The sequence below is a fragment of the Pseudomonas sp. UM16 genome (assembly GCF_050312595.1).
In the GTDB taxonomy this organism is placed as follows: Bacteria; Pseudomonadota; Gammaproteobacteria; order Pseudomonadales; family Pseudomonadaceae; genus Aquipseudomonas.
This window is the reverse complement of record NZ_JBNPJT010000011.1, coordinates 113951-225486: the sequence shown is the minus strand read 5'-3', so window position 1 is coordinate 225486 and position 111536 is coordinate 113951. Positions and strand designations below refer to the sequence as shown.

Below are 111536 nucleotides of genomic sequence, written 5' to 3'. Positions count from 1 at the left end.
GTGGAACTGCTCACCCGCATCGCCTAGCTGAGCGCGCCACCCATATTGAGTTTGGTGGGGTTTATGGAGCGCTTACCAAGCACTTATTACACCTTCATTAACATCATTTATAATTTCGTTTACATAATCAGATATTACTGAGCCAAACTGAAGCTGAATAATCCCATCATCAAAACTAGTAGAACTTATGGTGCAACCCAATGCAACCAGGTCAGCGCCTGCTTTGGCCACATCATGAATGTCACATGACTGCTCATTCACCTTCGTAACCCCAAGAAGCATAGGCACTTGTGCTTGCCTCGTGGTGTACCCAGCTAATGTCCCGATACCTAATGGCCATCAGCTCCTGTGGCTGCGCGTCCCTCATATGAATGGCATGTGGCACCTGAACGCTTAAATTGGCAATACGTCCACCGGTTAACAACACGGTAAAGTACTTTTGGTGACCACCAACAGGTGAGGTGCGATAGAAATTGATTTTACACTCGATCTCTTCGCCTTCATGAAGGGCGCTGGCTAGCAACGGTGTAGATTTATCAATGTTTTTTGTAATAACGACGGGCATATGTTTGCCACGACCACCTGACGTACTGCCGTCATTACCACCTGCCATATTATGAGAATAAGCCAGCACCATAATTTCGTCTTCGTGGCCAGCCTGACATTTGTTCCCAATAGAATTTTGGCTAGAACAACCAGCGGAAATCAAACCCTGTTTTTTCCCGGTAATGGTCATGTAACTGTGATTAGCCATATCATCTTTCACTCCTGTGGTCAGAGTGAGCAGTCTATTGCGAATGAAGCCGGCCGACTGTAGGACGCTTCTGAAACGATATACAAAATATGTCGCACTTAGATTTTGCAGATCGATAAAGACCTGACCAAATAAGAAAACCGCCGCCTACGTCAGGCAGGCGGCAGCCTGACGCTGCATCGGGCGCGACCACAGGTGATCGAGGAATTACACAAGCTGGAAGGGGCAGCGCTCTGCCCGATCCGCTTCAAGGAGTGAAACTATCGCGGGGCAAGCCCGCTTGTGTCTAGCGATAGGGAATACACTCTGTGTAACTGCAGGACGTGCTTTTAATTGAGACATCAGCAATTTACTTATCACCTTTTGTTGTATTCACTCCTAGCAGACTCTACTATGCTATATGAGTTTTCACTCAAAGGACCCTGTAGGAATGTATACAATTAGATACTTGATAAGCTTGGGGCTGATTATTATCGGCTGCTCTGCGGGCTACACAATGATTATCATGTGGGGCATAAGAAAATTATTCTCACTAGAACTAGAAGGCCAGCCCTACTGGATTGTAAGCGGAATATTGTTTGTTATCATCACCGCTGCTGGCTTAAAATTTTACATCCCAAGACTACGCGACATATGGTAACCATCGTCATGCCAACCAGCTTGGGCACTTCTTCGCGCAACTGGTGAGCTAGTATGCTTTATGAGTTTACCCCCTAAGGACTCTGTAGCAATGTATACAATCAGATATTTAATAAGCATGGGATTGACTATTATCGCCTGCGCTATGTTCTACACAATGCTTATTATGCTTGGCATAACTGAATTATTCCCACTGGAAGAAACGCCATACTGGATTATAAGCGGAATTTTGTTTGTCACCCTCAGCATTGCCGGATTAAAGTTTTACATCCCCAGACTACGCAACAAATGGTAGCCATCCCCATCACGCGATGGTATCACTTGCTTTTTATTTCATGGCCTTCTTCTAAAACCATAGAGCTAATTGTAATTGAATCAACTAAGACCTCAAAAAACAAAGCCAACTTACCGGCTTGCTGATACGCTGGCTCGTAATTAAGCGGATCTCGTCTGAAAAGCTGTACTGAATCCGTCTTCCGTATAGGCCGCATCATACCTCTAGCCGACAAGATCAAGTCGACTGCGCCATACGCCATATTTCCTTTGTACTCATCTTTAAAGTAAGCTTGATAAGCACGTCTAGTTGGCCCCTGCGCTGGTTTGGCTGTCGGACCTTGATAAATATTCATCCCTCCTTCATAAATATTATTAACGCCATGCGCGACAAAAAACGCTCCTACTGGCGTTCCCAAACCGTATGTAGACCCGGTAATCGCAACTCCAACGTCAACCTGCATGACACCAGCTACGACCCCGATGCCATTTTGAGCATAAAAAGCCGCCTTGGAAGCCAGCTCGGCATACTCTGCGCTGATTTCTTGCACGCCATCCCAAGCACTTATTACACCTTCACTAACATCATTTATAATTTCGTTAACATAATCAGATATAACTGAACCAAACTGAAGCTGAATAATTCCATCATCAAAACTAGTAGCACTTATGGTGCAACCCAATGCAACCAGGTCAGCGCCTGCTTTGGCCACATCATGAATGTCACATGACTGCTCATTCACCTTCGTAACCCCAAGAAGCATAGGCACTTGTGCTTGCCTGGTGGTGTACCCAGCTAATGTCCCGATACCGGATAGCCAAAAGCTCCTGCGGCTGCGCGTCCCTCATATGGATGGCATGTGGCACCTGAACGCTTAAATTGGCAATACGCCCACCGGTTAGCAACACAGTAAAGTACTTTTCGTGACCACCAACAGCTGAGGTGCGATAGAAATTTATTTTACACTCTATTTCTTCGCCTTCATGAAGAGCGCTGGCCAACAAAGGCGTAGACTTATCAATATTTTTTGTAATAACGACTGGCATATGTTTGCCACGCCCACCTGACGTGCTGCCGTCATTACCACCTGCCATATTATGAGAGTAAGCCAGCACCATGATTTCGTCTTCGTGGCCAGCCTGACATTTGTTCCCAATAGAATTTTGGCTAGAACAACCAGCGGAAATCAAACCCTGTTTTTTCCCGGTAATGGTCATGTAACTGTGATTAGCCATATCATCTTTCACTCCTGTGGTCAGAGTGAGCAGTCTATTGCGAGTGAAGCCGGCCGACTGTAGGACGCTTCTGAAACGATATACAAAATATGTCGCACTTAGATTTTTCAGATCGATAAAGACCTGACCAAATAAGAAGACCGCCGCCTACGTCAGGCAGGCGGCAGCCTGACGCTGCATCGGGCCCGTCCGCAGGTGATTGAGGAATTACATAAGCTGGAAGGGGCAGCGCTCTGCCCGATCCGCTTCAAGGAGTGAAACTATCGCGGGGCAAGCCTCAACCGCGGGCCAGTTGCCGACGCAGTTCATCCAACACCGGCGCGGTATCAGGCCGCACCCCACGCCAGATGAAGAACGCCTCAGCCGCCTGCTCAGCAAGCATGCCCAAACCGTCCAGGACCTTGGCGGCCTGGTGTTCGCTGGCCCAGCGGCAGAAGGGCGTCGGCTCTTTGCCGTACATCATGTCGTAGCACACGGTATTACCCGGCTCGATCAATGAGGCAGAAATCGGCGGCAGCTCACCGGCAAGGCTGGCAGACGTGGCATTGATGATCAGATCGACCGGCTCTTGCAGCCAGCTGAAGCCACTGGCAGCCACCGGCCCCAGGTCGGCGAACTCACGGGCCAGTTGTTCGGCTTTTTCCACGGTACGGTTGGCGATCACCAGTGAGGCCGGGTTGTGCGCCAACAGCGGCTCCAGCACGCCACGTACAGCGCCACCGGCGCCGAGCAGGAGAATACGCTTGCCAGTCAATTGCACCCCGGCATTGACCGTCAGATCTCGGACCAGCCCAGCACCATCGGTATTGTCACCCTGCAAACTGCCATCCGCCTGTTTGCTCAGGGTGTTTACCGCGCCAGCGCGTTTAGCCCGCGGCGTCAGGCTATCGACCAGGCGATAGGCTTCTTCCTTGAACGGTACGGTGACGTTGGCACCCAGGCCCTGTTTGAAGAAGCCCTGGGCACACATGGTGAAATCGTCCAGTGGCGCCAGCAAGGTGCTGTATTCCAGCTGTTGGCCGGTCTGGTCGGCAAACAGGCGATGGATCAGCGGCGATTTGCTGTGGCCGATCGGGTTGCCGAATACAACGTACTGGTCCATTCACGCGGTTCCTGGTTCAGGGCCGGAGCAACCGGCAAAGTTATCCACAGTGGTCTCAATGACTGGACTTGGCCTCACCAATCCAGTCGCGATCCTGCAGGAAATACTCGCTCAGGCGTGCTTCTTCGCTGCCTGGCGCAGGCTTCCAATCGTACCCCCAACGCACCTGGGGTGGCAGCGACATGAGGATCGATTCGGTACGACCACCCGATTGCAGACCAAACAGGGTCCCGCGGTCATAGACCAGGTTGAACTCGACGTAGCGACCGCGACGGAATTCCTGGAACTCGCGTTGCTCAGCGGTGTAGGTCGCAGCCTTGCGGCGCTGGACGATGGGCAGGTAGGCCTCGATGTAGGCATCACCAATGGCGCGCATGAAGGCGAAGCAGGTGTCGAAATCCCACTCGTTCAAGTCATCGAAGAACAGCCCGCCGATTCCGCGTGGCTCACCGCGATGCTTGAGATGGAAGTAACGGTCGCACCAGGCCTTGTAACGTGGGTAGACATCCGCACCGAAAGGCGCACAGGCGCGCTCGGCGACCTGGTGCCAGTGCAGGCAGTCTTCTTCGTTGCCGTAGTAGGGCGTCAGGTCGAAGCCGCCGCCGAACCACCAGACCGCTTCTTCACCTTCTTTCTCGGCGATAAAGAACCGCACGTTGGCATGAGAAGTCGGTACATGCGGGTTGTGCGGATGAATGACCAGCGACACCCCCAAGGCCTCGAAACCACGCCCGGCCAATTCTGGCCGATGGGCACTGGCCGATGGCGGCAAACCGCTACCGAAGACGTGGGAGAAGTTCACCCCACCTTTTTCGATCACCTTGCCTTCACCGATGACGCGGGTCCGTCCACCACCGCCAGCTTCACGCGTCCAGGCGTCTTCGACAAAACGGGCGCCGCCGTCTTCGGATTCGAGGGCGGCACAAATACGGTCTTGCAAGTCGAGCAGGTAGGCTTTCACGGCCTCGGTGCGGCTAGTCATCAGGTCACCTGGAAGCGGGCATGAGCAAATTCGGCGCGTAGCATACCACCGGCAACCGGCTGCCCGCAGTTGACGGCGATCAAGCAAAGGCGTCCGATAGGGGTTTTGCGAACCCGACAGGAGAGTGCAGATGGCCAAGCGTATCCAGTTCAGCCAGCATGGGGGCCCAGAGGTCCTGCAACTGGTCGATTTCGAACCTCCCGCCCCCGGCCCACAACAGGTCCGCGTACGCAACCGGGCAATCGGCCTAAATTTTATCGACACCTACTTTCGCAGTGGTCTGTATGCGCCACCGGCCTTGCCATCGGGCTTGGGCACCGAAGGCGCCGGGGTAGTCGAGGCCGTCGGCGAACAGGTCACTCGGCTCAAGGTCGGCGACCGCGTAGCCTATGCCGGTGGACCATTGGGCGCTTACAGCGAAGTACATGTACTACCCGAGGCCAACCTGGTCAAACTCCCGGACAGCATCAGCTTCGAACAGGCCGCAGCAGTAATGCTCAAGGGCCTGACCGTGCAGTATCTGCTCAAGCAGACCTATGCCGTACAAGCAGGCGACACCATTGTGTTCCACGCCGCCGCCGGCGGTGTTGGCTCGTTGGCCTGCCAATGGGCCAAGGCGCTGGGGGCGAAATTGATCGGTACCGTCAGCTCAGCAGTAAAAGCCGAGCGAGCCAAAGCGCTGGGTGCCTGGGCGACAATCGACTACAGCCATGAAGATGTGGCGCAGCGTGTGCTGGAACTGACCGACGGCAAGAAGTGCCCTGTGGTTTACGACGGTGTAGGTCAGGACACCTGGCTGACCTCACTGGACTGCCTGGCGCCACGCGGGCTGATGGTCAGTTTCGGCAATGCTTCTGGCGCGGTCAGTGGTGTGAACCTGGGGATTCTGGCGCAGAAGGGCTCGCTGTATGTCACTCGCCCAACCCTGGCCAGCTACGCCAACAATGCCGAAAACACCCAAGCGATGGCTGATGACCTGTTTGCGATGATTGCCAGTGGCAAGTTGACGGTGGATATCCAGCAACGTTACCCGCTGAGTGACGCGGCCAAGGCACAGTCAGAACTGTCGGCGCGCAGGACGGTGGGGTCTACGGTGTTGTTGCCGTGAGATTGTGTTGAGTTCATCGTCGACAACGTCGGCTCATACATGAGCCGGTCTTGCCGACGATAGAGCCTCACCCCGCCCGCACCACATCCCCGGTCACCAGGTCGCGGATCACACTTGGATTGCGCCGCCCACCCAGTGCGCCACCCAGAACCAGGTCCAGTTGGCCACGGAAATACTGCTCGACGCGCAAGCGTGACTTCGCAGCAGGGCGGCCCTGTGGGTTGGCCGAAGTCGATACCAGCGGCCCGACCAGAGAGCACAGCTCACGGACCACCGGATGGTCGCTGACGCGCAGGGCTACGGTGTCGTGCACTCCGGTAATCCACTCCGGCAACATGTTCTGATGCGGCACCAGCCAGGTGTTCGGCCCAGGCCAGGTGCTGCTCATACGGTCGAGCCAGACTTCTGGGAAATCTTCGAACAGGAAGTCGAACTGGCGGATGTTGTCGGCAACCAGGATCACCCCCTTGTCGACCGAGCGCGACTTGATCGCCAGTAATCGATCCACTGCTTCCTCGTTCCAGGGATCACAGCCCAAACCCCAAACGGCCTCGGTTGGATAGGCAATAACCGCACCGGCCCGAATTTCACGCGCGGCTTGTTGCACACGCCAACTGCTCACCATTGCTATCACTCCGCATAAAGGCTAACCAGCAGTTTACTTAGCTAGGCCGGGCAAACCAACGCCCAGCTTCATTGCACACCCGTCCGGCCACTTCAAGATCGGTTAACGCCGCCAGCACTTTGGACAACGGCCAGCCGCTACTGTTGGCCAGTGCTTCGCTGGTTTGCGGCGCTGCCAGCAACAAGGCTTCAAGCGCATGCCGGCTGCCAACGGCCTCGGCGTCCTGCACCGGCGGCAATCGCTGCCAGCCTTGCAGGGTTTCGACAATCTGCTCGACGCTTTCCACCAACAGCGCACCATCACGAATCAACTGATGACAGCCTTTGGACCCCGGATGATGAATCGAACCCGGAATGGCATAGACCTCCCGCCCTTGTTCGGCTGCCAACCGCGCGGTAATCAGCGAGCCACTGGCCAGACTCGCTTCAACCACCAGCACCCCCAGCGACAGGCCGCTGATGATCCGATTACGGCGCGGGAAGTTTCCCGGCACCGGCCCGGCATCCAGGGGAAACTCGGAAATCACCGCGCTGCCCTGGTCGATGATCGCCGCCGCCAGCGCTCGATGCCGTTGTGGATAAAGTTTCTGCAGGCCGGTTCCCAACACCGCGACGGTCTGCCCAGCGACATCCAGCGCAGCCTGATGGGCGGCACCGTCTATCCCCAGGGCCAAGCCGCTAGTGATCACAAAGCCAGCTTGCGCGAGGTGCCGGGAAAAGGCGGCAGCGGTGTCCAATGCCGGGCGTGATGCGCGGCGACTACCGACGATCGCCAGCTGTGGTTTTTCCAGCAGGGCGGGGTTGCCAGCGACAAACAACAAGGGCGGCGCGGCATCCACTTCGGCCAGTAAGCCAGGGTAAGCAGGGTCATCCCACATAAGCAAATGCTGGTCGCGCCGCTCTAACCAGGCCAATGCGGCCGCAGCGCCTTCGCGCACTTCGGGGCTGCGCCGGGCAGCAGCACTGACATCGGCAAGCCCCAACGCCCCCCAAGCACTGGCCGGAGCACTGAACGCCGCCGAGGCACTACCGAATGCCTGAAGGAGCGAATGAAAACGTTGCGGACCGAGCCCAGGTAAACGATGCAGACGCAATCGCGCTTCCAGTTCGGCGGGTGAACAGGCCCGATAAGCGGTTTGTGGCATAACGATCATCCTTGATCGAACGAGTTGAACGCACCCTGCACAAGCTGTGGATAACTCTGTTGATAATACTTTGACAACCGGTTGAAGGATTTCCCTGCGCGGCAGTTTTTGCGGCTGCCTGAAACCTTAGCTGACCTTTGCCAGGTGCCGAATGCGCTGAATCCCTTTATTATGTGTACTCATGTTTGTAATTCATCGCACAGTGCAGCTCATACGCTTATGGCCATTCTAAACATCCTCGAATTCCCGGACCCGCGTCTTCGCACCATCGCCAAACCGGTGGACGTAGTCGACGACGGCGTTCGCCAGTTGATCGATGACATGTTTGAAACCATGTACGAAGCCCCTGGCATCGGCCTGGCGGCAACCCAGATCAACGTGCACAAGCGCATCGTGGTTATGGACCTCAGCGAAGATCGCAGCGATCCGCGGGTGTTCATCAACCCTGAGCTTGAGTTGCTGACCGACGAAATGGACCAGTACCAGGAAGGCTGCCTGTCGGTGCCCGGTTTCTACGAGAACGTCGACCGCCCGATCCGGGTCAAGATCAAGGCACTCGACCGTGACGGCAAACCCTTCGAAGAAATCGCCGAAGGCCTGCTGGCCGTGTGCATTCAGCACGAATGCGATCATCTCAACGGCAAATTGTTCGTCGATTATCTGTCGACGCTCAAACGCGACCGCATCAAGAAAAAGCTGGAAAAACAGCATCGCCAGCAAGCTTGATCTCCTCTTTCCAAAGGCTTGCTCCGGCAAGCCTTTTTCTTTTTAAGCGAGAACTCCATGCGCATTGTCTTTGCAGGCACCCCAGAGTTTGCCGCCGAACACCTCAAGGCCTTGATCGACAGTCCCTATGAAGTGGTGGCCGTCTACACCCAACCAGACCGTCCGGCCGGACGCGGGCAAAAGCTGATGCCCAGTGCGGTCAAGCAATTGGCTGTGGATAACGGCATTGCGGTCCTGCAAGCACCAACCCTGCGCAATGCTGAAGCTCAAGCTGAACTGGCAGCGCTGCAGCCAGACCTGATGGTCGTGGTCGCTTATGGCCTGATCCTGCCGCAAGCGGTGCTGGACATTCCGCGCCTGGGTTGCATCAACAGCCATGCCTCGTTGCTGCCACGCTGGCGCGGTGCCGCGCCAATCCAGCGCGCGGTGGAAGCCGGCGACAGTGAAAGCGGCGTGACCGTGATGCGCATGGAGGCTGGCCTGGATACCGGCCCGATGTTGCTGAAAGTGACCACGCCAATCAGCGCCACCGACACCGGCGGCAGCCTTCATGATCGCCTGGCCGAAATGGGCCCGCCAGCGGTATTGCAAGCCGTGGCCGGCCTGGCCGCTGGTACGTTGCAAGGTGAAGTCCAGGACGACAGCCTGGCCACCTACGCCCACAAGCTGAACAAAGATGAAGCACGCCTGGATTGGAGCCGCCCAGCTGTTGAGCTGGAGCGCCTGATTCGCGCCTTCAACCCCTGGCCGATCTGTCATAGCACCCTCAGCGGTGAAACGCTGAAAGTGCTCGCGGCGAACGTATCCACAGCTCGCGGCGCGCCGGGGGAAATCCTCGAGGCCAGCAAAGACGGCCTGATCGTTGCCTGTGGCGAACAGGCTTTGTGCCTGACCCGCCTGCAATTGCCAGGTGGCAAGGCGCTTAACTTCAGCGACCTGTTCAACAGCCGCCGCGAGAAGTTCGCCACCGGCACGGTGCTCGGTCAATGAACCCACGTCTGGCAGCCGCCCGCGCCCTGGCGGCAGTACTCAGCGGCAAAGCCTCTTTGAACAGCTCGCTGCCCGCCCAGTTGGACAAGGTCGAATTGCGTGACCGTGGCCTGACCCAGGACCTGGCGTTCGGCACCGCACGCTGGCAGCCGCGGCTCTCGGCCCTGGCCGAACGCCTGCTGCAAAAGCCGTTCAAGGCAGCCGATGCCGATGTCGAAGCCTTGCTGCTGGTTGGCCTGTATCAATTGCTCTACACCCGCGTTCCCGCACATGCGGCGATCGGTGAAACGGTTGGCTGTGCCGACAAGCTGAAAAAGCCCTGGGCCAAGGCCCTGCTCAATGCTGTACTACGCCGCGCGCAACGCGAAAGCACTGACATCCTCGCTGAACTTGAGCGTGATCCGGTGGTGCGCACCGCTCATCCGCGCTGGTTGCAAAAGTCACTCAAGGCCTTCTGGCCTGAGCAGTGGGAAGCCATTTGCGCCGCCAATAACGCCCATCCGCCGATGATCCTGCGGGTCAACCGCCGTCACCACAGTCGTGAAGCGTATTTGCAGCTGTTGCGCGAAGCCGGCCTAGAAGCCAACGCCTGCCAGTACAGCGTTGACGGCATCATTCTCGCCCAAGCCTGCGATGTACGCGGTCTGCCTGGGTTCGATCAGGGCTGGATCAGCGTCCAGGACGAAGCAGCGCAACTGGCTGCCGACCTGCTCGACCTCGCGCCCGGCCAGCGGGTGCTCGACGCCTGCTGTGCACCTGGCGGCAAGACCTGCCACCTGCTTGAAGCCGAAGCAAAACTGGACGCCGTGGTCGCTATCGACCTGGAAGCCAAGCGCTTGGTGCGGGTCCGGGAAAACCTTGATCGCCTGGGCCTGGATGCCCAGCTGATTGCCTGTGATGCCCGCGATACCGCCAGCTGGTGGGACGGCAAGGGTTTCCAGCGCATCCTGCTGGATGCGCCGTGCTCGGCCACCGGGGTGATTCGCCGTCATCCGGACATCAAGATGACCCGCCAGGCCGACGATATTCCGGCCTTGGCCACGTTGCAGGGCGAGTTGCTCGACGCCCTGTGGCCAACCCTCGAAGTCGGCGGCATTCTGCTCTACGCAACGTGCTCGACACTGCCAACAGAAAATACCGAAGTCATCGAGGCGTTCCTCGCCCGCACCCCTGGTGCCCGCGAGCTGGACCTGGCGACCCAGGCTGGCCTGCGCCAACCGCATGGCCGCCAGTTGCTGGCCCAGGAAGGCGGACACGATGGCTTCTACTATGCCAAGCTGATCAAAATCGCCGCCGCGCGCGGATAACAAGAGAAGGGAAGAGCGGATGAAGATCATCATCCTGGGCGCAGGGCAGGTCGGCGGTACGCTGGCCGAGCACCTGGCCAGCGAAGCCAACGACATTACTGTGGTCGACACCGATGGCGAGCGCCTGCGCGACCTCGGCGACCGCCTGGACATCCGTACCGTCCAGGGCCGCGCCTCGTTCCCAACTGTTCTGCGCCAAGCCGGTGCCGACGACGCCGACATGCTGGTAGCGGTGACCAACAGTGACGAGACCAACATGGTCGCCTGCCAGGTCGCCTACACCCTGTTCCACACCCCGACCAAGATCGCCCGGGTGCGTGAATCAGCCTACCTGACCCGTGCCGGCCTGTTCGACAACGACGCCATCCCGGTCGACGTACTGATCAGCCCCGAACAGGTCGTGACCCATTACATCAAGCGCCTGATTGAACACCCTGGTGCCCTGCAGGTAATCGACTTCGCCGAAGGTAAAGCCCAACTGGTGGCGGTCAAGGCTTACTACGGCGGGCCACTGGTCGGTCAGCAACTGCGCCAGATCCGTGAGCACATGCCCAACGTCGACACCCGTGTCGCGGCGATCTTCCGCCGTGACAGGCCGATCCTGCCCCAGGGCGATACGGTGATCGAGGCTGACGACGAAGTCTTCTTCATTGCCGCCAAAGCCCACATCCGTGCGGTAATGGGTGAACTGCGGCGCATCGATGAGACCAACAAGCGCGTGGTCATCGCCGGTGGCGGGCAAATCGGCGAACGCCTGGCCGAGGCGATCGAAAGCCGCTACCAAGTGAAGATCATCGAGATGAATCCGGCGCGCTGCCGTTACCTGTCCGACACCCTCGACAGCACCGTGGTGTTGCAAGGCAGCGCCTCGGACCGTGACCTGATGCTTGAAGAGAACATCGCCGAAGCCGATATCTTCCTGGCCCTGACCAACGATGACGAGGCCAACATCATGTCCTCGCTGCTGGCCAAGCGCCTGGGCGCGCGCAAAGTGATGACCATCATCAACAACCCGGCCTATGTCGACCTGGTTCAGGGTGGTGATATTGACATCGCTATCAGCCCGCAGCTGGCCACCATCGGCACCTTGCTCGCCCATGTGCGGCGTGGCGACATTGTCAGCGTGCACTCACTGCGCCGCGGCGCGGCCGAGGCAATCGAAGCGATTGCCCATGGCGACTCAAAATCAAGCAAGGTGATTGGCAAAGCCATCGAAGACATCGCCCTGCCACCTGGCACGACCATCGGCGCGATCATTCGCGACGAAGAAGTGCTGATCGCCCACGACGACACGGTGATCGAAGCGGGCGACCACGTGATCCTCTTCGTTGTGGATAAAAAGTACATCCGTGACGTCGAGAAGCTCTTCCATGTAGGGTTGAGCTTCTTCTAAGAGGGAACAGGAATGCGCGAATCACTGGAAAAGATGCTGGCCAAGGGTGTGGATAACGCCCTACTGCGTTTCGGCCTGGGCAAGGCCTGGCTGGATGAAGGCAACGGTGCTGAGGCCGCTGTACACCTGCAGCGTTGCGTCGAATTCGATCCGAAGTATTCGGCGGCGTGGAAGCTGTTGGGTAAGGCGTATCAGTTGCAGGAGGACCTGGCAGGTGCGCGGCAGGCTTGGCAGCAAGGGCTGGAAGCCGCCAAGGCGCACGGTGACAAGCAGGCCGAGAAAGAGATGACGGTGTTTCTTCGCAAGCTCGATAAGACTTTGTAGAAGCTGGCTTACCAGCTCCTACAAGGTCACAGTAGCCCTCAGTACCAGCGCGCCTCTCCAGGCGGACGTTTCTTGAAGCGCTTCATGCTCCACATGTACTGGCTCGGATAGGCCCGCACATAGCGTTCAACCACCTGACTCATGGCAGCCGCCGAGGTTTCGGTGTCTTCGCTGTACATCGCTTCGGGCGCCGCTTCCAGGATCACCTTGAAACCGGAACCGTCCGGCAGGCGCAGGGCGTGCAGGAACACCCCAACCGCCTTGCCGCCTGCGAGCATGTTGGGCACGAACTTGCTGGTCAGCGCCTTGGTCGCAAAGAACGGCACGAAGACGCCCGCCGACTCGGCTGGCTCCGGGTCTGCCGGGATTCCCACCTGACCGCCTCTGCGTACTTCCTTGATGATGCTCAGGATGCCTTCCTTGGTGGAAGCCGCTACGCGGTTACCCAACTGCACACGCTGTTCACGCAACAGGTCATCGACCGCCTTGAGCTTGGGTGGTCGGTAGAAAATGATCGGTTTGCACTGGTTGCAATAGAAGTGATTGAGCACTTCCCAGTTGCCCAGGTGGCTGGTGATGCCAACCACACCCTTGCCCGAGGCCAACGCCGCCTGCAGCACTTCCAAACCCTCGACCTCGCGAACCAGATCAATTGAACGCTGGGCGGGCCAGATCCAGGCGCAGGCGCTTTCGGTAAAGGATTTGCCGATGTCCTTCAGGGTCTGCCCGACCAGTTGCTCACGTGCCGCCGGGTCCATCTCCGGAAAACACTTGGCCAGGTTGATACGCACCACCTCCCGCGAGCTGTTCGGCAGCTTCCACATCAGCCAGCCAATGGCTGCACCAACGCGCTGTACCGCACCCCAAGGAAGCTTGGCAAACAACCGCAACGCCCCGACCAGCAAGGCGCCTTTGAATTTATCCACAGACTGGTTCCTCTTTCTGCAAGCCGGCCATTGTACTCCTCAGCGCAGCAATGCGGCGTAGCGATCACAATCGGTGGTGTGGTCCATGACCATCCCGGTGGCCTGCATGAAGGCGTAGCAGATGGTTGGGCCGACAAAGGTGAAGCCTGCCTTTTCTAGTGCCTTGCTCATGGCCTGGGCTTGATCAGTGACCGCCGGAACCTCACTGCGCTGCCTGAAATGATTGATTTTCGGCGCTCCGCCGACAAATGACCAAAGCCACTCGCCGGGGTTCTCCAATTCCAGCCAGGCCCGCGCATTACGGCGCGCCGCATTGAGCTTGAGGCGGTTGCGAATGATGCCGGGGTCGAGCATCCGCTCCTCGATTTCTTCGTCGCTCATCTGCGCCAGGCGCTGTGGATCAAACCCGAACAGCACCTCACGATAGCGCTCGCGCTTCTTCAGCACGGTGATCCACGACAGTCCAGCCTGGAAGCCTTCGAGCAACAGCATCTCGAACAACTGACCCGGCTCGCGCTGCGGCGTGCCCCACTCCTGATCGTGATAAGCCTGGTAAAGCGGATCATCGGTACACCAAAAGCAACGTGGCATAAGGCTCCAAGGGTAGAGGCTCGGGCGAATCGGGTTATACTCCCGCTCTTTATATTCGCAGCCCTAGAAACAGGTGAATTTTGTGAGCCAGCCTACGCCAGCCGTGCGTACCTTCCAAGACTTGATCCTCGCCCTGCAGAACTACTGGGCCGAGCAAGGTTGTGTGGTACTTCAGCCCTACGATATGGAAGTAGGCGCCGGCACTTTCCATACCGCCACCTTCCTGCGCGCCGTCGGCCCAGAAAACTGGAACGCCGCCTATGTACAGCCGAGCCGTCGCCCGGCTGACGGTCGCTATGGCGAAAACCCCAACCGCCTGCAGCACTACTACCAGTTCCAGGTCGTGCTCAAGCCAAACCCGGCGAACTTCCAGGAACTGTACCTGGGCTCGCTGAAAGCCATCGGCCTCGACCCACTGGTACACGACATTCGCTTCGTCGAAGACAACTGGGAATCGCCGACGCTTGGCGCCTGGGGTCTGGGTTGGGAAATCTGGCTCAATGGCATGGAAGTCACCCAGTTCACCTACTTCCAGCAAGTAGGCGGTATCGAGTGCATGCCGGTCACCGGTGAAATCACCTATGGCCTGGAGCGTCTGGCCATGTACCTGCAGGGTGTCGACTCGGTCTACGACCTGGTCTGGACCGACGGTCCATTCGGCAAGGTGACCTATGGCGACGTGTTCCACCAAAACGAAGTGGAGCAATCGACCTACAACTTCGAACACGCCAACGTCGAGAAGCTGTTCGAACTGTTCGACTTCTATGAAAGCGAAGCCAATCGCCTGATCGAGCTGGAGCTGCCGCTGCCGACCTACGAAATGGTCCTTAAGGCTTCGCACACGTTCAACCTGCTCGACGCACGCCGTGCGATCTCGGTGACCGCACGTCAGCAGTACATCCTGCGCGTACGTACCCTGGCCCGGGCCGTGGCGCAAAGCTACCTGCAAGCCCGCGCCAAGCTGGGCTTCCCGATGGCGTCCCCTGAATTGCGTGATGAAGCATTGGCCAAGCTGGAGGCTGCACAATGAGTGCTCAAGATTTCCTGGTTGAACTGGGCACCGAAGAACTGCCGCCAAAAGCCCTGAGCGTTCTGGCTGATGCGTTTCTGGCCGGCATCGAAAAAGGTCTGCAGGCCGCTGGCCTGAACTACACCGGCAAGCAGGTATACGCCGCGCCACGCCGTCTGGCCGTGCTGATCCGTCAGCTCGATACTCAGCAGCCGGACCGCAGCATCAACGTCGACGGCCCACCCCGTCAGGCTGCCTTCGATGCCGAAGGCAACCCAACCCAAGCGGCGCTTGGTTTTGCCAAGAAGTGCGGTGTAGAGCTGGCAGAAATCGACCAGAGCGGTGCGAAGCTACGCTTCTCCCAGCACATCCCGGGCAAGGCGACCGCCAGCCTGTTGCCGACCATCGTCGAAGATTCGCTGAACGACCTGCCGATCCCGAAACGCATGCGTTGGGGTGCGCGCAAAGAAGAGTTCGTGCGTCCGACTCAATGGCTGGTAATGCTGCTGGGCGACACGGTCGTTGACTGCACCATCCTCGCCCAGACCGCAGGCCGTGATTCCCGTGGTCACCGCTTCCATCACCCGGAAGACGTGCGCATCAGCGCTCCAGCGAACTACCTGGAAGACCTGCGCAAAGCCTACGTGCTGGCTGATTTTGCCGAGCGTCGCGAGATCATCAGCAAGCGTACTGCCGAACTCGCGCTGCAACAGGAAGGTACTGCCATCGTACCGCCGGCGCTGCTCGATGAAGTCACCGCGCTGGTCGAGTGGCCCGTGCCGCTGGTCTGCTCGTTCGAGGAACGTTTCCTCGAAGTGCCGCAGGAAGCACTGATCACCACCATGCAGGACAACCAGAAGTACTTCTGCCTGCTGGATGCCGACGGCAAGCTACTGCCGCGCTTCATCACCGTAGCCAACGTCGAAAGCCGCGATCCGAAGCAAATCGTCGAAGGTAACGAGAAGGTCGTGCGCCCACGCCTGACCGACGCCGAGTTCTTCTTCAAACAAGACAAGAAGCAGCCACTGGCAAGCTTCAACGAACGCCTCAAGAACGTGGTGTTTCAGGCTCAGCTGGGCAGCGTCTACGACAAAGCCGAGCGCGTTTCCAAGCTGGCGGCGTTCATTGCCCAGCGCATTGGCGGCGACGCCGAGCGTGCGGCCCGTGCCGGCCTGCTGTCGAAATGCGACCTGGCCACCGAGATGGTCGGTGAGTTCCCGGAAATGCAGGGTGTTGCCGGCTATTACTACGCCCTCAACGATGGCGAGCCAGAAGATGTCGCCCTGGCCCTGACCGAGCAGTACATGCCGCGCGGTGCCGGTGCAGAACTGCCGTCGACCCTAACCGGCGCGGCCGTGGCCATCGCCGACAAGCTCGACACCCTGGTCGGTATCTTCGGTATCGGCATGCTCCCGACCGGTAGCAAAGACCCCTACGCACTGCGTCGTGCGGCGCTGGGCGTGCTGCGTATTCTGATTGAGAAGCAGCTGGACCTGAACCTCAACGAAGCCGTGGAATTCGCCGTTGCTCAGTTCGGTGCCAAGGTCAAAGCCGCGGGTCTGGGCGATCAGGTACTGGAGTTCGTCTTCGACCGTCTGCGTGCGCGTTACGAAGACGAAGGCATCGACGTCGCTACTTATCTTTCGGTACGGGCCCTCAAGCCTGGTTCGGCGCTGGACTTCGACCAGCGCGTACAGGCTGTACAGGCCTTCCGTCAGTTGCCGGAAGCCGCCGCCCTGGCCGCGGTGAACAAGCGCGTGTCGAACCTGCTGAGCAAGGCCGAAGGCGCGGTAGCGGCTACGGTCGAGCCGAAGTACTTCGACAACGCTAACGAGTTCTCCCTGTACTCGGCAATCCAGCAGGCCGACCAGGCCGTGCAACCGATGGCGGCCGCGCGTCAGTACAGCGAATCGCTGGCCCGTCTGGCGGCACTGCGTGAACCGGTCGACGCCTTCTTCGAGGCGGTGATGGTCAACGCCGATGACGCCAATGTGCGAGCCAACCGTTATGCCTTGCTCAGCCGCCTGCGCGGTCTGTTCCTGGGCGTGGCCGATATTTCGCTGCTGGGGTAAGTCTTGAAACTGCTGATTCTCGATCGAGACGGAGTGATCAACCAGGACTCCGACGCCTACATCAAGTCGCTGGAAGAATGGATACCCATCACCGGTTCGATTGAGGCCATTGCGCAGTTGAGCAAAGCCGGCTGGACGGTCGCAGTCGCTACCAACCAGTCCGGTATCGCTCGCGGCTACTACGACCTGGCAACTCTCGAGGCCATGCATGCGCGCCTGCGCGCACTGGTGGCCGAGCAGGGCGGCGAGGTCGGCCTGATCGTGCATTGCCCGCATGGCCCGGATGACGGCTGCGACTGCCGCAAGCCCAAGCCGGGCATGCTGCGAACCATCGCCGCGCATTACCAGGTTGATCTGGCTGGCGTATGGTTTGTCGGTGATAGTAAGGGTGACCTGGAAGCCGCATTGACCGTCGATGCTCAACCGATTCTGGTAAAAACCGGAAAAGGCGAGAAGACCCTGAGCAAGGGAATTCCTCAAGGGACGTTGATTTTCGATGATCTGGCAGCCATCGCCAGAGAACTTATCCACAAATAGGGCGTCTGCGAACCAGGCGCACTTTTACTAGGCGGGCAAGCCCGCAACGGTACATGCTGCTATGTCGATCCTGCAGGCGATCAGAATTTTTCTTTTTTACCTGCTGCTGGGTACCAGCTCCTTGCTGTGGTGCACCCTGAGCTTTTTTATCGCGCCGTTTCTGCCATTCAGCGCCCGTTATCGCTTTATCAATGTCTACTGGTGCCGCTTCGCACTGGTGCTGGTGCGGGTGTTCCTGAATATCAAGGTCAAGGTCAGCGGGGCTGAAAACATCCCCAAGCAACCGTGCGTGATCCTGTCCAATCACCAGAGCACCTGGGAAACCTTCTTCCTCTCTGCCTATTTTTCGCCGTTGAGCCAAGTGCTCAAGCGTGAATTGCTGTACGTGCCGTTCTTCGGTTGGGCGATGGCCATGTTGCGGCCAATCGCCATCGATCGTGACAACCCCAAGGCCGCCCTCAAGCAAGTTGCCAGCGAAGGCGACAAATTGCTCAAGGATGGCGTCTGGGTGCTGATCTTTCCGGAAGGCACCCGCGTGCCGTTCGGCCAGATCGGTAAATTTTCCCGGGGCGGCACCGCCTTGGCCGTTAATGCCGGGCTGCCGGTCCTGCCAATTGCCCACAACGCTGGCAAGTTCTGGCCCAAGCAGGGCTGGAACAAACGTGCCGGGACCATCGAAGTGGTGATCGGCGCGCCGATGTTCGCAGCAGGCACTGGCCCACGCGCCATCGCCGAGCTCAACGACCGCGCAGCAGCCTGGAACGAGCAAACCCAGCGCGACTTGGGCTCGTTGCCTGCGCAAGCGCCAAACGCTGCTCAAGGCGTTGCCTGATAATTTGTGGATAACTTGTGTACAGTATTTGGATCTTTCTCTTAAAAATCAGCTAAGTATTTAATTTTCTTACTTATTTTTATGTATGACTGTTTTCTGAAAATCGTGCATAAGTTTTTCAACGGCATAAAAAAACCGGCGCTTAGCCGGTTTTTTTGTAGCGCGAAAAACTCAGACTTTATCGATATCCACATCACGGGTTTCTTTCAGGCAGAACAACCCCACCACCAGGCTGACACCAGTGATCAGCACCGGATACCACAGCCCGTAGAAGATATCGCCGGTGTACACCACCAAGGCAAACGACACGGTGGGCAGGAAGCCGCCGAACCAGCCATTGCCGATGTGGTACGGCAGTGACATCGAGGTGTAGCGAATCCGCGTCGGGAACAACTCCACCATGACGGCCGCCAGCGGGCCGTAGGTCATGGTCGCGATCAGGATCATCGCCACAATCAGCACCACCACCATCGTCTCGTTCACAGCAGCGGGATCGGCCTTGGCTGGGTAGCCCGCCTTGTCGATGGCTGCCCGCAGTGCGGCTTCATCAAAACCATCGATGCGCTGGTCACCGACAGAGACCACCAGTTCAGTACCGGCGGGGACGGATTCAGAGCTGTAGGGCAGGCCTTGCTTGACCAGAAAGGTCTTGGCCTTGTCGCATGGGCTATCAAAGCGCGCCTTACCCACCGGATCGAACTGGAAGGTACAGCTTTGTGGATCGGCCATGACCACAATCGGCGCCTGACGGCTGGCAGCATCAATTTGCGGGTTAGCGTAATGGCTCAGTGCTTTGAACAAAGGGAAGTAGAGCAGGGTGGCCAGCAGCAGCCCCAGCATCAGAATCGGTTTGCGTCCAATGCGATCCGACAGCCAGCCGAAGAACACAAAGAACGGCGCACCGATCACCACACTGATAATCAACAGGGTATTGGCTTGGGCCGGGTCCATTTTGAGCATCTGGGTGAGGAAGAACAGTACATAAAACTGCGCAGTGTAGAAGGTCACCGCTTGTCCGGCGTTGATGCTGAACAACGCAGTCAGCACCACCTTGAGATTGGCCCAGGAACCGAAGGATTCACGGATCGGCGCTTTACTGGTCTTACCCTGGGCCTTCATTTTCACGAAAGCAGGCGATTCGTGCATGCTCATACGAATCCAGGTGGAGATCGCCAGCAGGACAATCGACAGCAGGAACGGCAGACGCCAGCCCCACACTTCGAACTGATCGCCACTGATGTAGCGACTGCCCAGCACCACCACCAGCGACAGCAGTAACCCAAGGGTAGCCGTGGACTGAATGAAGCCGGTATGGAAGCCGCGCTTTCCGGGTGGCGCATGCTCAGCCACGTAGGTCGCAGCGCCACCGTATTCACCTCCTAACGCCAGGCCCTGCAGCATGCGCAAGATCACCAGGATGATCGGTGCCGCAATACCGATGCTGGCGTAGGTCGGGAGCAAGCCGACGGCGAAAGTCGACACACCCATCAGCACGATTGTCACCAGGAAGGTGTACTTGCGTCCGATCATGTCGCCCAAACGGCCGAACACCAACGCACCGAACGGCCGTACCAGAAAGCCTGCGGCAAAGGCCATCAAGGCAAAGATAAAGGCAGTGGTATCGTTCACCCCGGCAAAGAACTGCTTGCTGATGACCGCGGCCAGCGCCCCATAGAGAAAAAAGTCATACCACTCGAAAACCGTCCCGAGGGATGACGCGAAAATGATCTTGCGCTCTTCACGGCGGCTGTTACTCACCGTAGCCGCGCCCTGCTCCTGAGTATATTCCGACATCGTTGCTGTCCTCGGCCTGAAGGCCCCAGTGATTATTCTTGTTGTTCCACTGTCGACGCTGGCAGACCGCGCTCGGCGTCGTTGTTGCTACGCACCCTGGTCAGGGCGTCGGTACTGCGTTTTCTTCATCGATTCGAGCTGTGGATAACGTTCCTCGCGTTATCAATTGCGCCGCTTTCTCGGCAATCATCAAGGTAGGTGAGCAGGTATTACCGGAGACAATCTGCGGCATGATCGAGGCATCGGCGACGCGCAATCCCGGTACGCCGTGCACGCGAAGCTGATCATCAACCACGTCCAACGGACCATGGCCCATCCGGCAGGTGCCGACCGGATGGAAAATCGTCGTGCCGATCTGGCCGGCGGCTTCGTACAGTTGTTCTTCACTTTGCAGGTCTGGCCCGGGTAAGTACTCGCGTGGGCTGAATGCCGCCAGGGCAGGGGCTTGAACGATCTTACGGGTAATACGAATGGCTTGAGCGGCAACCTGCAGGTCTTGTGGGTCACTGAGATAGTTGGGGTCGATTAGTGGCGCATCTTCTGGATTGGTAGAGCGAATATGGATGCGTCCACGGCTCGCCGGACGCAAATTGCACACCGACGCGGTAAACGCCGGGAAGCGATGCAGCGGCTCGCCGAAGCGCTCAAGCGATAGCGGTTGCACATGGTATTGCAGGTTGGCGGAGGCGTGTTCCGGCCCGGAGCGCACAAATGCTCCCAGCTGGCTGGGCGCCATGGCCAGTGGACCGCTGCGGTCGTACAGATAGCGAAGGCCCATACCCAGCTTGCCCCAAGCGCTGTTGGCGACCTGGTTGAGGGTACGTGCGCCATTGACCTGGTAAATCAGCCGCAATTGCAGGTGGTCCTGCAGGTTGCCGCCAACCCCGGGCAATTCATGCCGGACAGTTATCCCCAGGCTCTCCAGCAAACCCCGCGGGCCGATGCCCGAACGTTGCAGAATACCGGGCGAACCCACCGAGCCTGCACAGAGGATGATCTCGCGACGGGCACTGAAGTTCTGCCAGCGTCCTTGCCAACGTGCCCGTACCGCCGAAGCACGACCTGCATCGAGGATTACCTGATCGACTAGAACATCGGTGAGGACGGTCAAATTGGGACGATTGAGAATCGGGCGCAAAAAGGCCTTGGCCGAATTCCAGCGAATGCCGGAACGCTGATTGACCTGAAAGTATCCACAGCCTTGATTATCACCACCGTTGAAATCGGTGACGCTGGCGATGCCACTTTGCGCGGCGGCTTCACGGAAGGCGTCAAGAATCGGCCAGGAGTAGCGTTGTTGCTCCACTCGCCACTCACCTGTATTGCCGTGGGTATCACTGGCACCGGCAAAATGGTTTTCGCTGGCCTTGAACAACGGCAAGACATCTTTCCAGGCCCAACCGGCATTGCCTTGCTCGGCCCAGCGGTCATAGTCACCAGCTTGGCCGCGCATGTAGATCATGCCGTTGATCGAGGAACAGCCGCCGAGCACCTTGCCCCGCGGATAACCCAAGGCACGCCCGTTCAGACCAGGTTGGGTTTCGGTCTTGAAGCACCAGTCGGTACGCGGGTTTCCAATGCAGTAGAGGTAACCGACCGGAATGTGAATCCAGGGATAGTTGTCCTTACCGCCCGCTTCGAGCAACAGCACCCGGCAGCCCGGGTCGGCAGATAAGCGATTGGCCAGCAGGCATCCGGCAGGGCCGGCACCTACCACTACATAGTCGTAGACAGGATCGGCTGATGGCATGGGCATCCTCGCGCCTGATTATTATTCTTGTCCTGCTCCATGTTATTGATTAATTTCGAGTTGAAAACGTTAGATTTCACTCAAGTGCTGTGCGTTTTAACACAACGTCCCGTGAACACCTGATTCACAAGGAAAAGCATGTTCGACTGGAATGATCTGCGGTTTTTTCTCGAGTTACAGCGTAGCGGTCGCCTGCTGACCGCAGCCAAGCGCCTCAACACGACCCACAGCACCGTCGCCCGGCACATCGACAATATCGAGCAGAGCCTGGGTACTGCCCTGTTCGTTCAGCACGCGCAAGGTTATGAGCTGACGCCCTCCGGCCAGGCCCTGCTCAAACATGCCGAAGCCATGGAAAACGTCGCACTGCTGGCCCAAGAAGAGATTACCCAGGCCATCACCCCGTTGGGCAAGATCCGCCTTGGGGTCACTGAAGGCATTGGCATTATGTTCTTCACCCCACGCATGGGCAGCCTGTTTGAACGTTACCCGGGGCTGGAGGTGGAACTGGTTGCGGTGCCGCGCTTTGTCAGCATCCTCAACCGCGAAGCGGAAATCAGCATTCACCTGGAACGCCCCAACGCCGACCTGTTGATAACCCGCAAGCTCACCGATTACCGCCTGGCCTTGTACGCCAGCCGCGAGTACCTGGCCCAGGCGCCAGCGCTCGATCATCGCGAAGACCTGGCCAAGCACAGTTGGATCGGCTACGTCGACGACCTGTTATTCAGCCAGGAATTGCTGTTTCTCAACAGCTTCTGCCGGGCGCCCACTGTCGTGTTTCGCAGCACCAGCGTCATTGCCCAACAACAGGCGGCCCGCGCCGGGCTGGGCATTGCCGTGCTGCCCAACTACATGGCCCAACATGATCCGACACTGGTGCGGGTGCTGCCCAGCGAAACCATCCAGCGCAGCTACTGGATCTGCACCCGCCGCGAGCTGCACAAGTCAGTACGCTTGCGGGTGGTCTGGGATTTTCTTCTGGCGCTGTGCGCGCAGGAGCAGGATGTTTTGCTGGCGGAGTAGGCTCAAGCACTCAGGGTCTTCACCACCAGCAGCACAGCTGAACAGATGCCAACCGCAGCGAATAGTTGCTGCAGCCGTGGTCCGGCCAGGCGACTGGCAAACTGGCGGGCGATCAGCAATCCCAGCACAGCACCACCAGCGAACGGTGCACCCACCGTCCAGTGCATTACCCCAGCAGCGCTGGCACTGACCACACTTCCCGTGGATACCAGGGCAATCACCGCCAATGACGTGGCGACGATGCTTTTCATGTCCAGGTTGGTGTAGCGGCTCAGTGCAGGAATGATCACAAAGCCACCCCCCACCCCCAGCAAGCCCGACAACAGCCCGGACAACGCCCCGGTAAACGCTAGCGCTCGGGCGCAGGGCAAGGTCCAGCGCAGGCGCCCCTGCAATGGGTTGAGCACGCACGGCATGAGCGTACGCTTGCCCAGTGGCGGCTCACCGCGCAGCTCGCGCCGTGCCTTGAGCAACATGCGTGCGCAAGCGTAGATCAGCACTACGGCGAAGGTCAGCGCTAGCGGCTCGTTCGGCAGTTGATGCGCCAGCATCAGTCCCAGTGGCGCGGCGACAATACCAATCAACGCGACAAAGGCTGCAGCACGATAACGCACTACGCCTTGGCGCAAGCCCAGCACCGCTCCGACCGCTGCTGCCATACCAACCGCCAACAAGCCGACTGGCGCCGCCTCGACCATGGACAAACCAAGGCCGAACACCAGCAGCGGAACGGCAAGAATGCCACCTCCGGCACCGGTCAAGGCCAGCACAGCGCCGATGATGGCTCCTAATCCAGCAGCAAGGAATTGCTGTTCGATCACTGCTGTACCTCAGCCTTTGCGGTCTGTGGTTTGGCCAACCACTCGCGCCCCTTGAGCATGCAGCGCCAGTACAGCGGCGGCAGGATCTGCGCTTTGAGTAACCAGGCCAGGCGTGTCGGACGACGACCATCAAGAAGCCAACGCGGGAAGCTCGGCGCCAGCTTGCCGCCATAGGTGAATTCGGCCAACACGATCTTGCCGCGCTCAACGGTCAACGGACAGGAGCCATAACCATCGTAATGGGCCAGCTTAGGCAAACGCCCGAGAGCGACCAGCACGTTGTTGGCCACTACCGGTGCCTGTTTGCGCGCAGCAGCAGCGGTCTTGGCATTGCTGGTATTGATCCCGTCACCCAGGCCGTGAATATTGGCGAAGCGCTTGTGCCGCAGGGTTGCCGGGTCGACATCGATCCAACCCGCTGCATCAGCCAATGGGCTGCTGCGGATGAAGTCGGGGGCCACCTGGGGCGGCACCACATGCAGCATGTCGAATGCCTGGACATGGGTTTCAGTGCTGCCATCGGGCAAGGTGCGAACAAAGGTCGCTTGCTTGCCCGGGCCATCGACTGCTACCAAGCGGTGAGCGTACTGCAGGTCGACGGCGTACTTGTCGATGTATTCCATCAGCGCCGGCACATAGTCTGGAACACCAAACAACACCCCGCCAGCATTGTAAAAATGCGCCTGAACTTGCCCCAAGCGGCCGTTACGCAGCCAGTGATCACACGACAGGTACAAAGCCTTTTGAGGCGCCCCCGCGCACTTGATCGGCATTGGCGGCTGGGTGAACAGAGCTCGCCCTTCGCGCAGGTTCTGTACCAGTTGCCAGGTGTAGGGCGCCAGGTCGTAACGGTAGTTGGAGGTCACGCCATTGCGCCCGAGGGTTTCACTCAAACCTTCGATCGCATTCCAATCGAGCTTCAGGCCGGGGCAGACCACCAATTGCTCGTAGCTGAGCAGGCGGCCGTTATCCAGCGTCACCGTCTGTGCCTGAGGGTCAAAGGTCTCGACTCGTGCCTTGATCCAGCGCACGCCGCCAGGAATGGTCGAAGCCATGGTCCGAGCAGTTGAGCGAGCCTGGAAGATGCCGGCGCCAACCATGGTCCAGCCCGGTTGGTAGTAGTGGACGTCGGCAGGGTCGATGATCGCGACATCCAGCGAAGGGTCACGACAAATCAAGCTGGAAGCGGCAGCGATGCCGGCAGCGCCAGCGCCGACAATCAGCACTTTATGATGATCGCCTTTAGGCACCTCGGCAGAGGAGAGTGGAGCATGCATGGCAGGTGGTCCTTCTAATAATAATTCTGGGGTGTAGCTCAGAGCAGGTTGAGCGGAATCTTCAGGTAGCGCACACCGTTGTCTTCAGGTTCGGGCAGTTGGCCGCTGCGCATGTTGATCTGCACCGAAGGCAGAATCAGCACCGGCATCTCCAGGGTGGCATCACGAGCTTCGCGCATGGCAACGAAGCTGTCCTCGCTGATGCCTTCATGGATATGGATATTGCTGGCGCGCTGTTCGGCCACCGTGGTCATGTAACGCAGTTCGCGTCCGCCAGGCAGGTAGTCATGACACATGAACAACTTGGTCTGTGCGGGGAGGGCGAGAATGCGCTGGATCGAGCGATACAGCGTGCGCGCACTGGCGCCTGGGAAGTCACAACGGGCAGTGCCGTAGTCGGGCATGAACAGCGTATCACCGACAAAGGCGATGCTTTGGCCATCGACTTCCACCATATAGGTCATGCATGCCGGTGTATGCCCAGGGGTGTGCAGGGCACGGGCTTTTAAGTTGCCGATGGTGAACGCCTGCTCATCGTCGAACAGCACGTCGAACTGGCTGCCATCGCGAGCAAACTGCTGGTCGGCGTTGAACAGCGCGCCGAAGACTTTCTGCACCTGGGTAATCTGGCTACCAATAGCGATCTGACCACCCAAAGCTTGTTTGAGATACGCCGCCGCCGATAGATGATCAGCGTGTACATGGGTTTCCAGAATCCATTGAACCTTGCCGCCCAGCTCGTTAACCCGAGCCACCAGCTTGTCGGCTGACGCGCTGTCGGTGCGCCCGGACTTCGGATCGTAATCGAGGACACTGTCGATCAAAGCACAGTGCCCACTGCCACGGTCCATCACCAAGTAGCTGATGGTCGAGGTCGCACTGTCGAACAGCGCCTCCACATACAAGTTGCTGCCGATGATCATTACCGCTCTCCAGATAATTCCGTGTGCCATGGCGTTAAGCCGCGCGCGCATTGGTCAGGCTGTCATCAAGATGCGTGCCAGCGAGAAAACGCCTATTTCATTGACCGCCAGAGACCTGTTCCGCTACAGACTGCCGAAGTTACTGTCAGCTAATGGCAGTCGCTGGCAGTTTTTGGCAGTCCCTCCCGCCTTCAGTTAAGCTGCTGGCGAGCTCTCCCTGGTGCCTTATGTCTTATTCATCGCGAAATATTCCCGATCCAACCGTGCAGGCGCTGGTTTCCTACCTTGAACACGACGCTCAGCCAACCATCGTCCTGGATACCGACTACAACATTCTTGCGGCCAACGCTGCCTATCAGCGCCAGTTTGGTGTTGAAGGTCAGGCTGCTATCGGTGGGAAATGTCATCGGGTTTCCCATCACTACGCCGTACCGTGCGATCAGGCAGGGGAGTTGTGCCCGATGCGTAAGGCTTGGGACAGTCGCACACCGGAGCGGGTGCTGCATGTCCATCACACACCACGCGGCGCCGAACATGTCGACGTCGAGTTGCGGCCGATCCTTGACCAGAACGGTGAGGTCGTGGCGTTTGTCGAGCGCCTGACCAGCATTGCCATGGCATCCGCCCAACCTCAACAACAGGGTTTGGTAGGGCGCTCAGCAGCGTTCAAAGATTCCCTGTCCAGCCTGCAGCGGGCAGCGCCTGCGCAGATCCCCGTGCTGCTGCAGGGAGAGTCCGGGACCGGCAAAGAACTCTTTGCCCGTGCCTTGCACTTGGGCAGCCCACGCGCCAATGGCCCGCTGGTGGTAGTCGACTGCACCGGCCTGACCGAGTCGTTGTTCGAGAGCGAGCTGTTCGGTTATGAGAAAGGCGCATTCACCGGGGCGCTACAACGCAAGATCGGCCTGGCTGAAGCGGCCCATGGCGGCACCTTGTTTCTCGATGAAATCGGTGAAGTGCCGCTGGCCATGCAGGTCAAGCTATTGCGCTTGATTGAGTCCGGCAGCTTTCGCCCGGTCGGTAGCCTGCGCACCGTCCATTCGGACTTCAGGCTGGTCTGCGCCACACACAAACCGCTCAAGGAAATGGTCGCGGCGGGCACCTTTCGTGAAGATCTCTATTACCGCATCAGCGGTTTCCCGATTCGTTTGCCGGCACTACGCGAGCGGGTTGATGATCTGCCACTGCTGATTGACAGCCTGCTACAACGCATGGCCGGGAAGGCGGCGCCGCACGTCAACAGCGAAGCATTGAGGCTGCTCAGCCTGCACAGCTTTCCTGGGAACATTCGCGAGCTGCGCAACATCCTTGAGCGAGCGCGGTTGTTTACGGACGACGGAATTATTCGCGCCGAGCATCTGCCCGCTGAACTGGGCAGCGGGGCAGGCAAGTCCCAGCCTGGGTCGCGTCGGCGCAACAAGGACAACCTTGGACAACTGGCACAAGCCTTACAAAACTTCGACGGTTCACGCAGTGACTTGGCCCGCCACCTGGGTGTGAGTGAACGCACGCTGTACCGGCGATTACGCGAGCTCGGACTTTGACGCGCTGACGCTTAGGCTGTAATCGAGGTCTGCGGGATTCGATTAGGTGTTGCTGTAGTGCTGAAGTAACGTGGCGATCACCGGCACCAAGCAGATGGCCCCAACATCCAATGCTCGGGATTTACCCCATTGAGGGGTACACAAGCGCCAGCGGAAATACCAGGGGCCAGTGCCTGAGATCAGTCCAATGCTGGTGATCAATGTCACCAGCATGAACGATAGAAATTGATCGGTGCTTCCTTTGCTTCCCACCAGAGCGACAGGCAGGCTGTTGTTCAGCAAGCAATACAACCCGAACAACCCTACAAGCAAAATCCCCAGTCCTATCGGCCATAGGGGAATACCGGTAGGCTCATCTTCAGGCTCATACAGAGTCGACGGTGTATCACTCTGCACCTGTTCAAGCGGATCGAAGCTCTTCTCGCTCACCGGGAATTCAGACCACTGCTGCTCGGGCACAACGTTGGAGGCAGGAGCCACTAATATTTCTCCTGGTGCACCAAACTCCAATCCCCAGGCCGCATCGTGGCTGGCACGCTCTTCGATCGACAGCCCGGAACGGATTACATCGATGGTGTAACCACCATAGACAACCCCGTCGGTGACATACATCCAATCATCCAGGTCGCTCAAAGGCACAGTAATTACATCGCCGGCGCTAAGGGATGTCACCCACTGCGGAGTGTTGATGAGGATGCCCTTGATGGTTTCGCCGTCGAACTCAACATCGCTTACCCACATGTTTTCCTGGGTGGGCGTTGCCTCGTTCGAAGGGGACACCGAAAAACCAATTTTGACCGCAGCAAAATCGAGGGCAGGGACAATACGTCGCCGTTCCGAGGAGAGCTCGCGACAGAAGTGCTTGAAGGTGAGCTGAGCGTTGCGGCGCGCCAAGGCCAACGCTTCGGATTCACCATCAACGTCGTAAATGGTTTTTGTCGTCATACGTAGAGGAGTCCTTTCCAGTAAACAGCAGTTGAGGCCGCTGGGTAACGAGCTTACAGGATTGAAGCGTGGGTGAACGTGCAGGGTTAACACTGCAGCGTTCTGGGCGACCAGCGCTTAGCGACCGCTAGGCAGGGGAGGCCGGGACTCTCTTTGGATAAGGCTCACACGATAAGTCGTGTAGGTATCTCCGTCAGGTAGATAGAGGTTGCTGCTGTAATCAGTAACTGCGCCTTTGATCTTGATTTTCAAACCGTTGCCGACGCGCTGAATGACAACATCCTTGAGGTCAGTATCCGAAACTAGAAACGGCGGCTTCTTGCCTAGGCGTACAGTATTGGAGTTTTCACCGTCGACATAGAATCTCAGGATCTTGGGGTCGGAGGTGTTCCTCAAGGCCTGAACTATGTAAATCCATTACCCCGGTATGAAATCCTGCTTCAGGACGATTTCACTCGGGTGCTCTGGTAGATGCAGAAAGCCGTAGATAAAAAACGTTATCAAGCCAAGCATAGCAGCCCAGGCGAGGTACTTTTTCCTTTTGGCTTTCGCGGTTTGCGATTCAGTCATACGCAGTGCGCCATTCCTTTGGTCATACAGGGTTGCGATCGAGGATCTTGATGGCGAAAAAAAGGCCAACCCGTTAGGGCTGGCCTTTAATCGTTTTCGCGAACCTACAAATGATCAGAAGTCCAGATTCGACACCGCCAGGGCGTTGCTTTCAATGAACTCACGACGCGGCTCAACGGCATCGCCCATCAGGGTGTTGAAGATCTGATCGGCAGCGATCGCGTCCTCAATAGTCACCTTGAGCATACGGCGCACGGTTGGGTCCATGGTGGTTTCCCACAGCTGATCGGGGTTCATCTCACCCAGACCTTTGTAGCGCTGGATGGTGTGACGCTTGGTGCTTTCGCTCATCAGCCAGTCGAGGGCTTCCTTGAACTCAGTGATCGCCTTCTTACGCTCGCCACGTTGCACATAGGCACCTTCGCCGAGCAGAGTGCTCAGCTGTGCGCCCAGTGCGGTGACGGTGCGGTAATCGTTACTACCGAAGAAGTCACGGTTGAAGGTGACATAACTCGCCAGGCCATGGGAGGTGATTTCCACTTCCGGCAGCCAGACATTGCGTTCCTTGTCTTCCCGCAGACTAGCCTTGTACAGCAGGCCAGACTTCTCGCTGAGGCGCAGACGCTCTTCGAACTTGCCCAACCATTCCTGCATGGCAGCGTGATCACCCAGCTGCTCCAGGGAGACGGCCGGCAGGTAAACGAAGTGCTCGGTCAGCTCCTGTGGGTACAGGCGCGACAGACGCTTGAGGGTCTTCATCACGGTACGGAATTCGTTGACCAGGCGCTCCAGCTCAACACCGGAAACCGGTGGTGCCGATTCGTCCAGGTGCAGGCTGGCGTCTTCCAGAGCCGACTGGGTCATGTACTCTTCCATGGCCTCGTCGTCTTTGATGTACTGCTCCTGCTTGCCTTTCTTGACCTTGTACAGCGGCGGCTGAGCGATGTAGATGTAGCCGCGCTCGACCAGTTCCGGCAGCTGACGGAAGAAGAAGGTAAGCAGCAGGGTACGGATGTGCGAGCCGTCAACGTCAGCATCGGTCATGATGATGATGTTGTGATAGCGCAGCTTGTCGATGTTGTACTCTTCGCGACCGATACCACAACCCAGTGCAGTGATCAGCGTGCCGACTTCCTGGGACGAGATCATCTTGTCGAAACGCGCTTTCTCGACGTTGAGGATCTTACCCTTGAGCGGCAGGATCGCCTGGGTTTTGCGGTTACGACCTTGCTTGGCCGAACCACCTGCGGAGTCACCCTCCACCAGGTACAGTTCAGAGAGGGCAGGGTCCTTCTCTTGGCAGTCAGCCAGTTTGCCCGGCAAGCCAGCGATATCCAGCGCGCCTTTGCGGCGAGTCATTTCCCGCGCTTTACGCGCGGCTTCACGAGCACGCGCCGCATCGATCATCTTGCCGACAACCGCTTTGGCTTCGTTCGGGTTTTCCAGCAGGAAGTCGGAGAAGTACTTACCCATCTCCTGTTCCACGGCGGTTTTCACTTCCGAGGAAACCAGCTTGTCTTTGGTCTGCGAGCTGAACTTAGGGTCCGGTACCTTCACCGAGATGATCGCGGTCAGGCCTTCACGGGCGTCGTCGCCAGTGGTCGAAACCTTGTTCTTCTTGGCCAGACCTTCCTGCTCAATGTAGTTGTTCAGGTTACGGGTCAACGCCGAGCGGAAGCCGACCAGGTGAGTACCACCGTCGCGCTGCGGAATGTTGTTAGTGAAACACAACAGGTTCTCGTTGAAGCTGTCGTTCCACTGCAGGGCGATTTCCACGCCCACACCGTCTTCACGCTGAACATTGAAGTGGAACACCTGGTTGACCGGAGTCTTGTTGGTGTTCAGGTACTCAACGAAAGCACGTAGACCACCTTCGTACTTGAAGTGCTCCTCCTTGCCCGAACGCTCATCCTTCAACAGGATGCCGACGCCGGAGTTAAGGAAGGACAGCTCACGAATCCGCTTGGCCAGAATGTCCCAGCTGAAGTGGATATTCTTGAAGGTTTCCGACGACGGCTTGAAATGGATATGGGTACCGGTAGTTTCACTGTCGCCAACGATTTTCATTGGGGCTTGTGGAACACCGTGAACGTAGGTCTGTTCCCAGATCTTGCCGCTGCGGCGAACAGTCAGGATAAGCTGTTCGGAGAGGGCATTAACTACAGACACACCTACACCGTGCAGACCGCCGGATACTTTGTAGGAGTTGTCGTCGAACTTACCGCCAGCGTGCAGGACGGTCATGATGACCTCGGCGGCGGAGACGCCTTCCTCTTTGTGCACGTCGACTGGAATGCCGCGACCGTTGTCGCGAACACTGATGGATTCGTCCGGGTGAATGATTACGGTAATGTCATCACAGTGGCCGGCGAGTGCTTCGTCGATCGAGTTATCGACCACCTCGAACACCATGTGGTGCAGGCCGCTACCATCATCGGTGTCGCCAATGTACATACCGGGACGCTTGCGCACGGCATCTAGCCCTTTCAGCACTTTAATGCTGGAGGAGTCGTACGTTTGATTTTCGCTCATGCCTTCACTCCCGATGGTCGTGGGTCTGGGTGATACGGCCTTGTTCCACGTGGAACAAAGCAACTGGCGTTTCCGTCTGCCAGCCTTCCCTCAATAATTCGTGATCTACACAGGTGATAAACACCTGGCAGCGTAAGTCTTCCAACAAGCGACAAAGTGCGCGGCGGTGCTGCTCGTCCAACTCGGACGGCAGGTCATCCACTAGATAAATACATTGGCCGCGTCGAGCCTGACTAACCAAATGTCCCTGGGCGATGCGCAACGCACAGACCACAAGTTTCTGCTGGCCCCTAGACAAAATGTCGGCGGCGTTATGAGCGCCGAGTCTCAGACGCAAATCAGCGCGTTGTGGTCCGGCCTGGGTATGGCCCATGTGCTGATCACGCTGCAAGGACGAAGCGAGTACGTCACTGAGTTCTCGATCCTTATCCCAACCACGGTAATAGCTCAGGGTCAGCCCTTCGAGCTCAACCAAATCGCTCAGGGTTCGCTCAAAGACGGGCTTCAAGGCCTTGATGTAATTTCGGCGGTATTCATCTATTTCAGCACTGGCCAGGCACAGTTCCCGGTCCCAGGCCGCTTGCGAAACAGCGTCAAGTGTACCATGCCGCAACCATGAGTTCCGCTGCCGCAAAGCCTTCTGCAGGCGCTGCCATGTGGCCATGAAGCGTGGTTCCACGTGGAACACACCCCAATCAAGGAATTGTCGGCGAATTTTCGGCGCACCTTCGAGCAAGCGAAAGCTGTCCGGGTTGATCAATTGCAGCGGTAGAATCTCTGCCAACTGCGCTGCACTACGGGCGTTCTGCCCGTCAATTCGAATGGTGAACTCACCTTGCCGGTCCCGCGAAATCCCCAAGTTACTGGACCCGCCCTCACTCAGCTCGACCTGGCCAAATACAGTGCAAGCCAATTGCTCATACTGGATGACAGGCGTCAGGCGAGTACTGCGAAAGGAGCGGGCCAGGCCCAACAGGTGAACGGCTTCGAGCACGCTGGTTTTACCGCTGCCGTTGGCGCCGTACAGGATATTGATGCGGGGGGAGGGAGAGAAGGTCACCGGGTGCAGGTTACGCACCGCGGTGACAGAAACGCGACTGAGGGACATCTAGAATCTGCTGAACAAATTACAGACGCATCGGCATGACAACGTAAGCCGAGTCGTCGTTGTCAGCTTCCTGCAGCAGCGCACTGCTGTTGGAATCCGACAGGATCAGGCGAACTTGCTCAGTGGTCATGACACCCAGTACGTCCAGCAAGTAGCTGACGTTAAAGCCGATTTCCAGCGAGCTACCGTTGTAGTCGACGCTAATTTCTTCTTCCGCTTCTTCCTGCTCAGGGTTGTTCGCCTGGATCTTCAACTGACCATTGGCCAGTTGCAGGCGAATACCGCGGTACTTCTCGTTAGACAAAATAGCAGTACGGCTGAACGCTTCGCGCAGCGCCTGACGATCACCGATTACCAGTTTGTCGCCACCTTTAGGCAGAACACGTTCGTAGTCTGGGAACTTGCCATCGACCAGCTTAGAGGTGAAGGTGAACTCACCCGTGGTGGCGCGGATGTGGTGTTGCCCCAGAACGATGCTGACCATGCCATCTGGCTCAGTAAGCAAACGTGCCAGCTCAAGGATACCTTTGCGCGGCACAATGACCTGGTGGCGGTCGGCCTGGCCGATATCAGCCGTCATCGAGCACATAGCGAGACGGTGACCGTCGGTGGCCACAGCACGCAGGGTATTGGTAGACACTTCCAGCAGCATCCCGTTGAGATAGTAACGCACGTCCTGCTGGGCCATGGCGAAGCTGGTGCGCTCGATCAATCGGCGCAGACGGCTCTGCTCAAGGTTGCAGGTCAGCGAACCTGGACCTTCTTCGACAGTCGGGAAGTCATTAGCTGGTAGGGTCGACAGGGTGAAACGGCTGCGCCCGGCCTTGACCACAATCTTCTGCTCATCAAGTTTGATGTCGATCAGCGCGTCGTTGGGCAAGCTCTTGCAGATGTCCATTAGCTTGCGCGCAGGAACAGTGATCTCGCCAGGTTCGGCAGGCTCTTCCAGTTGCACACGGCCAACCAGTTCCACTTCCAGATCAGTACCGGTCAGTGAAAGCTGCTGACCTTGAACAACCAGCAGTACGTTGGACAATACCGGCAAGGTCTGGCGGCGCTCGACGACGCCTGCGACCAGTTGCAGGGGTTTCAACAGGGCTTCGCGTTGAATGGTGAAATGCATGGTCTAGTCCCTTGCCTTAATAAGCTGCGCTGACGCCAATCACGTCGTCAGCGTCCGCAGCAGGTTCTTGTAGTCCTCGCGGATATCCGCGTCGGATTCCTTGAGTTCGTTGATCTTGCGGCACGCGTGCAACACCGTGGTGTGGTCGCGACCGCCGAAGACGTCACCGATTTCCGGCAGGCTGTGGTTGGTCAGTTCCTTGGACAGGGCCATGGCCACCTGGCGCGGCCGAGCAACCGAGCGGGAACGCCGCTTGGACAGCAGATCGGAGATCTTGATTTTGTAGTACTCGGCAACTGTGCGCTGGATGTTATCCACACTCACCAGTTTGTCCTGCAGTGCCAGAAGATCCTTGAGCGATTCACGAATCAATTCGATGGTGATATCACGTCCCATGAAGTGCGAGTGAGCGATAACCCGCTTCAAAGCACCTTCAAGTTCACGGACGTTGGAGCGAATGCGCTGGGCAATAAAGAAGGCCGCATCATGAGGCAAGTCTACCTTGGCCTGATCGGCTTTCTTCATCAGGATCGCAACGCGAGTTTCCAGCTCTGGCGGCTCTACCGCTACCGTCAGACCCCAGCCGAAACGCGACTTCAGACGCTCTTCCAGCCCTTCGATCTCTTTCGGATAGCGGTCACTGGTGAGAATTACCTGCTGACCACCTTCAAGCAAGGCGTTAAAGGTGTGAAAAAATTCTTCCTGAGAGCGCTCTTTGCGAGCGAAGAACTGAATGTCATCGATGAGTAGAGCATCTACCGAACGGTAGAAGCGCTTGAACTCGTTGATGGCATTGAGCTGCAAAGCCTTGACCATGTCGGCAACGAAACGCTCGGAATGCAGGTAGACCACCTTGGCATTCGGGTTCTTCTTGAGCAGGTGGTTACCCACAGCATGCATCAAGTGCGTTTTACCCAAACCTACACCGCCATAAAGGAACAGCGGGTTGTAGCCATGCTTGGGATTGTCGGCGACCTGCCAGGCAGCTGCGCGGGCCAACTGGTTGGATTTACCTTCAACGAAATTCTCGAAGGTGAAGGTCCGGTTCAGGTAGCTGGTGTGCTTGAGCGCACCTTCGACCTGCACGGTACGTTGCTCAGTACGGCTACTGGGTGCTGGGGCAGAATTGGATTCGCCCATCGAATCGAAGCTGTCACGCGAAGGCGCTTGCTCGACTTCAGCCACAGCAGGGGCAGCCACAGGCGCGGCAACGGGTTCGTTGACCACGGCCGTTTGTGCAGCCTGTGCCTGAGAGGCGGCAACGGCGGCAGCCAATGGCGCATTCGGCGCGGCACGCGGCGCCGAGCTGCGTCTGCTGCCTATTAATAAGGAAAGGGCAGGCGCGATGCCGTTGCCACGCTCGCCCAACAGCTCGAGCAGACGGCTCAGGTACTTTTCATTGACCCAATCGAGAACGAAACGGTTGGGCGCGTAGACGCGCAACTCGTCGCCTTCGGCTTCGACCTGTAGCGGACGGATCCAGGTGTTGAATTGCTGGGCAGGCAGTTCATCGCGCAGAAGCTCCACGCACTGCTGCCAAAGTTCCACTGACACGGATATCCCCTGAGTTGAAAGCCGGTGAGGCAAAAACAAGCCCCCATTGTACCGAGCAGCAGCGCAGTTATCCACATGCAGCTGCGTTGAGGGTGGCGATAAATCAGCAGCTTAGTGACCAAAATGACCTTTCGGCACTGTGAATAAGCTCTGTGGATAACCGTGCCTGAGGTCTTTGCACAACTGGGGGTTGAAATCGGTGGGTAACCGCCCTGTGGATAACAGCCTATTTCATCCACAGCTTTTCCGAGGCTTCGACACAGCCAGAGCACCTCTTCTCGACAAGGTTTCAGTTCTCTGTACACATTGTAAATAAAGGGCTGTGGCATCTTATCCACAGAAATCTTTCGCTTAAGTTTTATAAGATTTACAAAAAAGCTTTAAATAATTCCTCTCTCTTTTTTTATGTTTAAGCGTGTGATGGTTCTCCTTCCTCGGCCTTTCCCTGAAAACCAACGAATTCCCGTTTATAAGGAAAAGCTGGTTGGAAATTGACCTATGGCTGCGCTTTCTCTAGAATCGCCGGTCTCTTAAAACGGGGGCCATTCCGGCCCGTAGTCGACGAACCAGGTAACACGCCATGAAACGTACTTTCCAACCAAGCACCATCAAGCGCGCTCGCACTCACGGTTTCCGTGCCCGTATGGCCACCAAGAACGGTCGTGCCGTTCTGTCGCGTCGCCGTGCCAAAGGCCGTAAGCGTCTGGCAGTTTGATTTTTCGGCACTGGTGGTGAGTCAGGACTTCAGTCGGGAAAAGCGTCTGCTTATCCCCCGACACTTCAAAGCGGTCTTCGACTCCCCAACCGGCAAGGTTCCAGGGAAAAACCTGCTGCTCCTTGCCCGCGAGAACGGTCTGGATCACCCCCGCCTGGGGCTTGTGATCGGGAAAAAGAGCGTCAAGCTCGCCGTTCAACGCAATCGCCTGAAACGCCTGATGCGCGATTCGTTTCGCCTGAACCAGCACTTGCTTGCCGGTTGGGATATCGTGATCGTCGCGCGCAAAGGGTTGGGCGAGATTGAAAACCCAGAATTGCACCAACATTTTGGCAAGCTCTGGAAGCGCCTCGCACGCAGTCGGCCCGCTCCAGTGGTTAACACCGATTCTGTGGGGGTAGACAGTCAAGATGCGTAAACTGGCACTCGTTCCGATCCAGTTTTACCGCTATGCCATTAGTCCTCTGATGGCCAGTCACTGTCGTTTCTACCCCAGTTGCTCCTGTTACGCGTTAGAAGCCATCGAAAACCATGGTCTTTTACGTGGCGGGTGGCTAACCGTTCGTCGCCTGGGGCGTTGTCATCCGTGGAATGCCGGCGGTTTTGACCCGGTTCCGCCAGCTCCCTCTTCCCGTTCTTCTTCGATAGCCGAGTAATCATGGATATTAAACGCACGATCCTGATCGTCGCCCTGGCAATCGTGTCCTACGTCATGGTCCTTAACTGGAACCAGGACTATGGCCAGGCTGCCCTGCCGACTCAGAATACTGCTGCCAGCAACGCTGCCCCGGCATTGCCGGACACCGCGAAGGCCGGCAACACTGGCGCCAGCGCCGATGTGCCAAGTGCCAACGCTGAATCCAGCCCTGCCGAACTGGCTCCGGTTGTCGTCAGTAAAGACCTGATTCGGGTCAAAACTGACGTCCTCGACCTGGCTATCGACCCGAACGGTGGTGACATCGCCCAGCTGATGCTGCCTAAGTATCCGCGCCGCCAAGACCATCCGGACATTCCGTTCCAGCTGTTCGACAACGGTAGCGAGCGTACTTATCTGGCACAAAGCGGCCTGACCGGTACCAACGGCCCGGATGCTCGCTCAACAGGTCGTCCGCTGTACGCCGCTGATCAGAAAAGTTATCAACTGGCTGATGGTCAGGACCAACTGGTTGTCGACCTGAAGTTCAGCGATAACGGCGTCAACTACATCAAGCGCTTCAGCTTCAAGCGCGGTGAGTACGACCTGACCGTTACCTACCTGATCGATAACCAGAGCGCACAGCCTTGGACCGGTAACCTGTTTGCGCAACTGAAGCGCGACGCAAGCTCGGATCCATCCTCGAGCACTGCGACCGGTACCGCGACCTACCTGGGTGCTGCCCTGTGGACAAGTTCGGAACCCTACAAAAAAGTGTCGATGAAAGACATCGACAAGGGAAATCTGAAAGAAAATGTTTCAGGTGGCTGGGTAGCCTGGCTGCAGCACTACTTCGTTACCGCCTGGATTCCAAACAAGTCTGACAACAATATTGTTCAGACCCGCAAGGACAGCCAAGGTAACTACATCATCGGTTTCACTGGCCCGGCGCTGAATGTAGCCCCAGGTGCCCAGGCCGAAACCAGCACCATGCTGTATGCCGGTCCGAAGATTCAGGAGAAGCTCAAAGAGTTGTCCCCAGGTCTGGAACTGACGGTCGACTACGGCATTCTGTGGTTCATCGCTCAGCCAATCTTCTGGCTGCTGCAACATATCCACAGCCTGCTCGGCAACTGGGGCTGGTCGATCATCGTCCTGACCATGCTGATCAAGCTGCTGTTCTTCCCGCTGTCCGCCGCCAGCTACAAGTCGATGGCGCGCATGCGTGCCGTGGCCCCGAAACTGGCTGCACTGAAAGAGCAACATGGCGATGACCGGCAGAAAATGTCGCAAGCCATGATGGAGCTGTACAAGAAAGAGAAGATCAACCCCCTCGGCGGTTGCTTGCCGATCCTGGTGCAAATGCCGGTCTTCCTCTCGCTGTACTGGGTTCTGCTGGAAAGCGTCGAGATGCGTCAGGCACCGTGGATGTTCTGGATCACCGACCTGTCGATCAAGGATCCGTTCTTCATCCTGCCGATCATCATGGGCGCGACCATGTTCATCCAGCAGCAACTGAACCCGACTCCGCCGGATCCGATGCAGGCCAAGGTGATGAAGCTGATGCCAATCATCTTCACCTTCTTCTTCCTGTGGTTCCCTGCAGGTCTGGTGCTGTACTGGGTTGTGAACAACTGCTTGTCGATTGCACAGCAGTGGTACATCACTCGCAGCATCGAAAAGGCTACCAAGAAAGCCGCTGCTTGACGGGTTAGCCAGCTAACCTGTGGATAAACGCCCCCTCGTGGGGCGTTTTGCTATCTGTCGTTTTTGTCGTGAGGCCTTCGAGCATGAACATTGTGCGTGAAACCATTGCCGCTATCGCTACCGCCCAGGGACGTGGGGGTGTTGGCATCGTGCGGCTTTCCGGTCCACTGGCGCAGCAAGCCGGGCTGGCTATCTGTGGAAAATCGCTGACGCCGCGGCATGCTCATTACGGACCCTTCCGTGCTGACGATGGCCTGGTGCTCGACGAAGGCATCGCTTTGTTTTTCCCTGGCCCGAATTCGTTCACGGGCGAAGATGTCCTGGAGCTGCAGGGCCACGGCGGTCCGGTAGTACTGGATATGCTTTTGCAGCGCTGTGTGCAACTGGGTTCCCGACTGGCTCGCCCAGGTGAATTCAGTGAACGTGCATTTCTCAATGACAAGCTCGACTTAGCCCAGGCTGAAGCGATCGCTGACCTGATCGAAGCCAGTTCTGCACAGGCTGCACGTAATGCCTTGCGTTCGTTGCAGGGGGAATTTTCCCGCCGTGTGGATAACCTCACCGAGAAATTGATCAGCCTGCGCATCTATGTCGAAGCCGCTATCGACTTCCCTGAAGAAGAAATCGACTTTCTCGCCGATGGTCATGTCTTGAGCATGCTCGATGACGTGCGCACGAATTTATCCACAGTGCAGCGTGAGGCCGGGCAGGGCGCCTTGTTGCGTGATGGTATGACGGTCGTCATTGCCGGTCGGCCGAACGCCGGAAAATCGAGCCTGCTCAACGTGCTGGCCGGTCGCGAGGCGGCGATTGTCACGGACATTGCCGGCACCACCCGGGATATTTTGCGTGAACATATCCACATCGATGGCATGCCGTTGCACGTGGTGGACACTGCCGGCTTGCGCGATACCGATGATCATGTGGAAAAGATCGGTGTAGAGCGTGCGCTCAAAGCCATCAATGAAGCCGATCGGGTGTTGCTGGTGGTCGATTCCACCGCTCCAGAGGCCAGCGATCCGTTTGCTTTGTGGCCCGAGTTCCTTGATCTGCGGCCGGATCCGGCCAAGGTTACGCTGATTCGTAACAAGGCCGACCTGAGCGGCGAATCTGTAGCCATGGAACAAAGTGAAGATGGCCACGTCACCATCACCCTCAGCGCCAAGGACACTGACATGGGCCTTGAGCTGCTGCGCGAGCACCTCAAAGCCTGCATGGGCTATGAGCAGACCGCCGAGAGCAGCTTCAGCGCCCGTAGGCGCCATCTGGAAGCGCTGCGCCAAGCCAGCGTGCACCTTGAGCATGGTCGTGCTCAATTGACCCTGGCAGGCGCTGGTGAGCTGTTGGCCGAAGATTTGCGTCAGGCTCAACAAGCGTTGGGTGAAATTACCGGCGCCTTCAGCTCCGACGATCTCCTGGGGCGAATTTTCTCCAGCTTCTGCATCGGTAAGTAAGCGCCGTTATCCACAGCCGGGTCTGCAACGGACCCGGTCGCTGTACACCTTCTTTCCAATTTTCCTTCCTACCAGGACAGCCAGCGTGCTGATTCTGCGTCTTCGCCTGCGCGCCTATCCACAAATGGGTGAAATAAGCCCTGTGGAAAACCCACCTTCAGCTCCGTTGATAAGTCACCTTCAAGGCTGGAGATAACTCCGCTTGTGGGTAAGTAGGCATTTCATCCACAGGCTTAAAGCGCTTATCCAGAACGCTCATGGCCGGTAGACCACAGGGTTTTGAATCTCTGTACATAACGTAAATAAAGGGCTACAGAGCTTTATCCACAGAAAAGGTGGTGTATAGAAATAAACATAAAAACAAAGCTTTAATAAATTTCTCTCTCTTTATTTCTATTGCTCGCCACTCATCCACAGCCTGGTTAAATTTTGTGCAAAAGGTTCCTTTAGAGGGGGGTAAGTCCCTATACTTGTGCGTTATCCCTATCTATTCCCGAAACAGGCACGAGGTGCGTGGTGGATTTCCCTTCCCGTTTTGAAGTGATCGTCATCGGCGGCGGCCATGCCGGTACCGAGGCTGCGCTTGCGTCAGCACGCATGGGCGTAAAAACCCTGCTGCTGACCCATAACGTGGAAACCCTCGGTCATATGAGTTGCAACCCGGCCATCGGTGGCATCGGCAAGAGCCACTTGGTCAAGGAAATCGATGCGCTCGGCGGCGCCATGGCGCTGGCCACTGACAAGAGCGGTATCCAATTCCGTGTGTTGAACAATCGCAAAGGCCCGGCCGTGCGCGCTACTCGCGCCCAGGCAGACCGCGCCATCTACAAAGCGGTAGTCCGCGAGATTCTTGAGAACCAACCCAACCTGTGGATATTCCAGCAGTCTTGTGACGACCTGATCGTCGAGCAGGACCAGGTACGCGGCGTGGTGACACAAATGGGTCTGCGTTTTCTCGCGGACTCCGTGGTGCTGACCACCGGGACCTTCCTCGGTGGACTTATCCACATTGGTTTGCAGAATTACTCCGGTGGTCGCGCCGGTGATCCGCCGGCAATTGCCCTGGCCCATCGCCTGCGTGAATTGCCGCTGCGCGTCGGCCGCTTGAAAACCGGCACCCCGCCGCGTATCGACGGGCGATCTGTGGATTTCTCGGTAATGACCGAACAGCCGGGCGACACGCCGATTCCGGTGATGTCGTTCATGGGTTCCAAGGAACAGCACCCGCGTCAGGTCAGTTGCTGGATTACCCATACCAACGCCCGTACCCACGAGATCATTGCCTCGAACCTCGACCGTTCGCCGATGTACTCCGGGGTCATCGAAGGCATTGGCCCACGTTATTGCCCGTCGATCGAAGACAAGATCCACCGTTTTGCCGACAAGGAAAGCCATCAGGTGTTCATTGAGCCGGAAGGCCTGAACACCCACGAGCTATACCCGAACGGAATCTCCACATCCTTGCCGTTTGACGTGCAATTGCAGATCGTGCGCTCGATTCGCGGCATGGAAAACGCGCATATCGTGCGCCCGGGCTACGCCATCGAGTACGACTACTTCGATCCGCGTGACCTCAAGTACAGCCTGGAAACCAAAGTTATTGGCGGTCTGTTTTTCGCTGGACAAATCAACGGCACTACTGGGTACGAAGAAGCCGGTGCGCAAGGTTTGCTCGCCGGTACCAACGCCGCATTGCGTGCCCAGGGCCGTGATAGCTGGTGCCCGCGTCGCGATGAAGCGTACATCGGCGTATTGGTCGATGACCTGATTACCCTGGGTACCCAAGAGCCGTACCGGATGTTCACCTCGCGTGCCGAATACCGCTTGATCCTGCGTGAGGACAATGCCGACCTGCGCCTGACCGAAAAAGGTCGCGAACTGGGTCTGGTCGATGACCAGCGCTGGGCTGCATTCAGTGCCAAGCGCGAAGGTATCGCCCTGGAAGAGCAACGGCTGAAGTCCACCTGGGTTCGTCCAGGCACTGTGCAAGGTCAGGCCATTGCCGAGAAATTCGGTACGCCGTTGAGCCATGAATACAACCTGCTCAACCTGCTGACCCGCCCGGAAATCGACTACGCTGGCCTGATGGAAGTGACCGGCGGCAGCGAGATTGACCCGCAAGTGGCCGAACAGGTCGAGATCAAGACCAAATACGCCGGTTACATCGACCGGCAACAGGAAGAAATCGCTCGCTTGCGCGCCAGCGAAGATACCCGCCTACCCGACGATATCGATTACACCGGTATTTCCGGGCTGTCCAAGGAGATCCAGAGCAAGCTCGGCCAGACCCGACCTGAGACCCTGGGCCAGGCATCGCGTATTCCCGGCGTGACCCCGGCGGCGATTTCCCTGTTGCTGATTCATCTGAAAAAACGCGGCGCAGGCCGCGAGTTGGAGCAAAGCGCTTGAGTTCTCAGGTCACCCCTCAACACGCCGAAGAGTTGTCCACAGGCGCCCGCCAGCTCGGTGTCGAGCTGAGCGAGGCCCAGCACGCGCAATTGCTGGCCTATCTGGCCTTGCTGATCAAGTGGAACAAGGCCTACAACCTGACGGCCGTGCGTAATCCGGACGAAATGGTTTCCCGCCATCTGCTCGACAGCCTGAGCGTCATGCCGTTTATCCACAGCGAGCGCTGGCTGGATGTCGGCAGTGGTGGCGGCATGCCCGGCATTCCCTTGGCTATCCTGCATCCGCACAAGCAAGTCACGGTTTTGGACAGCAATGGCAAGAAAACCCGCTTCCTGACCCAGGTAAAGCTTGAGCTCAAATTGGACAACCTGACAGTTATCCACAAGCGGGTCGAAGAGTTCCAACCGCCACAGCCTTTCACCGGAATTGTTTCCCGTGCTTTCAGCAGCATGGAGAACTTCACCAACTGGACGCGCCACCTGGGCGACGAGCAGACGCAGTGGCTGGCAATGAAAGGGCTGCATCCTGCTGATGAGCTGGTAGCATTGCCGGCAGACTTCAGAGTGGATAGCGAGCAGGCCTTGACCGTTCCGGGTTGCCAAGGCCAGCGCCATCTGCTGATACTGCGCCGCACAGCATGATTGGGAACACAAGCAAGAATGGCTAAGGTATTCGCTATCGCGAACCAGAAAGGTGGTGTGGGCAAGACCACCACCTGTATCAACCTCGCAGCGTCGCTGGTCGCCACCAAGCGCCGGGTGCTGCTGATCGATCTCGATCCACAGGGCAACGCCACCATGGGTAGCGGTGTGGATAAACACGTCCTGGAACATTCGGTCTACGACCTGCTGATCGGTGAATGCGATCTGGCCCAGGCCATGCATTTCTCCGAGCACGGTGGTTATCAACTGCTGCCGGCCAACCGCGACCTGACCGCTGCGGAAGTGGTGCTGCTGGAAATGCAGATGAAGGAAAGTCGCCTGCGTACGGCGCTGGCGCCGATCCGCGAGAATTACGACTACATCCTGATCGACTGCCCACCGTCGCTGTCGATGCTGACCCTCAACGCGCTGGTCGCTGCCGATGGCGTGATCATTCCGATGCAATGTGAATACTTTGCTCTGGAAGGTTTGAGCGACCTTGTGGATAACATCAAACGGATCGGCGAGCGGTTGAACCCGCAGCTGAAGGTCGAAGGCCTGCTGCGGACCATGTACGACCCGCGCTTGAGCCTGATCAACGATGTGTCTGCGCAGCTCAAGGAACACTTTGGCGACCAGCTGTACGACACCGTGATCCCACGCAACATTCGCCTGGCCGAGGCACCGAGTTTCGGCATGCCGGCCCTGGCTTACGACAAGCAATCGCGCGGAGCGTTGGCTTATCTGGCCCTGGCCGGGGAACTCGTACGCCGTCAGCGCCGTCCATCACGCACTGCACAAACAACTTAAGGAATCCGTATGGCCGTTAAGAAACGGGGTCTCGGACGTGGGTTGGATGCACTGCTCAGTGGTCCTACCGTCAGCGCGCTCGAAGAGCAGGCTGTGAAGGTCGACCAGAACGAACTGCAACATCTGCCGCTCGACCTGATCGAGCGCGGCAAGTATCAGCCACGTCGGGACATGGACCCGCAAGCGCTGGAAGAACTGGCGCAATCGATCAAGAACCAGGGCGTGATGCAGCCCATCGTGGTCCGCCCGATCGGTGACAAGCGCTACGAGATCATTGCCGGGGAACGTCGCTGGCGTGCCAGCCAGCAGGCCGGCATGGAAACCATTCCGGCGATGGTCCGCGATGTGCCTGATGAAGCGGCCATTGCCATGGCCCTGATCGAGAACATTCAGCGCGAAGACCTCAACCCGGTGGAAGAGGCGATCGCCCTGCAGCGTCTGCAGCAGGAGTTCCAGCTGACCCAGCAGCAAGTTGCTGACGCTGTGGGTAAGTCGCGGGTGACCGTGGCCAACTTGCTGCGTCTGATTTCGTTGCCGGAAGTAATCAAGACCATGCTGTCGCATGGCGATCTGGAAATGGGTCACGCTAGGGCATTGCTCGGTTTGCCGGATGAGCAGCAGGTGGAAGGGGCGCGTCATGTTGTCGCACGTGGCCTGACCGTGCGCCAGACTGAAGCACTGGTTCGCCAATGGCTCAATGGCAAGCCAGAGCCGGTTGAACCCGCCAAGCCAGACCCGGACATTACCCGGCTTGAACAGCGTCTGGCAGAGCGTTTGGGCTCGGCAGTACAGATACGCCATGGCAATAAGGGCAAAGGCCAGTTAGTTATCCGTTACAACTCGCTAGATGAGTTGCAAGGTGTGCTAGCTCACATCCGCTGAAACAATTCCTTTTGTAGCGCGTAGTCGGAAATCACTACCCGGCAGTTGAATAGGGGTTAAACCGCCCCTATACTCTGCGCGCATTTTGTCGGCACAAATTATGCCAAGTCATAGCTGACTGGTTAGTCGACTTTTGAGGAGCAGTTGTGATGGAAACCCGCACGCCAAACCGCTTGCCTTTCCATCGCTGGGCGGTTTTTCCGGTACTGTTGGCTCAGTGTGTCGTGTTTTTGCTGGCAACTTTGGCGTTGTGGCAGTGGCACGGGGCGGTCAGTGGATATTCAGCACTCTGCGGAGGGTTGATTGCCGGGCTGCCAAATGTGTATTTCGCCTGGAAGGCTTTTCGTTACACAGGAGCCAGGGCAGCGCAGGCTATCGTCAAGTCGTTTTACGCTGGCGAAGCAGGCAAATTGATTTTGACGGCAGTGCTTTTTGCACTGACGTTCGCAGGAGTGAAGCCATTGGCGCCGTTAGCAGTCTTCGGTGTCTTTCTGCTGACCCAGTTGGTCAGCTGGTTCGCGCCCCTGCTGATGAACATAAGACTTTCGAGACCTTAGGGCGTTTGAGGCAACCATGGCAGCAGAAACCGCTTCGGGCTATATCCAGCACCACTTGCAGAACCTGACCTTCGGTCAACTACCAGACGGCGGTTGGGGCTTTGCCCATTCCGCAGCAGAAGCCAAAGCAATGGGCTTCTGGGCTTTCCACCTGGATACCCTGGGTTGGTCGGTGGCACTGGGTCTGCTTTTCGTATTCCTGTTCCGTATGGCAGCCAAGAAGGCGACTTCCGGCCAGCCTGGCGGCCTGCAGAACTTCGTTGAAGTGATGGTTGAGTTCGTCGACGGCAGCGTCAAGGACAGCTTCCACGGTCGCAGCCCGGTGATCGCCCCACTGGCGCTGACCATTTTCGTCTGGGTCTTCCTGATGAACGCCATCGACCTGATCCCGGTCGACTGGATTCCTCAGCTGGCCATGCTGATCTCCGGTGATCCGCACATTCCGTTCCGCGCGGTCTCCACTACCGACCCGAACGCGACCCTGGCCATGGCCTTCAGCGTATTCGCCCTGATCATTTTCTACAGCATCAAGGTCAAGGGCATCGGCGGGTTCCTCGGCGAACTGACCCTGCACCCGTTCGGCAGCAAGAACATTTTCGTTCAGATCCTGCTGATTCCGGTTAACTTCCTACTCGAATTCGTCACCCTGATCGCCAAGCCGATCTCGCTGGCCCTGCGTCTGTTCGGCAACATGTATGCCGGCGAGCTGGTGTTCATCCTGATCGCTGTAATGTTCGGCAGCGGCCTGCTGTGGCTGAGCGGCCTGGGTGTGGTGCTGCAATGGGCGTGGGCGGTGTTCCACATCCTGATCATCACCCTGCAAGCGTTCATCTTCATGATGCTTACCATCGTCTACCTGTCGATGGCTCACGAAGATAACCATTAAGACCGCCTGGCGTGTCTGATGACCCTTCTGCAGGTACTGGGGAGGGTCGAAAAAGTCCGCAAGGGCAGCTGTACCAAACGATTTTGTTTTACCGCTTCAAACTAAAAAACCTAACCAATACGACGTAAAAGTCGGGAGGAAAGATGGAAACTGTAGTTGGTCTTACCGCTATCGCTGTTGCTCTGCTGATCGGCCTGGGTGCCCTGGGTACCGCCATTGGTTTCGGCCTGCTGGGCGGCAAGTTCCTGGAAGGCGCTGCTCGCCAGCCAGAGATGGTTCCAATGCTGCAAGTTAAAATGTTCATCGTTGCCGGTCTGCTCGACGCCGTAACCATGATCGGTGTTGGTATCGCACTGTTCTTCACCTTCGCTAATCCCTTCGTTGGTCAACTCGCCGGCTAATCACTCGAATTCTCGAGTGGTTTGGTGTGATGGACAAAGAACGAGCGAGGTGTTGGCGTGAACATTAATGCAACCCTGATTGGTCAGTCCGTTGCGTTCTTCATTTTTGTGCTGTTCTGCATGAAGTTCGTGTGGCCTCCGGTCATCGCGGCATTGCAAGAACGTCAGAAGAAGATCGCGGATGGACTGGACGCTGCCAACCGAGCAGCTCGCGACCTGGAGTTGGCCCAAGATAAAGCGGGTCAGCAACTGCGCGAAGCGAAAGCTCAGGCAGCCGAAATCATTGAGCAAGCCAAGAAACGCGGTGCTCAGATCGTCGAGGAAGCCCGTGACCAGGCCCGCGTCGAAGCTGACCGTGTGAAGGCTCTGGCTCAGGCCGAGATCGAACAGGAAATTAACAGCGTCAAAGACGCGCTGCGCGCCCAAGTGGGTAGCCTGGCCGTTGGCGGTGCTGAAAAGATCCTTGGCGCCACAATCGATCAAAACGCGCATGCGGAGCTGGTTAATAAACTGGCCGCTGAAATTTAAGCGAGGGCGATCATGGCAGAACTGACCACGTTGGCCCGACCTTACGCTAAGGCTGCCTTTGAGCACGCCCAGGCCCATCAGCAACTGGCCAATTGGTCAGCCATGCTCGGCCTGGCTGCTGCAGTGTCGCAAGACGACACAATGCAGCGCCTGCTCAAGGCCCCGCGACTGACGAGCGCAGAAAAGGCCGCCACTTTTATTGAAGTGTGCGGTGACAAGTTTGATGCACAGGCAAAGAGTTTCATCCAAATTGCCGCGGAAAACGAACGTCTCCTGCTGTTGCCGGAGATTTCGGCTTTGTTCGACCTGTACAAGGCCGAGCAAGAGAAATCCGTGGATGTGGAAGTCACCAGTGCTTTTGCATTGAACCAAGAACAGCAAGACAAACTCGCCAAGGTTCTCAGTGCACGGCTCGACCGGGAAGTGCGCCTGCAAGTGTCGGAGGATGCCAGCCTGATCGGTGGCGTCGTAATCCGCGCCGGCGACCTGGTTATCGATGGCTCAGTCCGCGGCAAAATCGCGAAACTGGCCGAAGCATTGAAATCTTGAGTTTGAAGGGGCAGCAGAGCAATGCAGCAACTCAATCCTTCCGAAATAAGTGAAATCATCAAGGGCCGCATCGAGAATCTCGATGTAGCCTCTCAAGCTCGCAACGAAGGTACTGTCGTCAGCGTTTCTGACGGCATCGTGCGGATTCACGGTCTGGCCGACGTAATGTACGGTGAAATGATCGAGTTTCCAGGCGGCGTCTACGGTATGGCCCTCAACCTGGAGCGTGACTCCGTTGGTGCGGTAGTACTGGGCGCTTACGACAGCCTCGCTGAAGGCATGAGTGCCAAGTGCACCGGCCGCATCCTGCAGGTTCCAGTTGGTAAGGAACTGCTGGGTCGCGTAGTCGACGCACTGGGTAACCCAATCGACGGCAAAGGCCCACTGGGCAATACCGAATTCGACGCAGTCGAAAAGGTTGCTCCGGGTGTGATCTGGCGTAAGTCGGTAGACCAGCCTGTACAGACTGGCTACAAATCCGTCGACGCCATGATCCCTGTCGGCCGTGGCCAGCGTGAGCTGATCATCGGTGACCGTCAGATCGGTAAGACCGCCATGGCGATCGACGCCATCATCAACCAGAAAGACTCCGGTATTTTCTGTGTTTATGTTGCTGTCGGCCAAAAGCGTTCCACCGTTGCCAACATCGTTCGCAAGCTGGAAGAAAACGGCGCCCTGGCCAACACCATCGTGGTGGTTGCCAGTGCTTCGGAATCCGCCGCACTGCAATTCCTGGCGCCATACGCCGGTTGCACCATGGGCGAGTTCTTCCGTGACCGCGGTGAAGACGCACTGATCGTTTACGATGACCTTTCCAAGCAGGCCGTTGCTTACCGTCAGATCTCCCTGCTGCTGCGCCGTCCACCAGGACGTGAAGCGTACCCAGGTGACGTGTTCTATCTCCACTCCCGTCTGCTGGAGCGTGCATCGCGCGTTTCCGAAGAGTACGTTGAGAAGTTCACCAACGGTGCTGTAACTGGCAAGACCGGTTCCCTGACCGCACTGCCGATCATCGAAACCCAGGCTGGCGACGTTTCCGCGTTCGTTCCGACCAACGTGATTTCCATCACCGACGGTCAGATCTTCCTGGAATCGGCCATGTTCAACTCGGGCATCCGCCCAGCAGTGAACGCCGGTGTTTCGGTATCCCGTGTGGGTGGTGCCGCTCAGACCAAGATCATCAAGAAGCTCTCCGGTGGTATCCGTACCGCTCTGGCTCAGTACCGTGAACTGGCAGCATTCGCCCAGTTCGCTTCTGACCTGGACGAAGCCACCCGTAAGCAACTCGAACACGGTCAACGTGTTACCGAGCTGATGAAGCAGAAGCAATACGCTCCAATGTCCATCGCGGACATGGCGCTGTCGCTGTATGCCGCTGAGCGTGGGTTCCTGACCGACGTTGAAATCGCCAAAGTCGGTAGCTTCGAACAAGCGCTGATTTCCTACTTCAACCGTGATCACGCCGAACTGATGGCGAAGATCAACGTGAAGGGTGACTTCAACGACGAAATCGACGCTGGCATCAAAGCCGGTATCGAGAAGTTCAAGGCCACCCAAACCTGGTAAGCCGCAGCGGGGGCTTTGCAGCCCCCGCTTGCTAACCTGATAGGTGTTACATGGCAGGCGCAAAAGAGATTCGCAGTAAGATTGCGAGCATCAAAAGCACGCAAAAAATTACCAGCGCCATGGAAAAAGTGGCGGTCAGCAAAATGCGCAAGGCTCAAATGCGCATGGCTGCTAGCCGTCCTTATGCGGAGCGTATCCGCCAGGTTATTGGTCATCTGGCCAACGCCAACCCGGAATACTGTCACCCGTTCATGATCGATCGCCCTGTAAAGCGCGCCGGTTATGTTGTGGTGAGCAGTGACCGTGGTCTGTGTGGTGGCTTGAACACCAACCTGTTCAAGGCCCTGGTCAAGGACATGGCAGTCAACCGCGAGCAAGGTATCGAGATCGATCTGTGCGTGGTTGGTAGCAAGGGTGCGGCGTTTTTCCGCAGCTTCGGCGGTAACGTCGTTGCAGCAATCAGCCATCTGGGCGAAGAGCCGTCGATCAATGATCTGATCGGCAGCGTCAAGGTTATGCTGGATGCTTACCTGGACGGTCGTATTGATCGTCTGTCCGTGGTATCGAACAAGTTCGTCAATACCATGACTCAAACTCCAACGGTCGAGCAATTGATTCCGTTGGTGGCAACCCCGGATCAAGAACTCAAGCACCACTGGGACTACCTCTACGAACCTGACGCCAAAGAGCTGCTTGACGGCCTGATGGTGCGTTACGTGGAGTCGCAGGTCTACCAGGCGGTGGTCGAGAACAACGCAGCTGAACAAGCTGCCCGGATGATCGCGATGAAGAACGCCACCGACAACGCCGGTGATTTGATCAGCGAATTGCAGCTGATCTACAACAAGGCGCGTCAGGCTGCGATCACCCAAGAGATCTCGGAAATCGTCGGCGGCGCTGCCGCGGTTTAACGGTTCAAATATTCAGAGGATCCAGCTATGAGTAGCGGACGTATCGTTCAAATCATCGGCGCCGTCATCGACGTGGAATTCCCACGTGACAGCGTACCGAGTGTCTATAACGCGCTGAAAGTAGTTGGCGCGGAAACCACCCTGGAAGTTCAGCAGCAGCTGGGCGACGGCGTGGTTCGTACCATTGCGATGGGTTCCACCGAAGGCCTGAAACGCGGCCTGGACGTAAACGATACTGGCGCAGCGATCTCGGTACCGGTCGGTAAAGCGACCCTGGGCCGTATCATGGACGTTTTGGGTAACCCAATTGACGAAGCCGGTCCTATCGGTGAAGAAGAGCGTTGGGGCATCCACCGTGATGCGCCTTCGTTCGCTGACCAAGCAGGCGGCAACGACCTGCTGGAAACCGGCATCAAGGTTATCGACCTGGTTTGCCCGTTCGCCAAGGGTGGTAAGGTTGGTCTGTTCGGTGGTGCCGGTGTAGGCAAAACCGTAAACATGATGGAACTGATCCGTAACATCGCCATCGAGCACAGCGGTTATTCCGTGTTCGCCGGTGTGGGTGAGCGTACTCGTGAGGGTAACGACTTCTACCACGAGATGAAGGATTCCAACGTACTGGACAAGGTTGCTCTGGTATACGGCCAAATGAACGAGCCACCAGGAAACCGTCTGCGCGTAGCGCTGACCGGCCTGACCATGGCTGAGAAGTTCCGTGACGAAGGTAACGACGTTCTGCTGTTCGTCGACAACATCTATCGTTACACCCTGGCCGGTACCGAAGTATCCGCACTGCTGGGCCGTATGCCTTCGGCAGTAGGTTACCAGCCGACCCTGGCTGAAGAGATGGGCGTTCTGCAAGAGCGTATCACTTCGACCAAGGAAGGTTCGATCACCTCGATCCAGGCCGTATACGTACCTGCGGACGACCTGACCGACCCGTCGCCAGCGACCACCTTCGCCCACTTGGACGCCACCGTCGTACTGTCCCGTGACATCGCCTCCCTGGGTATCTACCCAGCGGTCGATCCACTGGACTCGACTTCGCGCCAGCTGGACCCGAACGTCATCGGCAACGAGCACTACGATACCGCTCGCGGCGTCCAGTACGTGCTGCAGCGCTACAAAGAGCTGAAGGACATCATTGCGATCCTGGGTATGGACGAACTGTCCGAATCCGACAAGCAGCTGGTATCCCGTGCTCGTAAGATCCAGCGTTTCCTGTCCCAGCCGTTCTTCGTGGCAGAAGTCTTCACCGGTTCTCCAGGTAAATACGTTTCCCTGAAAGACACCATTGCTGGCTTCAGCGGCATCCTCAAAGGTGACTACGACCACCTGCCAGAACAAGCGTTCTACATGGTCGGCGGCATCGAAGAAGCGGTCGAGAAAGCCAAGAAACTGTAATCCCGGCGCCCCGCAAGGGGCGCTAATCAGGTTGAGGCAAGCAGATGGCTATGACAGTCCATTGCGATATCGTCAGCGCGGAAGGAGAGATTTTCTCCGGTCTGGTCGAGATGGTGGTTGCGCACGGTAACCTGGGTGATCTTGGTATCGCTCCAGGCCACGCGCCGCTGATCACTAATCTGAAGCCAGGTCCGATCACGCTGACCAAGCAGGGTGGCGCCCAAGAGGTGTTCTACATCTCTGGTGGTTTCCTCGAGGTCCAGCCGAACATGGTCAAGGTGCTTGCCGATACCGTGCAACGTGCTGCCGACCTGGACGAAGCTCAGGCTCAGGATGCCCTCAAGGCTGCTGAGAACGCCCTGCACGAAAAAGGCGCGGAGTTCGACTACGGCGCCGCTGCCGCACGTCTGGCCGAGGCCGCAGCCCAGCTGCGTACCGTCCAGCAAATGCGCAAAGGCAAGTAATCTGGCTTTGGCCGATCACTTCTGCTGCGATTGAGTTAAAGGGTAGCCTCGGCTACCCTTTTTCTTTTTCTGCGATTTATATTCAGGTCTGTTCACTGACCTTCCAGGATTGGTAGCCCGTCAATGTCTCTCGATATCGTTATTCTTGCCGCAGGCCAAGGCACCCGCATGCGTTCCGCGCTGCCGAAAGTACTGCATCCGGTTGCCGGCGATTCCATGCTCGGCCATGTTATCCACAGCGCTCGCGAGCTACAGCCGCGAGGCATTCATGTGGTGATCGGGCACGGTGCAGAGTTGGTACGTGAGCGTTTGGCGGCCGACGATCTAAATTTTGTCTTGCAAGACCAGCAACTGGGTACCGGCCATGCCGTCGCCCAAGCCTTGCCGGCCCTGAGCGCTGAAACCGTGCTGATCTTGTATGGTGATGTGCCGTTGATTGAAGTGGATACCCTCAAACGCCTGTTGGCCAAGGTTACGCCTGAGCAGTTGGGCCTGTTGACCGTTAACCTCGACGACCCAACCGGCTACGGTCGCATTGTTCGTGATGCCCAGGGCCAGGTGACAGCGATCGTAGAGCACAAAGATGCCAGCGAAGCGCAGAAAGCCATCAAGGAAGGTAACACCGGGATTCTGGCGGTACCGGCTGCACGCCTGGCTGAGTGGCTGGGACGGCTGTCGAACAACAACGCCCAAGGCGAGTACTACCTCACCGACGTGATTGCCATGGCCGTTGCCGATGGCCTGGTGGTTGCCACCGAACATCCGCTGGACCCAATGGAAGTGCAGGGCGCCAACGATCGTCGGCAACTGGCGGAGCTTGAGCGTCATTACCAGCTGCGTGCAGCGCGTCGCCTGATGGCCCAGGGCGTGACCCTGCGTGATCCGGCACGGTTTGATGTGCGTGGTGAAGTGACGGTGGGTCGCGATGTGCTCATCGACATCAACGTCATCCTTGAAGGTCGTGTGGTCATCGAAGACGACGTGGTCATCGGCCCGAACTGCGTGATCAAGAATACAACCCTGCGTAAGGGGGCCGTCGTTAAGGCCAACAGCCATCTTGAAGGCGCAATCATGGGAGAGGGCAGCGATGCCGGTCCTTTTGCTCGCCTGCGTCCTGGCAGCGTGCTGGAAGCGCGTGCCCATGTGGGTAACTTTGTCGAACTGAAGAACGCGCACCTCGGTGAAGGCGCCAAGGCCGGTCACCTGACCTATCTGGGCGACGCCGAGGTCGGTGCGCGTACCAACATTGGTGCCGGTACCATTACCTGCAACTACGATGGCGCGAACAAGTTCAAGACCGTGCTTGGTGAGGACGTGTTCATTGGTTCCAACAACTCTCTTGTTGCCCCTGTGGATATCTTAGACGGCGCCACCACGGCGGCCGGTTCGACGATCACTCAGAACGTCGAGGCTGCTCAGCTAGCGGTTGGCCGTGCACGTCAGCGCAACATCGAAGGCTGGAAGCGGCCGGAGAAGCTCAAGAAGAGCTGAGTTATTCACAGCTGAACAAGAAGGCCGACTGGATTGTGTATAAGTCGGCCTTTTTGCATTCTGTGGTGGAATTATACATCCGGGATGCTTTGTGGATAACGTAATCAAATCGGAAAATTGCACGCCCTACTTGACGTCTCAAAAGCTTTAGGTTTTGATTGGCATTACTAACTTTCGAAACGAAACTTAAAGACGCCATGTCGAAACGTAACACCCCCCAGCGCCGCCACAATATCCTCGCCTTGCTCACTGAACAGGGAGAGGTGAGCGTCGACGCGCTGGCCAAACGTTTCGAAACCTCGGAAGTGACCATTCGCAAGGATCTCGCCGCGCTAGAAGCCAATGGCTTGCTGCTGCGCCGTTACGGTGGTGCAGTGACCATGCCGCAGGAGCTGATCGCTGATCAGAGCCAGCCCGTCTCCCTCTATAAGCAAGCCATTGCGCGGGCTGCCGTCGAACGCATCCGTGAACACGCGCGCATCATTATCGACAGCGGCAGCACCACGGCAGCAATGATTCCCGAACTCGGCCATCAGCCCGGCCTGGTGGTGATGACCAACTCGCTGAATGTCGCCCGGGCCCTGAGTGAGCTGGAGCATGAGCCAGTACTGTTGATGACCGGCGGCACCTGGGATCCGCATTCCGAATCCTTCCAGGGCCAGGTCGCCGAGCAGGTACTACGCTCATACGATTTCGACCAGCTGTTCATAGGCGCCGATGGCATCGACCTGGCGCGTGGCACTACCACGTTCAATGAATTGCTGGGCCTGAGCCGGGTCATGGCTGAAGTGGCCCGGGAAGTGATTGTGATGGTCGAGTCGGACAAGGTCGGGCGCAAGATCCCCAACCTCGAGCTGCCCTGGGGCAGCGTCAACACCCTGATTACTGATGAGCGCTTGCCCACTGCGGCGCGCGAACAAATTGAAGCCCGCGGCGTCCATGTGATTTGTGCCGCACTCTCCAAGGAGCATAACTAATGTGTGGAATCGTTGGTGCCGTCGCTGAACGTAATATCACCACCATTCTCATCGAAGGTCTCAAGCGCCTGGAATACCGCGGTTATGACAGCGCAGGTCTGGCGGTATACACCCAGCAGGGGACCTTGGAGCGTCGTCGTCGCATCGGTAAGGTCAGTGAGCTGGAAGCCGCTGTTGCCGCCGAACCGCTGACCGGCCAGTTGGGTATCGCCCACACCCGTTGGGCCACCCACGGTGCGCCAACAGAAGGCAATGCTCACCCGCATTTCTCCGGTCACGAGTTGGCGGTGGTGCATAACGGCATCATCGAGAACCATGAGGCGCTGCGTGAACAGCTCAAGAGCCTGGGTTATGTATTCAGCTCCGAGACCGACACCGAAGTCATCGTTCACCTGCTGCACCACACCCTGAAAAGCGTTCCTGATCTGGCCGATGCCCTGAAGGCTGCTGTCAAGCAACTGCATGGTGCTTACGGTCTGGCAGTGATCAGCGCGCACCAACCTGACCGCCTGTTGGCTGCCCGCAGCGGTAGCCCGCTGGTGATTGGCCTGGGCCATGGGGAAAACTTTCTGGCCTCCGATCAACTGGCTTTGCGCCAGGTGACCGACCGCTTCATGTACCTGGAAGAAGGCGACATCGCCGAGATCCGCCGCGACCAGGTGACTATCTGGGATGTGGCCGGAACCAAGGTTCAGCGCGAAACCGTGCAGTACCACGAAGGCGCCGAAGCGGCCGACAAGGGTACCTATCGCCACTTCATGCTCAAGGAAATCCACGAGCAACCGACCGTGGTGCAGCGCACCCTGGAAGGGCGTCTGGGCAAGGATCACGTCCTGGTCCAGGCCTTCGGCCCGCAAGCTGCCGAGCTGTTCGCCAAAGTACGCAACGTGCAGATTGTGGCCTGTGGTACCAGCTATCACGCCGGTATGGTGGCGCGTTACTGGCTGGAAAGCCTGGCCGGTATCCCTTGCCAGGTAGAAGTGGCCAGCGAGTTCCGCTACCGCAAGGTGGTGGTACAGCCAGACACCCTGTTCGTCTCGATCTCCCAGTCGGGGGAAACCGCCGACACCCTCGCGGCGCTGCGCAATGCCAAGGAGCTGGGTTTCCTCGGCAGCCTGGCGATCTGCAACGTCGGCATCAGCTCGCTGGTACGTGAATCGGACCTGACCTTGCTGACCCAAGCCGGCCCGGAAATCGGTGTTGCGTCGACCAAGGCGTTTACTACCCAGCTGGTGTCGCTGATGCTGCTGACCCTGTCCCTGGGCCAGGTCCGTGGCACCTTGGCCGCCGGTGTCGAAGCCGAGTTGGTCGAAGAGCTACGCCGCCTGCCGACGCGCCTGGGCGAAGCCTTGGCCATGGACGCCATTGTCGAGAAAACCGCTGAGCTGTTTGCAGACAAGCACCACACACTGTTCCTGGGCCGTGGCGCGCAGTTCCCGGTGGCGATGGAAGGCGCACTCAAGCTCAAGGAAATTTCCTATATCCATGCCGAAGCTTATCCGGCAGGTGAGCTCAAGCACGGCCCGTTGGCGCTGGTCGACAGCGACATGCCTGTGGTCACCGTGGCGCCGAACAACGAGCTGCTGGAGAAGCTCAAGTCCAACCTGCAGGAAGTCCGCGCCCGTGGCGGTGAACTGATCGTCTTTGCCGACGAACAGGCCGGCATGAGCAACGGCGAAGGCACCCACGTGATCGCCGTGCCACACATCATCGATGCCTTGGCGCCGATCCTCTACACCATCCCGCTGCAGCTGCTGTCGTACTACGTGGCCGTGCTTAAAGGCACCGACGTGGACCAGCCGCGTAACCTGGCAAAATCGGTGACGGTTGAGTAACGATTGCTGCTGTTTATACAGAATGGTTTTAGACAATAAAAGCTGTCGCTAGACAATAAAAACTGTCGCAGAGGTGAGGCCGACCTGGCTCCACCTCTGCTGCGATCCAGCGTTTCCTGAAACGCTCGTTGCTCAGGCCGACGAGCCCCTCGATTGGCTATTTATGCTTTTGCGTATCCAAAGCGATGAATCTTTGCTTTCATTCGTTGCGCGGAATATCTATGTGAATAGATATGATCCCGAAGTAAAAGAATTGTGTCGCCTTGCCAATATTGCTCTCACCTCTCATGGGGTGAAGTTAATAGCCTCTGCTATGGGGTGGCCAGGCTGCTTTGGATTTAACAGGCTGCTTCACGAGCACACCTATTTTCCGAGATATTCCCTGTTTAAAAATATTCAAGATAATTCATACTCCCACAGAGAATATATCTCAGTTGGTCATCGCTACGAATATAATCGGGAACCCGCCTCCTACTGTCCAGAATGCGTGAATGAAGACTTGGCGACGCTCGGCTTCTCATATTGGCGCAGAGTGTATCGCTCAGATATCAACGTCTGTGCAAAGCACAACGTCCTTTTGGTCAGCAAATGTCCTGTGTGCGATAAGCCTTTTGCTCATAAGGGCCACGGCCTTGACGTGATGTGGAGGGGCTGCGCAGGACGGCATATTGGCGAGAGCTCATCCGTGAAGAATGACGATCCTGCAGAGCTTAGGAAGAGCAAGTTTTTTGCTGATGCTTTTAATTGTGAGTCTGTTCTTTCGGTGGAAGCAGTTCTGTTAGCGTTACGTGGGAAATTTTCGTCTTTAACTTTGTGTTCTGTTGAAACCAAAAATTCAAAGCTGAATGATTTGAGAAGTCGTGTGGAATTTTCGATTAAAGTTATCGAAAAAAATAGCACTGTAAATAATGGGCACATGCTTGACAGCCATTCGGAGCTGGTTTGGGAATGCGCATTATTGCTCTACGAAGACTTCGAAGACTTTATGGAGGATGTAAAGCGGTTTAAGTATGAGCCCAGGATTGCATCTGCGCTATGGTCTACTTATCGTGCGGGAGGTTCCGAATCAGCTCAATACATCGAAGAGAATTACAGATATGGCGTTGGTCACTGGTCATGCCCATACCCATCTCCGCTTTCCCTGTTGAGGGAGAGCAATGACGGATTCGATCGCCCCATGCGCTACCGGTGTTGCAATTTCACGGCGCCAAAGCGAAAGGGGAAGCAGCTTTCTCCAAAAACGGTCGATTTCCCGCCGCCAAGGATTCCGATGTTGGCCAAAGGAGAGCCTGTGGCGCGATCGGTGAAGAGGGGGCCCTGCGCGTCATTGGTACACACCGAATTCGAGTCGTACTAAGAAGTCCCTGACATGACCGTAGCCCAGATGATCTGTTAATAGGCTGCAGGGCGAGCGATGATCAAGGCCAATTGCTGGCTTTGCTAACCACCTTTCCGCAAGGTCGCGATTTCCAAGCACGTGCTCAGCACATTTCAGAATTTGCTGGCGCCTCCCCATGAAGCAGCGGTGGCCTATGCTCCAGCAATTGCCAGGAAACGGGACACAAAGCCCGAGAATTCGGAGGTCATTCATTGGTGCAGCTCCCGCGGTTGAATCCCAGCAAGAGGTGTTAATCATCTCGACCGGGAGGGAACTCAGATCCTTGGCTTGGTATCGCAGACTGGCTTCAACACGATCTTCCCATCGAGCATCTCCAGGCTAAGCCGATCACCGACTCCAAGCCCGAGTTCCGCGAGCACCTCAGGAGGGATAACGACTATGAGCTCCCCGCTACCATCTTTCGGGTCTTCGCATTCAACAATCTTGCTCTTCACCTGGCTCATGTAAGTTCACCCCGCTCGAGAGCGCTGTTGCCAATGGTTATCCTACTCTTCACCAGCACGATTGGCTCCAAAGGGCCAGGCGAGATCATCTACGCCGGGAAGCGTGATCTAGCACTGCGGTATGAGCGCAGACTCAATTTCCTCAGCCGTCGCTCGTGCAGTGCGCGTGACGCCTATAAGCGTTGCCGATGCAGACCCCGTCCATTCTCCATAGCCCACCAGCCATAATCTTGGCTCTAGCAATGAATGCGTACTTTGAACATCCACCCGGCCGTCTTTGTTCAGGACACCCAGCTTGGCCAAATGGTTTAGGGCTGGTTTGAAGCCAGTGCACCAGATCACCGCATCCACCTGAGTTTCGGTACCGTCAGCCCAGATTACGCCAGCTTCGGTGAAGCACTCGAACGGACGCTTCGCCCACAGCACGCCTCGTTCACGGGCTTCGACCACCGGAGGTACCATGACGATGTCTCCAAATCCGCCGACAGGCTGCTCTATGACGCGCCCTTCCTGCTGCGCCTTCCAGCGTTCAGTAGCCCGCTCAAATAGCACTCGACCATCGACTTCATCTGGCAGGAAAATCGGCTCCGCCGGTGTGACCCAAGTAGCCTCTGCCACTTTGGATACCTCAGCTAGAATTTGCGCGCCAGAATTACCTCCGCCAACCACCAATACGCGTTTTCCGGCGAATGGCTGCGAATTCACGTAGTGCGCTGAGTGAAGCTGGGTGCCGGCAAATAGCTCTGAGCCCGGGTATTCAGGGACGTAGGGATTACTCCATGTCCCTGTTGCACTTACGACGATCTGGGCATCCCAGTATCGATCGCCTGAATGAACTCGCAACCCATCTTCGATACGCTCGACAGAGGTGACCCGCACGGGGCGCTCAATCGGGAATTGGTAGCGAGCCTCGTATTGGGCCAGATAATTGATGACATGATCGCGAGAGGGATACTCGTTCTCAGAGGGGGGCATCATCCATCCAGGAATGGAGCTCCAGGCGGCCGGCGAAAATAGCCGCAATGAGTCCCAGCCGTGACGCCAAGCTCCTCCGGGTTTTTCCCCTGCATCGAGGATAAGAAATGAAAGCTGAGTGCGGCGCAGGAAATAAGCCGTTGCCAGTGCGGACTGTCCTCCGCCGATTATGATCACATCGAGCTTTTTTGCATCCATGTTCATTCCTCCTTCAGAGACCAGGTGTGGTGTGCTTGGGCAGCGCAATGGAGATCAGGGCGGCCAGTAGTACAAAGCCGCTTGATATCCAAAGGCAGGCTTGCAGTCCGTGGGCCTGGTAAACCCAGCCAGACAGCAATGTGCCGATCAAGCGGCCTAGGGCGTTGGACATGTAATAAAAGCCCACGTCTAGGGATACCCCATCCTCTTTGGCATAACTCACGATCAGGTAGCTGTGCAGCGAGGAGTTCACTGCGAACAGCACACCGAATAGCATCAGTCCGCCGAGCAGCACCACCTGAGCTGACCAGCCTACGGCTAGGCCCAGGGCAATGAGCGCGGGAAGTCCGGCCAGCGCGATAGCCCATGTGAAGGCTGCTCGGCCATCCGGCACATGGCCACGCTTCTTGCCGGTGATGTAGGGGGCAAATGACTGCACGATGCCGTAGCCGATGATCCAGGCGGCAAGAAATCCACCGACCAGCCAGAAGTCCCATCCAAATGCGGTGCTCAGGTACACCGGCAGCGCTACGACGAACCAGACGTCGCGGGCGCCAAATAGAAACAGCCGTGCGGCCGAGAGGATGTTGATCGCCCGGCTCTTGGAAAGTATGTCGCGAAATTTTGGTTTGGCCTTGGCCTTGCCCAGATCCTTTTTCAGCAGCATCAAACTGGCGATCCAGATCACTCCCAGTACTGCCGCCATGGCCAGCACTGCCATGGTGAAACCAAGCAGCGCAAGCAGCGCGCCGCCAAGGAAAAACCCCACACCTTTGAGCGCGTTCTTTGAGCCGGTGAGTATGGCCACCCACTTGTAGAGGGTGCCTTGCTGGCTGTCCGGTACCAAGAGCTTGATCGAGCTCTTGGCACTCATCTTGTTGAGGTCCTTGGCGATGCCGGACAACGCTTGGGCTGCCATCACCCAAGGTACGGTCAACCAGGCTGCCGGCACCGTGAGCATCAGCAAGGCCAGCACCTGCATGCCCAAACCGATGTTCATAGTGCGATTGAGTCCCAGGCGGGCACCGAGGTAGCCGCCCACCAGGTTGGTAATCACGCCGAAAATTTCATAGAACAGGAACAGCGCCGCGATCTGCAGCGGCGTGTAGCCCAACGTATGGAAGTGCAAAACCACCAACATGCGTAACGCGCCGTCGGTGAGGGTGAAGGCCCAGTAGTTGCCGGTAACCAGCAGGTACTGACGCACTTCCGCGGACAGGGCTGACAACGCCTTCATGATCGCTGTTTACTCCGCCATGCCGACCAGTCGAGCCAGCTCCGCTGCTCGGTTGGCGTAGCCCCATTCGTTGTCGTACCAGGCGTAGATCTTCACCTGAGTACCGTTGACCACCAGGGTCGACAGCGCATCGATGATCGAGGAGCGTGGATCAGTGCGGTAGTCGATGGACACCAGGGGGCGCTCTTCATAACCCAGGATGTCTTTCAACGGTCCTTCAGCGGCCGCCTTCAGCAGCGAGTTGACCTCTTCAGCCGTGGTCACACGCGCCACCTCGAACACGCAGTCGGTCAGCGAGGCGTTGGCCAGCGGTACTCGCACTGCGTGACCATTCAGCTTGCCGCGCAGCTCGGGGAAGATCTCGGCGATCGCTGTAGCCGAACCGGTGGTGGTTGGGATCAGGCTCATGCCCGAGGCACGGGCACGGCGCAGGTCCTTGTGAGGCGTATCGAGGATGCTCTGGGTATTGGTCAGGTCATGGATGGTGGTGATCGAGCCGTGACGAATGACCAGGTTCTCGTGAATTACCTTCACCACCGGAGCCAGGCAGTTGGTTGTGCAGGAGGCGGCGGTGACGATACGGTGTTGGGCCGGATCGAACAGGTGCTGGTTGACCCCCATCACCACGTTCAGTGCACCTTTTTCCTTCACCGGGGCACACACCACCACGCGTTTGACGCCTTGATCCAGGTAGGCCTGGAGCACGGCTACCGACTTCATCTTGCCGCTGGCCTCGATGACCAGGTCGCAACCCGACCAATCGGTGTCGGGGATGGCCTTGTTGGCGGTCACCTTGATGCGCTTGCCCTCGATCACCACCGAGTCGCCTTCTGCACCTGCTTCACGGTGCCAGCGTCCGTGGACCGAGTCGAAGTTGATCAGGTGGGCGTGGGTCTCGGCGTCGCCGGCCGGGTCATTGATCTGCACGAATTCGAGTTCCGGCCAGTCCCAGGACGCGCGCAATACCAGGCGGCCGATACGTCCAAACCCATTGATGCCTACTTTGATTGCCATGTTCTTATTCTCGGATTGTGGTTAGCGGTCAGAGGGGGCGGTGAATTGATTGATGTAGCCGACGTGAGCTGGGTTTTGAATCGCTCGCGGGCGCAGAGCCTGAACCTGAGCGATGGCCTCCTGCACGGGCATGCCGCACTCGATCATCAGGCGGGCTGCGAACAGGCCAGTACGCCCCGAGCCCCCCTTGCAGTGAATAACGATCGATTTGCCATCCATCAGCAGTTCTTTCAGTCGCTCTCGATGGGTTTCCCAGGCGGCAGCAAAGGGTTCTCCGGGGGCCTGATCATCCTCCACCGGGAGGTGGAACCACTCGAGGCCCAACAGCTGACACTCCTCGGGAAGCAGATCGATTTCGTTCTGCAGCAGTTCTTCATTCGGCATCAGGGTTACCAGTGCGCTCGCACCGGCATCGCGCAGTGTCGCCAACGCCTGGGAGACCGATGTGTCCTTCGTACCAGGGCACGGGGTGAAGATCAGCTGGCCGATCAGATCGGGAGTAACCAGCACGGAATATGGGTGCAGTTGCATGCTCAAAAAGCCTCAGATGGATCGTTGATTAACACGCTTCGACAGTTCTTCAGCCGACTCTTTGCGTTCGGAGTAGCGATCGACCAGGTAGTCGCCACGGTCGCGAAGAAGCAGGGTGAACTTCACCAGCTCCTCCATCACGTCGACGACACGGTCGTAGTACGGGGAGGGCTTCATGCGGCCCGCTTCGTCGAACTCCAGATAGGCCTTCGGCACTGACGACTGGTTAGGAATGGTGAACATGCGCATCCAGCGACCGAGCACGCGCAGTTGGTTGACCACGTTGAATGACTGCGAGCCGCCACAGACCTGCATCACCGCGAGGGTCTTGCCCTGCGTCGGACGCACAGCGCCCATGCTCAGCGGAATCCAGTCGATCTGCGACTTGAACACTCCGGTCATCGCGCCGTGGCGTTCTGGCGAGCACCAGACCATACCTTCCGACCAGAGCACTAGGTCGCGCAGCTCCTTGACCATGGGGTGGTCATCGGGCACGTCATCCGGCATCGGTAGACCGGTTGGATTGAAGATCCGCGTCTCGGCACCGAAATGCTCCAGTAGGCGAGCCGCTTCCTCTGTCAGCAGGCGGCTGAAAGAACGTTCGCGGTTCGACCCGTACAGCAGCAGGATGCGAGGTTTGTGTGTGGACTGCTGCTCGATCGCCAGTTTGCCGGAAGACGGCAGGTCGATCAGTTCAATGTCGATATTGGGGATATGGTGTTCGGTCATGATTTTGACTCTTGGGACAAGGCACACGATGCTTGATCGAACCAGCGACGCTTCAGCCACAAGGCGACGCCAACCAGCGAGATCAATACAGGTACTTCCACCAGCGGTCCGATCACGGTGGCAAAGGCTACCGGCGAGGCGAGACCGAAGGTTGCAATAGCCACGGCAATGGCCAGTTCGAAATTGTTACTCGCTGCGGTAAAGGCAAGCGCAGTGGTACGTGGGTAGTCAGCTTCCATCAGCTTGCCCATCCAGAAGCTGATGAAGAACATCACCACGAAGTAGATGGTCAGGGGGATGGCGATGCGCAGTACATCCAGAGGCAGTTGCAACACCATGTCGCCCTTCAGACTGAACATGGCGACGATGGTCAGCAGCAACGCCACAAGGGTCAGAGGACTGATCTTCGGAATGAAGCGCTCCTCGTACCAGGTGGCGCCTTTACGACTGATCAGGAGCTTGCGGGTCAAGAAGCCAGCCAGGAACGGGATGCCCAGATAGATCAACACTGATTGAGCGATTTCGACGAAGCTGGTGTCGATGACGCTAGCCTGCAAGCCGAACAACGGCGGCAGAAGGCCCAGGAAGATCCAGGCGTACACGCTGAAGAACACGATCTGGAATATGCTGTTGAAGGCAACCAAGCCCGCCACGTACTGGTTGTTGCCGCCCGCGATCTGGTTCCACACCAGCACCATGGCAATGCAACGCGCCAAGCCGATCAGGATCAGGCCTGTCATGTATTCGGGCTTGTCGGAGAGGAATACGACAGCCAGGCCGAACATCAGCACCGGGCCGATTACCCAGTTCTGAATCAGCGACAGGGTGAGGATGCGTTTGTCCTTGAAGACCTGTGGCAACTCCTCGTATTTCACCTTCGCCAATGGCGGGTACATCATGACGATCAGCCCGATGGCGATGGGAATGTTCGTCGTGCCCACCGACAGGCTATTCAGCCATGCTGGCAGCCCCTGGAATAGGCTACCCAGGCCTATGCCCAGCCCCATGGCCAGAAAAATCCAGATCGTCAGGTTGCGATCGAGGAATGAAAGGCGGCTCTTGCTCATGGTGAATCTCCCTTAACGTCAGAGCGTTCCGATGCGTGCCAGCTCGGCCTTGAGCTGGGCGGCATCCAGTTGTTCAAAAGGCAATGCGAGGAATGCCGTAATGCGGCGCTTGATCTGTTCAAGTGTGGCGTCGAAAGCCTCATCCAGTTCGGCGGCGCTACCTAGCAGGTCTGACGGATCAGAAAGGCCCCAGTGGGCCTTCACTGCCGGCCCGAAGATCACGGGGCATGCTTCGCCAGCGGCCTTGTCGCAGACGGTGATGACAAAGTCCGGGGCGAGCTCGGCGTGTGAGTCACTGGACTTGCTGCTGAGGCCATCGGTGGAAATACCGGCGCGCTGCAGCGCGGCGATGGACAACGGATGCACCTCGCCCTTGGGCTGGCTGCCGGCGCTGAAGGCGTTCATATCGGCCGGCGCCAGGTGGTTGAAAACGGCTTCAGACAGGATGCTGCGGCAGCTATTGGCGGTGCAGAGGAACAGAACTTTCATCGGATTTTCTCGGCAGTGATCAGCAGCAGGAAGCCACGCGTTGTGGGCGGTCACCCATGGTGTCTAGTCGTATGACGCTGGTGCTCAGCCATTCGCGATTGGCCTCCAGCGTCGTTACCAGAATCTCGCGAACCCAGGCGGGCAGCTCTGGGTGTAGTCGGTAGTACACCCATTGACCTTGGCGGCGGTCTTCCAGCAGGTCACACGTGCGCAATTGCGCTAGGTGCCGGGAAACCTTTGGCTGGCTTTCTTCCAGCGCACAGGTCAGTTCACAGACGCAGAGCTCTTCCTCGCGAGCGATCAGCAACATCATCCGAATGCGGGTCTCGTCGGCGAGACATTTGAAAACCTTGGTTGGGGTCAGCGAGTCAGTCATAGCGGTTCTCAGTGTTTGGTTTTCACGAGGACGAACATCTTGATGCGCTCATGAATCTCGTGAAGCGTGTGGCGGAAGGCGTCGTGTTTGTCGCTGGTGACAGGATCTTCGAAGTTCCATACCAGCTGCTCACCAAAAGCCGGAAGCGCTTGGCATTCCTGGGCGGCCTTGTCACAGAGGGTAATGACGTAGTCGAAGTGTTCACCGGCGAACTCGTCGATGGATTTGCTACGCAAGGCGCTGGAGTCGATGGCGAGGTGCTCAAGGGCGGCATAGGTTCGCGGGTCGACTTCGCCAGGCTGAGTGCCTGCGCTGAAAGCCTCGAAGCGCACAGGGTCTGTGTGTCGGAGCAATGCTTCGGCGAGCTGGGAGCGAGCAGCGTTGGTGGTGCAAACAAACAGGACGCGGATCTTGCCAGTCATCACTAGATACTCAGCGCGTATATGGTTTTCCAAATATACGCTTTTCCGAATGTATCGCAAGCTTGTGATGATGGGTGGCTTTACATGTGCATCTTCATGCACATATATTGCACTCATGACGACTACCGATAATCTCCGCGCCCAAGCTATCGATGCTGCCATCGAGTCGCTGGATGAAGCCTTCTTCAAAGCTCTCTGCGAACCCTCTAGGGTCGCGGTGTTCAAGCGCGTGCTTCAGTTAGGGAGGGCGGATGTCGGCGAAATCGCCAAAGCCTTGCCGCAGGAGCGCTCTGTGATTTCAAGGCACTTACAGGTGCTGCACGACGCTCACATCGTGAAAGCCACCAAAGTGGGCAGACAGGTTTTCTATGAAGTGAATGGCGGGGCGATCGTCGAGCGTTTGGAGGGCCTCCTCCAGCGAACCAAGGGTCTGGTTTCGCTGTGCTGCCCGTAGTTAGGCTTTTTTTATCTTGATATATGCATGAGTGTGCACATATGAATGAATTGAGTCGCACTTTGGATGTGGTTGTCATTGGGGGAGGCCAAGCAGGTTTGGCGCTTGGTTGGCACTTGCAGCAACACGGCTTGGATTTTCTCATCATTGATGAGCAGACACGCCCAGGTGGAAACTGGCGTAACTACTACGACAGCCTGCAGCTGTTCTCACCGGCGGAATACTCGGCATTGCCAGGGCTGCTGTTTCCTGGTGACCCCAAGAGCTATCCGCTACGAGACGAGGTGGTGCAGTACCTGGAAGCCTATGCTGCCGAGTTTCGACTTCCTTTTCAGGGAAGTACTCGAGTGGTGGGCGTAGCGCAGAAGGGAAAGGTGTTTGAGGTTCACTGCAACACCGGAGCAATCTTCACCGCACGTTCTGTGGTCGTAGCATCGGGAGGGTTTAGCCGTCCGTTTACACCTAGTATTCCTGGGCTGGAGGGCTTTTCAGGGACTTGCCTACACAGCTCGGCTTATCGAACGCCAGAGCCCTTTACTGGCCAGCGCGTTGTAGTGGTTGGAGCTGCGAACTCAGCTGTTCAGATCGCCTATGAGCTTGCAGGCGTCGCTGAGGTGGTGCTGGCTACTCGCGAGAAAATCCGCTTTTTCCCGCAGCGAATCCTCGGGCTTGATTTTCATACCTGGCTGAAATTCACCAGGTTGGAGCAAACACGATGGTTGAGTGACCAGAGCACGCCCGTGCTCGACACCGGTAAGTACCGGAAGGCTCTCAACTCCGGTCGATTCCGGCGCAGGGCCATGTTCCAGCAAGTTCTCCCCGATGCTGTTGTCTGGCCGGACAGAAGCACGACTCAGGTCGATGCGCTGATCTTTGCGACAGGCTTCCAGCCAAACCTTGATTTTCTGACAAGCCTCCCGGTCGCAGAGCGGAGTGGGCGTGTGCTGCAACACAACGGTGTAGCTAGCAATGTGCCTGGCTTGTACTTCGTAGGCTTGCCCAAGCAACGGAACTTCGCCTCGGCAACACTCAGGGGCGTGGGTGCTGATGCCGGTTACCTGATGCCTCGAATTCTTCATCAGTGCGACAAAAAGCCCAGCCAATAGCCGGGCTTTTTAGTGTTTGTCCTGGATTAAAACAGAGCGGGGAACAGGAACTCGATGGAGTGCCTGGAGAGCTTCAGCGATACCGGCTTACGCCCGTCCAAGCTGATCAAGCCCTCGTCCGCCATCTGGCTGAGCAGATTACGGGTAGTGCGCTCGCTCATGCCCAACTTGGCATGGATTTCCGAACGTTGCATCGGGCCGTAGTAAAGCAGGTCGCGGTAAACGTCGCGGGCTTCAATGCGTAGAAGCGGCAGCTCCATGTTGGTGGTGGTTGGGAACGTGCCACGCTTGCGCATCTCGAAGTAACAGTCGATGCACTGGCTAAGCATGCGAGGTTCTAGGAGCGAGGTGAAGTAACGCACCTGCTCCAGGGCCATCGCGATGAAATACTCGGTGAACTTGAGCAGCCCGCCGTCGGAAAGCTCGCCACGTCCGTCGAGATCGCCCTTACGGACGTGGTCGGCGGCGTTGAGCGCGGCATAGTACTCTTCGACCTTCTGGCCGAAGCCGCGGCTTATTGTCCAGAGGCCATAACCACCCAGACCGGCGGCGCGCAGGTACTGGTCGGTGAACAGGCGACCGGTGCGACCGTTGCCGTCCAAGAACGGGTGGATCCACATCAGACGGTGGTGAGCAGCTGCAGCAGCCAGAATTGGAGTCATCCCGTGGAGCCGATCTAGGCGGTACGCTCCTTCAAACCAATTCAGGTAGGAGCCAATGCTTTCAGCGGGCGGCGGAATGTGCTGGCCAACCCTCACTTCATGGGTGCGGAATTCGCCTGGGCTAAAGAGGGCGGTCTCTCCCTCGCCGTTGATCTTGGCGCGAATATGCTCCTCCGGCATGCCGACGTAGAGCTCGCGATGCATGCGTGCGATCGACTCGCGGGTGCTGATTACAACCTCATCGATCGGGTCGGTGGAAAGCCGGCGCTGGGCTTCAATGTGACATTTGATCTCCAGCAGATCCTCGGTGATGTTCTCGCCGTTTTGGATTTCCTCGGCGCGTAGCACGTCGACGGGCAGCATTGGGTTGCCCTCGATCTTGTTGCTATAGAACGAATTCACCTGGCGCAGCAGGTGGATCATGGGGAGACGCAGCGGTTGAGGGATATTGGCATTCAGGGCAGCATCGAGCTGCATGAGCTCGACCACGGCGTCCTGCAGGTCCCCTGGGGCTTTGTCTTGGGAGATGAACGGTGTTAATGCCATTTACCGACTATCTACTTTGTTATACGCCATACATTTCGTGGCTTAAAGCAGTTCCAGTCAAATATTTTTGCCGGTTCGATTGCCGGTAATGTAGCACTTCGCGCCCAATCGACCCTATCGCCGGATGGCGGCATGCAGACGACCCAGGCGAGGTCAACGGGTCTATAAAGTACGGGTCATAAACGACTGTTTTTGGTGGTTCTGTGCCTATTAAGGTGACAAAGCGTACTGGTCAAATCCCGGTGCGATCAGTGGTCAGGACGAATGAAAACGGGTGGTCAACTAGAGTGAAATTTCGCACCTATCAGCGTCGCCCCACCAGATCTGATCGCTGGCAGGGCGACGGTGTTTCGCACTGCAACGCGTCCCTATGCGCGGGTCGCGGGCGTGCAGCGGCTTGGTTTCTGAGTCGAAGGCACTGGCAGTGGCTCCTGCGATTCACAGCAGATGGCTTGTGCAGGATTCGCTGGTGCGCAACAGCTGGAAGTTTCTTCCTGAGCTTCGAACTGGAGGCTGCATACACCGGTTTCGGGCAGTTCGAGCTCAACGCGTCGTGCAGCGTCCCAGTCTCCAGCAAGCCCTGCTGCTACTGAGCGGACTTGCTCATATCCAGTGAGCATCAGGAATGTAGGTGCACGGCCGTAGCTCTTCATCCCCACGATAAAAATACCTTGGTCTGGATGGGACAGCTCATCAATACCATGCGGGCGAACGGTGCCGCAGCTGTGCTCGTTTGGATCGATCAACGGTGCCAACTGAGCAGGGCTTTGCGTGGCTGGGTCGATTGCCAGCCGCAGCTCGCTCAGGAGCTGTAGATTTGGGCGAAAGCCTGTGGCGACGATGATCTCGTCCACTGCTGGCAGCGGCTGGCCATTGCTATGCACAACGACTCCCTCGTCAGTCGTCTCAACCTGGCTGATCGAAACGTCTTGGTAGAGCGTGATCTTCCCTTGTTCGAGCAGTGCGCGGATTCGCAGGCCCAAGTTACCTCGCTCTGCCAGCTTGTCGTTGGCACCTCCGCCCAGAATTTTTTCCAGGGAGTGCCCGCGGATTGCCCAGTACACCTTTGTGTCAGGCAGTTGAGCCAGATCCTGTAGAGCATTGAAGGCTGAGTGCCCACCGCCTACGACCAAAACCCGGCGACCTTGATAGCGCGCCCGTGCGCTGCCGCTTACGTCGGGAAGGCCATAGGCAACGTGTGCTTTCGCGTTCAGTTCGCCCAGTGCTGGAATGCCAGAGGCTCCCATCCAGTTTGGGGTTTCATACGTACCCGAGGCATCGATCACTGCGCGAGCCTGGATGTCTCGATCGCCGTTTGGTCCTTTGACGCGCACGAGGAAGGGGGCGGCATCGCGACCTTTAGTCTTCTGTACATCCGCGCCGGCCTTGGTTACTGCATGTACGCGAGTGTTCAGGTGGAGGCGATCCCTAATTACAGGTAGCTCGGCCAGTGGAAGCAGGTAACGGTCCAGCAACTCACGACCGGTGGGGTATGTACCGGCGTCGGGAGCTTGCCAGCCGGTGGTGGCCAGAAGCTTTGTTGTCTCCTTGTCCACGTTGTACTCCCAGGGCGAGAACATGCTGACGTGTCCCCATTGGCTGATGCTTTCTCCAGCTTGGCTGCCCGCTTCAAAAATCAGAGGGTTCATGTCACGTGCCAGCAGGTGCGCAGCAGCGGCCAGGCCCACGGGGCCAGCGCCGATGATTACGATGGGAAGGTCAGATTGGCTCATGCTCGTTCTCCTTTGTCAGGTTGATTTGAGGGAAAAATTCGTTCAACGATGGCGCAGTCCAGCCAGCGTCCTTCAAGGCAGGCGTGTTTCTCGTAGACACCAACCTTCCTGAATCCACAGGATTGGCAGAGGGCCAGGCTCGCTTCGTTGAACGTGAAAATGCGAGAGAGGACTTTCCAGAAGCCGCGTGACTCTGCTTCGCGCAGTAATGCGTTCAGTAACGCCTTGCCGATGCCACGTCCGCGGGCATCGCGTCGCAGGTAGATCGAGAAGTCGGCAATCCCGTCATAGCAGGACCGCGCTCGATAGCTGCTCAGGTTCGCCCAGGCCACCACTGCACCGTCGAGCTCCACGACCAGCACCGGATGGCGAGACATATCGGCAACCCAGGGCAGCACATCCTTGGCGGTGCGCGGTTGGATCTCAAAGGTGGAGCTACGGTCTTCGATCCCCTGGTTGTAAATGTCGGCAATGGCCTGAACATCACCGAGCTGAGCGAGGCGGATATGCATCTGGCTTCCTTTTAAGTTGGTAGTAACAACAATATGGGTAAAAAAAGGGGTTTCCCCCTTCATTTCTCGTGCGGCTGGGCTGGGCAACATTCGTTAGCCAAGCCACAACGGACCTCGGCTGCACGGGTCAACTGACGCAAGAGCGTCAGTGCTCCCTGGCGTACCTCCGATGCCATGCTGCTGATCATTGCCTTCTCTTCGGCGATCAGGTCAGCGCGAATACGCTCATACAGGTCGGCGCCGGCTTCAGTGGCCTGGACGCGGACAGCCCGACGATCTTCCGGATCTTCCACGCGAGAGACGTAACCTTTTCGCTCCAGCGTATCGACGACACGGCTGGCAGTGCTCTTATCTAGGAACATCTCTTCGGCCAGCGCCTGGAGGCGCAGCGGTCCCTGCTTCACCAACGTTTCAACGGCGTAGCACTGGGTGACGGATACGTCGTAGCAGCAGATGCGGTCGCGATCCCTGAATTGGTAGACCCGCACCAACTGGTTCACCGCTTCATAAAGGGCTTCCGCATCCTGGCTCAGGTCGTCGTTAAGCTTGCTGGGCATGTCTTTTCCAATTGGTTGTTACTTGCAACAATATGGGCGCCGATTGATTTCGTCAACTCTCTGACCACCAGATTGACCTATCCATGCCAGGTCGACTATCTTGGTTGTTACTAACAACTATTAAGCTGGACCGTCGTGACTCGACTTGAATCCTACCTGCCAGTCAGCGTGAGCCGCATACGCTTGGTGCTCGCTTTGGGCATCACTCAGATCTTGGCGTGGGGGTCGACGTTCTACCTGCCGGCAGTCCTCGCTGTCCCGATCGCTCGGGACATGGGCTGGTCTTTATCGTCTGTCGTAGGTGGCCTGTCGTGGGGCATGCTGGTTGCGGGCCTCTGCTCACCTATTGCGGGCCGATTGATTGATCGGCGTGGAGGGCGTTCTGTACTTGTCTTCAGCTCTCTGATGCTGAGTGCAGGGCTCTTAGTAATGTCTTTGGCAAGCAATCTGTGGCTCTACTACCTGGCTTGGTCGTTACTTGGCCTGGCTATGGCCGCAGGCTTATACGATGCAGCATTTGCAACGCTGGGGACGCTTTTGGGAGAGCGGGCCCGGGGAGCGATCACGGGATTGACGTTGATTGGTGGGTTTGCCAGCACCATCGGCTGGCCCGTAATGGCCGCGTTGGAGTCTTGGATCGGCTGGAGAGAAACCTGCTTGGTGCTGGTTTTGGTGCATGTACTAGTCGGCCTGCCGATTCATTGGCTGGCAGTACCGAAGCCGCTCGATGTAGGAAGAGGATCAGCGCTGGAAGCTCAGGCAGCCCTTACGCTGGATCATGGTAGCCGCCGACTATTTTGGCGCCTAGCAGGGCTGCTAACGGTCATTGCCTTCGTGATGGCCAGCCTATCTGTCCACCTGCTGACCTCCCTCGAGCAACTGGGGCTTCCAATTGTCACGGTATTGGCGGTCGGAATGGTCATTGGGCCCGCCCAGGTGGTCGCCAGGGTGTTGGAGTTTTCTATCGCGCGGCACCTTCATCCAACCTGGTCTGCTCGCGTCGGCATCCTTGTGAGCTTGATCGGCATCTGCCTGTTTATTCCCGGCGTGTCCTGGCTGGCATTCGTCGCTGCAGCGCTTTATGGAGCGGGTAACGGAATACTCACCATCGCCAGAGGGACCCTTCCTCTGGTGCTCTTCGGCACAGAGGGATACGGCGCTCGGATTGGGGCTTTGGCGCGGCCGATGCTCATAGCGCAGGCGGCTGGGCCATTTGCTGCGGCGCTGGTACTTAGTGGTCAAGGGGCAACAGTGATGCTTATGCTGATGGCCTTGATGATCGCTGTTGCTTTGTGCGGCAGTCTCAGGTTGCCCACGCGATCGTGAGATTGAGTATTTTCAATTCACCATAAGTTTGCGGAATTATGAAAGTTTTATAAGCGAGAATTAGTACGCCAAGCGGTTACGAGCAAAAAATCAATAGCAAGCTGAATGCTTATTAGTTTGAGGTTAGACGATTAATTATCGTTCGTTTAACCGTAGAATCTTTGATAGCAGATTTTTTGTTTTAGGGTAGCGAGTTCGATTCTCAAGTGAGCGGGAGAGCGTTGGGATTAATTTGAAAATATCACTTTTGTGCAGACGTAATCCCTGATCCGTTCCGTAGACACGAATTAGTGTTTTGCTGACCAGTGCCGATAGTTCGGAGTCTCGATTAATCCAGTCAACGTTCGAATAATTACCGCGTCGACCGCTCGGTAGTTCATTCGTATGGATAAGCAGCCACTCGCGATCATGCCGATATAACCATTCGTAGGTGCTCTGGATTTTTGAGCGGATTTTCTTTGGGCTGGCGCCTGGATGCTCTTTGACAACACTCAGCCATTCAGTCCGCTTTTTAATGCGCATATCTTCTTGATGTTTTTCCGTGCGCAGCTTCACTACAACCGGTTCTAAGCGTAGCAGTCTATTGAGAGTGCATATAGATATCCCGAATCGCGAACAGATTTTATCCTTCGAATCACCGTAGCTCAGGCACTCTAAGATGGTGGCTCGAAGCTGGGGCTTGAGCTTCTTAGGTTTTAATTGAGTCTGCGGTTTGACAGCTTCGCAAATATTTAAAGTGACTGAACGAGCGTCGCTATCATGTTTGATCAGAGGTGCACCTAGAGGTGCACGATCAAGGCTCTCATAGGCCTCGATGAAAGAGCCAAGGCCGCCGAAAAGCCAAGTGATTAGGGTCAAATGTTTGAGCGGATGGCAGTGGCCACGCGGGTTGCGCGTCAGTTGAGCTATGAACGCTATTGCACACCGCTCGGAGGTAGGCAGAGAGGTGAACGGAGGGTACGGCTGAAGGCTGCATGTGTACTCCGCGAACGAGGCGGCGGCCCTTGCCTGCTCGGGTCGAGAGGTGCCCAGTTTGTCTAAGGACTTCTTGTAGACTGCCCTCACAGTGATCGGATCGAAACGCTTTGAATTTCCGTAAGTTGCAAGATCTAGTACCGCTGCTCCCAATTGCAGAAGCGCCTTTTCAGTTCTCTCGGTAGGTATTGGTGTCGTCACCTCCGCGAGATGAGCTTCGCTCGGCAAGGTCCACTGAGGACGACCTGACCATTGCCGATTTAGGGTGCATTCTCTTAGCGGAAAGCCATGAATCGGGCACAAAACGACACCGGGAAACTGGTGGGTTAAATGCCAGTAAGCGACTCCATGATTGACGCGATCCGTTGCCATACAAGTGCTACACGCTTTCAGTGGATGCTCCCCGCCAAATCGCCCTGTTAAAAGGCCAAGACGGTACTTAATCGAACCTATGTGCGCACTGCGCATAGCCTGCACCACAGCTGCGATCTGCTTCTCCGTCTGGAACGGAAAGAACATTGGAAGAATCGTATGCTTGTAGATGATGGTCTCTGGATCACCCAAGAACGTTAGTGCTTGCTGATTGAGAGAGCTTAGATTGCTGGGGAAATCATGATTGATTGATGTTTGATTGCCGCCGAACAACCAAGACAATGTACTTGACTGATTGTCTTGTGCAGAAAAGGAATGTTGACGACAACATAGACTATAAAATGTTTCATCCTCAAGCCAGCGTAGGACGGGCGGATGACCTGAGCTGTTCATAATGATAGCCAAAAAGTCGCGGACTATTAGGGTAGCGAATGCCTAAGGTGTTAGGTAATGCTTAGTAGTTATAACTATGAAGTTGCTAATTGCTTTACGCTAAGTACTAAACTAACGAAGGAAGGAGGTTTTAATCGAGAGTTGGTCTTTCGTTTTCCTCTTTGGGCAGTGGCTTGCGCCCTGAAGCCTTAAAGTCCGAGCATTGCGCCTCTGGAGGCGTGAGGTTTCAACTTTTTTTGTTGTCAGCTAGCAAATTCCAGCGGTACCATGTTTCGGTTAACCGAGGCGGCAGTTATCTACACAACATGATTGTGGGCTTGACCGCATAGAATAAATCGTGAGCCGTCGACAGGTGCTGAGAAGCCCGACGAGTGTCACCTTGATGAGGAATTCCGATGACGTCTAGCTAATCGAAAATGCTGGAAGTCAGATAGACAAAGGCCCAAGTGCGACCTTGGGCCCCTGTGGATAAGTCAGATTAGAGGCCTGACCATTCCATTGTCTATCCCATGCATGTGAGACGTCAAGTCTCGCACGACTTCGCTCATCCACAAGAAACCGCGCGTTATCCACAACGTCGCGTTAGAGCACCTGCCCGCAAGATAAGGGGTTCGTTAACCGGCCTGGTTTTTATCCCCAGCCTGGACGGTGCTGACGTACCCCGATGACATTGGAATGCTTGGATGAAACCGCAGGAAAGATTTGCCCTGATCATGAACCGTCAGAGCCGGTTTGAATGGGGCGGCGATTACATTCCGTCTACGTTGGCCGTCCCACGTGAGGCACCGAAAGGCTCTCGAATTAGCAGGCTTAACAGCCGTAAGCTTGGACGCACATTGCACGCTCTCTCAACCCCTGAGCGAGTGTTCACACAACTTGCGCTTTCTCATCCAGACCTTATTGATATTCATGAGCAAAAGATGCTTTGGCCAGTGAACGCGGGGCATCCACTTCGCGGTCACCCACTGACCAGGGGCACTTTTCCACCTCCTATTCGTGGAACGGTGGAGATAGCCAGAGAGATCGGATTCAAGCATCACGAGATCGTGGTCGAAGGACCAGCAGGCAATCGTCAATGGATGCCATTTCCCTACCAGGGCGATTTGTTGCTGTATATGAAAGGTCATGACGGGATCCCCTACGCAGTTAACTGGACTGTCAAAGACCGCGAGCAAGCATTTCGTGAGAGGAGAAGCACGCAGCCAAAGACACCGGTCCAACAGAAGAAGGATCGGGTGCATGCTGAGCTGAGAACCGAGCTGGAAAAAGCGTACTACCGTAGCGCAGGCATCAGAACAGTGCAGGTCTCTCTGGATATGGTTGAGCCAGTGGTCATCGCGAACCTGGACCTACTGTTCGTCATGCATGATTTGACGCTCGATCTCAGCGGCGCATTGCTGGACGATTTCAGCGCTGCTATCCGAGAGTCGGTTGCAGCAGGAGATCCGGTGGCATATGTGGCGATTGAATATGGGGCCCGCTGGGGCTTCCGTGATCAGTTCATCGCGAAGATCTACCAGGATATCTGGGATCGAAAGCTTCCCATCGATTTCACCAAGCCGATTCTCATCGACCATCCGTTGAGTGTTAACGGAGGTGATTTGTTGTCCGTTCACGGCTCTCTTTTCGAGGAGTCGGATCAATGATGGCCGGTGCGCGAATTATTGCGCCAGAAGGGTTCCTCAATCTGTCGAAGGACCTCACCTATCACTTCCTTTGCAGCGACGGCAATCGGAACCGGGTCAGGCTTGTTCTTTTTAGTGACGATGGCAAGGAATTAAGCTCACAACTGATCGCGCTCAGCCGGATTCAGTTTGAGGAAGCGCTCGAAAATGGGTGGCTGTTGGAAGAAGGATCGGGCGACACATCTCCACCATGGCTTGAACCCATACGGGGCCTTTCGGTTAGCCACCTGGAAGGTGGTAGATACTCAACCAAAGAGAGCTACGACCAGAAGGTAAACCGTCGTTTCATCGCCATATCGGACCTTGTGTCACGGATGGATGTCCTTCTTGCCAGTGACAACCCAGACGCGCTAATCAATGCGCATGCAAAGGCTCTCAGGCCGCAGCAGAACGCTGCACGGCTGAGGTTATGGTTTTACACCTATATCATCTTTGGCCATAACAAATGGGCCTTGATGCCACCGCTTCACCGGATCGGGGGTTGGAATAGGGAAGACCCAAAACGTAAAACCAAGCTAGGCCGGCCATCCCGGAAGGGAAAAAGATCAGGCTACCCCTGCGACGCGCCGATGAAGGCAATGATCCTTTCGGGATTCCTGAAATCCAAATCGACAAGAAAGACGCAGAACCAGATTTACAGCGACGTTGTTACCGGTGAGTTTGGGTGTATCGCAACGAACAAAAATGACCGGATGATGGAGTATCAGCATCCTGAGGGTAAGCCATTCCCATCATTTAGGCAGTTTAGATACTGGATAGGGCAGCTTATCAACCCTAGAGAATTAAGTCGTGCATTGAGAGGACAGCACAAAACACGCGCTACTTCAGGATCTGAAGGAAGCTTCGCTGAAAAAATTATCAATGTAAATCAGCGAGTTGAATTCGATGGGTACAACATATCAGAGAAGCTCTCCGGCCTCACGGAAGGAAGTGCAGTAGACAGCTTTTGTGTGGTTCGCGCAGTCTGCGCCTTATCGGGAGCCATATTAGGCATTGGGTTTTCGGAAGGTAAAGAGAACATGGACGCCTACAAAATGGCGCTGTTCAGTATGGCAACTGACAAGGTCAAGTACGGCGAGCTGTTCGGTATCGAGATTAAGCCTGGTGAATGGCCTAGCGAAGGGTTGTCAGGGGGAACCGTATTCGATCGAGGCCCAGGGGCAAGCTACAACAGTGAGCCAAAAATTAACTGGCTCAAGGCCTTTGAGTTGACTCCAGTTTTTTCAGGGCAATCCAAGGCTACCGTCGAATCGTCTCATCCAAGAGACAAAAAGGACCTCGACCAGCCGAGGCACTTTCATAGCAAGTTGAATTTCGTTGAGATGGCCAGGCGCGAGATAATGCAGGTCCTTTGGGACAATCTCTCCTCGGATGCAAGTAGCCGGATGAACGAAGAGATGATGCTGGCTGGGATCAAACCGACGCCGCATGAGATTTACAGCTACTGGTCTTCGCGTGGTCGGGACTCATCGATAGGTATGCAATTCGACACCGCGGTCAGAACCTTCCTGATCCGTCGCCCAGCGACCATACGTAAGGATGCGGTCTATTTCTACGGGCGGAAATACAGATCCTCAGCGTTCGCGGAGACTGGGGTTTTCGACATGGTCGCTAGGAAAGGGGTCATCGAGACCTCAGCGTTTGTTTTGACTATGTGTGTTAGGCACATTTGGGTTGAAGTCGAAGGTGTTTTGTTCGAACTCGATTTCGTACGGACTATGAGCACTCCGGCGGGCACTAGAGATATTTCACTGCGTGATCTCCAAGAGATTGATCAGATGCGGCGTGACCAAGCTGCAGCCCAGCGGGACGAGCGGCCTGCACTTCAGCAGCATCTCAAGGATCGATTCAAGCGATATACCGGGGAAGATTGGGACAGTGGAGAGAGTAAGCTTGGAAGTCCTTCTAAAGGTGGCGCGGCTCAGCGCGACCAAGCAGATTACAATCGCTTTAGAGGAACCTCTAAATGAACGAGTTGATTCAGGCGCGGTTCGAGGGGTGCACAGACGTTGAAAAGATACGCGAGCGTGTAACCGTTAGGCCGGATCCCGTGGGCCCCTTGAGCACTGTTCACCCGCTCATCGCAGCAGAGGCCCTGGCCGAGGTTTTGAAACAGATCTACTTGCCGAACGCATTCTCATTGAATTTCATCAGTGAAATGGTAGGCCGAGCATCCGTTCATAGCCAAAAGCTATTTAGAAGCGAAACTGATTACCTCTCAAAGGTCTATGACCCTCCAGAGGTGGAAGTTTCGCCAATTTGCCTGACTGGACTAGCTGGCATAGGAAAGAGCCAGACGATTGCGGCATTGAGGAAAGTATTGCCCCCGCCGATGGACTTTTCCTGTGACCATTACCATGGCACGGTCAAGCTCATTTCTCATTGGTATGCGAGTGCGCGAGGTAAGGCCGGCGGCAAGCAGCTGCTTTCAGACTTTGTACTTGGGAATGGAGAGTCCAGTAGAGGAGGAAATGTAGCGAAGCTGCTTGTGGAATGCCGCAGACGAGCCAACCGAGATGGCGTTTCTCTGGTTGTGCTTGAAGAAACTCAGCATATCAACACCGGTTTGGGCGCATCTAAAGTCACGGACATTCTGTTGACGATGGCAGCCATCGGACCACCCATGATCTACGTATCCAATTACAGCCTCGTCCGTAAGCTGCTTCGCCGCAACAGTGAAGATAAACAGCGATTGCTCTCTGAGCCTCGGATCATGTTGCCAGATGATCCGGAGAGCTCGGACTGGAGAAATTACGTCAGTGAATGCATCAGGGTGAGTGATGGCCAAATCCAGATCGGCATTGATGATCTTGCCACCGAGCTCTATCGATCTACCTTTGGGATTAAGCGGCTTGCCGTCCAGCTTCTGAAGCTCGCCTATGTTGAGTGTCGAAGCGCTGGCCGGGAATTCGTTGCGCTTTCTGATATCAGCCTGGCGTATCGTTCTAGCGCGTACTCCAGCAGTTCCAAGGAAGTCGAAGAGCTACAGCTGCAGGCACTACACAACCGCACGACTGGTACGCATCTGGACCTGCGATGCCCATTTGAGCTGCCAGTCGAGATGAAGTCGAACGTAGTGAAATTTGCTCGTGCGGATCGGGACAACCGGGTGATCGCTAAAGTTTTTGAATCGGCTCTCACCGAAAGTGAGCGATCCGCGATGGAGCATATCAATCTGTCTCCAGATGTACTCTCCCTCCCCAGTAAACCTGCCCGCCGTCCGTCGTTGCCAAAGCCAACAGAAGAGGATTTGACCCGAGCGTTCCATGACTTCATGGATATGGTACCAACACCGCCAACGCCCAAGAAACCGAAGTAATTGGCCCGGTCACGGCCTTTGTGTCAGCGACCATCGCGAAAAAAATCATCCTCGCTGACCAGCCCGAAATCGCCATTCGTCCTTCGAGGGTCATACTCAAATATGTGCGTCGTCCGTCTCTCCTGCTTGAGGTAAGCGAGGGTGGCGAAAAAACAGGTTTCGCAGAGATGCACCTCATAGCGTTCACCATCTTGCAGCGCACCATAGCCCCAATGTGCATCTAGCGTCCCATATTCCAAATTGCCACTTCCCGTTCGGGTTGAGCATTCGCATACGTCGCAACGCACGTCGGTCACTGCTTCAATTTCTACACGGCCCGTGATTTTCATTCCAACCAAACCTCTATCAACGCACCTTAAGTCAGCTGTCGCTTGAGTGGGGAGGGCTGGACCGAAGCCGAGCAACAGATATCTTCAGACGCTGGGTATTGGCAGTCGACCCAAGCAGATACATCGTTTCTTGGAACCCGTTGTAATCCTTTAAAGGCAGCAACACGACGGGCTTCCCTCGCTTGCGCACTATGACTGTAGGCTCGTGGTCACGACAAACATCATCCATAGTTTGCTTCAGTTTCTTTCTAGCCTGTTTCACGGTAAGCACATGCATCACGAGCCCCTTGCTGAAATAGCTATCGTCCGATCTGAATTGGCCTCAAACCATAGAGTGAATAGTCATAGGGACCACAGTGGGCTGTAACTGGGTCGCTGTCGGGTGGATTTCCAAAGCGATGATGGAAGTATGGGGCACTCTGCGGGCTGCGCTTGGTTTTCCGATCAACCGCGAGTGCCTGCGCTGGGGCCATCGTCCTTTGATTTGAGGCGAAATCACTCCATAAACGTCTACGAAGTTGTTAAAGCAACGGACTGCGATTTCTGCCCTGGGGCGTGAGGATAGTCGCTCTCTTCATTGCTCTAGTCACTGCAACACGCATGGCCAAACGAGCCTGCCGCTCTCGATCAGCGTTGGCGTCAGTCTGAACGAATCGTCCCTTCATGAGCCCTTCGTACAAAATGACTTCGGTGAACTCCTTGCCCTTTGACTTGTGCATCGTCATTAGATGAATGCCCTTCCAGTCTTTCGTCGCCGCCTGGAAATGGTCTTGAAGAAGCGCATCACGCACGAGGCCCTCAGCACCTGGATAGCCTTCCGCGGATCGCCATATTTCGTTCAGCCGGCTTCGAAGCAAAGAGCCCTTTCCCAACAACCGTACATACCGGCCATCACTCCCAATTTGGGTAAACACCTTGTCTGTGCTCGAATCCAGCAACTGCCGCACAGCAATCCAATCAACCTGCGGATCTCCCGTAAGCTGCAGTTCAAGGCGCTGGGCTGCTAAGGCTTCGGCTGCAGCCAAAACCCGCTTGTGTGGAACTCGACGCAGTGGTTGCCCTCTCTGCATTTCCTCCAAGGCTTCAACCAGCTCCAGATGAGGCTTGGTGGGCGGTTTCTCTCCTTTTCTCCCTCGCAGGTGCGCACACAGATTTCTGATGAGTCTCTCGGTGACTTCAGAGGTAGTGGACCCGCCCTCCAGCAACGCAGCAATTGCAGTTGCGGAGAGCGCCGCCGCTTCTTGATCGAACGCAACATCATGCGTGATTGATGGAAGCCTATCTGCTGTGCTCGAAAGGTAAGCCGAGACCTCCACCATAAAACTCTTACTGGGTACCAAAATGGTGAGCGACCAGTCGTTTCCACTCTGTTTCAATCGAGTGAGGGCTGCTAACACTGCATATTTGAAATCCAGGTGGAGCTGTCCTCTGCGGGGAATATATGGTTTCACTGTCACATTGGCGTAGCGTTTACCCCGGTTTTCTCCCGTGAGGACATCGTTGCCAAACTGCACGATGTCGGTACCACTGCTTCGGTGGTTCTGCATGCCAAAAGTGAACGCGGCAGGTTGATAAGCTTGCTCGAACTCCTGAATCCTAAGCGCGTTAGCACCGCGGAACTCATAGATCCGCTGCTCCGGGTCCGCCAGCGCCATCACCTGACTGTGCTGGGTCAAAGCACGAATGAAACGCCACTCGTCTTCATTGGTGTCCTGGAACTCATCCAGAATGATCAGGGGATAGCTGCCGCCATAGATTCGCCGCAGAGCCTGGCTGCTTTCCAACAGCAGGGCGGCGTTGCTTGCGAAAAGGTCGAAGTGCAAGAGCCCTTCTTCTTCGAGCAGCCTGATCTTTTCCTGGGCAATCTGATCCTCGCCAAGGGTGGATAGGCGCGCTGCCGCTTCAGGTGGAGGAAGCAGGGACAGCGGCCTTCCTGTCCGGAGTAAGTAGCCATGGCTGCGCAACAAGTTCCACGTAAAGCCATGGTAGGTGTTGACCTCCAGCCGCCCTCGCTCAAGCTTGGGGAGCAATTTCCCGGCCTGCTCTGCAACCCTTGCAACAGTTGCCCTGGCAAAACTGAGAAAAAGCACTTGCTGGTGCTCTTTCAGGACCTTCCGGCCAATTAATTCCTCCGCTTTGAGCAGTGCCACAGTGGTTTTTCCGGAGCCTGGCCCACCCATGACAATCAGGTTCCTGGGTGACTGGATCACTTCCATTCGAGCATCATCAAGCACCAACATTCACAGCACTCCGATCAGACCAAATCAAGGTGACTGTTTTCTTCAGGAACCTCGGGCTCCCTAGGAACAACCGTGGCCGTTATGCTCCGAAGTGTGTCCACGATAAATGGGGGCAACTGATGTCGATTGGCTGCGGTACAAAGTAGGTTGGCGGCGGCGCCGTCCCCCTTCCAGCGCTTCAGCAGGACCGAGAGGATGGCAACGATTTCCTCTTTCGGGGCCTCAGGTCCGGGCGCTCTTTCCCTGAGATCCGTAGGCCATAAACCGCTTTCAATCAGGGATGCAACATAGCGGCGCAGGACTTGTTCATTTGTGCCCTTCAGCACAATGTTCTCAAAGCCTGGTTCCGGCGCTTGATAGGGATAATCGACTGCGGCCCTGATCGCTTCAAACTGGAGAGGGGCCTGCAAATCGAAGACGGCATAGACCGTTTTCCCCAGCGCCCGGTAATAAGCGCCCATCGCTGCGATAACGGAATCAGATGCTGCATCGATGATAGGAATGCCCAGCGCCTCAAGTGGCATGAAGGTTTCAGGATCCTCCTCATGGAGCTTACGGGCTACAGCCGGCCAGGCATCGTATTCCGTTCGGCCTTCGGCGATCAGTACTCGTCGCGCCAGGAGAGCTTCACAGACGCGAAGCCGCATGTCCTGTCGGTACATTTTTGTCTTCACGCCTGGCGGAAGGCCTGCGGGTTTGGCGCTGAGCTGCCCTTCAACGCGACTGACCACGATGACCTGCGCGGGATCGAACTCTTCGAGCACGTAGGGCGAATGCGAGGTAAAAATCGCCTGTGCAGACTTGCTGCGCACCCCGTTGATGATTCGTTTCTGTATATGCGGAGGAATCGCGATTTCTGGTTCCTCCATCGCAAAGATGACGTTCTGCTTGAGTTCGGCGATCAATGACAAGAGGGCTAGCACCATCATGTTGATGGTACCGGTACCCTGATTCTGGAATGGCGCCGCATGAGCCGCTCCGTCGCTTCGATGAGCACCGGTGGCCATGAAGACAGTCAGAGCTTTGCGTAATGACTCCCGGGTAAGCTGCGTGACCCGCATGTGAGGATCAGTGCTACCTTCGCTCGGCATGTAGCTACGGATTGAAGCTTGCACTTTTGTGAGTATGTTATTGATTCCACCCTCGGGATCCGCCGCCACCTCAAGGTCGCGCAGCTCGACTAGGAGGTCTTCCCAGATCTTAAAGTTCTTTTCTTCCTGCAACCGCAGGATGATATCCAAGAGTGATCCCCGCTCCAGGCTCAAGGCACGGCTGCCCGTCCTGACAGTCCGAAGGTAGAGGAACCCACAGACACGCTTGTCCGAGGTTTTGAAGAAGTCATACGAGCCATCTTGCTTCATCGGCGACGAGAAGTACGTGGTCCCTGTGAAATCATCTTCGTCTGCGTCGTAGCTTCCTGTGAACACGACGCGAAGGCATGACTGCACGTGCTGGGCATCAGTGCCCTCGGCCGGTGGCCCCGCGAGCAATTCATCGGTGCCGTTTACCCACCACTCCAAATGATCCCTGAACCGCATTTCCTGGTCAGTGTTGAGATCGGTGATGACGACTTCGATGGTAATACTGACCGATTCTCCTTGCGGGTCGACATACTCGCCGGCATAGAAATCGTGTTCATTAATCACCGGTCGGCGTGAAAGTCGCTCTGGCCCCAGGGCTAGGTCGATCGCTTCGAGTAACGTCGACTTACCGATGTTGTTATCGCCAACGATGACTGCGTGCTTCGGCAGGATGACCTCCGCACGCTTGATGCCTCGAAAATTTTCTACGTATAACCGTGCGACCCGCATAACGCTACTCCCTGTCCGAAGCCATAGCAGATGGCCGCCATTAAAGTAGACGATAACTTACGAAGGCGCCTGACGAGATGGGACATTGTTGGCAAGTAATGTCCAAGGGGAGCGTGATCGGCCCTCATCGCCCCCTGTGGTTGGGCTCAAAGGGCTAAAAATTCTTTCGCAGCGGCCACTTTCGCCTTGCTGGGTTTGGTCGGTTTGCCGTTGCCACGTTCAGGGTTGAAGGCCGGCCATTTGTCACCCAAACCACGGACAAGGTAGCGATTGGTCCGATCCTGCTCGTTGTTTCCTGGCTCGTAGTAATCCGCTTGCTTATAGGAAATAAGTTCTAGGTGATACAAGCGGTTCAGGGCGCTGGGAATTTGATGAATAGGGACGCCTGCATACCGTGAGATCGTCTTGTAGTTGATTGTCGCGATATTGAAGTTGTCTTTGTTCCGGAAAGCGCAAATCACTAGGTACACCTTGAGCGCGTAGAGGCTCAGCGCGCTGAACTCAAATTCCCTCAGCAGGAGCAATTGGGTTCTACTGCCATCGAAGAGCCTGGATTTCGGAAGCTTCCCGTGAAAGCGTTCTTCCCATCCCGCCATCTGTAAGGTAGTGCCTTCGCGTATCGGCTTATCGACCTTTTCTAGCAGGCTTTCCTTCTCCAAACGCTTAAGCGCCTTCGCAACGATAGGTCGCGATAGACCTGATAGTGCAATCAGCTTCGGGTACGTGGTGTTGAGTTTCCCGCTGTGATAGTCGGCAAGCATGCATAAGCATATGAAGAGCTTCAACGCCGCAATGCTCGAGTTTTGCTGAGCACGATTCCTCGCATCCTCACCTACACGGCTGTCAAAGGCCGCAACGCCTTCCTTCTGAATCCACCTAATGGGAAGCCGTGCGAAATCCTTCGTCTCCGTAGTGCTCATAAATTAACTCCGCTTCCAAGCGATGGCTACCACTGCCACAGAGAGGGTAATCACTGCACACAGTGCAAGGTTAAGAGGATCCGCCGTAAGGGCGGCCGAGAAGATGTTGCTGAACGTGTCCATTTTGAAGCTCCAGAAATAATCATGGAGCAATTCTTCATCTTCCCACCAACAGCATCTAGATGATCAATTATCATAAAAATGGACGCAAGCCCTTTTAGATTGCGGCTTTCAGCATTTATTTGTTAGTTAATTTCAGCTCACTCTAAGGCCAAAAAACTCACTTCAAAAATGATAAAGTGAATCAAATATTCATTTTTGATGGTGATCAAAATGCTCGGATTCGTTGAGGTCAATTTGCGTGATCGGCTAAAGAAGGATCGGGCGGTTCCGTATGCTCGTCGGACTAGAGAGGGGCATTTTCTTCTAGAGATTGCGACACCGGAAGGCGTGCACATTCTTCAACGACAACGAGGCGGTGCGAGAGAGTTCAAGACCTTTGAGTCGCTCATGAAGCTGATGGAAAGCAATGGCGTCGTTGAATTCGCTGTGGTCTTGGATAAGGCCAGGGTGATTCCTGGCGGACCTGTCGCACCTTGGAATCGTCCTTTGCCGAAGGAAGAAGTCTCCCGCGCTTCATGGCGGCATGATTTCGACATCCCTTTCTGAAAGTACAGTCCAGTGGAAAGCCTTCACAGCTGCCATCCCAACTTGCTATTCGACAGCAGTGGCGTCCGCTCACGTCCGGATTACATTTGGTACTCGGTCCACTCAGATGCAGCTGATGGGGGCTTGAATCTGCGACAGTTTTTATTGGCTAGAATTTCGCGTCCAGCTGGCATTTCGAGGGTGTGCGACAGTTTTGCGGCTTTGTCTTTTTTGGCTAGGTCCCCCGGATTTAGGGAGCAGCCTGCGACAGTTTTTATTGTCTAAATCCAGATGTTGTTGCTTTTGGAGAATATAAACTGTCGCAGGTTATTCAAACCTGTCGCGGGAGACCTAGGTCACGGCATGCGCAACCGGGCTGAAGTTGAGGTGCTTGCTCATTATCCCACCAGCACCTGGTGACGCTGCAGCAGCTGATCAGCGGTTGGGGCTCACGGCCGTGGCCACCGGTGCGATAGCAACGTCGCAGTGAACAACACCTGGTACCCGGCCACCCCAACGCCGCGCAGATCTGCGACAGTTTTAATTGTCTAGATCTTCGCATCCAGATGGCATTTCGAGTGGTTGCGACAGTTTTGCGACTTTGTCTTTTTGCGCTGCAGCCCGCATGACGCAGGGCCTGGTTGCGACAGCTTTTATTGTCTAAATGCAAGAACTGATCGTAAAGATTAAAAACTGTCTTTGAGTATTTAAAACTGTCTCGTTTGGAGCCTCTCGGGGTTCCAAGCGACGAGTTTTCACCCTGGCCCTTCGGTGCCTTGCAGAAATCCTGGGCGCTCGCCCTTGCTGCTAACCATCCATCCTTACGAATCCTTGCGCTCCTTTTTGGAGAGGCATATCTACTTAGATTCGCAATCCCCCGCAGCCATCAAGCCCAAACTGTAGTGGTCAACTAATCTTGGACGCTGCGTTAAATTTTTCCTCGGCCACAGCGGTCGCCAGCCCGCTATTAAATTGACGTGGCCGTTGCCAGCTGTGACACCTCTCCATGGCGCGCATTCTCGCCTAGGGAGTTCCTATTTTGCTGATTGGTCGGGCAGGGTCAGTCACGCATCGATCTGCAAATCTATTTGATATAAAAAACATACCAAAGCAAAATAAATAAGACTTTGGAGGTTTCAATGATAGAAACTCGCCTGCTACAGCAGTTCATTGCCGTTGCCGAAGAACTGCACTTCAATCGGGCTGCGGTGCGTCTGCATATGGCTCAGCCGCCTTTGAGCCAAGCCATTCGCCGGCTGGAGAGCGAGATTGGTTCCCCACTGTTCGAACGCACAAACCGCAGCGTGCTGTTGACGCCTGCCGGCACATCATTTCTGAACACTGCTAGGTGCATTCTTCAATCTCTCGATGAGGGCGTGACGCATACTCGTCGTGTCGCCGAAGGGGTCGAGGGCCACCTCACGATGACATTCATCAACATTGTGTCTTATGCCCCGTTGCTGCGGGCGCTACGCGGCTTCCGGCTCGCGTCCCCAGGGGTAGCGTTTACCATGAAGGAGGCCACGACCCACGAGCAGGTGGAGGCTCTGGAAAGCGGCGCTGCTGATATCGGCTTCATGCGCACACCGGGGACGACAACGCCCCATCTGCGCTTCGAGACTATCTTGCGCGAGCCGATATGCGTCGCGCTACCTGCTGGGCATCGGCTTGAGGGCCACGCGACCATCGAGTTGGCGTTACTCAAGGATGAGGCTTTTGTGGCGTCGCCCCGACCGCTGGGGCAAGGCTTTCACGATCAACTTATCCGTCTTTGCCAAGCCGCAGGGTTCCTGCCAAACATTGTTCAACAAGCACGGCAGTTGCAAACCTTGATCGCGTTAGTGGCCAGCGGGTTCGGCATTGCCCTGATACCCGCATCGCTGGCGATGGGAATGCAGGAAGACATTGTCTTCCGCCCCATCATCGTGGATGCGCCCGAAGATCTGCTGCATTTGGACCTGCTGATGGCGTGGAACGCGAATCAGGATTCGTCGATCCGGGACCGGCTCATCGAGGAAGTCCGAGGCGCTGTTCCGCCACTGACCCATTGAGACGTTCAGCGTCTTATTTCGCGATAAAAACAGTATTTTACGAACATATGCGGTGTCACTACTGTACGGCAGCACCCGATCTCAGAGAGGAAAGGGGCGTTCCTACTCCCGTGACTCACGTCGAAGCACTGCATTGGACTCATGAATAAGGCCTGCCATTTCCATGGCAATACCTGTTCTCTGCGCAGTTGTCCCGAGGTCACTTCACTATTGCCGAACTCGGGACCGCCATGCCTGCCGCAATTTATGTCTTTTCATTATGTACCTTTGCATTCGGTCTTTCCGAGTTTGTAGTCGCAGGTTTGGTTTCCGCTATCGCGACCGACCTTGACTCAAAAATTGCCGCAGTTGGCACCGCTATTGCCGCTTATGCCGTTGGCGCAGCCATTGGCGCACCGTTCATCACAGCTCTCGTCTCGCATTGGAGGGACAAGCACATTCTGATGCTTGCCATGGCGGTCCTCGCTGTCGGCAGCGTGCTAATGAGCCTTTCGCCGAATCTGTCCATGCTGCTGGTGATCCGGTTTCTGGTGGGCCTTGGCCATGGTGTTTTCATGGCAGTAGCATCGGACGCCGCCACGAAGCTGGTTGATCAGAAGCGTTCCGGACGGGCGTTATCGGTGGTGTGGATAGGGTTGACACTCGCGCTCGCCTTCGGCGTCCCGATTGGAACATTTCTGGGCAGCATCTGGTCATGGCGGGGCATTTTCATGTCTATCGGGGGACTCAGCCTGTTAAGCATGCTCGGGTTACTGCTTTTCATGACTAGCAGCACAGAGAGTTCGGACGGCGGGCAAGTGAGCGCATGGAAAGGGATCAAGGCCATCACCCATCCGCAATTGCTCATCACCGCCGGCATCGGCGTACTAGTGAGCATTGCGACCTTTTCATTCTTCACCTTCGTCTCTCCCTACTTGCTACGAATCACCGGGGTGGACGTGCAGCGGCTGAGTCTGGGCATGTTGCTGTTTGGCATGTGCTCCATCGTGGGGAATCTGCTTGGTGGCTATCTGGTGGACAAGATGGACGCGAACCGCAGCACTGTGATGGCATTGGCGGGCTTGGCCATAAACTTGATCGGACTTTATTGGTTCAGTGGCTCTGCGATCATGATGATGCTCTTGGTCGGCACATTGGGTGTCTTTTTCTTTTCCATCGTGACCATGTTGACACTGCGTCTGCTGAAACAGGCTAAGTGCTATATCCCGGAGTCAACCGCCGTAGCCGCCGGATTGAATATCGCGTCCTTTAACCTGGGCACAGCACTGGGTGGAGTACTCGGCAGCATCACCATTGCGCTCGGCAGCTTGTCGGACATCCCGCTAGTAGGGGCGTTGGCTGCTGCGTTGGCAGTCGCTGTACTTTTCCTGCAAACCAGGCACTCCAGCACGCAGAGTGCATCAGTTCGCTAATGATTCAACCTGGTCTCGACGCAAGTATTGCAGACGCAAGCTTTCTATCGGTCACTGCCGATTGAGACGCAGATTGTTGGTGCTCCATCATGACAGCGATGTTCATGAACAGGAGATACCGCCATGGAATACCGCCGCGTCGGTCTATCTGCTCTCAAACGGTTAATACTAATCCTGAATGGACCCACGTGCTGACGCGAGACTAATCCACCGTCGAATCAACACAAATCCAGCATTTTCGGGAGGGTTGTGTTTTTGAAAGTGCATTAGCCAAGTCACTTGAAAGACTGGCCTAGATCAATAGATACCTTGCTTGTTTCACATAGTGTCCCAAGTCCAATTCCCTTTTCACGGACGAAAGGTGCTATGCAAACACTGGATCGAAAACTCGACATCCAGCCCCTGTCGCGGGCTGACATGACCATCCATCTCAACGGCCAACCGGTCGAAGTCGCTTCAGGCGAAACGGTGCTGACCGTACTCAACGCTGTGGGGCTGCGCCAGGTGGCGCGCAACGATCATGCTCAATTGACCGGGGCTTTTTGTGGCATGGGCGTGTGCCATTGCTGCCTGGTTTCAATCAACGGCCGGCCTAAACGCCGCGCCTGCCAGACGGTGGTTCAGCCCGGTATGCAGGTGGAAACCCTGAGCAACCGTATTACCGAGCAGGAGGCACTATGAGTCTGCGTCCTGTGATTGTGGGTGGCGGTTCGGCAGGCATGGCTGCTGCTATCGAATTGGCGCGTCATGACGTGCCCAGTCTGTTGTTCGATGAGGCTTCGCGGCCAGGCGGGGTGGTGTACCGCGGGCCACTGCGCGAAGGCGTTGATCTGGGCTATCTGGGCGCGCGCTACAGTAAAGCGCTGAAAACCCTGCATAAGGAATTCGCCGCCTGCGCTGACCGCATCGACCTGCGCCTGAATCACCGGGTAGTCGGCGGTGATGAGCAGCGCTTGATGGTGCTTGACGGTGAAGAAACGTTGCACGAAATCGACTACTCGCACCTGGTGCTGTCGGCGGGATGCCACGAGCGCAACATCCCGTTTCCAGGCTGGACCCTGCCCGGCGTTCAGTTGCTCGGTGGCTTGCAGTTGCAGATCAAGAGCGGTGTCGTCAAACCGTTGGGCAGCACGGTGATTGCGGGTACCGGCCCATTGTTGCCGCTGGTGGCCTGCCAGCTGCACGCCGCCGGGGCGAAAGTTGCTGGTGTCTATGAGGCGTGCGCGTTCGGCAAAATCGCCAAAGAGAGTCTGGCACTGCTGAACAAGCCGCAATTGTTCCTCGATGGCTTGAGCATGCTTGGCTACATGAAGCTCAATGGCATTCCGATGTATTACGGCTGGGGTGTGGTTGAGGCCAAGGGTGAAGGCGAGCTTGCCCAAGTCATCGTGGCGCCTTATGACAACAACTGGAAGCCCGACCACAGTCGCGCCCAGCGTGAATCTGCGCAAACGCTCGCGGTAGGCTACGGCTTCATCCCGCGCACTCAATTAAGTCAGCAGTTAGGGCTGGAGCATGGCTTCAGTGATGACGGTTATCTGCGCGCGAAGAGTAACGTCTGGCAACAGAGCAGCCAGCCACACATTCATCTGGCCGGCGACATGGGCGGTATCCGCGGTGGTGAGGCCGCCATGCTCACCGGGCGCATTGCTGCGGTGTCGATCCTGTTGCAGCGCGAAGTGCTCAACGCCGAGCAGGCCATCGAACTGCGTGAGCAGTATCTGGGACAGTTGGCAGCCATCAAGCGCTTTCGTGCCGGGGTAGAGCGTTATACCCAGCGGGGTACGCGGCAGATCGATTTGCCCCAGGCTGATACGGTGATCTGCCGTTGCGAACACGTGACTCGAAGTGATATCGACCTGGCTCTGGAGCAGGGTGTGCAAGACATGGCCGGGTTGAAAATGCGCACGCGGGTGAGCATGGGCGACTGTCAGGGGCGCATGTGCGTGGGGTATTGCAGCGACCGTTTGCGCGAAGCCACTGGCCGCGTTGATGTCGGCTGGCTACGCCCGCGCTTTCCGGTCGATCCGATTCCGTTCTCGGCATTTCAGCAAGCTGGCACGGAGGCCTAACGCATGAACAGAACTTATGACGTAGTCATTGCCGGCGGTGGCGTTATCGGCGCCTCCTGCGCTTATCAGCTGTCCAAACGCAAGAATCTGAAGATCGCCCTGATTGATGCCAAGCGTCCTGGTAATGCCACGCGGGCATCGGCGGGTGGCTTATGGGCGATAGGCGAGTCGGTTGGCCTGGGCTGCGGGGTGATTTTTTTTCGGATGATGTCGGCCCAGCACAAGCGCCAGGCACACGGTGCTGCCGTGGCTGTGGATGCCAGCACGCCGCATATCCTGCCGCAGTCGTTCTTCGACTTTGCCCTGCAGTCCAATGCACTTTATCCACAGCTGCACCAGGAGTTGATCGAGCGTCACGGCATGGACTTCAAGTTCGAACGCACGGGCCTGAAGTACGTGATCTACGACGATGAAGACCAGCTATACGCCGAACACATCGTCGCGCAGATCCCGCACCTGGCCGAGCAGGTGCGCTGGCTCGATCGCCAGGCCCTGCGTCAGGCGGAGCCGGCAGTCAGCCATCAGGCGCGTGGTGCTCTGGAGTTTCTTTGCGATCACCAGGTCAGCCCCTTCCGCCTAGCGGATGCTTACATGGAAGCGGCGCGCCAGAACGGTGTGGATCTGTTCCACAACACCAATGTCACCGGTGTGCTGCATCAAGGTTCGCGGGTCAGTGGTGTGCTGACCGGCGAAGCTGGCACATTTCATTGCCAGACCTTGATCAATGCCGCCGGCGCCTGGGCCGCCGAGCTCAGTGAACAAGCCACTGGCCTGCGTATTCCGGTGTCTCCGGTGAAGGGCCAGATCATTCTCACCGAGCGCATGCCCAAGTTGCTGCAAGGTTGCCTGACCACCAGTGATTGCTACATGGCGCAGAAAGACAACGGCGAAATCCTGATCGGCAGTACCACCGAAGAAAAGGGCTTTGACGTCAGTAACACCTTCCCGGAAATCAACGGTTTGGTGCAGGGTGCAATTCGCTGTGTTCCAGAGCTTGCCCAGATCAACCTCAAACGTACTTGGGCGGGCTTGCGGCCGGGGTCGCCGGATGAGTTGCCGATCCTCGGGCCGGTGCCGGAAGTGTCCGGTTATCTCAATGCCTGTGGACATTTTCGCACTGGTATCCTGACCTCGGCGATCACCGGGGTGATGATCGACAAAACACTGCACGAAGAAACTTCGCCTGTGGATATCACTCCGTTCCTGGCTGAACGCTTCTACTCCGGGCCTGTGGATAAAACCTTTGCCATTGGATAAGTGCTGTTCGGCCGACCTTAGTGGTCGGTCATGTGCTTGATCAGTTCGAGGCAATGCCTGACCTGCGGCGAGTTATCCCCAAGGCGACGACTGAGGATAATTGGTGAAACCGCCGCTGATTCGCTCAGCGGTGCGTAAACGATATCGTCGCGGTGCTGGCGCTGCACCGAAGCGGGTACCAACGTTATCCCCAGGCCCGCGGCTACCAGGCCGAGTGCGGTTTGTAGCTCGTTGGTCCACTGGATAACCTGCACCGCGAGCCCTTGGCTGGCGAACAACGTCATGATGTGGTCGGCATAATTCGGACGTGGTGTGGCCGGATAAAGCACGAAAGGTTCAAAGGCCAGGCGCACCAGATCAATCGGCTGGCCGATCAACGGATGGCCACAGGGCAGGGCTACCACCAGCGGGTCTTCGAGCAGTACCTGCTGGTCGATGGCCGGGTCGTTGATATGGATGCGGCCAAAGCCGATATCGATGCGTCCGGTTTTTAGCGCTTCTACCTGTTGCAGGGTAATCATTTCCTGCAGACCCAGCTCCAGGGCTTCGTTGCGGCGTAATTGGCGGATCAGCTCCGGCAACAGGTCATACAAGGTCGAAGGGGCGAAACCGATGCGCAGCCATTGTCGCTCGCTATTGGCTATCCGCTGCGTGCCTTCGGAAATCTGCTCAAGCTGGTCCAGCAGCATTGCACTTTGTTCGTAAAAGTAGCGACCGGCTTCGGTCAGGCGCAGTGGACGGCTGCGCTCCAACAATTCTACCCCCAAGGTTTCCTCTAGCTGGCGGATCTGCCGGCTCAAGGGCGGCTGGGCAATGTGCAACTGCTCGGCAGCGCGGGTGAAGTTGAGGGTCTGCGCGAGCACCCGGAAGTAACGCAGATGGCGCAGTTCCATGATACCTCCTGGGTATTGTTGCCTACCCAACAGATATTGGACTGCCTGCTATGGCTGACGCAAGCTGACGCCCTGTGGATAACCAGACCCTGTGGATATCGTCCCAGCTAGAACAAGAAGAGGGCAGCCCATGAGCAGCCACCTGTTGAGCGAGCGTAGTTGTGTGTTTCAGCGCGCCGACCCTTATGCCGTGTCCGAGTACGTCAATCAGCATGTTGGTGGTCATAGCCTGAGCTTGCCCAGAACTGGCGACCTGCAAGCAAGCATTAATCATCGCAAGTTTGCCAGTCTCGACCTGTGTCGCCTGAGCTACGGCGGTAAGGCGCGGATCACCTCGCCCGCGTTGGGTACCTTGTATCACTTGCAGATCCTGCTCAAAGGCCATTGCCGGTCCAGCTGTCGTGACGACGAACATCACTACGTGCCCGGAGAGCTGCTGCTGATCAACCCTGACGATCCGGTGGACCTGACCTATTCGGCCGACTGCGAGAAGTTCATCCTCAAGCTGCCAGTCAGCTTGCTGGAGCAGGCTTGTCTGGAGCAGCGCTGGCAGTTGCCCGATGGCGGCATTCGCTTCAGTAGTGCGCGCCACGCCACCGGTGAGCTGGAAGGGTTTATCGGCTTGCTCGGGTTGATCTGCGCAGAGGCGGAATCCACCGACTCATTGCTGCAGGTACAGGAGCATTACGGGCGCATCGTTGCCAGCAAGCTGCTCAGTTTATTGGGCAACAACGTTCAGCGTGCGGAGCCTGTGCAGCAAACCCATTCGTTTGAACAGCTGGCGGCCTATATCGATGCCCACCTGGAGCAGGACATCAGCGTCTCGCAACTGATGAATGTGGCGCGGGTCAGTGAGCGTTCCTTGTACACCTTGTTCGAACGGCATGCCGGTTTGTCACCCAAAGGCTATGTGCGCCAGCGCAAGCTTGAGCGGATTCATACCGCCTTGCAGGACCCGGCAAGCCCGGTGCGCAACGTCACCGAGATCGCTCTGGACTACGGCTTTTTGCACTTGGGGCGCTTTGCCGAGAGCTATCGGCAACGCTTCGGCGAACTGCCGTCGGCCACCTTCAAACGGTATCGCTGACGCCTCGTCAGCCCTTGCGCAAACTGGATAGCGATTCGCAGGAAACGGCTATTGGCCCTTTTGTACTGCTCCTAACCTGAGGCTGCGAACACTGCTCGACAGGTTCGTCATTCGGGTTTCGATAACAACAACAAAAGAGACACGCCACATGCGAGCTATCGATATCAATAGCCTGATCGATCAGGCCAAGTTCAATGCCTTTCACTGGCGGGTACTGTTCTGGTGCGCGCTGATCATCATCTTCGACGGCTATGACCTGGTCATCTATGGCGTGGTGTTGCCAGCGCTGATGCAGGAGTGGGGCATGACCCCGTTGCAGGCCGGAGCCCTGGGCAGCTATGCACTGTTTGGCATGATGTTCGGTGCCTTGTTGTTCGGGCCGCTGTCGGACCGTATCGGGCGCAAGAAAGCCATCATGATCTGTGTGATCCTCTTCAGCGGCTTCACCGTGCTCAACGGTTTTGCCCGCAACCCTACTGAGTTTGGCATCTGCCGCTTCCTCGCGGGTTTGGGCATCGGCGGGGTGATGCCCAACGTGGTGGCATTGATGAACGAGTATGCCCCCAAGCGCATGCGCAGCACTCTGGTGGCGATCATGTTCAGTGGCTACTCAGTCGGCGGTATGCTCTCCGCAGGTTTGGGCATCGTTTTGCTGCCAGCGTTTGGTTGGCAATCGGTGTTCTACGTAGCAATCATTCCCTTGCTGCTGTTGCCGCTGATCCTGCGCTTTTTGCCGGAATCCCTGGGATTTCTGGTGCGTCAGGGGCGTACCGAACAAGCCAGTCAACTGCTGCAGCGGGTCGAACCCGGCTATCAACCGCAGCCGGGTGATCGTCTCGAAGTGGTCACTGGCGTTGAGGCTGGAGGCTCGGTGCCGCAGTTGTTTCGTGAAGGCCGGGCGCTGAGCACCTTGATGCTCTGGGTGGCGTTCTTCTGCTGTCTGCTGATGGTCTATGCGCTCAACTCCTGGCTGCCGAAACTGATGAACAATGCCGGTTATGGCCTGGGCTCAAGCCTGGCCTTTCTATTGGTACTCAATTTCGGGGCGATTTTTGGCGCGGTGGGTGGCGGCTGGATTGGTGACCGCTTCAGGCTCGATCGGGTGCTGGTGGTGTTCTTCGCGCTGGCGGCGTTGTCGATCAGCCTGCTGGGCTTCAAGAGCCCGACAGCGGTGCTATATCTGCTGATTGCCATCGCCGGAGCCACCACTATTGGCACGCAGATCCTGGCGTATGCCTGTGTCGCTCAGTATTACCCGATGGGCATTCGCTCCACGGGTCTTGGCTGGGCGTCGGGGATTGGACGCAGCGGGGCGATTGTTGGGCCGATCCTCGGCGGGCTGTTGCTGGGGATTCAATTGCCATTGGCGCTGAATTTCATGGCGTTTGCCGTGCCGGGTGCCGTGGCGGCGGTGGCGATGATGGTGTTTGCCAGTCAGGGTACGGCGCAGACCCGAGCTGGGTTGCAGTCAGCGGTCTAGCTGAAACCCTGTTGCTCCCATCGCTGGCCGTGCCAGCGATGCAGACGCCGCAGTTGTTAAGTCAAAAACAACAATAAAAAGAGCACCTCATTATGAACAACCTCCGTCCAGCCGGATGGCTAGCTTTGCTCGCCCTGAGTTTTTCCACCCAGGCCGCCGAACCTGACTTCGTCAAGGACGCCACGGCGACGCTACAAGCGCGCAATTACTATTTCAGTCGTGATTTCTCCGGCATCGTCGGCGCCAATCAGCAATCCAAGGCCGAGGAGTGGGGGCAGGGCTTCATCCTCAATTTCAAGTCAGGCTACACCCCGGGAATCGTTGGCGTTGGCGTCGACGCCATCGGCCTGCTCGGCATCAAGCTCGACAGCAGCCCGGAACGTACCGGGACCGGCCTGTTACCGGTTCAGGACGATGGCCGCGCGGCCGATGAATACAGCAGAGCAGGTGCGACCTTGAAGCTGCGCTATTCGAAGACCGAGCTGAAGGTCGGTGAGCTACAGACCAATCTGCCGATCTTGCAATACAACGATTCGCGCTTGCTACCGCCGACTTACCAGGGCGCCAGCATCAGTTCATCCGAGATTGATGGCCTGACCTTACAGGCCGGACACCTGAGTTCCACCAGCCTGCGTAACGAAGCCGGTGATGAAAAGCTCATCGCCATGCTTGGACACTTACCGCAACGTCAGGCCGAAAGTGACGCCTTCAACTTCGCCGGGGGCGACTACAGCTTCAACGCCAACCGCAGCACCTTGAGCCTCTGGTATGGCCGCTTGGAGGATATCTACCAGCAGGGTTTTGTTGGCCTCAAGCACAACCAGCCCGTCGGTGATTGGGTACTGGGTGCCAACCTTGGTTATTTCAGCGCCAAGGAGCAGGGCGAAAGCCGCATTGGTGACATCGACAACCAGGCTTTTTATTCACTGCTGTCGGCTAAGCGCGGCGGGCACACATTCAGCGTTGGCTATCAGGGGATTTTCGGCGAGAACGCTTTTCCTCGAGTGTTTCCTAACATTTCGCCTTTGGGTAACGAGGTGCCGACTTATGAGTTCTCCTATGCTGACGAGCGCTCTTGGCAGGTGCGTTATGACTATGACTTCGTGGCGATGGGGATTCCGGGGCTGACGGCCACAGTGCGCTACCTCAAGGGCAACAATGTCGACACCGGTCTGGGCTTTGAGGGCAAGGAGCATGAGCGTGATTTGGATCTGGGCTATGCAGTGCAGAGCGGGCTGTTCAAAGGGCTAGGGATTCGCGTGCGCAATGCTATGGCGCGGTCGAACTATCGCTCGGATATCGATGAGAACCGAGTGATCCTGAGTTACACCTGGACCTTGTTGTAACGCTTATGCCTGTGGGAGACGGTGGCTGCTACTGGTCTTGATGGGAAACACACCGTCCATCCCAGGGTTGGTCGCAGCGTGCTGCTATGGCTTAGACTCGCAGGATAACTACAACGAGTGTCCTGGTATGGAGAGTCCCCTGCTCAGTGAGCGCAGCCGGGTTTTCGAGCGTGCCGATCCTTATGCCGTGTCGACCTACGTCAATCAGCATGTGGGCGTGCACCACATCCGCCTGCCGCGTTATGGGCATCCTGAGGCGTGCCTCGATCATCGTAAATTCGCCAGCCTCGATCTGTGCCGGATCAGCTACGGTGGCGAAGTGCGGGTGATGTCGGCTGCATTGGAAGACGTCTTTCACCTGCAGATTCTGCTGCGCGGCCATTGCTTGTGGCGGCGCGGTCGCGACGAGCGTTTGCTGGGGCCCGGCGAGTTGTTGTTGATCAATCCCGACGAGCCGGTCGACCTGGCCTATTCGGCCGACTGCGAAAAATTCATTCTCAAACTGCCGAACCGCTTGCTCGAAAGTGTGTGCGATGAACAACGCTGGCAGCGTCCAGGTGAGGGCGTACGCTTTATCCAAAATCACTACCAGTTGCTGGCGCTGGAAGGGTTTGCCGGGTTGTTGGCCATGGTCTGTCATGAAGCCGAAGCCAGTGAGCCGCTGCTGCGGGTGCAAGAGCACTACAGCCAGATCGTCGCCAGTAAGATGCTGACCTTGATGCCGACCAACGTCAGCCGTGAAGCCCTGAACAGCCAAGCCGTGACCTTCGATCGGATTGCCGGCTACATCGAAGGCAACCTCAAACTGGATATCTGCAGTGAGCAATTGGCGCGTCAGGCCAGCATGAGCTTGCGTTCGCTCTATGCACTGTTCGAGCGCAATGCCGGCACCACGCCAAAAATCTACATACGCCAGAAGAAACTCGAACGCATCCACGCCTGCCTTGCCGATCCCAACTGCCCGGTGCGCAGCATCACCGAACTTGCCATGGACTACGGCTTCGTTCACCTGGGCCGCTTCTCGGAAACCTACAAGTCGCTGTTTGGCGAACTGCCCTCCGATACCCTCAAGCGTCGTTCCTGACACTTTGCAGAAAACGGATAAAGGTCTGCACAAAGCGGATATTTGCCGTTCCCCTCGCTCCTTAACCTGACATGGCCTGAACACAATAACAACGGAGGCCCCGGCCATGTCCCTGGGATTCGATTACGTTAATGCCCTGCTTGAAGAAGATCAGGAGAAGGGCGTCTATCGCTGCAAGCGAGAGATGTTCACCGACCCCCGTCTGTTCGATCTGGAAATGAAACACATCTTCGAGGGCAACTGGCTGTACCTTGCCCACGAAAGCCAGATTCCTGAAAAGAACGACTTCTTCACCACCACCATGGGGCGCCAGCCGATTTTTATCGCGCGCAACAAGGATGGGGTGCTCAATGCCTTTCTTAATGCCTGCAGCCACCGCGGTGCGATGCTCTGCCGGCACAAAAGCGGAAACCGCTCGTCCTATACCTGCCCATTCCACGGCTGGACCTTCAACAACTCCGGCAAGCTGCTCAAGGTCAAGGATCCGGTCGATGCCGGCTACCCGGCGAGCTTTAACTGCGAAGGCTCCCACGACCTGACCAAAGTTGCGCGCTTCGAGTCCTATCGTGGTTTTCTTTTCGGTAGCCTGAACCCAGACGTGGTGCCGTTGGTTGAGCACCTGGGCGAGTCGGCAAAGATCATCGACATGATCGTCGACCAGTCGCCACAAGGTCTGGAAGTGCTGCGCGGCTCGTCCTCTTACATCTACGAAGGCAACTGGAAGCTGACCGCCGAGAATGGCGCCGATGGCTACCACGTCAGCGCTGTGCACTGGAACTACGCCGCCACCCAGAACCAGCGCAAACAGCGTGAGGCCGGTGGTGAAGTGAAGACCATGAGCGCCGGTGGCTGGGCAAAAAGCGGCGGTGGTTTCTACTCCTTCGACAAAGGTCACCTGTTGCTCTGGACCCGTTGGGCCAACCCCGAGGACCGTCCGCTATTCGAGCGTCGCGATGAGCTGGCAGCCGATTTTGGCCAGGCGCGTGCCAACTGGATGATCGAGAACTCGCGCAACCTGTGCCTGTACCCGAACGTCTACCTGATGGACCAGTTCAGCTCGCAGATCCGCATCGCCCGGCCCATCGCCGTGGACAAGACCGAGATCACCATCTACTGCATTGCGCCCAAAGGCGAGAGTGATGAGGCGCGCTCGCAACGTATCCGTCAGTACGAAGACTTCTTCAACGTCAGCGGCATGGCTACCCCGGACGACCTTGAAGAGTTCCGTTCCTGCCAGATGGGTTACCAGGGTGGGCGTGGTTGGAATGACATGTCGCGTGGTGCTGCCCACTGGGTCGAAGGCGCCGATGCCGCCGCCGAAGAAATCGATCTGCATCCGCAACTGAGCGGCGTGCGCACCGAAGACGAAGGCCTGTTCGTGTTGCAACACAAGTACTGGCAGGAAACCATGCTCAAGGCGCTCGCCGCCGAGCAGCAGTTGATCCCCGTGGAGGCCGTGCAATGAGCATTTCCTTCGAGCAAGTACGCGACTTTCTCTACGAAGAGGCGCGTTATCTGGATGACAGCCAATGGGACAACTGGCTGGAGTGCTACGCCGCCGACGCCACTTTCTGGATGCCGGCCTGGGATGACAACGACCAGCTCACCGAAGACCCGCAACGGGAAATTTCGCTGATCTGGTACGGCAACCGTGGCGGTCTGGAAGACCGGGTGTTCCGGATCAAGACCGAACGCTCGAGCGCGACCATGCCCGACACGCGGACCTCGCACAACATCAGCAACATCGAATTGCTGGAGCAGGGCGAAGGCTAATGCAAGGTGCGCTTCAACTGGCACACCCTGAGCTTTCGCTACAAGACCGTGGACAGTCATTTCGGCACCAGTTTCTACACCCTTGATGTGCGCGGCGAGCGGCTGCTGATCAGGGCCAAGAAGGTGGTGCTCAAGAACGACTACGTGCGTCAGGTCATCGACGTTTATCACATCTGAATCCAGCTTTTCTGCGAGGTGCGCCATGCACAAGATCGCCTTGAATTTCGAAGACGGGGTTACCCGTTTCATTGACGCCACTGCTGACGAAACCGTGGCTGACGCCGCCTATCGCCAGGGCATCAACATTCCGCTGGACTGCCGTGATGGCGCGTGCGGCACCTGCAAATGTTTTGCCGAGGTCGGCCGTTACGACCTCGGTCAGGAATACATCGAAGATGCCTTGAGCGAGGAAGAAGCTGCCCAGGGCTATGTACTGACCTGCCAGATGCGCGCAGAAAGTGATTGTGTGGTGCGGGTGCCGGCATCGTCCCAGGTCTGCAAGACCGAGCAGTCCAGCTACCAGGCCAGTATCAGCGCCGTGCGCCAGCTCTCCGACAGCACTATCGCCCTGTCGATCAAGGGCGAAGCGTTGAGCCGCCTGGCGTTTCTGCCAGGACAATACGTCAACCTCGGCGTGCCTGGCAGCGAACAGACCCGCGCCTACTCCTTCAGCTCGCTGCAGAAGGATGGCGAGGTCAGCTTCCTGATTCGCAATGTGCCGGGCGGGCTGATGAGCAGCTTCCTCACCGGACTGGCCAAAGCTGGCGACAGCATGACCCTGGCCGGCCCTTTGGGCAGTTTCTACCTGCGAGAAATTCGCCGTCCGCTGCTGTTGTTGGCGGGTGGTACCGGGCTTGCGCCGTTCACCGCGATGCTCGAGAAGATCGCCGAGCAGGGCAGTGAACATCCACTGCACCTGATCTATGGCGTGACCAACGATTTCGACCTGGTCGAACTGGATCGCCTGCAGGACTTCGCCGCGCGCATCCCCAACTTCAGCTTTAGCGCCTGTGTGGCCAACCCCGAGAGCCAGCACCCGCTCAAGGGCTATGTCACCCAGCACATCGAGCCGCGTCACCTTAACGAAGGCGATGTCGACGTGTACCTGTGCGGCCCGCCACCGATGGTCGAAGCGGTCAGCCAGTACATCCGCGAACAGGGCATCACCCCGGCGAACTTCTACTACGAAAAATTTGCCGCCGCCGCTGCCTGAACCCGTTTTATGGGGCCGGACGCATCGTGCGGGTACGGTCGGTCCCTTTTTTATTCGAGGTTGTCATGAACAGATTCACCAACAAGGTCGCGCTGGTTACCGGCGCAGCGCAGGGGATCGGTCGCCGCTTGTGTGAGCGCTTGCTCGAAGAGGGCGCGACGCTGGTGGCCGTAGACCGCTCGGAACTGGTGCATGAACTGCAAGGTGAAGGCGTGCTGAGCCTGACTGCCGACCTTGAGCAATACGGCGAATGCAGTCGAGTAATGGCGGCAGCAGTGGCGCATTTCGGCCGGCTGGATGTGTTGGTAAACAACGTCGGCGGGACCATCTGGCCAAGCCGTTTGAGCATTACCAAGCGGCGCAGATCGAGGCCGAAGTACGGCGCTCGCTGTTCCCCACCCTGTGGTGCTGTCATGCAGCGTTGCCGTACATGCTTGAGCAGGGCAGCGGCGCCATCGTCAACGTCTCCTCAATCGCCACGCGCAGTGTCAACCGCGTGCCGTACGGCGCGGCCAAGGGTGGCGTGAATGCATTGACCGCCTGCCTGGCGTTCGAAACCGCTGGGCGCGGCGTGCGGGTCAACGCTACGGCACCGGGCGGCACTGAAGCGCCGCCGCGTCGCGTCCCGCGCAACAGCGCCGAGCAGAATGCCGAGGATAAAGTCTGGTACCAGCAGATCGTCGACCAGACCCTCGACAGCAGCCTGATGAAGCGCTACGGCAACCTCGACGAGCAGGTCGGCGCGATCCTTTTTCTGGCCTCCGACGAGGCTTCCTACATCACCGGCACAGTGTTGCCGGTCGGCGGCGGCGACCTCGGTTGAGCGGCGCCTGGAGATTTCAATGAGTCATCCCCTGATTGAACGCATCTCGACGCTGATCGTTGATCTGCCCACCATTCGCCCGCACAAGCTGGCGATGCACACCATGCAGCAGCAAACCCTGGTGATCATCCGCCTGCACTGTTCGGATGGCATCGAAGGCCTCGGTGAGTCGACCACCATCGGTGGTCTGGCCTATGGCAACGAAAGCCCGGAAAGCATCAAACAGAACATCGACAGCTATTTTGCGCCGCTGTTGATTGGCCAGGACGCAAGCAACATCAATGCCGCCATGCAGCGCCTGGACAAGGTAATCAAAGGCAACACCTTTGCCCGCTCCGGCATCGAAAGCGCGTTGCTTGATGCTCAAGGCAAACGTCTCGGTGTGGCGGTCAGCGAACTGTTGGGCGGGCGTGTGCGCGAAAGTCTGGAGGTGGCCTGGACCCTGGCCAGCGGCGACACCGCACGCGACATTGCTGAAGCCGAACAGATGCTCGACCTGCGTCGTCACCGTATCTTCAAGCTGAAGATCGGCGCCAATGAAGTCGCCCATGACCTCAAGCATGTGATCGCCATTAAGCAGGCCTTGGGCGAGCGCGCCAGCGTACGCGTTGACGTCAATCAGTACTGGGACGAGTCCCAGGCGATTCGCGCTTGTCAGGTGCTGGGTGACAACGGCATTGACTTGGTCGAGCAGCCTATTTCGCGGATCAACCGCGCTGGCCAGGTACGTCTTAACCAGCGCAGTCCGGCGCCGATCATGGCCGATGAATCAATCGAAAGCGTCGAGGACGCCTTTAGCCTGGCAGCCGACGGTGCTGCCAGCATCTTTGCCCTGAAGATCGCCAAGAACGGTGGCCCGCGTGCCGTACTGCGCACTGCGCAGATTGCCGAAGCGGCGGGGATCGCTCTGTACGGCGGGACCATGCTCGAAGGCTCGATCGGCACCCTGGCCGCCGCGCATGCCTTTGTCACCCTGAACAAACTGAGCTGGCACACCGAACTATTCGGCCCGCTGCTGCTGACCGAAGAGATCGTTATCGAAGCGCCGGTCTATCGCGACTTTGCCCTGCACGTACCCCGCACCCCGGGCCTGGGCTTGACCCTGGATGAAGAGCGCCTGGCGTTCTTCTGCCGCAAGTAAGGAGATATGCCATGTTGTTCCACGTGAAAATGACCGTGAACCTGCCGTTGGACATGGACCCGGCCCTCGCTACCCGGCTCAAGGCTGATGAAAAAGAGCTGGCTCAGCGCCTGCAGCGCGAAGGCATCTGGCGTCATTTGTGGCGGATTGCCGGCCACTACGCCAACTACAGCGTGTTCGACCTGCCCAGTGTCGAAGCGCTGCACGACACCTTGATGCAACTGCCGCTGTTCCCCTACATGGCCATCGAAATCAATGGCCTGTGCCGCCACCCTTCATCGATCCATAGCGACGACCGCTGAACACTGAGCGCCGATAACAACAATTCGAGGTAACCATCATGACCGTGAAAATTGCTCACACTGCCGATATCCAGAAATTCTTCGAAGAAGTCAGTGGCCTGCACAATGACCTGGGCAGCCCGCGCATGAAGCTGGTGACCAACCGCATCGTCAACGATGTGGCGCGCATCATCGAAGACCTGCAAGTCACCCCGGATGAGTTCTGGAAGGCGGTGGATTATCTGAACCGCCTGGGCAGCCGCCAGGAAGCTGGCCTGCTGGTCGCCGGGCTCGGTGTCGAACACTATCTGGATCTGCAGCTGGATGCCCAGGATGCTGAAGCCGGCATCCGCGGCGGTACTCCGCGGACCATCGAAGGGCCGCTATATGTGGCGGGAGCACCGCTGGCCGAAGGCGAAGTACGAATGGACGATGGCGTTGATCAGGGTACGGTGATGTTCCTCCAGGGCCGCGTGCTGGATGAGCAGGGCCAGCCGGTGGCTGGCGCCGTGGTGGATCTTTGGCATGCCAATACCCAGGGCACCTATTCGTACTTCGACAGTACTCAGTCGGATTACAACCTGCGTCGACGCATTGTGACCGATGCCGAGGGTCGTTATCGGGCACGCAGCATCGTCCCCTCCGGTTACGGTTGCCCTGTCGACGGGCCGACCCAGGAACTGCTCAATCAGCTTGGCCGCCACGGCAACCGCCCGGCGCATATCCATTTCTTCATCTCGGCCCCGGGTTACCGGCACCTGACCACTCAAATCAACCTGGCGGGTGATGAGTACCTGTGGGATGACTTCGCCTACGCCACCCGGGATGGCCTGATTGGCGAGCTGCGCTTTGTCGAGGACGCGGCCGCCGCCGATGCACGCGGTGTAGAAGGGCGCTTTGCCGAGATGGATTTTGACTTCCAGTTGCTCAGTGCGCCCCAGCCTGCCAGTGAAGCGCGCAGTCAGCGGCCGCGGGCATTGCAGGACGCTTGAAGTCGGGTTGAGCCAATCGCTGGCACGGCCCACAGGCTTAGTGGCTTGTGGGAGCTGGAGTTGCCAGCGATGATGCTTATCCCGAACCCATACATCTGGGCGGCCATCATGAAAATAAGAAACAACATGAAAACTGTATTCCAGGACCTCTCCCTCTCTGCCTTGGTCGCCGGCTTCATTGCCACCCTGATTTCCTACGCCGGCCCCTTGGTGATCGTTTTCCAGGCTGCCCACAGCGCACAGCTGTCGGCGGCCGAACTGTCGTCATGGGTCTGGGCGATTTCCATCGGCAGCGGCATCCTCGGCGTGGTGCTCAGCTTGCGCTTCAGGGTGCCAGTGGTGATCGCCTGGTCAGCGCCGGGCTCGGCCTTGCTGGTGGCGTTGCTGCCGGACATTGCTTTTGCCGAAGCGATCGGTGCCTACATCGTCGCTAACCTGGTGATTTTGCTGGTCGGAGTCTCTGGCGCCTTTGACCGGATCGTCAGCAAGCTGCCGCCAGCGATCTCTGCCGCGATGCTGGCGGGCATCCTGTTCAGCTTCGGTACCGGTTTGTTTACCTCGTTGAAGTCACAGCCGCTGCTGGTGCTGGCGATGTTTGTCACTTATCTGCTGTTCAAGCGCATGGCGCCGCGCTATGCGGTATTGGCGGTACTTGTGTGTGGGGTGAGCATCGCGGTCTTCACTGGTGAACTGAATAGTTCGGCACTGGTGGTCGGCTTGGCGACGCCGGTCTGGACCCTGCCAGCGTTGAGCTGGAATGCGTTGTTGAGCATCAGCCTGCCACTGGTGATGGTGGCGCTGACCGGGCAATTTGTGCCGGGCATCGCTGTGTTGCGCAATGACGGCTATCAAACCCCAGCCAGCCCGATCATCGCCAGCAATGCCTTGGCCAGCGTGCTACTGGCGCCTTTCGGCTGCCACGGCCTGAACCTGGCGGCGATCACTGCAGCCATCTGCACCGGCCGCGAAGCCCATGACGATCCGCGCAAGCGCTATTGGGCAGGCATCAGCGGCGGCGTGTTGTACCTATTGCTGGGTGTGTTCGGAGCAACCCTGGTCTCGCTATTCACGGCCTTTCCGGCAGCCTTGATCGCCGCGTTGGCCGGCCTGGCCTTGTTCGGTGCGATTGGCGGCGCGTTGGCCGGGGCGATGAGTGTACCGAGCGATCGAGAAGCGGCGCTGATCACCTTTTTGGTGACGGCTTCGGGGATGTCATTTCTGGGACTTTCGGCGGCATTTTGGGGGCTGATTTTCGGCCTGTTCGCTCACCTGTTACTAAACCTGCGACGACCAGCGCCGCAGGTAAGCAGGTCAGGGCTGCGAGCTGACTGAGGTCAGATCTGCATGGCCATGCCTTCGACGTTCATCGCTGCCTGGCGCAACGCTTCTGAACGGGTCGGGTGCGGGTGGCAGGTGAGGGCGATGTCTTCAGCCGACGCCGAGAACTCCATGGCCACGCAGAACTCACCGATCATTTCGCTAACGCTCGGGCCGACCAAATGTACGCCGAGTACTTCGTCGGTCTTGGCGTCGGCCAGGACTTTGGCGAAGCCTTCAGTCTCATGGTTGATCTTGGCTCGGCTGTTGGCGGTGAACGGGAACTTGCCGACTTTGTACTCGCGGCCTTCGGCCTTGAGCTGCTCTTCGGTCTTACCGACGCTGGCCAGTTCCGGGCGGGTGTAGATCACCCCGGGAATCAGGTTGTAGTTGACCTCATGGGGCTTGCCGGCAATCCGCTCTATACAGGCCACGGCTTCATCTTCAGCCTTGTGCGCGAGCATCGGGCCGGAGGTCACGTCACCGATCACCCACACACCTGGCACTGAAGTGCGGTGATGTTCGTTGCTGAGCATGCCGCGCTTGTCGGTATCCAGGCCGACGCTTTCCAGGCCCAGGCCTTTGGTAAAAGGGCGACGGCCAATGGCGACCAGCACATAGTCTGCTTCGAGGCTTTCGCTGGTACCACCGGCAGCAGGTTCCAGGCGCAGGCTGACGGTATCTGCCGAGGCTGTAGCTTGGGTGACCTTGCTGCCCAGCTTGAAGCTGATGCCTTGCTTGGCCAGCGCGCGTTGCAGGGTCTTGGCGGTTTCTTCATCGGTACCCGGGCAGATGCGGTCCAGGTATTCGATTACCGTGACCTGACTACCCAGGCGCCGCCATACCGAACCCAACTCCAGGCCAATCACGCCCGCGCCAATCACCACCAGATGCTTGGGCACGCCTGGCAACGACAAGGCGCCGGTGGAGTCGATAATGCGTTGGTTGTCGATGGTCACACCCGGCAACGGGGTGGGTTCGGAGCCGGTGGCAATGACGATGTCCTTGGCCTGCAGTTCAGTGACACTGCCATCCTCGGTACTGACATTGACTCGCCCAGGTCCCGCCAGTTGCCCCCAGCCCTTGATCCAGTCGACCTTGTTCTTGCGGAACAGGAACTCGATGCCCTTGGTCAGGCCGGTCACGCTTTCATCTTTTTGCTTCATCATCTGCGCGAGATTGAGGGTCGGCTTGACCTCGATACCGAGGTTGGCGAACTCGCTGCCAACCGCTGCTTCATAGAGCTCCGAAGCATGCAGGAGTGCCTTGGACGGCATGCAACCGACGTTCAGGCAAGTCCCGCCCAAGGTTGCGCGACCTTCCACGCAGGCCACGCTCAGGCCCAACTGGCCGGCACGAATGGCAGCGTTATAGCCGCCGGGGCCGCCGCCGATGATCACCACATCATAGGTTTTCATTGTTGTACTCCAGGATGAAGAATCGACAATGGCGCCAAGATTAGTCTGCCAGGTGACTGATTGTATACAATTTATCGTGTAGTTCGATTGCCCTGGAAGGGTCTGGAACAGGGGGAATAGGTTCAGACTATGGTCGCGATGAGCTGAAAGTTTCCGCAGATGAACTACCCTTTTGCCGTGACGTCCGATGAAGAAAGGGAGGCTCACTTCATGCTTGCGCAACTTCCACCTGTTCTGCAAAGCCTGCGACTGCCACTGCGCCTGAAGCTGTGGGATGGTCATGAGTTCGATCTTGGGCCCAAGCCGCAGGTCACCATCCTGGTCAAGGATCCTCAACTGATCACCCAGTTCACCCATCCAAGCCTGGACGAATTGGGCGCTGCCTTCGTTGAGGGCAAACTGGAGCTGGAGGGCACCATCAGTGAGGTGATTCGGGTTTGCGATGAGCTGAGTGAAGCGCTGCTCAAGGATGCAGTCGACGACCAACCGGTGCGCCGCGAGCATGACAAGGCCACCGATGAGGCGGCGATCTCCTACCACTACGACCTGTCCAACGACTTTTATCAGCTGTGGCTGGACCAGGACATGGCCTACTCCTGCGCTTACTTCAAAAGCGATCAAGACACCCTGGAGCAAGCCCAGCAAAACAAGTTTGAGCACCTGTGCCGCAAGTTGCGACTGCAGAAGGGCGACTATCTGCTCGACGTAGGGTGCGGTTGGGGAGGGTTGTCGCGCTTTGCTGCGCGCGAGTTTGGCGCCAAGGTCTTTGGCATCACCTTGAGCAAGGAGCAGCTCAAGCTGGGTCGCCAGCGGGTCAAGGCTGAAGGGTTACAAAAGCAGGTCGATCTTCAGATCCTCGACTATCGTGATCTGCCTCAGGATGGCCGCTTCGACAAGGTGGTCAGCGTAGGTATGTTCGAGCATGTTGGCCACGCCAACCTTGCCTTGTACTGTGAGCGCTTGTTCGGTGCTGTGCGCGAAGGTGGCCTGGTGATGAACCACGGTATCACTGCCAAGCACGTTGATGGCCGTCCGGTCGGGCGCGGCGCTGGCAGCTTTATCGAGCGCTATGTGTTCCCCCATGGCGAGCTGCCGCACCTATCGATGATTTCTGCCAGCATCAGTCATGCGGGCCTGGAGATTGTCGATGTCGAGAGCTTGCGTCTGCACTATGCACGTACGCTGCAGCACTGGAGTGATCGCTTGGAAAGCCAGTTGGAAAAAGCCTCGACGCTGGTGCCGGAGAGGGCGCTACGCATCTGGCGTCTGTACCTGGCAGGTTGCTCCTATGCTTTCACCAAGGGCTGGATCAATCTGCATCAGATCCTCGCGGTCAAACCTTTCGCCGATGGCCACCTTGAGCTGCCACTGACCCGCGAGGATCTCTACCGCTAAACACGCCTAGAGAATCGGCGAGATCAGCCGGGCAATGCGCATCCCCAGTTGTTGCAGGCGATGGGTGTCCTGGCTGTCTTCGGGGGTGATTTCCCGCGCCAGGTCGAAGTCATGGATGAGCATGGCTTCGACCTGATCGGAGAAGGCTCGGTCGACTGTCAGCAGCATCACTTCGAAGTTCAGACGGAACGAGCGGTTGTCCAGGTTGGCACTGCCAATGGCACTGATCTCGTTGTCGATGAGCACCACCTTCTGGTGCAGGAACCCCGGACCATAACGGAACATTCGTACGCCAGCGCGCACCGCTTCGAAGGCGAACAGGCTGGAAGCGGCATAGACAATACGGTGGTCGGCACGCGACGGCAGTAGGATGCGCACATCCACACCGCGTAGCACGGCCAGACGCAAGGCGGCGAACACCGCCTCATCGGGGATGAAATAGGGGCTGGTGATCCACAGCCGCTCACGCGCCGAATGAATGGCTTCGACAAAGAACAGCGAGCAGGTTTCCTGAGGGTCGGCCGGACCGCTGGCCAGTACCTGGCAGAGCACGCCATCTTCGGGGTAGGTGTCGGGTAGGATCAGCGGCGGGAGCTCTCGCGCGGCCCAGTACCAATCCTCGGCAAAGGACTCTTGCAGGCAGGCGAGCACCGGGCCACTGACTTGCACATGAGTATCGCGCCAAGGAGAGAGCTTGGGTTTACCACCCATGTACTCGTCACCCACGTTGTGACCGCCGACAAAGCCTTGCACACCATCGACCACAACGATCTTGCGGTGGTTGCGAAAGTTGACCTGGAAGCGGTTGAACCAGCCACGCCGGGTGGCGAATGCACGAATGTTGACTCCGCCTTCGCGCAGGGTCTGGCTGTAAGCGGCGGGTAGGGCATGGCTGCCGACTCGGTCGTAGAGGACATAGACCTTCACCCCTTCGGCGGCTTTCTTGAGCAGCAACGTCTGCAAGGCGCGGCCAAGGGTGTCGTCGTGGATGATGAAGAACTGCACTAGCACGGTGTCCCGCGCTTGCTCTACGGCGGCGAAAATTGCATCGAAAGTCGCCTTGCCATCGATAAGCAGACGTACCTGATTGTTCGCCAGGCAAGGCATCCGGCCCAACTTGGGCATGGCGCGCAATGCACGGTAGGATTCGGAATTGCGTGCTGCCAAGGCCTCGTCGACCCAAGGCCGCCAATTGAGGTCGGCCATGGCCACATGCATTTCGCGGTTGGCTTGGCGCCGGGCCTGGATGTAGGCGTCAAACGTGCGGCTGCCGAATATCAGGTAAGGGATCAAGGTGAAATACGGGATGAACAGTAGCGACAGCGCCCAGGCGATTGCGCCCTGAGCGGTACGCACCGTGAGCACCGCATGCATGGCGGCGATAGCCCCAAGTAGATGCAAGGCACCGATGAGGTAACCGAAGAAGTAGGGGCTGTGGTAATCCATATGCATCCTGCTGTCCAATGGCACGGTCTCTAACAGAGCATGTTCCACACCGTACTTGCAACCGAAAGGCGTAATTGACGTCTAAGCTTTGTTCCAGCGCAGGGCTGGAGTTTCGAGGAGCCATTTCATGAAAAGTCGTCTGCCGATGCTGGCATTGGTCCTGGGGGTGTCGAGCCCGCTGGTGCATGCGCAAATGTTGCAACCAGGGTTGTGGGAGTTGACCACCAGTAACATGCAGGTCGATGGCAAAGCACTGCCGGACATGGGCTTTATGCTCGGCCAGTTGAAGAACCTACCACCCGAGCAGCGAGCGATGATCGAAGGCGGTTTGGCCAAGCAGGGCATCAGTGTGGCTGGTCAGGGTGTGCAGTCCTGCCTGACGCCTGAGCAGGTTAAAACAAACGACATTCCCTTGCAGGACCCGAAGTCCGGCTGCACCCAGAAGATTACCGAGCGCAGTGGTAATGTCTGGAAGTTCACCTTCAGTTGCCCTAAAGCACAGGGAGCAGGGCAAGCCACCTTTGTCAGCGACCGAGAGTTCACCACCACGGTCAACGGAACGTTCAATGCCTCCGGGGTTCAGCAACAGGGCAGCATGAACACCCGAGCCGTTTGGTTGGGGAGCGATTGCGGCAGTGTTAAGCCTCGTACCTAGAACTCGAAACCTCTTACCATTGCCACTGGCTTTGAGCGACAGCATCGTGGGCATGTAGACTTTCCGAATGTTCCACGCGCAGGTCAAATCCGCTTAGCCAGCTCAGACGTTGCAGGGCCAGGTGCAAACGTCGTGCGGCATCTTCACAGAACATCAAGTTCTGCCCATTGGCCAGGGCAAAGGCCTGTTCATCCGCACGCTTCACCGCCGTCTGCACGGCGGTGCCTAGCGCGGTTTCAGCCTGATCAACCAATGCCTCGATCGGCAGGTCATTGACTCCATGCCCCAAACGTACCTGCAACTGCGCCACACTGCGCTGGCTGTGAGGCGTTGCCACTACGCCCTGAGCGCTCCCCAACCAACTGAGGACAGCCTCATGGCTGAGGCTACGATTGCCAAAGTCGGTGAGAAATTGCTGTTGAATCAATTGCCTGGCCAAGGCAGCTGAGCAAGGGCAGGTGGAGGAATATTCCACTTCCACTTTTAGTTCCACGTGGAACATTTCGTCTTTTAGCTGCGCGGAAATGGTCACAGGATAAGCTTTCCAACCTGCCAAAGGGCTGATCAGTGCGGGCCGCTTGAGCATCATATCGAAGCGTAACTTCAGGTAGGCGCCTGCCGACAGCCCTACGTGGCTGCGTAAAAAGCCATCCAGCACTTGTTGGAGGAGCATCGGCGTTAAGGGCTGATGTTCGAAGACCTCCAGCGCCAGATACAAGCGTGACATGTGGATGCCACGCGAGCTGCCATCGTCGAGGCTGACGCCGGCATCGGCACTGGCACGTAGCGTGTTGTCAGCAAACAACACCGGTAAAGCGATGTTGCACATGCCGACCCACTCCAGGGGCAGCGAGGTGTGAGTAGCTTGCGCGGCAATATCAGGAAGCGTGAGGACAGTCATGGACAGCTCGTTTTTTTCGAGGCGATTTGTGATTACTGGCAGCCGCTCAGTCGATTACAGCGCAAGCTGAAACGCTGCCCACTGGAGCTGGAAACCCGATTAAAAGTGGTCCAGCCGATCTTGCGGCTGGTGCCGACCCAGCTTTCCCCGTCACTGGCCAGCCCGGTGTAAAACGTCAGCTGCCCATACCGGCTGTTGGTTTGTGTCCACAGTCGCTTTCCTTGCACTTCATAACCACGCAGATAGGTTGTTTGGCCATCGGTTCGCACGCTGTAGTAGTTACCTTGAGCGTCGCCGCAGGCGAGCAATGTGGCGCTGCGGGTACATAACGCCAAGCCCTTGCTCAAGGGAACGGCACCGGCGACAACAGGCAGGCACAGTAGTAATACGACAGCGGCACGCAACAGTTTCATTTTTTAGCGTCCTTCGTCGAGGCCTCTGGTCGTGTTCAGGTAAAGCAGCTTGGCGAGATTGTATTGTTATAATATAACATTGCGCAACGCATCATTTGAATGCGCTCGCCCTGATGAGGACCTGATCATGCCCAATCGCCTTCCTGTTACCGTGCTGTCCGGTTTTCTGGGTGCCGGTAAAAGTACGCTGCTTAACCATGTCCTGCGCAACCGCGAGAACCTGCGGGTGGCGGTGATCGTCAACGACATGAGTGAAATCA

104 protein-coding genes and 2 pseudogenes (1 of these 106 cut by a window edge) are annotated in these 111536 nt (G+C 57.1%); 61 read left to right on the top strand and 45 right to left on the bottom strand.

What is annotated here, in order from left to right:
• Positions 1-253: 253 nt before the first annotated feature.
• The 5 genes from ACQRAX_RS15410 to hemF form a co-directional block, all read right to left on the bottom strand.
• Positions 254-754, bottom strand: coding sequence for an Hcp family type VI secretion system effector (locus tag ACQRAX_RS15410; RefSeq protein WP_412040499.1), 501 nt, complete (start codon positions 752-754; stop codon positions 254-256).
• Positions 755-1710: 956 nt separating this feature from the next.
• Entirely contained in the window at positions 1711-2409 is a 699-nt protein-coding gene (locus ACQRAX_RS15405) for a DUF4225 domain-containing protein (RefSeq protein WP_412040498.1), read from the bottom strand.
• Positions 2402-2902, bottom strand: coding sequence for an Hcp family type VI secretion system effector (locus ACQRAX_RS15400; protein WP_412040497.1), 501 nt, complete (start codon positions 2900-2902; stop codon positions 2402-2404). The genes ACQRAX_RS15405 and ACQRAX_RS15400 overlap by 8 nt, the downstream gene beginning before the upstream one ends.
• Before the next feature lie 277 nt (positions 2903-3179).
• Positions 3180-4004 (bottom strand): shikimate dehydrogenase, encoded by an 825-nt coding sequence (gene aroE / locus ACQRAX_RS15395; protein ID WP_412040496.1) that lies wholly within the window; start codon positions 4002-4004, stop codon positions 3180-3182.
• Positions 4005-4059: 55 nt separating this feature from the next.
• Positions 4060-4986, bottom strand: coding sequence for an oxygen-dependent coproporphyrinogen oxidase (gene hemF / locus ACQRAX_RS15390; RefSeq protein ID WP_412040495.1), 927 nt, complete (start codon positions 4984-4986; stop codon positions 4060-4062).
• A 130-nt stretch (positions 4987-5116) separates the two neighbouring features.
• Between hemF and ACQRAX_RS15385 the strand changes: the two genes are divergently transcribed.
• A complete protein-coding gene (locus tag ACQRAX_RS15385) occupies positions 5117-6094 on the top strand; it encodes an NADPH:quinone reductase (RefSeq protein WP_412040494.1) in 978 nt (325 codons plus the stop codon).
• Positions 6095-6161: 67 nt separating this feature from the next.
• Here the strand turns inward: ACQRAX_RS15385 and ACQRAX_RS15380 are convergent, their stop codons facing one another.
• The gene (locus tag ACQRAX_RS15380; protein WP_412040493.1) at positions 6162-6719 is read right to left on the bottom strand and encodes an L-threonylcarbamoyladenylate synthase; all 558 of its coding nucleotides are present in this window, start codon (positions 6717-6719) and stop codon (positions 6162-6164) included.
• Between the two features lie 37 nt (positions 6720-6756).
• The gene (gene dprA / locus ACQRAX_RS15375; RefSeq protein WP_412040492.1) at positions 6757-7863 is read right to left on the bottom strand and encodes a DNA-processing protein DprA; all 1107 of its coding nucleotides are present in this window, start codon (positions 7861-7863) and stop codon (positions 6757-6759) included.
• 219 nt (positions 7864-8082) lie between these two features.
• Here dprA and def point away from each other — a divergent pair, with 219 nt between their 5' ends.
• Genes def through ACQRAX_RS15350 form a run of 5 tightly spaced genes read left to right on the top strand, consistent with a single transcriptional unit; the run spans position 8083 to position 12603 of the window.
• Positions 8083-8589 (top strand): peptide deformylase, encoded by a 507-nt coding sequence (gene def, locus ACQRAX_RS15370; protein ID WP_412040491.1) that lies wholly within the window; start codon positions 8083-8085, stop codon positions 8587-8589.
• Between the two features lie 57 nt (positions 8590-8646).
• Positions 8647-9579 (top strand): methionyl-tRNA formyltransferase, encoded by a 933-nt coding sequence (gene fmt / locus ACQRAX_RS15365; protein ID WP_412040490.1) that lies wholly within the window; start codon positions 8647-8649, stop codon positions 9577-9579.
• The gene (rsmB, locus tag ACQRAX_RS15360) at positions 9576-10886 is read left to right on the top strand and encodes a 16S rRNA (cytosine(967)-C(5))-methyltransferase RsmB (RefSeq protein ID WP_412040489.1); all 1311 of its coding nucleotides are present in this window, start codon (positions 9576-9578) and stop codon (positions 10884-10886) included. The genes fmt and rsmB overlap by 4 nt, the downstream gene beginning before the upstream one ends.
• A gap of 19 nt (positions 10887-10905) precedes the next feature.
• Complete coding sequence (gene trkA / locus ACQRAX_RS15355; RefSeq protein ID WP_038605126.1) at positions 10906-12279, top strand: Trk system potassium transporter TrkA; 1374 nt, start codon at positions 10906-10908, stop codon at positions 12277-12279.
• Between the two features lie 12 nt (positions 12280-12291).
• Entirely contained in the window at positions 12292-12603 is a 312-nt protein-coding gene (locus ACQRAX_RS15350) for a tetratricopeptide repeat protein (RefSeq protein ID WP_412040488.1), read from the top strand.
• Between the two features lie 38 nt (positions 12604-12641).
• On the opposite strand, the gene ACQRAX_RS15345 is transcribed toward ACQRAX_RS15350, so the two are convergent.
• A complete protein-coding gene (locus ACQRAX_RS15345) occupies positions 12642-13529 on the bottom strand; it encodes a lysophospholipid acyltransferase (RefSeq protein ID WP_412040487.1) in 888 nt (295 codons plus the stop codon).
• A gap of 39 nt (positions 13530-13568) precedes the next feature.
• On the bottom strand, positions 13569-14120 hold the full coding sequence (locus ACQRAX_RS15340) for a DNA-3-methyladenine glycosylase I (protein WP_412040486.1): 552 nt from the start codon (positions 14118-14120) through the stop codon (positions 13569-13571).
• An 82-nt stretch (positions 14121-14202) separates the two neighbouring features.
• Between ACQRAX_RS15340 and glyQ the strand changes: the two genes are divergently transcribed.
• The 4 genes from glyQ (at position 14203) to ACQRAX_RS15320 (ending at position 18570) form a co-directional block, all read left to right on the top strand.
• On the top strand, positions 14203-15150 hold the full coding sequence (gene glyQ / locus ACQRAX_RS15335; protein WP_412040485.1) for a glycine--tRNA ligase subunit alpha: 948 nt from the start codon (positions 14203-14205) through the stop codon (positions 15148-15150).
• Complete coding sequence (gene glyS, locus ACQRAX_RS15330; protein WP_412040484.1) at positions 15147-17201, top strand: glycine--tRNA ligase subunit beta; 2055 nt, start codon at positions 15147-15149, stop codon at positions 17199-17201. Before glyQ ends, glyS begins: the two co-directional genes overlap by 4 nt.
• Before the next feature lie 3 nt (positions 17202-17204).
• Positions 17205-17738, top strand: a complete 534-nt coding sequence (gene gmhB, locus ACQRAX_RS15325; protein WP_412040483.1) for a D-glycero-beta-D-manno-heptose 1,7-bisphosphate 7-phosphatase — start codon at positions 17205-17207, stop codon at positions 17736-17738.
• A 61-nt stretch (positions 17739-17799) separates the two neighbouring features.
• The gene (locus ACQRAX_RS15320) at positions 17800-18570 is read left to right on the top strand and encodes a lysophospholipid acyltransferase family protein (RefSeq protein ID WP_412040482.1); all 771 of its coding nucleotides are present in this window, start codon (positions 17800-17802) and stop codon (positions 18568-18570) included.
• Positions 18571-18741: 171 nt separating this feature from the next.
• On the opposite strand, the gene ACQRAX_RS15315 is transcribed toward ACQRAX_RS15320, so the two are convergent.
• On the bottom strand, positions 18742-20364 hold the full coding sequence (locus ACQRAX_RS15315; RefSeq protein WP_412040481.1) for an MFS transporter: 1623 nt from the start codon (positions 20362-20364) through the stop codon (positions 18742-18744).
• Positions 20365-20464: 100 nt separating this feature from the next.
• Entirely contained in the window at positions 20465-22114 is a 1650-nt protein-coding gene (locus ACQRAX_RS15310) for a GMC family oxidoreductase (protein ID WP_412040504.1), read from the bottom strand.
• A gap of 138 nt (positions 22115-22252) precedes the next feature.
• Between ACQRAX_RS15310 and ACQRAX_RS15305 the strand changes: the two genes are divergently transcribed.
• Complete coding sequence (locus tag ACQRAX_RS15305) at positions 22253-23140, top strand: LysR family transcriptional regulator (protein ID WP_412040480.1); 888 nt, start codon at positions 22253-22255, stop codon at positions 23138-23140.
• A gap of 2 nt (positions 23141-23142) precedes the next feature.
• Here ACQRAX_RS15305 and ACQRAX_RS15300 read toward each other — a convergent pair whose 3' ends face one another.
• The 3 genes from ACQRAX_RS15300 to ACQRAX_RS15290 are packed head-to-tail and all read right to left on the bottom strand — an operon-like array spanning position 23143 to position 26161.
• Entirely contained in the window at positions 23143-23961 is an 819-nt protein-coding gene (locus tag ACQRAX_RS15300; RefSeq protein ID WP_412040479.1) for a sulfite exporter TauE/SafE family protein, read from the bottom strand.
• Complete coding sequence (locus tag ACQRAX_RS15295; RefSeq protein ID WP_412040478.1) at positions 23958-25238, bottom strand: NAD(P)/FAD-dependent oxidoreductase; 1281 nt, start codon at positions 25236-25238, stop codon at positions 23958-23960. Before ACQRAX_RS15295 ends, ACQRAX_RS15300 begins: the two co-directional genes overlap by 4 nt.
• A gap of 38 nt (positions 25239-25276) precedes the next feature.
• A complete protein-coding gene (locus ACQRAX_RS15290; RefSeq protein ID WP_412040477.1) occupies positions 25277-26161 on the bottom strand; it encodes an MBL fold metallo-hydrolase in 885 nt (294 codons plus the stop codon).
• A 227-nt stretch (positions 26162-26388) separates the two neighbouring features.
• On the opposite strand from ACQRAX_RS15290, the gene ACQRAX_RS15285 reads away from it, so the two are divergent.
• Positions 26389-27705 (top strand): sigma-54 interaction domain-containing protein, encoded by a 1317-nt coding sequence (locus tag ACQRAX_RS15285; RefSeq protein WP_412040476.1) that lies wholly within the window; start codon positions 26389-26391, stop codon positions 27703-27705.
• A 42-nt stretch (positions 27706-27747) separates the two neighbouring features.
• On the opposite strand, the gene ACQRAX_RS15280 is transcribed toward ACQRAX_RS15285, so the two are convergent.
• The 5 genes from ACQRAX_RS15280 to dnaA form a co-directional block, all read right to left on the bottom strand.
• Positions 27748-28650 (bottom strand): DUF2314 domain-containing protein, encoded by a 903-nt coding sequence (locus tag ACQRAX_RS15280; RefSeq protein ID WP_412040475.1) that lies wholly within the window; start codon positions 28648-28650, stop codon positions 27748-27750.
• A 684-nt stretch (positions 28651-29334) separates the two neighbouring features.
• Complete coding sequence (gene gyrB / locus ACQRAX_RS15275) at positions 29335-31752, bottom strand: DNA topoisomerase (ATP-hydrolyzing) subunit B (RefSeq protein ID WP_412040474.1); 2418 nt, start codon at positions 31750-31752, stop codon at positions 29335-29337.
• A gap of 4 nt (positions 31753-31756) precedes the next feature.
• The gene (recF, locus tag ACQRAX_RS15270) at positions 31757-32860 is read right to left on the bottom strand and encodes a DNA replication/repair protein RecF (protein ID WP_412040473.1); all 1104 of its coding nucleotides are present in this window, start codon (positions 32858-32860) and stop codon (positions 31757-31759) included.
• 19 nt (positions 32861-32879) lie between these two features.
• Complete coding sequence (gene dnaN / locus ACQRAX_RS15265) at positions 32880-33983, bottom strand: DNA polymerase III subunit beta (RefSeq protein WP_045186359.1); 1104 nt, start codon at positions 33981-33983, stop codon at positions 32880-32882.
• 39 nt (positions 33984-34022) lie between these two features.
• Complete coding sequence (gene dnaA / locus ACQRAX_RS15260; RefSeq protein WP_412040472.1) at positions 34023-35537, bottom strand: chromosomal replication initiator protein DnaA; 1515 nt, start codon at positions 35535-35537, stop codon at positions 34023-34025.
• Between the two features lie 580 nt (positions 35538-36117).
• Here dnaA and rpmH point away from each other — a divergent pair.
• The 22 genes from rpmH to ACQRAX_RS15150 all read left to right on the top strand — a co-directional run bounded on the left by rpmH (position 36118) and on the right by ACQRAX_RS15150 (position 57715).
• Complete coding sequence (rpmH, locus tag ACQRAX_RS15255; protein ID WP_002551315.1) at positions 36118-36252, top strand: 50S ribosomal protein L34; 135 nt, start codon at positions 36118-36120, stop codon at positions 36250-36252.
• 13 nt (positions 36253-36265) lie between these two features.
• Positions 36266-36670 (top strand): ribonuclease P protein component, encoded by a 405-nt coding sequence (gene rnpA, locus ACQRAX_RS15250; protein WP_412040503.1) that lies wholly within the window; start codon positions 36266-36268, stop codon positions 36668-36670.
• Positions 36663-36908: a membrane protein insertion efficiency factor YidD gene (gene yidD, locus ACQRAX_RS15245; RefSeq protein ID WP_082071379.1), complete on the top strand. Its 246-nt coding sequence runs from the start codon at positions 36663-36665 to the stop codon at positions 36906-36908. The genes rnpA and yidD overlap by 8 nt, the downstream gene beginning before the upstream one ends.
• 2 nt (positions 36909-36910) lie before the next feature.
• Positions 36911-38593 carry a membrane protein insertase YidC gene (gene yidC / locus ACQRAX_RS15240; RefSeq protein ID WP_412040471.1) on the top strand — a complete coding sequence of 561 codons (1683 nt, stop codon included), beginning with the start codon at positions 36911-36913 and terminating at the stop codon, positions 38591-38593.
• A gap of 83 nt (positions 38594-38676) precedes the next feature.
• Positions 38677-40047, top strand: a complete 1371-nt coding sequence (mnmE, locus tag ACQRAX_RS15235; protein WP_412040470.1) for a tRNA uridine-5-carboxymethylaminomethyl(34) synthesis GTPase MnmE — start codon at positions 38677-38679, stop codon at positions 40045-40047.
• 516 nt (positions 40048-40563) lie between these two features.
• Positions 40564-42456 (top strand): tRNA uridine-5-carboxymethylaminomethyl(34) synthesis enzyme MnmG, encoded by a 1893-nt coding sequence (mnmG, locus tag ACQRAX_RS15230; protein ID WP_412040469.1) that lies wholly within the window; start codon positions 40564-40566, stop codon positions 42454-42456.
• Positions 42453-43097: a 16S rRNA (guanine(527)-N(7))-methyltransferase RsmG gene (gene rsmG, locus ACQRAX_RS15225; protein WP_412040468.1), complete on the top strand. Its 645-nt coding sequence runs from the start codon at positions 42453-42455 to the stop codon at positions 43095-43097. Before mnmG ends, rsmG begins: the two co-directional genes overlap by 4 nt.
• Positions 43098-43115: 18 nt before the next feature.
• Complete coding sequence (locus ACQRAX_RS15220) at positions 43116-43907, top strand: ParA family protein (protein WP_045186348.1); 792 nt, start codon at positions 43116-43118, stop codon at positions 43905-43907.
• Positions 43908-43916: 9 nt separating this feature from the next.
• Entirely contained in the window at positions 43917-44789 is an 873-nt protein-coding gene (locus ACQRAX_RS15215; protein ID WP_045186346.1) for a ParB/RepB/Spo0J family partition protein, read from the top strand.
• A gap of 149 nt (positions 44790-44938) precedes the next feature.
• Positions 44939-45346, top strand: coding sequence for a F0F1 ATP synthase subunit I (locus tag ACQRAX_RS15210; RefSeq protein ID WP_412040467.1), 408 nt, complete (start codon positions 44939-44941; stop codon positions 45344-45346).
• A 16-nt stretch (positions 45347-45362) separates the two neighbouring features.
• Complete coding sequence (gene atpB / locus ACQRAX_RS15205) at positions 45363-46232, top strand: F0F1 ATP synthase subunit A (RefSeq protein WP_038616144.1); 870 nt, start codon at positions 45363-45365, stop codon at positions 46230-46232.
• A 143-nt stretch (positions 46233-46375) separates the two neighbouring features.
• Entirely contained in the window at positions 46376-46633 is a 258-nt protein-coding gene (atpE, locus tag ACQRAX_RS15200) for a F0F1 ATP synthase subunit C (RefSeq protein ID WP_002555987.1), read from the top strand.
• Positions 46634-46690: 57 nt separating this feature from the next.
• Complete coding sequence (locus tag ACQRAX_RS15195) at positions 46691-47161, top strand: F0F1 ATP synthase subunit B (protein WP_412040466.1); 471 nt, start codon at positions 46691-46693, stop codon at positions 47159-47161.
• A 12-nt stretch (positions 47162-47173) separates the two neighbouring features.
• The gene (locus tag ACQRAX_RS15190; RefSeq protein ID WP_412040465.1) at positions 47174-47710 is read left to right on the top strand and encodes a F0F1 ATP synthase subunit delta; all 537 of its coding nucleotides are present in this window, start codon (positions 47174-47176) and stop codon (positions 47708-47710) included.
• A 21-nt stretch (positions 47711-47731) separates the two neighbouring features.
• Entirely contained in the window at positions 47732-49276 is a 1545-nt protein-coding gene (gene atpA, locus ACQRAX_RS15185; protein ID WP_412040464.1) for a F0F1 ATP synthase subunit alpha, read from the top strand.
• A 50-nt stretch (positions 49277-49326) separates the two neighbouring features.
• Positions 49327-50187, top strand: a complete 861-nt coding sequence (atpG, locus tag ACQRAX_RS15180) for a F0F1 ATP synthase subunit gamma (protein WP_412040463.1) — start codon at positions 49327-49329, stop codon at positions 50185-50187.
• Positions 50188-50214: 27 nt separating this feature from the next.
• On the top strand, positions 50215-51591 hold the full coding sequence (gene atpD, locus ACQRAX_RS15175) for a F0F1 ATP synthase subunit beta (protein WP_045186335.1): 1377 nt from the start codon (positions 50215-50217) through the stop codon (positions 51589-51591).
• Between the two features lie 44 nt (positions 51592-51635).
• The gene (locus tag ACQRAX_RS15170) at positions 51636-52055 is read left to right on the top strand and encodes a F0F1 ATP synthase subunit epsilon (RefSeq protein ID WP_045186333.1); all 420 of its coding nucleotides are present in this window, start codon (positions 51636-51638) and stop codon (positions 52053-52055) included.
• A gap of 123 nt (positions 52056-52178) precedes the next feature.
• Complete coding sequence (gene glmU / locus ACQRAX_RS15165) at positions 52179-53546, top strand: bifunctional UDP-N-acetylglucosamine diphosphorylase/glucosamine-1-phosphate N-acetyltransferase GlmU (protein ID WP_412040462.1); 1368 nt, start codon at positions 52179-52181, stop codon at positions 53544-53546.
• A 197-nt stretch (positions 53547-53743) separates the two neighbouring features.
• A complete protein-coding gene (locus ACQRAX_RS15160; protein WP_412040461.1) occupies positions 53744-54523 on the top strand; it encodes a DeoR/GlpR family DNA-binding transcription regulator in 780 nt (259 codons plus the stop codon).
• Positions 54523-56358 (top strand): glutamine--fructose-6-phosphate transaminase (isomerizing), encoded by a 1836-nt coding sequence (gene glmS / locus ACQRAX_RS15155; protein WP_412040460.1) that lies wholly within the window; start codon positions 54523-54525, stop codon positions 56356-56358. The genes ACQRAX_RS15160 and glmS overlap by 1 nt, the downstream gene beginning before the upstream one ends.
• Before the next feature lie 163 nt (positions 56359-56521).
• A complete protein-coding gene (locus ACQRAX_RS15150) occupies positions 56522-57715 on the top strand; it encodes a TniQ family protein (RefSeq protein ID WP_412040459.1) in 1194 nt (397 codons plus the stop codon).
• On the opposite strand, the gene ACQRAX_RS15145 is transcribed toward ACQRAX_RS15150, so the two are convergent.
• The 11 genes from ACQRAX_RS15145 to ACQRAX_RS15095 form a co-directional block, all read right to left on the bottom strand.
• The gene (locus ACQRAX_RS15145; RefSeq protein ID WP_412040502.1) at positions 57683-57874 is read right to left on the bottom strand and encodes an antitoxin Xre/MbcA/ParS toxin-binding domain-containing protein; all 192 of its coding nucleotides are present in this window, start codon (positions 57872-57874) and stop codon (positions 57683-57685) included. The genes ACQRAX_RS15150 and ACQRAX_RS15145 overlap by 33 nt on opposite strands.
• Positions 57875-58011: 137 nt before the next feature.
• Positions 58012-58200: an AbrB/MazE/SpoVT family DNA-binding domain-containing protein gene (locus tag ACQRAX_RS15140; protein ID WP_412040458.1), complete on the bottom strand. Its 189-nt coding sequence runs from the start codon at positions 58198-58200 to the stop codon at positions 58012-58014.
• A gap of 108 nt (positions 58201-58308) precedes the next feature.
• The gene (locus ACQRAX_RS15135; RefSeq protein WP_412040457.1) at positions 58309-59373 is read right to left on the bottom strand and encodes an ArsO family NAD(P)H-dependent flavin-containing monooxygenase; all 1065 of its coding nucleotides are present in this window, start codon (positions 59371-59373) and stop codon (positions 58309-58311) included.
• Between the two features lie 13 nt (positions 59374-59386).
• The gene (gene arsJ, locus ACQRAX_RS15130; RefSeq protein ID WP_412040456.1) at positions 59387-60610 is read right to left on the bottom strand and encodes an organoarsenical effux MFS transporter ArsJ; all 1224 of its coding nucleotides are present in this window, start codon (positions 60608-60610) and stop codon (positions 59387-59389) included.
• 9 nt (positions 60611-60619) lie between these two features.
• Entirely contained in the window at positions 60620-61624 is a 1005-nt protein-coding gene (locus tag ACQRAX_RS15125; protein WP_412040455.1) for an ArsJ-associated glyceraldehyde-3-phosphate dehydrogenase, read from the bottom strand.
• Between the two features lie 21 nt (positions 61625-61645).
• Positions 61646-62155 carry a cyclin-dependent kinase inhibitor 3 family protein gene (locus tag ACQRAX_RS15120; RefSeq protein WP_412040454.1) on the bottom strand — a complete coding sequence of 170 codons (510 nt, stop codon included), beginning with the start codon at positions 62153-62155 and terminating at the stop codon, positions 61646-61648.
• 12 nt (positions 62156-62167) lie between these two features.
• Complete coding sequence (gene arsH / locus ACQRAX_RS15115; protein ID WP_412040453.1) at positions 62168-62884, bottom strand: arsenical resistance protein ArsH; 717 nt, start codon at positions 62882-62884, stop codon at positions 62168-62170.
• Positions 62881-63951 carry an ACR3 family arsenite efflux transporter gene (gene arsB, locus ACQRAX_RS15110; protein ID WP_412040452.1) on the bottom strand — a complete coding sequence of 357 codons (1071 nt, stop codon included), beginning with the start codon at positions 63949-63951 and terminating at the stop codon, positions 62881-62883. The genes arsH and arsB overlap by 4 nt, the downstream gene beginning before the upstream one ends.
• An 18-nt stretch (positions 63952-63969) precedes the next feature.
• Entirely contained in the window at positions 63970-64440 is a 471-nt protein-coding gene (locus ACQRAX_RS15105) for an arsenate reductase ArsC (protein ID WP_277910783.1), read from the bottom strand.
• 19 nt (positions 64441-64459) lie between these two features.
• Positions 64460-64816 carry a metalloregulator ArsR/SmtB family transcription factor gene (locus ACQRAX_RS15100; RefSeq protein ID WP_277910784.1) on the bottom strand — a complete coding sequence of 119 codons (357 nt, stop codon included), beginning with the start codon at positions 64814-64816 and terminating at the stop codon, positions 64460-64462.
• Between the two features lie 8 nt (positions 64817-64824).
• Complete coding sequence (locus ACQRAX_RS15095) at positions 64825-65238, bottom strand: arsenate reductase ArsC (RefSeq protein WP_277910785.1); 414 nt, start codon at positions 65236-65238, stop codon at positions 64825-64827.
• Positions 65239-65353: 115 nt separating this feature from the next.
• Between ACQRAX_RS15095 and ACQRAX_RS15090 the strand changes: the two genes are divergently transcribed.
• Positions 65354-65692 (top strand): ArsR/SmtB family transcription factor, encoded by a 339-nt coding sequence (locus ACQRAX_RS15090; RefSeq protein ID WP_191832403.1) that lies wholly within the window; start codon positions 65354-65356, stop codon positions 65690-65692.
• A 41-nt stretch (positions 65693-65733) separates the two neighbouring features.
• Positions 65734-66798, top strand: a complete 1065-nt coding sequence (locus ACQRAX_RS15085) for a flavin-containing monooxygenase (protein ID WP_412040451.1) — start codon at positions 65734-65736, stop codon at positions 66796-66798.
• Between the two features lie 26 nt (positions 66799-66824).
• On the opposite strand, the gene ACQRAX_RS15080 is transcribed toward ACQRAX_RS15085, so the two are convergent.
• From ACQRAX_RS15080 to ACQRAX_RS15065, 4 genes are all read right to left on the bottom strand, one after another.
• Positions 66825-68006, bottom strand: a complete 1182-nt coding sequence (locus tag ACQRAX_RS15080) for a Fic family protein (RefSeq protein ID WP_412040450.1) — start codon at positions 68004-68006, stop codon at positions 66825-66827.
• 368 nt (positions 68007-68374) lie between these two features.
• Positions 68375-69739, bottom strand: coding sequence for an NAD(P)-binding domain-containing protein (locus ACQRAX_RS15075; RefSeq protein WP_412040449.1), 1365 nt, complete (start codon positions 69737-69739; stop codon positions 68375-68377).
• On the bottom strand, positions 69736-70251 hold the full coding sequence (locus tag ACQRAX_RS15070; RefSeq protein WP_412040448.1) for an arsinothricin resistance N-acetyltransferase ArsN1 family A: 516 nt from the start codon (positions 70249-70251) through the stop codon (positions 69736-69738). Before ACQRAX_RS15070 ends, ACQRAX_RS15075 begins: the two co-directional genes overlap by 4 nt.
• Before the next feature lie 59 nt (positions 70252-70310).
• Positions 70311-70808: a MarR family winged helix-turn-helix transcriptional regulator gene (locus ACQRAX_RS15065; RefSeq protein ID WP_412040447.1), complete on the bottom strand. Its 498-nt coding sequence runs from the start codon at positions 70806-70808 to the stop codon at positions 70311-70313.
• A 135-nt stretch (positions 70809-70943) separates the two neighbouring features.
• Here ACQRAX_RS15065 and ACQRAX_RS15060 point away from each other — a divergent pair, with 135 nt between their 5' ends.
• The gene (locus ACQRAX_RS15060) at positions 70944-72134 is read left to right on the top strand and encodes an MFS transporter (protein ID WP_412040446.1); all 1191 of its coding nucleotides are present in this window, start codon (positions 70944-70946) and stop codon (positions 72132-72134) included.
• Between the two features lie 135 nt (positions 72135-72269).
• Here ACQRAX_RS15060 and ACQRAX_RS15055 read toward each other — a convergent pair whose 3' ends face one another.
• The gene (locus ACQRAX_RS15055; RefSeq protein ID WP_412040445.1) at positions 72270-73874 is read right to left on the bottom strand and encodes a TnsD family Tn7-like transposition protein; all 1605 of its coding nucleotides are present in this window, start codon (positions 73872-73874) and stop codon (positions 72270-72272) included.
• A 683-nt stretch (positions 73875-74557) separates the two neighbouring features.
• On the opposite strand from ACQRAX_RS15055, the gene ACQRAX_RS15050 reads away from it, so the two are divergent.
• The 3 genes from ACQRAX_RS15050 to ACQRAX_RS15040 are packed head-to-tail and all read left to right on the top strand — an operon-like array spanning position 74558 to position 78878.
• Positions 74558-75520: a hypothetical protein gene (locus ACQRAX_RS15050; RefSeq protein WP_412040444.1), complete on the top strand. Its 963-nt coding sequence runs from the start codon at positions 74558-74560 to the stop codon at positions 75518-75520.
• Complete coding sequence (locus tag ACQRAX_RS15045) at positions 75517-77529, top strand: transposase (protein WP_412040443.1); 2013 nt, start codon at positions 75517-75519, stop codon at positions 77527-77529. The genes ACQRAX_RS15050 and ACQRAX_RS15045 overlap by 4 nt, the downstream gene beginning before the upstream one ends.
• Positions 77526-78878, top strand: a complete 1353-nt coding sequence (locus ACQRAX_RS15040) for an AAA family ATPase (protein WP_412040442.1) — start codon at positions 77526-77528, stop codon at positions 78876-78878. Before ACQRAX_RS15045 ends, ACQRAX_RS15040 begins: the two co-directional genes overlap by 4 nt.
• 23 nt (positions 78879-78901) lie before the next feature.
• On the opposite strand, the gene ACQRAX_RS15035 is transcribed toward ACQRAX_RS15040, so the two are convergent.
• From ACQRAX_RS15035 to ACQRAX_RS15015, 5 genes are all read right to left on the bottom strand, one after another.
• On the bottom strand, positions 78902-79207 hold the full coding sequence (locus ACQRAX_RS15035; RefSeq protein ID WP_412040441.1) for a hypothetical protein: 306 nt from the start codon (positions 79205-79207) through the stop codon (positions 78902-78904).
• A 31-nt stretch (positions 79208-79238) separates the two neighbouring features.
• A complete protein-coding gene (locus tag ACQRAX_RS15030) occupies positions 79239-79484 on the bottom strand; it encodes a type II toxin-antitoxin system Phd/YefM family antitoxin (RefSeq protein WP_412040440.1) in 246 nt (81 codons plus the stop codon).
• Positions 79485-79728: 244 nt separating this feature from the next.
• Positions 79729-81447: a UvrD-helicase domain-containing protein gene (locus tag ACQRAX_RS15025; RefSeq protein WP_412040439.1), complete on the bottom strand. Its 1719-nt coding sequence runs from the start codon at positions 81445-81447 to the stop codon at positions 79729-79731.
• Between the two features lie 14 nt (positions 81448-81461).
• Entirely contained in the window at positions 81462-83258 is a 1797-nt protein-coding gene (locus ACQRAX_RS15020) for an ATP-dependent nuclease (protein ID WP_412040438.1), read from the bottom strand.
• Positions 83259-83404: 146 nt separating this feature from the next.
• A complete protein-coding gene (locus tag ACQRAX_RS15015; RefSeq protein ID WP_412040437.1) occupies positions 83405-84178 on the bottom strand; it encodes a hypothetical protein in 774 nt (257 codons plus the stop codon).
• 333 nt (positions 84179-84511) lie between these two features.
• On the opposite strand from ACQRAX_RS15015, the gene ACQRAX_RS15010 reads away from it, so the two are divergent.
• The 6 genes from ACQRAX_RS15010 to hcnC all read left to right on the top strand — a co-directional run bounded on the left by ACQRAX_RS15010 (position 84512) and on the right by hcnC (position 91618).
• Entirely contained in the window at positions 84512-84847 is a 336-nt protein-coding gene (locus ACQRAX_RS15010; protein ID WP_412040436.1) for a hypothetical protein, read from the top strand.
• A gap of 1118 nt (positions 84848-85965) precedes the next feature.
• Entirely contained in the window at positions 85966-86877 is a 912-nt protein-coding gene (locus ACQRAX_RS15005; protein ID WP_412040435.1) for a LysR family transcriptional regulator, read from the top strand.
• 230 nt (positions 86878-87107) lie between these two features.
• Positions 87108-88289, top strand: coding sequence for an MFS transporter (locus tag ACQRAX_RS15000; protein ID WP_412040434.1), 1182 nt, complete (start codon positions 87108-87110; stop codon positions 88287-88289).
• A 366-nt stretch (positions 88290-88655) separates the two neighbouring features.
• The gene (hcnA, locus tag ACQRAX_RS14995) at positions 88656-88970 is read left to right on the top strand and encodes a cyanide-forming glycine dehydrogenase subunit HcnA (protein ID WP_045186312.1); all 315 of its coding nucleotides are present in this window, start codon (positions 88656-88658) and stop codon (positions 88968-88970) included.
• Entirely contained in the window at positions 88967-90361 is a 1395-nt protein-coding gene (gene hcnB / locus ACQRAX_RS14990) for a cyanide-forming glycine dehydrogenase subunit HcnB (RefSeq protein WP_412040433.1), read from the top strand. The genes hcnA and hcnB overlap by 4 nt, the downstream gene beginning before the upstream one ends.
• Before the next feature lie 3 nt (positions 90362-90364).
• Positions 90365-91618: a cyanide-forming glycine dehydrogenase subunit HcnC gene (gene hcnC, locus ACQRAX_RS14985; RefSeq protein WP_412040432.1), complete on the top strand. Its 1254-nt coding sequence runs from the start codon at positions 90365-90367 to the stop codon at positions 91616-91618.
• A gap of 17 nt (positions 91619-91635) precedes the next feature.
• Here hcnC and ACQRAX_RS14980 read toward each other — a convergent pair whose 3' ends face one another.
• Positions 91636-92511 carry a LysR family transcriptional regulator gene (locus tag ACQRAX_RS14980; RefSeq protein WP_412040431.1) on the bottom strand — a complete coding sequence of 292 codons (876 nt, stop codon included), beginning with the start codon at positions 92509-92511 and terminating at the stop codon, positions 91636-91638.
• A 130-nt stretch (positions 92512-92641) separates the two neighbouring features.
• Between ACQRAX_RS14980 and ACQRAX_RS14975 the strand changes: the two genes are divergently transcribed.
• The 12 genes and pseudogenes from ACQRAX_RS14975 to ACQRAX_RS14920 all read left to right on the top strand — a co-directional run bounded on the left by ACQRAX_RS14975 (position 92642) and on the right by ACQRAX_RS14920 (position 105063).
• Entirely contained in the window at positions 92642-93598 is a 957-nt protein-coding gene (locus ACQRAX_RS14975; RefSeq protein ID WP_412040430.1) for an AraC family transcriptional regulator, read from the top strand.
• Positions 93599-93746: 148 nt separating this feature from the next.
• Positions 93747-95078, top strand: a complete 1332-nt coding sequence (locus ACQRAX_RS14970) for an aromatic acid/H+ symport family MFS transporter (RefSeq protein ID WP_412040429.1) — start codon at positions 93747-93749, stop codon at positions 95076-95078.
• 92 nt (positions 95079-95170) lie between these two features.
• Positions 95171-96424, top strand: a complete 1254-nt coding sequence (locus ACQRAX_RS14965; RefSeq protein ID WP_412040428.1) for an OprD family porin — start codon at positions 95171-95173, stop codon at positions 96422-96424.
• 127 nt (positions 96425-96551) lie between these two features.
• Entirely contained in the window at positions 96552-97508 is a 957-nt protein-coding gene (locus ACQRAX_RS14960) for an AraC family transcriptional regulator (protein ID WP_412040427.1), read from the top strand.
• Between the two features lie 106 nt (positions 97509-97614).
• On the top strand, positions 97615-98973 hold the full coding sequence (benA, locus tag ACQRAX_RS14955) for a benzoate 1,2-dioxygenase large subunit (protein ID WP_412040426.1): 1359 nt from the start codon (positions 97615-97617) through the stop codon (positions 98971-98973).
• Positions 98970-99458 (top strand): annotated as a pseudogene (benB, locus tag ACQRAX_RS14950) (benzoate 1,2-dioxygenase small subunit). Before benA ends, benB begins: the two are co-directional and overlap by 4 nt.
• Before the next feature lie 25 nt (positions 99459-99483).
• A complete protein-coding gene (gene benC, locus ACQRAX_RS14945) occupies positions 99484-100494 on the top strand; it encodes a benzoate 1,2-dioxygenase electron transfer component BenC (RefSeq protein ID WP_412040425.1) in 1011 nt (336 codons plus the stop codon).
• Between the two features lie 65 nt (positions 100495-100559).
• Positions 100560-101317, top strand: a pseudogene (locus ACQRAX_RS14940) (1,6-dihydroxycyclohexa-2,4-diene-1-carboxylate dehydrogenase).
• Positions 101318-101336: 19 nt separating this feature from the next.
• Entirely contained in the window at positions 101337-102458 is a 1122-nt protein-coding gene (locus ACQRAX_RS14935) for a muconate cycloisomerase family protein (protein WP_412040424.1), read from the top strand.
• Positions 102459-102469: 11 nt separating this feature from the next.
• Positions 102470-102760: a muconolactone Delta-isomerase gene (catC, locus tag ACQRAX_RS14930; protein ID WP_412040423.1), complete on the top strand. Its 291-nt coding sequence runs from the start codon at positions 102470-102472 to the stop codon at positions 102758-102760.
• Between the two features lie 38 nt (positions 102761-102798).
• Positions 102799-103731 carry a catechol 1,2-dioxygenase gene (gene catA / locus ACQRAX_RS14925; protein ID WP_412040422.1) on the top strand — a complete coding sequence of 311 codons (933 nt, stop codon included), beginning with the start codon at positions 102799-102801 and terminating at the stop codon, positions 103729-103731.
• A 126-nt stretch (positions 103732-103857) separates the two neighbouring features.
• Positions 103858-105063 carry a benzoate/H(+) symporter BenE family transporter gene (locus ACQRAX_RS14920; RefSeq protein WP_412040421.1) on the top strand — a complete coding sequence of 402 codons (1206 nt, stop codon included), beginning with the start codon at positions 103858-103860 and terminating at the stop codon, positions 105061-105063.
• A gap of 2 nt (positions 105064-105065) precedes the next feature.
• Here the strand turns inward: ACQRAX_RS14920 and lpdA are convergent, their stop codons facing one another.
• The gene (gene lpdA, locus ACQRAX_RS14915) at positions 105066-106466 is read right to left on the bottom strand and encodes a dihydrolipoyl dehydrogenase (protein ID WP_412040420.1); all 1401 of its coding nucleotides are present in this window, start codon (positions 106464-106466) and stop codon (positions 105066-105068) included.
• Positions 106467-106676: 210 nt separating this feature from the next.
• Between lpdA and cfaB the strand changes: the two genes are divergently transcribed.
• Positions 106677-107861 (top strand): C17 cyclopropane fatty acid synthase CfaB, encoded by a 1185-nt coding sequence (cfaB, locus tag ACQRAX_RS14910; RefSeq protein ID WP_412040419.1) that lies wholly within the window; start codon positions 106677-106679, stop codon positions 107859-107861.
• Positions 107862-107867: 6 nt separating this feature from the next.
• Here cfaB and cls read toward each other — a convergent pair whose 3' ends face one another.
• The gene (gene cls / locus ACQRAX_RS14905) at positions 107868-109307 is read right to left on the bottom strand and encodes a cardiolipin synthase (RefSeq protein WP_412040418.1); all 1440 of its coding nucleotides are present in this window, start codon (positions 109305-109307) and stop codon (positions 107868-107870) included.
• 127 nt (positions 109308-109434) lie between these two features.
• On the opposite strand from cls, the gene ACQRAX_RS14900 reads away from it, so the two are divergent.
• Complete coding sequence (locus ACQRAX_RS14900) at positions 109435-109962, top strand: DUF3617 domain-containing protein (RefSeq protein WP_412040417.1); 528 nt, start codon at positions 109435-109437, stop codon at positions 109960-109962.
• A gap of 13 nt (positions 109963-109975) precedes the next feature.
• Here the strand turns inward: ACQRAX_RS14900 and folE2 are convergent, their stop codons facing one another.
• Together folE2 and ACQRAX_RS14890 are read right to left on the bottom strand one after the other, a co-directional pair.
• On the bottom strand, positions 109976-110863 hold the full coding sequence (gene folE2 / locus ACQRAX_RS14895) for a GTP cyclohydrolase FolE2 (RefSeq protein WP_412040416.1): 888 nt from the start codon (positions 110861-110863) through the stop codon (positions 109976-109978).
• A gap of 32 nt (positions 110864-110895) precedes the next feature.
• The gene (locus ACQRAX_RS14890; RefSeq protein ID WP_412040415.1) at positions 110896-111276 is read right to left on the bottom strand and encodes a glutamine synthetase; all 381 of its coding nucleotides are present in this window, start codon (positions 111274-111276) and stop codon (positions 110896-110898) included.
• Positions 111277-111403: 127 nt separating this feature from the next.
• Here ACQRAX_RS14890 and zigA point away from each other — a divergent pair, with 127 nt between their 5' ends.
• Positions 111404-111536 carry the start of a zinc metallochaperone GTPase ZigA gene (zigA, locus tag ACQRAX_RS14885; RefSeq protein ID WP_412040414.1) on the top strand. 1076 nt of this gene lie beyond the right edge of the window, so 133 of the gene's 1209 nt are visible here — the first part of the coding sequence; the start codon lies at positions 111404-111406; its stop codon lies beyond the right edge, outside the window.

What these genes read in the sequence shown, in the direction of transcription:
- ACQRAX_RS15410 (WP_412040499.1), bottom strand. Translation starts at nt 754, where the DNA reads ATGGCTAATCACAGTTACATGACCATTACCGGGAAAAAACAGGGTTTG.
- ACQRAX_RS15400 (WP_412040497.1), bottom strand. Translation starts at nt 2,902, where the DNA reads ATGGCTAATCACAGTTACATGACCATTACCGGGAAAAAACAGGGTTTG.
- aroE (WP_412040496.1), bottom strand. Translation starts at nt 4,004, where the DNA reads ATGGACCAGTACGTTGTATTCGGCAACCCGATCGGCCACAGCAAATCG.
- hemF (WP_412040495.1), bottom strand. Translation starts at nt 4,986, where the DNA reads ATGACTAGCCGCACCGAGGCCGTGAAAGCCTACCTGCTCGACTTGCAA.
- ACQRAX_RS15385 (WP_412040494.1), top strand. Translation starts at nt 5,117, where the DNA reads ATGGCCAAGCGTATCCAGTTCAGCCAGCATGGGGGCCCAGAGGTCCTG.
- ACQRAX_RS15380 (WP_412040493.1), bottom strand. Translation starts at nt 6,719, where the DNA reads ATGGTGAGCAGTTGGCGTGTGCAACAAGCCGCGCGTGAAATTCGGGCC.
- dprA (WP_412040492.1), bottom strand. Translation starts at nt 7,863, where the DNA reads ATGCCACAAACCGCTTATCGGGCCTGTTCACCCGCCGAACTGGAAGCG.
- def (WP_412040491.1), top strand. Translation starts at nt 8,083, where the DNA reads ATGGCCATTCTAAACATCCTCGAATTCCCGGACCCGCGTCTTCGCACC.
- fmt (WP_412040490.1), top strand. Translation starts at nt 8,647, where the DNA reads ATGCGCATTGTCTTTGCAGGCACCCCAGAGTTTGCCGCCGAACACCTC.
- rsmB (WP_412040489.1), top strand. Translation starts at nt 9,576, where the DNA reads ATGAACCCACGTCTGGCAGCCGCCCGCGCCCTGGCGGCAGTACTCAGC.
- trkA (WP_038605126.1), top strand. Translation starts at nt 10,906, where the DNA reads ATGAAGATCATCATCCTGGGCGCAGGGCAGGTCGGCGGTACGCTGGCC.
- ACQRAX_RS15350 (WP_412040488.1), top strand. Translation starts at nt 12,292, where the DNA reads ATGCGCGAATCACTGGAAAAGATGCTGGCCAAGGGTGTGGATAACGCC.
- ACQRAX_RS15340 (WP_412040486.1), bottom strand. Translation starts at nt 14,120, where the DNA reads ATGCCACGTTGCTTTTGGTGTACCGATGATCCGCTTTACCAGGCTTAT.
- glyS (WP_412040484.1), top strand. Translation starts at nt 15,147, where the DNA reads ATGAGTGCTCAAGATTTCCTGGTTGAACTGGGCACCGAAGAACTGCCG.
- ACQRAX_RS15320 (WP_412040482.1), top strand. Translation starts at nt 17,800, where the DNA reads ATGTCGATCCTGCAGGCGATCAGAATTTTTCTTTTTTACCTGCTGCTG.
- ACQRAX_RS15315 (WP_412040481.1), bottom strand. Translation starts at nt 20,364, where the DNA reads ATGTCGGAATATACTCAGGAGCAGGGCGCGGCTACGGTGAGTAACAGC.
- ACQRAX_RS15310 (WP_412040504.1), bottom strand. Translation starts at nt 22,114, where the DNA reads ATGCCATCAGCCGATCCTGTCTACGACTATGTAGTGGTAGGTGCCGGC.
- ACQRAX_RS15305 (WP_412040480.1), top strand. Translation starts at nt 22,253, where the DNA reads ATGTTCGACTGGAATGATCTGCGGTTTTTTCTCGAGTTACAGCGTAGC.
- ACQRAX_RS15295 (WP_412040478.1), bottom strand. Translation starts at nt 25,238, where the DNA reads ATGCATGCTCCACTCTCCTCTGCCGAGGTGCCTAAAGGCGATCATCAT.
- ACQRAX_RS15290 (WP_412040477.1), bottom strand. Translation starts at nt 26,161, where the DNA reads ATGATCATCGGCAGCAACTTGTATGTGGAGGCGCTGTTCGACAGTGCG.
- ACQRAX_RS15285 (WP_412040476.1), top strand. Translation starts at nt 26,389, where the DNA reads ATGTCTTATTCATCGCGAAATATTCCCGATCCAACCGTGCAGGCGCTG.
- ACQRAX_RS15280 (WP_412040475.1), bottom strand. Translation starts at nt 28,650, where the DNA reads ATGACGACAAAAACCATTTACGACGTTGATGGTGAATCCGAAGCGTTG.
- gyrB (WP_412040474.1), bottom strand. Translation starts at nt 31,752, where the DNA reads ATGAGCGAAAATCAAACGTACGACTCCTCCAGCATTAAAGTGCTGAAA.
- recF (WP_412040473.1), bottom strand. Translation starts at nt 32,860, where the DNA reads ATGTCCCTCAGTCGCGTTTCTGTCACCGCGGTGCGTAACCTGCACCCG.
- dnaN (WP_045186359.1), bottom strand. Translation starts at nt 33,983, where the DNA reads ATGCATTTCACCATTCAACGCGAAGCCCTGTTGAAACCCCTGCAACTG.
- rpmH (WP_002551315.1), top strand. Translation starts at nt 36,118, where the DNA reads ATGAAACGTACTTTCCAACCAAGCACCATCAAGCGCGCTCGCACTCAC.
- yidD (WP_082071379.1), top strand. Translation starts at nt 36,663, where the DNA reads ATGCGTAAACTGGCACTCGTTCCGATCCAGTTTTACCGCTATGCCATT.
- yidC (WP_412040471.1), top strand. Translation starts at nt 36,911, where the DNA reads ATGGATATTAAACGCACGATCCTGATCGTCGCCCTGGCAATCGTGTCC.
- mnmE (WP_412040470.1), top strand. Translation starts at nt 38,677, where the DNA reads ATGAACATTGTGCGTGAAACCATTGCCGCTATCGCTACCGCCCAGGGA.
- ACQRAX_RS15220 (WP_045186348.1), top strand. Translation starts at nt 43,116, where the DNA reads ATGGCTAAGGTATTCGCTATCGCGAACCAGAAAGGTGGTGTGGGCAAG.
- ACQRAX_RS15215 (WP_045186346.1), top strand. Translation starts at nt 43,917, where the DNA reads ATGGCCGTTAAGAAACGGGGTCTCGGACGTGGGTTGGATGCACTGCTC.
- ACQRAX_RS15210 (WP_412040467.1), top strand. Translation starts at nt 44,939, where the DNA reads ATGGAAACCCGCACGCCAAACCGCTTGCCTTTCCATCGCTGGGCGGTT.
- atpB (WP_038616144.1), top strand. Translation starts at nt 45,363, where the DNA reads ATGGCAGCAGAAACCGCTTCGGGCTATATCCAGCACCACTTGCAGAAC.
- atpE (WP_002555987.1), top strand. Translation starts at nt 46,376, where the DNA reads ATGGAAACTGTAGTTGGTCTTACCGCTATCGCTGTTGCTCTGCTGATC.
- ACQRAX_RS15190 (WP_412040465.1), top strand. Translation starts at nt 47,174, where the DNA reads ATGGCAGAACTGACCACGTTGGCCCGACCTTACGCTAAGGCTGCCTTT.
- atpA (WP_412040464.1), top strand. Translation starts at nt 47,732, where the DNA reads ATGCAGCAACTCAATCCTTCCGAAATAAGTGAAATCATCAAGGGCCGC.
- atpG (WP_412040463.1), top strand. Translation starts at nt 49,327, where the DNA reads ATGGCAGGCGCAAAAGAGATTCGCAGTAAGATTGCGAGCATCAAAAGC.
- atpD (WP_045186335.1), top strand. Translation starts at nt 50,215, where the DNA reads ATGAGTAGCGGACGTATCGTTCAAATCATCGGCGCCGTCATCGACGTG.
- ACQRAX_RS15170 (WP_045186333.1), top strand. Translation starts at nt 51,636, where the DNA reads ATGGCTATGACAGTCCATTGCGATATCGTCAGCGCGGAAGGAGAGATT.
- glmU (WP_412040462.1), top strand. Translation starts at nt 52,179, where the DNA reads ATGTCTCTCGATATCGTTATTCTTGCCGCAGGCCAAGGCACCCGCATG.
- ACQRAX_RS15160 (WP_412040461.1), top strand. Translation starts at nt 53,744, where the DNA reads ATGTCGAAACGTAACACCCCCCAGCGCCGCCACAATATCCTCGCCTTG.
- glmS (WP_412040460.1), top strand. Translation starts at nt 54,523, where the DNA reads ATGTGTGGAATCGTTGGTGCCGTCGCTGAACGTAATATCACCACCATT.
- ACQRAX_RS15150 (WP_412040459.1), top strand. Translation starts at nt 56,522, where the DNA reads ATGCTTTTGCGTATCCAAAGCGATGAATCTTTGCTTTCATTCGTTGCG.
- ACQRAX_RS15145 (WP_412040502.1), bottom strand. Translation starts at nt 57,874, where the DNA reads ATGGGGAGGCGCCAGCAAATTCTGAAATGTGCTGAGCACGTGCTTGGA.
- ACQRAX_RS15140 (WP_412040458.1), bottom strand. Translation starts at nt 58,200, where the DNA reads ATGAGCCAGGTGAAGAGCAAGATTGTTGAATGCGAAGACCCGAAAGAT.
- ACQRAX_RS15135 (WP_412040457.1), bottom strand. Translation starts at nt 59,373, where the DNA reads ATGGATGCAAAAAAGCTCGATGTGATCATAATCGGCGGAGGACAGTCC.
- arsJ (WP_412040456.1), bottom strand. Translation starts at nt 60,610, where the DNA reads ATGAAGGCGTTGTCAGCCCTGTCCGCGGAAGTGCGTCAGTACCTGCTG.
- ACQRAX_RS15125 (WP_412040455.1), bottom strand. Translation starts at nt 61,624, where the DNA reads ATGGCAATCAAAGTAGGCATCAATGGGTTTGGACGTATCGGCCGCCTG.
- ACQRAX_RS15120 (WP_412040454.1), bottom strand. Translation starts at nt 62,155, where the DNA reads ATGCAACTGCACCCATATTCCGTGCTGGTTACTCCCGATCTGATCGGC.
- arsH (WP_412040453.1), bottom strand. Translation starts at nt 62,884, where the DNA reads ATGACCGAACACCATATCCCCAATATCGACATTGAACTGATCGACCTG.
- arsB (WP_412040452.1), bottom strand. Translation starts at nt 63,951, where the DNA reads ATGAGCAAGAGCCGCCTTTCATTCCTCGATCGCAACCTGACGATCTGG.
- ACQRAX_RS15105 (WP_277910783.1), bottom strand. Translation starts at nt 64,440, where the DNA reads ATGAAAGTTCTGTTCCTCTGCACCGCCAATAGCTGCCGCAGCATCCTG.
- ACQRAX_RS15100 (WP_277910784.1), bottom strand. Translation starts at nt 64,816, where the DNA reads ATGACTGACTCGCTGACCCCAACCAAGGTTTTCAAATGTCTCGCCGAC.
- ACQRAX_RS15095 (WP_277910785.1), bottom strand. Translation starts at nt 65,238, where the DNA reads ATGACTGGCAAGATCCGCGTCCTGTTTGTTTGCACCACCAACGCTGCT.
- ACQRAX_RS15090 (WP_191832403.1), top strand. Translation starts at nt 65,354, where the DNA reads ATGACGACTACCGATAATCTCCGCGCCCAAGCTATCGATGCTGCCATC.
- ACQRAX_RS15085 (WP_412040451.1), top strand. Translation starts at nt 65,734, where the DNA reads ATGAATGAATTGAGTCGCACTTTGGATGTGGTTGTCATTGGGGGAGGC.
- ACQRAX_RS15080 (WP_412040450.1), bottom strand. Translation starts at nt 68,006, where the DNA reads ATGGCATTAACACCGTTCATCTCCCAAGACAAAGCCCCAGGGGACCTG.
- ACQRAX_RS15075 (WP_412040449.1), bottom strand. Translation starts at nt 69,739, where the DNA reads ATGAGCCAATCTGACCTTCCCATCGTAATCATCGGCGCTGGCCCCGTG.
- ACQRAX_RS15070 (WP_412040448.1), bottom strand. Translation starts at nt 70,251, where the DNA reads ATGCATATCCGCCTCGCTCAGCTCGGTGATGTTCAGGCCATTGCCGAC.
- ACQRAX_RS15065 (WP_412040447.1), bottom strand. Translation starts at nt 70,808, where the DNA reads ATGCCCAGCAAGCTTAACGACGACCTGAGCCAGGATGCGGAAGCCCTT.
- ACQRAX_RS15055 (WP_412040445.1), bottom strand. Translation starts at nt 73,874, where the DNA reads ATGAACAGCTCAGGTCATCCGCCCGTCCTACGCTGGCTTGAGGATGAA.
- ACQRAX_RS15050 (WP_412040444.1), top strand. Translation starts at nt 74,558, where the DNA reads ATGAAACCGCAGGAAAGATTTGCCCTGATCATGAACCGTCAGAGCCGG.
- ACQRAX_RS15045 (WP_412040443.1), top strand. Translation starts at nt 75,517, where the DNA reads ATGATGGCCGGTGCGCGAATTATTGCGCCAGAAGGGTTCCTCAATCTG.
- ACQRAX_RS15040 (WP_412040442.1), top strand. Translation starts at nt 77,526, where the DNA reads ATGAACGAGTTGATTCAGGCGCGGTTCGAGGGGTGCACAGACGTTGAA.
- ACQRAX_RS15035 (WP_412040441.1), bottom strand. Translation starts at nt 79,207, where the DNA reads ATGAAAATCACGGGCCGTGTAGAAATTGAAGCAGTGACCGACGTGCGT.
- ACQRAX_RS15030 (WP_412040440.1), bottom strand. Translation starts at nt 79,484, where the DNA reads ATGCATGTGCTTACCGTGAAACAGGCTAGAAAGAAACTGAAGCAAACT.
- ACQRAX_RS15025 (WP_412040439.1), bottom strand. Translation starts at nt 81,447, where the DNA reads ATGTTGGTGCTTGATGATGCTCGAATGGAAGTGATCCAGTCACCCAGG.
- ACQRAX_RS15020 (WP_412040438.1), bottom strand. Translation starts at nt 83,258, where the DNA reads ATGCGGGTCGCACGGTTATACGTAGAAAATTTTCGAGGCATCAAGCGT.
- ACQRAX_RS15015 (WP_412040437.1), bottom strand. Translation starts at nt 84,178, where the DNA reads ATGAGCACTACGGAGACGAAGGATTTCGCACGGCTTCCCATTAGGTGG.
- ACQRAX_RS15010 (WP_412040436.1), top strand. Translation starts at nt 84,512, where the DNA reads ATGCTCGGATTCGTTGAGGTCAATTTGCGTGATCGGCTAAAGAAGGAT.
- ACQRAX_RS15005 (WP_412040435.1), top strand. Translation starts at nt 85,966, where the DNA reads ATGATAGAAACTCGCCTGCTACAGCAGTTCATTGCCGTTGCCGAAGAA.
- ACQRAX_RS15000 (WP_412040434.1), top strand. Translation starts at nt 87,108, where the DNA reads ATGCCTGCCGCAATTTATGTCTTTTCATTATGTACCTTTGCATTCGGT.
- hcnA (WP_045186312.1), top strand. Translation starts at nt 88,656, where the DNA reads ATGCAAACACTGGATCGAAAACTCGACATCCAGCCCCTGTCGCGGGCT.
- hcnB (WP_412040433.1), top strand. Translation starts at nt 88,967, where the DNA reads ATGAGTCTGCGTCCTGTGATTGTGGGTGGCGGTTCGGCAGGCATGGCT.
- hcnC (WP_412040432.1), top strand. Translation starts at nt 90,365, where the DNA reads ATGAACAGAACTTATGACGTAGTCATTGCCGGCGGTGGCGTTATCGGC.
- ACQRAX_RS14980 (WP_412040431.1), bottom strand. Translation starts at nt 92,511, where the DNA reads ATGGAACTGCGCCATCTGCGTTACTTCCGGGTGCTCGCGCAGACCCTC.
- ACQRAX_RS14975 (WP_412040430.1), top strand. Translation starts at nt 92,642, where the DNA reads ATGAGCAGCCACCTGTTGAGCGAGCGTAGTTGTGTGTTTCAGCGCGCC.
- ACQRAX_RS14970 (WP_412040429.1), top strand. Translation starts at nt 93,747, where the DNA reads ATGCGAGCTATCGATATCAATAGCCTGATCGATCAGGCCAAGTTCAAT.
- ACQRAX_RS14965 (WP_412040428.1), top strand. Translation starts at nt 95,171, where the DNA reads ATGAACAACCTCCGTCCAGCCGGATGGCTAGCTTTGCTCGCCCTGAGT.
- ACQRAX_RS14960 (WP_412040427.1), top strand. Translation starts at nt 96,552, where the DNA reads ATGGAGAGTCCCCTGCTCAGTGAGCGCAGCCGGGTTTTCGAGCGTGCC.
- benA (WP_412040426.1), top strand. Translation starts at nt 97,615, where the DNA reads ATGTCCCTGGGATTCGATTACGTTAATGCCCTGCTTGAAGAAGATCAG.
- benC (WP_412040425.1), top strand. Translation starts at nt 99,484, where the DNA reads ATGCACAAGATCGCCTTGAATTTCGAAGACGGGGTTACCCGTTTCATT.
- ACQRAX_RS14935 (WP_412040424.1), top strand. Translation starts at nt 101,337, where the DNA reads ATGAGTCATCCCCTGATTGAACGCATCTCGACGCTGATCGTTGATCTG.
- catC (WP_412040423.1), top strand. Translation starts at nt 102,470, where the DNA reads ATGTTGTTCCACGTGAAAATGACCGTGAACCTGCCGTTGGACATGGAC.
- catA (WP_412040422.1), top strand. Translation starts at nt 102,799, where the DNA reads ATGACCGTGAAAATTGCTCACACTGCCGATATCCAGAAATTCTTCGAA.
- ACQRAX_RS14920 (WP_412040421.1), top strand. Translation starts at nt 103,858, where the DNA reads ATGAAAACTGTATTCCAGGACCTCTCCCTCTCTGCCTTGGTCGCCGGC.
- lpdA (WP_412040420.1), bottom strand. Translation starts at nt 106,466, where the DNA reads ATGAAAACCTATGATGTGGTGATCATCGGCGGCGGCCCCGGCGGCTAT.
- cfaB (WP_412040419.1), top strand. Translation starts at nt 106,677, where the DNA reads ATGCTTGCGCAACTTCCACCTGTTCTGCAAAGCCTGCGACTGCCACTG.
- cls (WP_412040418.1), bottom strand. Translation starts at nt 109,307, where the DNA reads ATGGATTACCACAGCCCCTACTTCTTCGGTTACCTCATCGGTGCCTTG.
- ACQRAX_RS14900 (WP_412040417.1), top strand. Translation starts at nt 109,435, where the DNA reads ATGAAAAGTCGTCTGCCGATGCTGGCATTGGTCCTGGGGGTGTCGAGC.
- folE2 (WP_412040416.1), bottom strand. Translation starts at nt 110,863, where the DNA reads ATGACTGTCCTCACGCTTCCTGATATTGCCGCGCAAGCTACTCACACC.
- ACQRAX_RS14890 (WP_412040415.1), bottom strand. Translation starts at nt 111,276, where the DNA reads ATGAAACTGTTGCGTGCCGCTGTCGTATTACTACTGTGCCTGCCTGTT.